This window comes from Candidatus Paceibacterota bacterium (genome assembly GCA_035452965.1).
Lineage (GTDB): Bacteria > Verrucomicrobiota > Verrucomicrobiia > Limisphaerales > UBA8199 > UBA8199.
The window spans coordinates 1-84,106 of the sequence record DAOTCE010000022.1; the positions used below are offsets into that span (position 1 = coordinate 1).

Genomic DNA, 84,106 nt, shown 5'->3' on the forward strand with positions numbered 1-84,106 from the left:
TACTGCGCAAAACCCAGTGGCGGAAGGCGATGCTTGCTTGAAAAGGTGCGCCCTACGTCACGTCCGCGGGCGGCGCGCAAAATGATTGAACCCACGCGATCATGAGGTAACCTGCGACGCACATGAGCCTCGTGTTGTCGGACCCGCTGTCGGCGCAAGCCCTCGGCCGTTGTAGCCAGCCTGGTTCATGTATAAGCTGCCTACGCCGCTATGAACCGAAACACGCCCGTCCTCTCATACAATCTGGAAGCCTTGTTCGCCGAGTCGCAGAAGTGCCTTATTCGTTACGATTTCACCGGGGCCGTTGAAGTGCTTCGGCGCGCCCACAAACTGGCCCCAGCCAACGACAGGATTCTTGTTGATCTTGGCTGCGCCTGCGCCAAGGCCTACGATTTCGCCGCCGCCCACCGCTGGTTCGACGAAGCGGTTCGCATCTCCCCCACGCCCGTCCCGGCGCTTAATGCCATCGGCCATGCCTGGTTGGAGGTCCGGAACTTTGAAGCTGCCCAAGCCTGCTTTGAGCGCATCTTGAGGGAGAAACAAGTGCCGCTGATCGCATTCGTTCGCCTCTCCGAAATCTACATCCGCCGCCGCCGGCTGGAGGAGGCCAACGAGATCACCGACCGCGCGCTGCATCTCTATGGCCCCGATGATGCCGTCCTGTTGGCGCGTGGCAACGCGCACCGCCAGCTGGGGCAGTTGGACCTGGCGGAGAAGCTTTATCACGTCCTGGTGGCCAGGCCCAATGGTGATCTCCGCGTGCGCGCCTTTGCCGGGTATGAGTTGGCCGGCCTGCACGATCACAAGGGAGAGTACGACAAGGCAATGACCGCGCTCCTTGATGCCAAGGCCCTGATGCGGCGGGTCGCGGCCCAGCCGCTGCGAATCCTCAAGCAAAAACAGGCGCACCTAAAGGACATGCAGCAAAGTGCCAGCGAGCAGGTCGTGCAACGCTGGCGCAAAGCCGGTTCCACCGACCTGCAGCCCGCGCGCAATCTCGCCTTGCTCTGCGGTCATGCTCGCTCCGGCACCACCCTGCTGGAGTACGTGATTGACGCCCATCCCGGCGTCGCTTCGGCCGAGGAAAGCACGGTCTTCCACAACCACGCCTATTACCCGCTGGGCCAGGCCTTCTCGCGCAACGCAACCTTCGTTTCCTCCCTGGATTGGGTCCCGGACCGAACCGTGCGTCACATCCGGGCCGAATACTTCCGCGGCATCGAATCTCTGCTGGGCGAGCCCATTGGCGAGCGCCTGCTCCTGGACAAGAATCCGGCCAATACCTTCGACGTCCCTGCCATCGCCCGCATCTTCCCCGAGAACAAGTTCGTCGCCGCGCTGCGCGATCCGCGCGACACCTGCTTGAGCAGCTTTATGCAGGCCGTCGATGTTATTCCCGACACCGCCGCCTGGTTAACGCTGGAAGGGACGATCGAGCATTACAGCCTGATCATGGGCTTGTGGGCCGCCTGGAAACCCTGCCTTGGCGACCAGGCAATCGAGGTGCGCTACGAGGACTTGGTGGAGAACCTGGAGCCAAGCGCCCGGCGGGTGCTGGACTTTCTGGGGCTGAACTGGGACGAGCGAGTCATGCGATTCCACGAACACGCCAGCAACAAGCTTGTCCGGTCGCCCACCTTTGCCCAGGTCACCAAGCCACTCTACCGCGCTTCGGTCGGGCGCTGGAAGCGCTACCAGAAGTACTTCGAGCCCCACCTGCCTAAACTGGCCGCGCTCCTCCGCGCGTTCGGGTACGAGTAAGGTCAGGTCAGGACGATCTTGTCCCCCGCCTTGAGGGTCACGATGGCCTTCTTCCAATTGGAGGATCGGCCGGCCTGCTTGGTGCGTTGCCGGCGGAACTTGCCGCGCACGTTCAGCGTATTAACCTTAACCACTTTGACCTTGAACAATTCCTGCACTGCCACGCGGATTTGCTGCTTGTTGGCGCGCGGATCGGCCATGACGGTGTATTGATTAAACTTCTCCCCCTGGCGTGTCCCCTTCTCGGTCAAACGCACGGTACGGATAATCTCAAAAGAATTCATGCTATTCCTTGCCTAAACGCGCTTCCAGTTGCTCGAAGGCGTTTCGCGTAAACACCAGCTTGTCGGGGCGCAACACGTCGTAGGTGTTGAGCATGTCACTGGTCGTCAGTGCCACTTCCGGCACGTTGCGCGTGGCCAGCGTCAGGTTCTTGTTGGCCTCCTGCGCCACAATCAGCGCCGTTCCTTTCAGCTCCAGGGCGCTTAGCATCCCGATGAACGCTTTCGTCCTGGGCGAATCCAGCTTGATGTCATCCACCAGCACCACGTCCCCGGCGCGCAGCCGCTCGGACAGCGCCTTGCGCAACGCGAGCTGCCTGGTCTTGCGCGACACCTTCTTGCCGAAATCACGCGGCTTGGGTCCGAAGACGACGCCGCCACCGGGCCAGAGCGGTGACTGGAACGAGCCGGCGCGGGCGCGGCCGGTGCCCTTTTGCCGCCACGGCTTCTTGTTGGTGCCCGCGACTTCGCCGACGTTCTTGGTGCAGGCGGTGCCCATCCGCTGGGCGGCCTGGTAGGCCACCACCACGTCGTGAACGGCCTGGGTTCCCTTCCCGTTCTCGACGAGCGGGAATTTGACTTCCAGTTCGCCCTGCTTGTTACCTTTGGTATCCTTAATCGTAAGCTTCATGGCAGCACGTTACTTCTTCTTCTTGCCCTGGGTCTTCTTGATGTTCTCCTCCCGTTCCGCACGAGGTATCCAACCCTTGGGCCGCTTTTTGGATTCGCGAATAACCACGTAATCGCCCGGTGAGCCGGGGATGGCGCCCTTGATGAGCAGGACGTTGTCGGCCTCGCGGACCTGGATCACTTGCAGGTTCTGGGTGGTGCGACGCACCTGGCCCATGTGGCCGGGCATCTTCATCCCCCGCAGCACTGTGCCCGGGAACAACCGGTTACCAATCGCCCCGCCGCGACGATGCCAGCCCTTCGCGCCGTGGGTCGAGTCGCCGCCGCGGAAACGATGGCGCTTGACCACGCCTTCAAAACCGCGCCCCTTGGTCACGCCGATGGCATCCACGTAATCGCCCGGAGCAAACAGCGCCGGGCCGACCACATCGCCGGGCTTCACTTCCTTGGAGAAGTTGCGAAACTCGTGGATACGCTTGACGGGCTGGCCGTTGAACTTCTTGATGTGGCCGAGCAGCGGTTTCTTCATCCGCTGTTCCTTCTGGTCGTCAAAACCGAGTTGCACGGCGTTGTAACCGTCCGTTTGCTGAGTCTTGCACTGCAGCACGCGATTGGGGCCGGCAAGCACCACGGTCACCGAGGTGACCACCCCTTTGGCGTTGTAGACGCGCGTCTGGCCCAGCTTCTTTCCGAGTAGTCCGAGTGGCATGGCGTTAAAGTGTTTAGATCTTAATGGTGATGTCCACGCCCGCCGGCAGGTTAAGCTTCTTTAGCTCGTCCACGGTCTTGGCGGTCGGCTCGATGATGTCAATCAGCCGTTTGTGCGTGCGTTGCTCAAAGGTCTCTTGCGATTTCTTGTCGCAGTGCGGCGACCGTTGGACGGTAAACCGCTCGACGCGAGTGGGAAGAGGGATGGGCCCCGCGACGCGTGCTCCCGTGCGTTTGACGGTGTCCGCAATGTCGCGGGCGGATTGGTCTATGACGCGGTGGTCATAGGCCTTCAGTCGGATACGAATGCGTTGTCCAGCCATACAAAGAACAATTGTCTATTAATGGTTTTGTTAAAGTCTTCCGCCCCCGGTTCTCCGAAAACGGAGCGCGGAATATAACAAATGCCCCTCCCCACGCAATAGGTTTTTGCAGAAATCTTTCATTCATCAAGGATTGCCAGGAAGTGCCAACGGCGGTTGTCACCCACCCAACCCCGACGGCAGGAGCACGGGGAACATAAGGACATCCCTTCTCCCCCGACACAATCGGATAGGCCCTCCGAACCTCTAACAGGTTCACTGTCCACATTTGGGACACTTTTGCAGCCTACCTGCCTTCTCCAGTCCCCGCTGACTGCGGCACATTACGCTTGGCGATACGGTTACGGCACGGTGGTGCCCCGGTGTGTATCCCATGGGGAGCGCTCCCCATGGGATACACAGCGTAGTCCAACCGCACTAACAAGCCATCCGCAAGCCAACGCCAGCGTGCGACCACCTTAATGGCCTTGTCGCCCTTTCGGCGGGGGTGCTGGAAGGTAGAAGGGGAGTCCGAGACAGCGGATTGCCCTCGGTCTTGCCCAGGAATCTGCGAATAACCCACTTCCAGTGAAGGCTTAAGCCAAATAGGATTTCGTGGTCTGGCACCGGTCCGCTGCTGTGAGGAGCCGCCAGCCTTCACCGGGTTCCAAAACCGGGGGTTTGAAGCACCAGCACTCGAACTGGCTTGCCCCGCCGCAAGAAATGGATTCTGCCTTAATCCCGGTGCTTTTCGCTGTTTCGCGGTGTTGCATGATGGCCGTTGTGGGGTTAATAATGACTGAAACTATGAGAAGAGCATTTCCCCAACCTCTACTGTGCGCGGTGTTGGCCGTACTGGGCGCGCTGTGCTTCACCGGCTGCGAGACAGTCACTGAGACGGGCCGCAGCCAATTGAACCTGGTCTCGGCGGACGAAGAGATGAAACTAGGCGTGTCGGCGTTCCAGGAGACCAAGCAGAAAACTCCGATCAGTCGCGACGCGCAGGCCAGCGCGATGGTGCAGCGGGCGGGTCAACGCATTGCCGCAGTCGCCACACTGCCAAATGCACAGTGGGAGTTTGTGCTGTTCGACAGCCCGGAGGCTAATGCGTGGTGTCTGCCCGGCGGGAAGGTGGGGGTATACAGCGGCATCCTGCCGATTACCAAAGACGAGGCGGGGCTGGCGACAGTCATCGGGCACGAGGTCGCGCACGCTACCGCCCATCACGGAGCGGAACGCATGAGCCAGCAAATGGTGGCGCAGTTCGGCAGCAGCGCGGCGGGCGCGCTGACTTCGGGCAAGAGCCAGGCGACACAGGCGCTGGTGGGGCAGGCTTACGGTGTGGTAAGCCAGGTCGGAGTGTTGCTGCCGTTCAGCCGAAAACAAGAGGCGGAAGCGGATTACATCGGGCTGCTCTACATGGCTCGCGCGGGCTACGACCCGGCCGCCGCCGTTGCCTTTTGGCAGCGCTTCTCCGATTACAACCGCCAGCACGGCGGCGGCCAGGGGCTTTCCTTCCTGCGCACGCATCCGCTGGACGAACAGCGCATCAAGGACCTCCAGGCCCAACTTCCAAAGGCGCAAGCCGAATACCAGAAGGCTAAGGCCGCAGGCAAGTAGGGCAGGCGAACATCCTGCCGGGGGAGCAAGCGTTTCAGGGAGCTCTGATTCTGCGGGCGGCTGAAGTCGTTCGCCCTTGCAAAAATGCCCGCTCTGCCAACTGCCAGCTTGTCAGGCGCGAGCGGCGGGCTTGCCTTTGGCGACGTCCAGAATGCCGGCCACGATACTACTGGGCACGGGCTCGAAACGGAACGGCTCCATCGCATACGCCGCGCGGCCTTTTGATAGCGAACGTATCGCCGTCGCGTAGCCGAACATTTCGGCCAGCGGCACTTCGGCGGTCACAATCGTCGAGCTGTCTTTGGCCTCAATGTGGGTAATCTTGCCGCGGCGCCGATTCAGGTCGCCCAGCAGATCGCCCTGGTATTCGTCGGGCGTGGTCAACTCCACCTTCATGATGGGTTCGAGCAGGATGGGATTGGCCTTCTTCGCCGCTTCTTTGAGGGCAAAGATGCCCGCCATCTTGAACGCCAGCTCGCTGGAGTCCACCTCGTGAAACGTGCCGTCCACGATGGCCACTTTGACGTCCACCACCGGGTAGCCCGCCAGCACACCGCCCGCGATGGCTTCCCGGACCCCGTCCGTGACCGCCGGTATGTATTCTTTGGGAATGGCGCCGCCGACAATTTTGTTTTCGACCTCAACGCCCTTGCCCCGCGCGTTGGGTTCCAGCGTGATGCACGCGTGGCCATACTGGCCACGCCCGCCGGACTGACGGATAAACTTGCCCTCGCCTTCGGCCGCTTTGGTGACGGTCTCACGGTAAGCGATTTGCGGCGCCCCGGCATTGGCCCCGACCTTGAATTCACGAAACAAGCGGTCGCGAATGATTTCCAGGTGCAGCTCGCCCATGCCCGCAATGATAAGCTGGCCGGTTTCCTCGTTGGTGAAACAGCGGAAGGTGGGATCTTCCTCCGCCAGGCGCTGCAAACCCTCGCCCATCTTCTCGCGGTCTGCCTTGGTCTTGGGCTCCACCGCCATCGAGATGACCGGTTCCGGGAATGTGGGCGGTTCGAGCAGCACTTCGAAGTTCTCATCGCAAAGCGTGTCGCCGGTGGTGATGTTCCTCAAGCCCACCAGCGCGGCGATATCGCCGGCGAAGGTTGTCTCTACGTCAATGCGCTTGTCAGCCTGGATCATTAGGACGCGGCTAACCCGCGCGCGCTTGCGCGTGCGCGGGTTATAGATCATGTCACCCTTGTTCAACCGGCCGCTATACACGCGGAAGAACACGAGCTTGCCAACATAGGGGTCGGTCCACAGTTTAAAGGCGAGCGAACAGAACTTCTGGTTGTCGTCGGACGGGACTTCGACCTTGGCTTCGGTGTCCGGCGCAATACCCACGGCGGGCGGCACATCCAACGGTGACGGCAGATAATCAATGACCGAATCAATGAGCGACTGCACGCCGCGCTTCCGGAAGGCCGAGCCGCACAGCACGGGGACGAGCGCGATTTTGCACGTCAAACGCCGGATGGCCGCTTTCAGAACATCCGGGGGGACGGGCTTGTTCTCGATCACCAGCTCGGCGACCTGTTCGTCCTTGTTGGACACCGCGTCAATCAATTCCGCCAGGGCCGCCTTCGCCGACTCCTTCTGTTCCGCCGGAATGTCCGCGATCTGGTACTTCAGTCCAAGGTCGTCGCCCGGGTCATAAATAATCGCCTTTTGGTTCACGACATCAATGACACCGGCAAAGTAATCCTCTTTGCCGATGGGCAGGAAGATGGGGTAGGCGTAGGCGCCCAGCTTCTTGCGCATATCGTTGAGGGCGTTTTCAAAGTTCGCCCCGGTGCGGTCCATTTTGTTGACGAAAGCGATGCGGGGCACCTTGTATTTGGTCGCCTGCCGCCAGACCGTTTCCGATTGCGGCTGCACGCCAGCCACTCCGCAAAACACGGCCACCGCGCCGTCCAGCACGCGCATGGAGCGCTCAACTTCGGCGGTGAAGTCCACGTGGCCCGGGGTGTCAATGATGTTGATCCGGTGCGGCTGTCCCACAAACGACTTGTAGGTGCCGTCGTCCCGCTGGGTCCAGTAGCAGGTGGTCGCCGCGGAGGTAATGGTGATGCCGCGCTCGCGTTCCTGCTCCATCCAGTCCGTCACGGTGTTGCCGTCGTCCACGTCACCCATCCGGTGGATGAGTCCCGTGTAAAAGAGGATGCGCTCGGTGGTGGTGGTTTTGCCGGCGTCAATGTGCGCGGCGATGCCGATATTGCGGGTGCGCTCCATCGCATACTGCCGCTGCGGCCCGGTCGCGCCTTTGGCCTTAGCCGATTTCTTTGTTACTACTGCTGGTTCCATACGGGGGTCCTCAAGTGAAAATAAAAACGCCCCGGGTCGCTGCGGCCTTCGGGGCGTTGGTTGGAATTGATTACCAGCGGAAATGGGCAAAGGCCTTGTTGGCCTGGGCCATCTTGTGCACCTCGTCGCGTTTGCGGATGGCATTGCCCTGGCCCTGGTAGGCTTCCAGTATCTCCGCGGCCAAGGCTTGCTTCATCGGGATGCCCTTGCGCGCTTCGGCGATGTCCACCAGCCAGCGCAACGCCAGCGAGAACTGGCGGTCGGCCGGGACTTCCAGCGGCACCTGGTAAGTGGCGCCGCCCATCCGCCGCGCCTTGACCTCCAGCCGTGGCTTGGCGTTATCCACCGCCCGCTGCAAAACTTCCAGCGGATTGGTCGCCGGGTTCTTGGCAATGAGTTCATCGAACGCGCCGTAGACTATGCGTTGCGCCACACTCTTATTGCCCCGTTCCATAACCGTGTTGACCAGGCGCGTCACCAAAGTGCTGTTGAATTTTGCATCCTTGGGGATGGGCCGACTGACTGCTCGACGACGTCGTGACATGTGTTGGTAAAAGCGTTAGGTAAGCGAAATCGTTAATGAGTTGGGCATCACGCTGCTGGCGCGGGAGCGGGGGCATCAGCCGCGGCCGCAGCAGCCGGACGAGCACCTTCTTTCGGCCGTTTCACGCCGTATTTCGAGCGGCTGACGCGGCGCTTCTCCACACCGGCGGCGTCCAACGTTCCACGCACAATATGGTAACGAACACCCGGCAAATCCTTTACGCGACCACCCCTCACCAGCACGATCGAGTGTTCCTGCAGATTGTGGCCCTCGTCCGGGATGTAGGCAATCACCTCGTACCCGTTGGTCAGGCGCACCTTGGCCACCTTGCGCATCGCCGAATTCGGTTTCTTGGGAGTGCGCGTCATCACCTGGATGCAGACGCCCCGGCGAAAGGGCGAATTCCCCAAGGCAGGTGACTTGGACTTATGCTGCAGTTTGCGGCGGCCCTTGCGGACCAATTGATTAATCGTCGGCATTCGGTTTTAGATTTCTCTGCCCGGGCCGGCTGCAATTACACAGCCGACTTCCTGAGCAAACGGAAGTTGAAGTATATTAAACAGGCCAGTCGTTGCAACAACCATTTCCATCCATCGGGTCAGGCCAGCAACGGATTCTCACTGCCGGTCAGAGATTTCGGCTCTTCCATCTCCTCATCGCTGATTTCCACCAGGGGTTTAAGCCGCGTCTTGCGGTGATAATCAAACCCTGTGCCGGCGGGGATGATGTGGCCCATGATGACGTTTTCCTTGAAGCCGCGCAGGTAATCAACCTTGGCGCGGGTTGCCGCCTCGGTCAACACCCGCGTGGTATCCTGGAACGATGCAGCGCTCAGGAAGCTCTCGGTCTCCAGCGAGGCTTTGGTGATCCCGAGCAGAACTGGCTGGGCCTCCGCGGGCTTGCCGCCCATTTTCTCGACGCGCGAGTTCTCTTCTTCAAATTCGAGCTTGTCCGCCTGCTCGCCCCAAAGGAACCCGGTATCGCCCGGTTCAGTAATGCGCACTTTGCGCAGCATCTGCCGGACAATAATCTCTACGTGCTTGTCGTTGATGGTCACGCCCTGCAGGCGATAGACTTCCTGAACTTCGTTGACGAGGTGTTCTTGCAGTTCCTGCGGGCCGCAAACATCAAGGATCTCATGCGGATCTACCGGTCCTTCCGTGAGTTGCTGGCCTTTCTTCACATAGTCGCCCTTGAAGACGATAACGTGCTTGCCAATGGGAATGAGATGCTCCTCTTCCACCCCGGTTTGCTGGTCCTTAATGATAATGCAGCGCTTGCCCCGCACGCTGGGGCCGAAATCCACGACGCCCTCGATCTTGGAAATCTCAGCGGCGTCCTTTGGCCGACGGGCTTCAAACAGCTCTGCTACGCGCGGCAACCCGCCGGTGATGTCCTTGGTCTTGGACGTCTTGCGCGGTGTCTTGGCCATCAGTGTGCCAGCGACAATCCTGTCGCCTTCGGCCACAACGATATGCGCCCCGGAAGGAATCGGGTAGTTGGCTACGGGTTCGCTCCGGTCGTCGCAAATGATGATTTGCGGGCGCAAGTCTTCCTTGTGCTCAATAACGACCATGGCCTCCTGACCGGTGGTTTCATCGGTTTCCTGCTTCATCGTTACACCCTCGATGATGTCATGGAACTTCACTCGGCCAGCCTTCTCGGAGAGAATCGGCACGTTGTAGGGGTCCCACTGCACGAACGTCTCCCCCTTCTTGACCCTGCCACCATCCTGGACGGAAATGATCGCACCGATGACCACAATGTGCTGTTCCAACTCACGCCCATCCTCCCCAAGAATGGAGACTGTGCCATTCTTGTTGAGGACGATGTTGTTGCCGTCTTCCAATGTGACGAGCCGCAACTCGTTGTAGCGCATGATGCCATCGTGCTTGGCTTTGATCTGGGGCACCTTGAAGACCTGCGAAGCCGTGCCACCGATGTGGAACGTGCGCATGGTAAGCTGCGTGCCGGGCTCACCGATGGACTGCGCGGCAATAATGCCGGTCGCTTCACCCAGCTTCACCCGCGCACCCGTGGCCAAATTGCGGCCATAGCAGAAAACGCACACGCCGTGCTTGCTCTCGCAAGTCAACACGGAGCGGATCTTGACTTTCTCGACGCCAGCCGCATCAATCTGCTTGGCCTTAACTTCGTCAATCTCCTCGTTCGCTTTGATGAGCAGTTCCTTCGGTTTTTGCGGATTCGGAATGTCATCGCAGGAGAACCGGCCAACAAGCCGTTCGCTGAGTTTAACCACCTCGTCCTCGCCTTCGTAAATAGCCTGGACCCAAATGCCATTGGTCGTGCCGCAATCTTCCTCGCGAATGATCACGTCCTGTGCCACATCCACGAGTTTGCGGGTCATGTAGCCCGAATCGGCGGTCTTGAGCGCAGTGTCGGCCAGACCTTTGCGGGCGCCGTGGGTCGAGATGAAGTACTCCAGCACGGTGAGGCCCTCGCGGAAGTTGGAAAGAATTGGCTTTTCAATGATGTCGCCCGATGGCTTGGCCATCAAGCCGCGAACGCCGGCAAGCTGGCGAACCTGCTGGCGATTGCCGCGCGCGCCGGAATCAACCATGAGTGAAACGGGATTGAACTCCTTCTTGCCCTGGTTGTGTTCGAGCGTCTTCAGCATGACGTTCGCAATCTGGTCCGTGCAGTGGGTCCAGATATCGATGATCTTGTTGTAGCGCTCGCCTGGGGTGATGACACCTTTGCGATACTGCTTCTCGACTTCCCGAATCTGCTTCTGGGCGGAATCAATCTCCTGATCCTTTTCCCTGGGAATGATCATGTCGTCTATGCCAATGGAAACTCCAGCGCGGGTGGCCTCACGGAAGCCCAGTTCCTTAAGTTTGTCCAGCATGGCAACCGTCTTGTCGTGGCCGCAGTTCTTGTAGCATTTCCAGATGAGATCGCCGAGCTCGCTCTTCTTGACGGGTCGGTTCGGAAAGCCCAGTTCCTCGGGCCAAATTTCACTGAAGAACACCCTGCCCACCGTAGTCTCGATAATCTTCCTGCTACCCTCACCAAATACCGTCTGCTTCCCCCAATCGGGATTCGCCAAGCGAATGCGCTCATGGGTCGTAACGGCGCCGTCGAGAAAGGCGAACACGACTTCCGTCTTGGAGCCGAACAGCTTCAACTGCTTCGAATCGGTAGGCGCTGGCGTCCGCGGCTCGGCCGTCAGATAGAAGCAGCCCAAGGTAATATCCTGGGTCGGCGTGATAATCGGCCGACCGCTGGACGGGCTGAAGATATTGTTGGGCGCCATCATGAGCAGGCGCGCTTCCAATTGGGCCTCGACGGAAAGCGGTACGTGCACTGCCATTTGGTCTCCATCGAAGTCGGCATTGTATGCAGTGCAGACCAGCGGATGGATACGGATGGCCTCGCCTTCAATGAGCTGTGGTTCAAAGGCCTGAACCGACAAGCGGTGCAGCGTGGGCGCCCGGTTGAGTAACACGGGGTGGCCACGAGTCACTTCTTCGAGAATGTCCCACACCTCAGTCGTCTGCCGTTCGATCAGCTTCTTGGCCGAACGTACTGTGTGAACGTAGCCCAGTTCTTTCAAGCGGCGAATGATAAACGGCTCGAACAACACGAGCGCCATCTTCTTGGGCAAGCCGCATTGGTGCAGCTTAAGCTCCGGCCCGATAACGATGACTGATCGGCCGGAGTAATCTACCCGTTTTCCAAGGAGGTTCTGGCGGAAGCGCCCGCTCTTGCCCTTGAGCATGTCGCTCAGCGATTTGAGGGCGCGATTGCCGGCCCCTGTCACAGCGCGACCGTGCCGACCGTTGTCAAACAGGGCATCAACAGCCTCCTGCAGCATGCGCTTCTCGTTTCGAATAATAACTTCCGGCGTCTTGAGCTGGAGCAGGTTTCTTAACCGGTTGTTGCGGTTGATGACGCGGCGATAGAGATCGTTGAGATCGGAGGTAGCAAAGCGACCACCCTCCAGAGGCACCAGGGGACGCAAGTCCGGCGGGATGACGGGCAGCACTGTGAGGATCATCCACTCCGGGCGACTCTTTGAGGACTGAAGACCTTGGAGCAACTTGATCCGCTTGGCAATCTTCTTGCGGATTTGCTTGCTCTTGGTCTCAGTCATGGCTGACTGCAACTGGTCAATCTGCTTCCCAAGGTCCACCTTCGCCAGCGCATCGCGCACCGCTTCCGCACCCATCTTGGCAACGAAAGCATCCGATCCGTAGGTTTCGCGGGACTCGCGATACTCGTGCTCGCTCAGGAGCTGATTCTGTTTGAGGGGAGTCGAGCCAGCGTCAATGACCATGTAGTCTTCGTAATAGATCACCCGCTCGAGATTACGGGCGGTCATGTCGAGCACCAGGCCAATGCGCGAGGGCATGCATTTGAAGAACCAGATATGGCAGACCGGCACCGCCAATTCGATGTGCCCCATCCGCTCACGGCGAACGCGGGCCAAGGTCACTTCCACCCCGCAGCGATCGCAAATGACCCCGCGGTGCTTGATGCGCTTGAATTTTCCACAGGAGCATTCCCAGTCCTTGACGGGACCGAAAATGCGTTCGCAGAACAAGCCACCCTTTTCTGGCTTGAAAGTGCGGTAATTGATGGTTTCGGGATTCTTGACCTCCCCTTTGGACCAGGATCGGATGGCGTCAGGAGACGCAACACCAATTGCGACATGGTCCACTTGGTTGACCTTCTCCAAACCGAGCAACTCTCGGGCGCTTTCTTTGCTGCTAATCATAGGATCAAATGATGGATAATGAGTTACTGGAGCGACGAGGCATTTAGATTGCCGTCAGGGCCTGAATGGGCTGAACCGGCTGGTCCACCGGATTCGAGTACCCCACTTTCACATCAAGGCCCAAGGATTGCATTTCCTTCACGAGCACGTTGAAGGACTCTGGGATACCGGCCTCAAGGCTGTTGTCGCCTTTAACGATGCTCTCGTATATCCGAGTGCGTCCCTGGACATCGTCAGACTTGACCGTTAACAACTCCTGGAGCGTGTAGGCGGCTCCGTAAGCTTCCATGGCCCAGACCTCCATTTCGCCGAAGCGCTGACCGCCGTATTGGGCCTTGCCACCCAGCGGCTGCTGGGTGACTAGGGAATATGGACCAACGGCCCGGGCATGGATCTTGTCCGCCACGAGGTGGCCAAGCTTCATCATGTAAATGGACCCGACCACGATTTCCTGATCGAAAGGCTCGCCCGTGCGACCGTCAATAAGACGGGTCTTGCCGTGTTCAGGCAGCTTGGCCTGCTTCAAGTAGCTCCGGATGTCCTTCTCCTTGATGCCGTCGAACACGGGGGTGGCGAACTTGAAACTGAGCAGTTTTGCCGCCCAGCCCAAGTGCGTCTCTAATACCTGGCCCACGTTCATGCGTGATGGAACGCCGAGCGGGTTCAATACCAGATCCACCGGTGTCCCGTCAGCCAGGAATGGCATGTCTTCTTCGGCCACGATCTTCGCAACGACACCTTTGTTGCCGTGGCGGCCGGCCATCTTATCCCCAACCGAAAGCTTGCGCTTGGAAGCGATATAAACTTTGACCGACTTGATCACGCCGCTTTCGACGCCTTCGCCGGATTCAGCACGCTCGAGTTCTTCGTCGTACTGCATCTGTAGGTCGTCGAACTTCTTCTTAAAGCTCCCAATGATTTCATTGATCTTGTTACGAATCGGGGACGGATCAATTTCGATACGGTCATAAACCTGTGCGAGCTTGCGCAGGAGTGTCTTGGTAATCTTGCGGTTGGCCGGAATGATGATCTCGCCAGTTTCGCTGTTAACCACGTCGAGTGGAATCTTCTCGCCCAACAGAATGTTGCTGAGCGCTTCGGTCAGCTGCTCGCGAAGCTCATCAGTCTTTCTCTTGTTTTCCTCCTCGACCTCTTTGGCGTGTCGTTTCTCCTCGCTGGCAGAGGCCTTCGCATCGCGGTCCGATTCCCTCTTAGCGGACACCTTTACGTCCATCACGATGCCGTAAGTGCCAGACGGAACCTTCAGCGAGGTGTCTTTCACGTCGGCGGCCTTCTCACCGAAGATGGCGCGCAGGAGCCGCTCTTCAGGGGCCAGCTCGGTTTCGCTCTTGGGCGTAATCTTGCCGACCAGGATGTCGCCGGGCTTTACTTCCGCTCCAACGCGAATGACACCATCGGGCGCGAGGTTTCTCAGGGCTTCATCGCCCAGATTCGGAATGTCGCGCGTGATTTCCTCCGGGCCAAGCTTCGTGTCGCGGGCGCCAACCTCGAATTCATCAATGTGGATGGAGGTGAATACGTCTTCCTTGACAATGCGCTCGCTAACGAGGATAGCATCCTCGAAATTGTAACCGTTCCACGGCATGAAGGCGACCAATACATTTCGGCCCAGCGCCAATTCGCCGCCCTGGGTGCAGGGACCGTCGGCAATCACCTGGCCTTTCCTGACCGTGTCCCCTTTCTTGACGAGGATCTTCTGGTTAATGCAGGTGGCGGCGTTGGAACGCATGAACTTGCGGACCTCATACACATAAACGCCCTTATCGGGATCGTGCTTGATCTTCTTCTTGCCCTCGGGCAATGCACCGGTGCCGGTAATGACAATCTGATTGCCGATAACCGATGCCACCCTCCCGGATTCCTCGGCGACGATGACGGCCCGCGAATCGCGGGCGACCCGTTCTTCGAGGCCGGTGGCCACCAAGGGCGCCTCAGTAACCAGAAGCGGCACCGCTTGCCGCTGCATGTTGGATCCCATTAACGCGCGGTTCGCGTCGTCATGCTCCAAAAATGGAATCAAGCTGGCCGCAACCGACACGAGTTGTTTCGGCGAAACATCCATGTAATCCACACGAGCAGGCTCGACATCAATGAAATCCCCTTTCCCACGGCAAACGACACGGTCAGTCGTGAACTTGCCCTTGTCGTCAATCGGAGAGTTGGCCTGGGCAATGACAAACGACTCCTCACGGTCGGCTGTGAGGTAGTCGATATTCCCACTTACGCGGCCGCTTCCAACTCCTCGATATGGTGTTTCCAGAAAACCGAAATCATTTATGCGGGCGAATGTCGCCAGGGAGGCGATCAAGCCAATGTTCGGGCCTTCCGGAGTTTCTACCGGGCAGATACGGCCATAATGCGACGGGTGGACATCGCGCACCTCGAATCCAGCACGATCTCGCGAGAGACCGCCAGGCCCAAGCGCGGACAAGCGCCGCTTGTGCGTCAACTCGGCCAGCGGATTGATCTGATCCATGAATTGGGAAAGCTGGCTTCGGCCAAAGAAATCCCGGATAACCGCTGACAGGGCTTTGGGGTTGATAAGCTTCTGCGGCGACATGGATTCGACGCCTTGATCAAACAGCGTCATGCGCTCTTTGACGAGGCGTTCCGTCCGGGCCAATCCAATCCGGCATTGGTTGGCGAGCAATTCACCCACGGTACGCACCCGGCGGCTGCCCAAGTGGTCAATGTCATCGAGGCTGCCCTCACCCTTCTTGAGGCGCAACAGATACTTCGTGGCTGCCACCAGATCGCTCTTGGTCAGAATGCGGGAATCGCCGCCTTTGATACCAAGCTTTTGGTTGATCTTGTAACGACCGACGCGGCCCAGGTCGTAGCGCTTCGGGTCGAAGAACAGCCGCTTGATCAGGGCACGGGCATTGGCCGCCGTCGGCGGATCTCCCGGACGCAGCCGGCGGTATATATCCTTGAGCGCCTCTTCCTCATTCTTGGCGGGATCCTTCTTCATGCACTTAATGACAATCCCGTCATCTAGCGTCGTATCCACTACTTTGATCTTACTGACGCCTAACTCGCCGATCTGCTTGACTGCCGCCTTGGACAACGGCTCAAACGCGCGCGCGACTACAAGCCCCTTTTCCTGATCGACAGCGTCCTCTACGAGAACCTTGTTGGGAAGGTCTTCGCGCTTCTCCGCCTCTTTAACGCTGAGTTCCTCAACTTCATAAAACAGCTTGAGAATCTCTTCGTCTGTGCCCCGCGTCTTGTCCTGACTGTCTTTGCCTCTGGATTCGCTCTCCAAGAATGCGAGGGCGCGGAAAAGTGTTGTCGTCAGAAACTTGCGGCGGCGTTTCTTCCGGTCCAGATAGACGTAGAGCAAATCGCTGGTATCAAACTGTGCCTCGTACCAGGAGCCCCGGTCAGGAATAATGCGGAAGGAATGGAGAATCTTGCCATTCGGGTGCTGGGTAGCCTCAAAAGCCAACCCCGGGGACCGGTGCAATTGGCTCACGATTACGCGCTCAGCGCCGTTGATCACAAAGGTGCCTTGTGGGGTCATGAGCGGCAGTTCGCCCATGAAAACCTTCTCCTCTTTGACGGCCTTCCCTTCCTTCAGTAAGAAGGTGACGTGCAAGGGCGCGCCGTAGGTCAGGCCCTCCCTCAAACACTCCAGCCAGGTCACTTTCGGCTCCCCGATTTCATAAGAATGGAAATCGAGAACGCATTTCCCATCGTAGCTTTCGATGGGAAACACTTCGGTAAACACAGCTTGGAGCCCCAAATTCTTACGTTTGGAAGGGACAACCTCGCCTTGGAGAAAATCTTTGTACGAATTGGTCTGCAATTCGATCAGGTTGGGCGGAGCGATAATCTCCTTGATCTTACCGAAGCTAATCCGTTCAGTTGCTCGCGTTGGCATTTGGGCTTTAATAAATGGCTGGCATCACGGCCAAACCGTTGTTTACAGGTAAACGACACAAGGCAAGAACGCGGCGTTCAAGCGCGAACTTGCCGAGACTCAAGCCACCCGGGGTGGCGTCGCTAATGTCTTTCTTACTAATCTAGAACTTTCGTTGCGCTGCTTAAGGCAAATCAGGGGCGTCGGGCATTAACCGCCGCCCCATAGGGTAGCCGCCTACTTTACTTCGACCTTGCCACCTGCATCTTCAAGTTTCTTTTTGGCAGCGTCAGCCTCAGCCTTGCTGGCCCCTTCGAGCACAGGCTTCGGGGCGCCTTCCACCAAGGCCTTGGCTTCCGCCAGACCGAGGCCGGCCTTGACCTCGCGCACTGCCTTGATCACGGAAATCTTCTTGTCCGCGGCCACCGAAACCAGAATGATGTCAAACTGGGTCTTGGCCTCGGCAGCCGGAGCGGTGGCGCCAGCTCCCGGGGCAGCGGCGGCAACCGCGACGGGCGCGGCGGCTGAGACACCCCATTTCGATTCAAGTTCCTTCACCAGGTCGGCGATTTCAATCACCGTTGCATTACTCAACTCTTCTACGATTTTTGTTTTGTCTAGAGCCATATTACCTTTCATTTCGTCTCGTCGCCGCCCGCGGCCGCGGGCGGATTATGTTCGCTGCCAGCAAACCGACGATTTACGTTGTTGTTTGTTTGTTCCCGCCCCCTCTTGGCTTGGAAGAGGGCGAAATTGTTGTCGTCAGTCCGCCGCCGGCTTGGCCGCTTCGGCATCCTTTTCGGACCGGGCTTGCAGCACGCGAGCCATCTGGCTGGCCGGCGTGTTCAACAACCTGACCAAGGTGGCCGCGGGAGCGCTAAACTGACTGAGCAGCTTGGCGCGCAACACCTCCAGCGAAGGCAGGTCCGCCAGCAACATGATCTCCGCCTGATCGAGCCGCTGGTTGTTCAGATAGCCAAACTGCATCTTCAGGCGGTCCAGTTCCGTTCCGAAGGTCTTGATTACTTTCGCCGCGGTGGAAATGTCGCGCTGTCCTGTAACGACGGCCAGTTGCCCCCCCAGCGCGCCGTTCAAGTCGCCGACTCCGGCTTCCTTGGCGGCGATCCGAAACACCGAGTTCTTCACCACGTGGATTTCCGCACCGGCCTTCCCGAGACGCTTGCGCAACTCGGTCAATTGGCTCACTTTCAGACCCCCGTAATTCACCACAATGAAGAACGGCGAGGCGTTCAACCGGGTCAGGTACTCTTTCGTCAGGTTTTGCTTTTCGGGACGCATGTTCGGTTAAATTCGTTATGCTGTTAAGTAGAGCAATCGCTCAGGCGGAGAATTCCTTCAGGTCCACACGCACCGGCGGACTCATCGTTGCCGAGAGGGAGCATGATTGAATATAGGCCCCCTTGACGCTATGCGGTCGGGCTTTGGCCACCGCATCAATGACCGCTCGGGCGTTCTCCTCAATTTGCACCGCATTGAACGCGATCTTGCCGACCGGCACGTGGACATTGCCCGCCTTGTCAGTCTTGAATTCGACTCGTCCGGCCTTGACTTCCTTGACCGCACGCGCGGTATCGTCGGTCACTGTGCCGGTCTTCGGGTTGGGCATTAGTCCTCGCGGACCAAGCACCTTGCCCAGCTTTCGCACCTCGCCCATGGCTTCAGGAGTGGCGATCGCCACATCAAAATCAGACCAACCTTCCTGGCACTTTTTGATCATGTCCTCGAATCCGACGTATTCGGCGCCGGCACTCCTGGCCGCTTCAGCCCCGGGGCCGCCCTTGGCGAAGACCAGCACGCGAACCGTTTTGCCGCTGCCGTGCGGCAGCGGGACTGTGCCACGAACCATCTGGTCGGATTGCTTGGGGTCAACCCCCAGGCGGAAAGCCAACTCCACGGTTTCGTTGAACTTCGCTTTCGGAAATTTAGTTAGAACTTCGACGGCTGCCTTCAGGGGGTAGGCCTTCTTGCCGTCCACCAGTTCGAGTGCTTTGTTGTATCGCTTGCTTGGCATTTGCTTTGGTTGCGGTTCAATCGAGCATTGGCTCTCCCGCGGTCATGTGTGTGTGGTTCTTATGGTATCGGGCAGTTCTTCAACCGACAACTTCTATGCCCATACTACGGGCGGTGCCGGCAATAACACGGAACGCCGCTTCCTCAGACGTCGCGTTCAAATCCTTCAGCTTGAGCTTTACTATGTCCAGGACCTGCTTGCGGGTGACCTTGCCCACCTTTTCCTTGTTCGGCTCCTTGGAGCCGGCTGTGATGCCCGCGGCTTTCTTCAGCAAGACGGACGCCGGGGGTGATTTAGTGATGAACGTGAAGGACTTGTCCTGATACACCGTGATCACCACTGGAACGATCATGCCGGGTTGGTCCTTAGTCTTGGCGTTGTATTCTTTGCAGAACGCCATGATGTTCACGCCGTGCTGCCCCAACGCCGGACCAACCGGCGGCGCCGGATTCGCCTGCCCCGCAGGGATCTGTAGTTTAATTATTCCGGTAATCTTCTTTGCCATAGTCTAAAACTTGTTCTGTTACCATGCAGCCGCAAGACCGAGCTGGCGAGCAGCTCTCCTCGCACGCCACGTACGCGTTAACCTTTTTCCACCTGCCAGTATTCCAGCTCAACGGGTGTGTTGCGCCCGAAGATATTGACGGTCACCTTGAGTTTGCCCCGCTCGGGCTCAACTTCTTCAATCACGCCGCTAAAGTTGAGGAAGGGACCATTATTGATTTTCACCGTTTCGCCGACCTCAAAGCTGACCTTTGGCTTCTCGTGCTCCTCCGAGGCCGAGATCTGGCTCTTGATCGCTTCGACTTCTTCTGTCGGCGTGGGGGTCGGCGGCTCTCCGCCGACGAAGCCGATCACGCCCGGCGTTTCCTGAATGAAATACCACGGCTTCTCGATGATACGGTTGTCTTCATCCAACAAAGCCATATCGACAAACACATAGCCCGGCCAGAGCTTGCGAGTGGAGACGGTCTTCTTCTGGTTCCGCACCTCTACCACTTTCTCCATGGGAACCAGAACTTCTTTAATATACTCGCCCATTTCCTCTGGCTTAATGCGCTTCTCAATACTCTCCCGGACCTTCTGTTCCTGGCCCGAGAGGGTGTGGATGATAAACCACTGGCTTCGCATGGCTCTAGAGTTTGAAGAACATGAACAACCGGAAGAACACCTGATCAACCAGCACGATAAAACCGCCTAGAAGTATAATAGATATGGTCACCACCACCGTCGAACCTTTCAACTCGCTCCAGTTCGGCCAAGTGCATTTGCGCAACTCCTCGCGCGTCTGCTGCACGTAGTTGGTCAACTGCATCAGGTAGCCCTTTCGCCAGCAATAAGCGAAGACAGCCCCGATGATCCCAGCCCAAATCAGCAGTTTTATCATATATCGTTCGTCACAGTCTTATCCTATCTTGGCGGAGAGGGAGGGATTCGAACCCCCGTCGGCCGTTAAGCCGAAGCGGTTTTCAAGACCGCCGCGATAGACCACTCTGCCACCTCTCCGGTCCCGCAACGCGGGTTTTGGCAGGGCGGGAGGGACTCGAACCCCCAACCGACGGTTTTGGAGACCGCTACTCTACCAATTGAGCTACCGCCCTACTGCCATCGAGTATCGCATTGCCAAACAAATACAGAGGCGAGGGAGCGACCCTCGCCTTCCCGGCATTCTCCAAAGGTCCGCTATTCGATCACCTCTGTCACCCGCCCCGCACCGATGGTGCGGCCGCCTTCGCGGATTGCAAACCGCTGGCCTCTCTCCATCGCCACAGGGGCGATCACTTTTACCACCACCGACACATTGTCACCCGGCATCACCATTTCGACCCCTTGCGGGAGGGTCACCGTGCCAGTCACGTCCGTCGTGCGGAAGTAGAACTGCGGGCGGTAGTTGCTGAAAAACGGCGTGTGCCGCCCGCCTTCTTCCTTCGACAGCACGTAGACTTCCGCCTTGAAGTGGGTGTGCGGCGTAATGCTGCCGGGCTTGGCCAGCACCATCCCACGCTCGACTTCGTCCTTCTTTGTGCCGCGCAGCAGTACGCCGACATTGTCGCCGGCGTTTGCGGAATCGAGCAGCTTGCGGAACATCTCGATGTCCGTCGCCACCGTCTTGCGGGTTTCCTTCAGCCCGACAATTTCAACATCGTCCATGCGCTTGAGCAGACCGCGCTCGACACGGCCCGTCACCACGGTGCCGCGGCCTTCAATGTTGAACACATCTTCAATGCACATCAGGAACGGCTTGTCCACCTCGCGGGTCGGCAACGGGATGAAGGCATCAATCGCCTCCATCAGCTCCTGGATGGACTTCTCGCCTTCCGGCTCTCCCGCCAGCGCCTTTTTGGAACTGCCGCGCACCACCGGAGTCTTGTCCCCGGGGAATTCATACTTGCTCAGAAGGTCCCGCACTTCCATCTCCACCAACTCGAGCAATTCCGGATCGTCCACCAGATCCACCTTGTTCAAATAGACGACGATGGCCGGAACGCCAACCTGGCGAGCCAGCAGGACGTGCTCCTTGGTCTGCGGCATCGGACCTTCCGCGGCATCCACCACCAGGATGGCGCCGTCCATCTGGGCCGCCCCGGTGATCATGTTCTTGATAAAGTCGGCATGCCCCGGGCAGTCAATGTGGGCGTAATGTCGCTTGTCGCTTTGGTATTCGACGTGCGAGACGGCAATTGTCACCGTCTTGGTCTCATCGCGCACCGTGCCGCCCTTGGTGATGTCGGCATAAGAGATCGGCGTCGCCAGGCCCTTCTTGGCTTGGGTTTGCACAATTGCAGCAGTTAACGTGGACTTGCCGTGGTCAATGTGCCCAATCGTGCCGACGTTGACGTGCGGTTTCGTTCGTTGAAATTGCTCTTTTGCCATTTTGTCTCCTGATGATGTTGTTGTCTCTGTGTTTCTGCTGCTTACGCGGCTCGTTCTCGCGATGTTACGATTTTGTTACGTTATTATTCTGTCTTGCGCCATCTGGCGCGCTGCTGGAGCCCATGATCAGGATTGAACTGATGACCTCGTCCTTACCAAGGACGCGCTCTACCAGCTGAGCTACATGGGCGCCGGCCAATATTCTTACTTGATCCTGATGCCAAAAAGCGACAAAGACCCCTTGCCCCCGACTTCCCATTAAAAAAGCTCAGGAGCCAACGGTTTTCGACTTTTTCCGGCCCAACGACTGCGGGAAGCTACGAAACTTCCATACCCCTGTCAACGGCTTTCCAGCTTTTTTTTGAAGTTTTTTCAATGGGAGGTCAGCCTCCCGAAATGTCGCCCATTCCTGCTGAGAAATAGTGGGGAATCCCAGCCGGGCGGGGTGGAGAATTACCAACCGGATTCCATCGCAGAATTGCGTCAAATGGGCCCCCTTTTGGACGACTGCCCATATTCCGAGGGGCGGAGACAACCTTCCACACCCCAGCCGTTTCCCTGGCCAGCTCAGGGCTCCGACCTCCAAGTCCCCTCTGCCAGCGGCCGCAGCGCCCCAATCCACATGGCTGGTGGGTCCGTGGCATCAGCCGTCGGCGTATCCGACTCCGCGCAATTGCCTGCTGTAGTCCAATCCGATAGCATCGGCCGCGAAATCAGCCAGCTAACCGATCCGCTCCAAATGAAACTGCTCAGCGCCTTGTTCTTGGTCCTCTTGCTGCCCATTTGCGCGCAGGCTGAAGACCTCTATCACATCCGCCACCTGTCCGAGGGGGAACTCACGCAGACCTACGCAAGACTCCTGCTGGACGCCTGCCGCCACGCGGACAGGGTGTGGCAGGACTCCGCAACCGATCCCCACGCCGGTTACTGGGGCACGGGCCGCAGCGACCAGATGAACGAAGGCATTCGCGCCATCTCCGGCATGGTGCTGACCTGTGGCGCGCTGCTGAAATACTCCGATAACCTGGATGCTCCCGAACGTCATATCCGTTTCCGCCAAGCCACCCGGGCTATTCACTACGCCGTCTCCACCCACCGCACCGGCACGGCGAAATGCACGGACGGCAAGCCCTGGGGCGGCAGTTGGCAGTCCGCCATGTGGGCCGCCACGCTGAGTTTCGGGGCCTGGCTGCAGTGGGAGGAGATTGATCCTAAGCTCAGGATGGGCGTCGAGCGCGTTATCGCGTCCGAGGCCGATCGGTTCCTCGACCGCCGGCCACCGGGCGAGCGCTCAGGCGACACCAAGGCCGAGGAGAATGGCTGGAACATGGTTTGCCTGGCGGTTGCAGCCAACCTGGTTCCCGCCCATCCCCACGCGACCGCCTGGCATGAGAGAGCCATTGAGTACATGGTCAACACGCTCTCGGTGCCGCAGGATGCCCAGGAGAAGCGGTTGGTGGACGGACGCCCGGTGAGCGACTGGTTCGCCGGGGCGAACCTGCACCCGGACTTCACGCTGGAGAACCACAACATGTTTCACCCCAGCTACATGGCATGCAGTTCCTATTTCATGACCCAGGCCGCCATGTACTACACCTACGCCCGGCGCCCGATCCCCCAAGCCGCAACCCACCACCTGCTGGACACGTGGGGAATGTTCCGCACGCTTGTGTTGCCTTCGGCCGAGGTCGCCTACCCGCAGGGCATGGACTGGGAACTGCACGGCCTGCCCTGTATAAACCTCTATGCGTCACTGGCGGCCCGCCACAGGGACCCCCTGGCTGCGCGATCCGAGCAGAACATCCTGCAATACATGCGCGCCTGGCAAAACATGTGCCACGGCGACCTTGCCGTCCCCGGCTCGCGCCTCGGCTTCACCCGCCACGCCATCTGCGCCGAGCAAGCCGCCTACGCCTTCCTGGCCCACAAGATCTTCGGCCCGCCCGCCGCCATGCTCTCCTCCCACAAAGCCGCCGCCAAACTTCAGGGCGTCTGGCAGCACCCTTACGTCGAGTTCATCGCCCACCGCACGGACAGCAAGTTCGCCTCCTTCTCCTGGAAGAACCGCGTCATGGGCCTCCTCGTCCCCATCGGCCCCGGCCACGACGCCAACCCCTTCTTCACCGTCCCCATCCCCAGCGGCTTCGTCGGCTCCTTCGAACTTACCCCCAAAGGCGACACCACCGCCAAACCCCTCGACCACGTCTGGGCCGAAACACCCAACGGCTTCGAAACCACCGGCTCCCTCCTCCTCAACGGAGGCCGCCTCAAGCAGACCCTGCGCGTCACCTCTGTCGGCAGACAAACCCTCATCTACCAGGACCGCGTCATCGCCCTCACCAACCTCTTCCTCACCCGCGAACTCGGTGTCCCCCTCGGCATTGAGAGCGACCAAGTCAGCGGCGGCCAGCGAGTCGTGCACTACCGCAACGGCACTGCCACCTTCCGCTGGGGCAGCCCGCGCTCGCCACTCTCCCTGCCCGGCCCGTGGGCCAACATAGACAGCCGCCTCGGCGTCGTCATGGTCGCCGGCTCCGACCTGAGCTACCACCAGGCCGCCGGCTACGATCCCCACACCGGCGTCTGCCCCGACATCCTCTACGCCTCCTGGTCCCACCGCCCCCAGCACTTCAACGCAGGTGACCTGGTCGCCCACCGAATCATCCTGTTCTTCGTCGAGGTCTCCCCCAGCCAGACCACCTCCCTCTCCCAATCCTTCCTCATCGAAGACAAGGGCTCTCCCCCCATGCTGCGCCTCAAATTCCCCGAAGGCGGCTACGCCCGCATCCCCCTCCTCTGACTTGGAACCAGAAATTAGGTATTGCAGTCCGTCGGCAGGGACGCATAATTAGGATGGCGTTTGGGCCGCACGGAGTCTTGGGCCGCAAACCTCGGTCCCCCGCGTCCCGTTGCCAGTACTGCACACAATCCAGTAGTAGGCAAAGCGTTTATGAAAAAGACATTCGCCCTCCTGGTGCTGATTATCACCCCCGTGATCGCCTCCGCCCAGGGGACGGTTAGCCTGGCAAACCAAACCGGCCTGGTGAAGCAATGGACCAGCTTGACCGATCCGACGCTGATCAGCGTTCCCAAAAGCGGGGGCTACGTTCAGCTCCTCGCGGCCCCACAAGGCACTCCCCTCCCGAGCCCGCTCGCGTGGCAGCCCGATCCTGATGGCACTTTCGTCCCGAATTGCACTAGCCTGGCGGCATTCCTGGCGGCAAACCCGGGCTGGGCCGCCGCCACCAATTCTAGTGGCGCTGTTCCCGTCCTCATTGCGGTTGGGCCCGGACTCTTCAGTGGCGGCACTTTCACCATCGGCAACATCGCGCCCGGCGCGCCGGCCAACTACCTGCTGATTGGCTGGACTGGGAGTTACACCTCCTTTGACGCTGCCTTGGATGCCGCACTGTATGGCGGCCCGGGTAGCCCTTTTCTCGGCGTATCGGCTGTCACCACAACTACTACCGGCAATCCCTTGTCCACCCCAGCAGGAACTCCTGTGAACCTGAGAACCACGTTCGCCGGCATGACCCTGGCGCCGGTCGTGGGGGCTAGCGGACCCTGGTTTCCTGTTGGACCGCCGCCTAACCAGCAGGTGACGCTGGGCGACACGGCCACGTTCACCGCGGTGGTGCAGTCAACGCCACCCGCAACTTTCCAATGGTCGTTCAACGGCACTAACATCGCCGGAGCCACCTCGACCAGTTACACCATCACCAACGCCCAGTATGCCGATGCGGGGACCTACACCTTGCTGGCCACCAATCCCTTCACCCATTGGACCGCCAGCGCCTCGCCCGTGTTGGAGGTGCTACCTCCAACCTATCCGCTCAATCTGACCACACCCGGCGGCGGCAGCGTCACCGCCGACGGGCAGATCCTGGCTCAGCCCACCTTCTTCCCCACCGGCAGCGTGGTCACGCTCCAGGCGGTTCCAAGCAACGGCTGGAGTTTCGTGCATTGGCAAGGCGATGCCAGCGGCACGAACAACCCACTGGGCTTGACGATGAACAACTCCAACCAGGTGCAAGGGATATTCGGAACCGCCGTCGGCACCAACGTCCTGGGCCGCGGCAGTATCGCGCTGAGCCAGACCAACCCGGTGCCCTTTGGAACCGTCCTCGCGGCAGACGCGCAGCCCGCGGCCGGCCGTTATTTCATCGTCTGGAACGGTGCAGCCAGCGGAACCAACAATCCAACCACACTCTTGGTCACCAATCCCGCGCCCACAGTGCGCGCCCTGTTCTCGACTGTGCCCCCGGACCGGTACCCGCTAAGTGTTGTGATGATCAGCAACCATGCCGCGCTCGTGCTTACGGGAGTGGTTGGCAACGTCCGCGAGATCTCCTTCTCGCCCGAACTGGCCGCGACCAACCTTTGGACCTCCTTGACCAACCTCACGCTCCAGCACCCAATCCAGATCTGGACAGACACCAGTGTTGACGCCCTGACCCGCAGCCACCACTACTACCGCGTCGTGCCGGTGCCTTAAAGGTCCATCAAACACCCGCTCTGGCCCCCTGGGCGACACCACCGCACTACCACGGTATTGCTGCGGGGGGGGACACGGGGGAGACACGGCTCCTTTCGCTATGGCTTCCCTATGGCTTCGCTATGGCTTCCCTATGGCTTCGCTATGGCTTCCCTATGGCTTCGCTATGGTTTCCCTATGGTTTACGCCTCTTTCGCGCTCCCGCGCCCGCCGGCGCCGGCAGGCACAATCGCACCCATTACTTGGACAATGCTCCCCGTGTAATCATTCAGCTGTTGGATGCGAATAAACGCCTTCCTGCCCGCCGCCGGCACCCCATACTTCGCGACATACTGCCGGGTGATGTCGCTCATCCCCCCAATCGGAGCCGGCAGCAGGCCAATCCGAACCAACTTCCTCCAGACCATCACCCCCGGGCTGACAGGGTGCTAGCTAGAGACCATGACGCCCTCCGCCATTCCACCGGCCAGATGCAGCCTCAGCGCCATGCGCCCGCCGCTGTTGGCAATCTCGAACCGCGCCATCGGGATCGGCTTGAAGCTTCCCGGCCCCGGCGGCCAGGTGAGCCGCTCCTGTCCCAGGGCCAGCCGCCACGAATTGACCTTCACGAAAAGCCGTTGGCCGCTGCGGCGGCGCGAGCGGGCCGCGACGCCGCCCCGCCGGTCCTTGCGCGCCGCATCGTTCCACGCCTGCCGTTGCTCCTCCGTAAGATTATTCCAGGCTAACGACAGCGTCCGCATGTCCTCTCGCGAACGACGCTGCTCCGCCGTGGCTCTCCTCCTGCGCGCGCCGGGCTTATGCTGCTTCCTGGGCACGGCAATTCAACTCTTCGCTCCCGCCTGCCGGTTGAATTCCTCGATCAACTGGTCGAAATACACCACCTCGTCCTCGAACAGAGCACGCCAATACTCCGGGTCCCATTGCTGGTTGAGTTCCTGGGCGGTCTTCCCCTGCTGCTCCACCCAAGTGTAGTACTTCAGGTTGTGGATTGCCTTGCGTTCCGGGTAAGTCAGTTCCTTGAAGTAAGCCACTGACTGGTGCGCCAGGGGGGCAGCATAGTCCGCCACCGCATCTTTGCTCCGATAGGCGCCCCGTTCCTCGCCCAGTTCCTTGAGCCGCGACTTGTACATGTCCGTCGAGTCGGTAAAAACGGTGAGGATCACGTCCTGCTCTCCCAGTTCGAAGTACTTGGCGGTCTTGATCGCCGCGAGCAGGTTGCAGATGCTGGATATGCCCAGCCAGGCCAGCTTCTCCACCTGCCGCTCGTCGGCGCCCAACGAGACCAGGTGGTCCCGCCCCGCCGGCTCGTTGAACAGGCGCAGGATCCTCATGCAATCCTCGTCGTCAATCGCCGTCACCACGTCGGTATTGCGCACGTTGTGGACCCACGGGACATGCTTGTCGCCGATCCCCTCGATGCGATGGTCCCCGAAGCCGTTCCGGAGCAAAGTCGGGCATTGGAGCGCTTCGGTGGCCACAACCTTCAGTGCGGGGAACCGCTTTTTGAGAAAATCACCTGCCCCGATGGTGCCAGCGGAGCCCGTCGCGGAAACGTAAGCTGCCGGGCGAAGGCGCGCGTTGGCGGAGTCGCCCAATACTTCCTCCAGCGCTGGCCCCGTGATGTTGTAGTGGAAGATCGGGTTCCCGAACTCATCGAACTGGTTGAAGATCATGTTGAGCGGATCCTTCTTCAGCTCCCAGCACTTGTCGTAAATCTCCTTCACGTTCGATTCGCAGCCCGGGGTGGCAATGACCTCGGCCCCTATCTGCTTGAGCCACTCGAACCGTTCCCGGGACATCTCCGCTGGCAGGATGGCAATCGCCGTGCACCCCAGCAGCGCGCAATCGAAGGCGCCGCCGCGGCAATAATTTCCCGTGGAGGGCCAGGCGGCTTTATGTTTGTCGGGATCGAATTCACCGCTCACCAATCGCGGCACCAGACAGCCGAAGGCGGCGCCGACCTTGTGCGCGCCCGTGGGAAAGAACCTGCCCGTCAGGCCGATGATCCGCGCCTTAACGCCGGTGATCGCGGTCGGAATTTCCAGGTAGTTCACCCCGCTGTACAGGCCTGAGTTAACGTCGTTCTTCCAGGTGATGCGGAACAAGTTGACGGGACTGACATCCCAAAGGCCAACGCCTTTAAGCCTGGTCGTGACTGAGGGGGGGATCAGCTCCGGGTGACGGAGCTCTTTGAATGTCGGAATGCGCACCCCGCGTTCGCGGCAGCGCGCCGCAGTCTTCTTGATGACTTCCGGGTAGAGGCGTTTGATGATTCTAGAAGTGGTTTGATTGCACATAAGTTAATCCCGCTAATCACGCTGAATACACAACAGCTGGTTCCCGACACGTCGCTGCATTGCCAGTAGCCACTTTCGCACTTCGTGGCACCGCAAGTAATCATCAATTAACGGCGGGTTTTGGCCTTCACGAAATGAACTTCCTCAATACCGCCGCGGCATCTTTAAACCGGGCCATCAGGATCATGGCGGCGATGACAAAGGGCTTGTAGCTGGCCTCCTGATACGTAGCGAGCCGGTAATGCTCGAACACTTCCTTAGCAACCTCGCCTTGCGCGCAGCTCACGCCCGAGATGTCGGCCGGCAGGCAGTGCATATAGAGCGCCTCGCCCCTGCGGGTCAGCTTCATCTTTTTGGCATCGCACTCCCAGTCCTTGTGCTTCGCGTTGTTGGCCAGGCACTCTTTCTCGAGTTGCTTGAGCCCTTCCCTGTCGCCCTTGTGCAGCAACGGCGTCCGCCGTTGCATCACTTGGTAAGGAGCCCAGGACTTTGGGTACACCATATCGGCGTCTTTGAATGCCATTTCCATGCTGGAGGCGACCTCAAACTTGCCCCCGCTCTTGCGGCTGTTTTGCTTCGCCAGTTCAACCACCTCGGGAATCAAGCCGTAGCCTTCCGGGTAGGCAAGCGACACCTCCATCCCGAAACGCGTCATCAATCCGATCACGCCCTGCGGCACCGAAAGCGGTTTGCCGTAGCTGGGTGAGTAGGCCCACGTCATCGCAATCTTCTTACCCTTGAGCTTATCCAATGATCCGAAATGCCACTTGAGATGCAAAAGGTCCGCCAGGACTTGGGTTGGATGGTCCACGTCGCATTGCAAGTTAACGACGCTCGGGCGCTGGTGCAGAACGCCCTTGTCAAATCCCTCCTGCACGGCTTGGCCGACCTCGCGCATGTAAGCATTGCCCTCACCCAAGTACATGTCGTCGCGAATGCCGATGACTTCGGTGAGGAAGGAGATCATGTTTGCCGTCTCCCGCACGGTCTCGCCGTGGGCAATCTGCGACTTCTCCTCGTCCAGCTCCGAGAGCCCCAGCCCGAGGGCGTTAACCGCGGAAGCGAAGCTGAAACGTGTCCGCGTGGATTTGTCCCGGAAAATCGAGACTGCGAGCCCGGTTTCAAACACCCGGAACGGTTTGCGCGCCTTGTGCAGTTCCCATAGGCATTCAGCAACCAGCAAGAGCGCCTGAATCTCGGCATCGCACTTCTCCCACGTTAGCAGGAAATCCTTGCCGTAAGTTTCCGTTCGCAGTTCCTGGAGCCTGGCGATCTGTGTCCTGAGCATATTCAGTTTGTCGTGTCCTATTTGTAGACCTTGGTCCAGGCGGCGAGTTGGCCGTTGGGGCCGAAGGTCAGGCGCAGGAAGCGGTTGGGCGAGGTGTGAGCGGTAACGGGGCCGGCATAGAAGGGCCAGTAAGGATCCGCGCTTCCATAAACATAAGTGGAGCCGCGGCTGACAAGCCATTCGGCAACGACGGCGCCGTCGGCCAGCTTGGCCTGCCGGTCAGGCGGCCCCATGTCCACCACGGCCTGGTCATAAGTATAGTGACCGATCCGCGCGGGCCAATCCACACGCTGAGTGGCACAGCCCGCCAGCCACAGCGTGACGCAAAGCCAAGCCATGATCCGAATAGTCGAGCCGGTGATAGCGAATGCTGTCTTCATGGAGCAATATAGATCTGTGGGGAACTGAACCCCATCGAACGGCCTGCGTCAATGACAGAACACCTGTCGCCTTCTCATCGCAGGGCCACATCAAGCTCGACAATCCGTTGGCAGGGCCGCCTGGCCGAGGTGCCCGATTCCGCGCAGGCACGGACGCTTCGGCGGAACGTCCCTCCTAAACCGGGCTTCATCTTGACGGAGCACGGCCAGCAGAATCCAACCCTCCGGCCGCCTGGCGCGCGGCAGTCCGGGCCAAGGCCCGGTTTCGTGGTTTCACCGGGCTACTCGGGCGAAGCCTTCGCAATGGCCTCGACAATCTGCTGGTAGCCGGTGCAGCGGCAGAGGTTGCCGGAGATAGCGCGTCGGATTTCCGCCTCGGTCGGCCGGGGATTCCAATCCAGCAGGGCCTTGGCGCTCAGCAGCATGCCCGGCGTGCAGAAGCCGCAGTGGGCGGCATCGTGGTCGAGAAATGACTCTTGCAGAGGATGGAGTTTGCCGTTTTGGGCCAGACCTTCCACGGTCAGGACCTCTCGGCCAGCGATTTGTGAGGCCAGCACCAGGCAAGAATTGACCGGCGCTCCGTCGAGCAGGACCGTGCACGCGCCGCACTCACCTATTTCGCAGCCGCACTTGGTGCCCATCAACCCCACATGGTCACGCAGCAAGTCGAGCAGCGTCGTGTTGGCGGGGACTGTAAGAGTGTGCGGAAGTCCATTGATCGTGATGGTGATGGAAGTCTCGGTGGCAGGCCGCGCTGGCCCGAGCGCGCCAGGGGCAGGCATAGGGGGCTTCGCCGAGACCGCCTCACGACGGTCCGCTCGGCGAGCGGGCCCTGCCAGCTTTGCAGGCGCGGACGATTGGGGCGCAGGGTTCGCGGCACAGTCCTGCAGTGCCCGCCGCACCAGGACCGCGATTACCGGCTCTTTATACTCGGTGGACCAGCGCCGGCCCGTGGCTTTGATCATCTCCTCGGAGACCTTCTGGCCGGCGGCAGCGAAGAGCTTCGGCCCGGGCTTCTCCCCGATCAGCATCCGCTCGGCCTCCACCACCCGCTGCCACGTCGGAAAAGCCGCGCCCGGAACGATCCGCGCCTCGGCAATCCTGCCGCTCTTGTTTATTCGGAGGACGGCTGCCACGCTGAGGCGGGAGATCGAAAGCGCGTTGCGACGGCCCAGCTTGATGAATGCGCTGCGCACGCCTCGACCGAGCTTGGGAAATCTGATGCCGGTTAGGAGTTCGTCTGGCTTCGCCTTCGTCTGATAAGGTCTGACGAACAGGTCCGCCAGCGGCAGCTCCCGACAGTCCGACCTGGACTGCAGCGTCACAGTCGCCCCCAGGGCAATCAGCGGGGGCGCGGTATCCGCACACGCAGCCGCATTCATGACGTTGCCGCCCACCGTTCCACGCTCCCGGATTTGCGGAGACCCGATTGCCGCGGCCGCGACGCCCAACAGCGGGGCGAACTTTCGCACCACCTCCGACCGCACCAGATCAGCGTGGGTGGCCAACGGGCCGATGGTGATGTCATCGTCCGATTCGGCGATCCCACTGAGTTCAGCCACCCGGGATATGTCCAACACGATTCTGGGCGCCATCTTCGATCCGCGTCGCAGCTCGATCAGCAGATCCGTTCCGCCCGCCAGGATGCGGGTCTCCGCCCCATGCCTAGCCAGCACGCTGCACGCCTCAGCGATGGTCTCGGCGGCGATGTATTCGAACGGCTTCATCGGTCACCTCGCCCGAGTTTGCAGGAATCCCCTGCCATTACATCCTTCCGGACAGAGCCGCGCTCCCCTTTCCGGGTCAGCTTGTGCCCGAGCAGCACCCTTTCGAGCGTAGCCGGAATCTCGCAGATTCGCTTGCCGGTGGCGTTGTATATCGCATTCACGATGGCGGGCGCCGCAAGTTCGTTGGCGGGCTCCCCGATGGATTTTGCCCCGAACGGCCCCGCCGCGTCCGCGTTCTCGACGATAATCGCTTTGATCTTCGGCACGTCCATCGCCGTGGCGATCAGGTATTCGTCGAAGTTGACCTGTTTCGGCACCGACGCCTCGTAATCAAATTCCTCCAGCAACCCGTAGCCCAGCGCCATCGCTACGCCGCCGTAGATCTGCCCCAGCACGGTGCTGCGGTTGATCGCCTTCCCGACATCGTGGCAGGACACGAATTCCAGCACATCCACCTTGCCGATCTCAGCGTCCACTTCCACCTCGGCCACATTCGCGCCATAGACAAAAGTAAAGTAGGCCTCTCCCCTGCCCTCCTCCTCGTGCCAGGATGTCGGAGGGGCCTTATGCCAACCCAGGCCATGCATCGTCTTGCCCCGGCGAAAGCACTCGGCCGCCAACTCGGTAAACGACGCAAGTCGTTTGCCGCCCCGCTTCTCAATCAGGTAATCGCGCGCCAGGTCGCATTTGTCCGGAGCCGCTTTCACCATGTCAGCACCGACCTCCAGGAGTGTTGCCCGCACAATCTCCGCCGCCTTTTTCGCCGCCGAACCGCCCATAATAGTGCCCCGCGAGGCCACCGTCGGTCCTGAGTCTGGCACCCGGTCGGTGTTGGTGTTCAGGAATCGGATGCGATTCATGGAAACACCCAACACCTCCGCCGCAATCTGCGACATTTGCGTTTGCGCTCCCTGCCCCATGTCGGTAATGCCCGACGACACGATCACGCTGCCGTCGGTCTGCACCGAGACGATGGTGCCGGCCGCGTCCACCCCTTCAGCGCCCAGCGACACGCCGCGATAGCTGCAGGCCAGCCCGATGCCGCGCATTTTCCGCCCTGCCAGGGATGTGGCAGCGCCCTCGGACCGCGAGCCGGCCGCAGCGCGGTACTTCTTCCACTTCGCCTTGAAATCCGCCGCCTCAGCAGCTTTGGTCAGCACCTCGCGCAGGCTTACTTTGTGGGTCAGCCGTTGCTGCGTCGCCGTCACCGCGCCGTCCTTGAAACCGTTTTGCAGGCGAATCTCCAGCGGGTCCTTGCCCACCCGCTCGCCCAACTCGTCCATCATGGACTCGATGGCGAAGTTCACCTGCGGCGAGCCGAACCCGCGCATTGCTCCCGTGTAGTTGTTGTTCGTATAGACAGCATAAACGTCTGTCTTGACGTGCTCGCAGCAATAGGGCCCGGTCGCCTGGACCACCGAGCGCCACGTCACGAACTGGCTCATCGAGGCATATGCGCCCCCATCCGCGATGCACTTGATCTCCATCGCCGTGATGGAGCCGTCCTGCTTCGCACCCCACTTGTAATAGAGCACGTAAGGGTGCCGCTTGTAGGACTCCAGCATGGATTCCTCGCGCGTGTTGACCATCTTTACCGGCTTGCCCGTGGCCAGTGCCAGCAAAGCCGCCCGGCAGCACATGGAGGTCATCACCTCGTCCTTGCCACCAAAGGAGCCTCCCAGCGTGGCCTGGATGATCTCGACGCGGTTGAGATCCAGCTTCAGCGCTGCCGCGACCGATCGTCGGGTAGAGAACAGGTTCTGCACGCTGCCGGTCACCTTGACCCCGCCATGCTCGCCCGGCTCGGCCAGCACCGCCTCCGGCTCCAGGTAGGAATGCTCAATGCACGGCGTTGTGAACTTGCGCTCGATAACGAAATCCGCCTCGGCAAAGCCCTTCGCCACATCCCCTTTTCGCACCGTGTGATGCACGAAAGTGTTGTCCGCGCCATGAACCTTGGGCGCATCTGGAGCCAGCGCCGCTTCCGGGTCCGAGACCACCGGCAGCGGCTCGTATTCAACCTTGATAAGCCTCAGCGCGTCCTCGGCGATCTGTCTCGTCTTCGCCGCGACCAGCGCCACCCCGTCCCCCAGGTAACGGACTTTGTCCACGGCAAGGATTGCCTGGTTCTTCAGGACGATTCCGATGACCTTCTCGCCTGGGATATCGTCCGCCGTCAGCACCGCTTCGACACCCGCGAGCCGTTTTGCCGCCGACGTCTCGATGCGCATGATGCGCGCGTGTGGGTGCTCCGCGCGCAGCACCTTGCCGTAGAGTTGGTGGCCGGCGTTGTAATCGGCGGCGAACTTCGCCCGGCCGGTCACCTTGCCGAAGGCATCCACGCGCCTTTCGGCCTTACCGATGATCCGGTGACCGGTGTTCAATCTGCTTGGTTTGGTTGCTGATTTCAGGCCAACCAGTCTTGTGCAGCACTGTCTCGAATGCAATGCAAAGTAACAAGCACTCACACTCTCACAGGTGATTCGTGTCCTGCGGAAGAACTATCCCAAGTGGACTTAACGCCCCCGGCTCTGCACTCCCTTGAGAAGTAGCGGCAGGCATGGTCAGGCCGAAGTCAAATGAATTGCCTGCCGGTGGGCGAATCGGTTATAAGCAGCCCACGCAGCGGGAACTTGAAATCATCAGCCAAATCTATGAGGCATTCAGGCGCAAGGTTCGGGAATTTTCTCCTTGGCGTAGCTGTCATCAGCCTGGTCGGTTGGGCGGGTTCGGCCAGCGCGCAGTCTGGCGCCCGGAAGGCGGCCGCGGAGCAAATAGTCATCATCGGGTTGCAAGGCAGCGTAGAGGTCATGCCCACAGGCGCAACCGATTGGGTGCTCACCCAAACCAACCAAGCGCTTAAAGCTGCCTACCGGTTGCGCACCGGCCGCAACAGCCGTGTCTGGCTGCTCTGGTCGGACCACAGCGTGGTGAGTTTTGGAGAGTCAACCCTGGTCGAAATCCTGCCGCCGCAGGATCACTATGCCTTGCCGGGACTTCACATACTCCAGGGCCTGCTCTCGTTTTTCCATCGTGACAAGCCAGGCCGCATCCGTGTCATCACACGGGGGGCGGTGGCGGGGGTCGAAGGGACCGAGTTTGTGCTGGCGGTGAATGCGTCGGACAACCACGAGCGCGGGACGCTTTCGGTGATTGATGGCCAGGTCCAGTTGACCAATGAGCAAGGGACGCTCCTTTTGACCAACAACCAGCAAGGGGTGGCCGAAACCGGCAAAGCGCCGGTCCGCACTGCCGGGTTCGTCGCGAATAATATTCTTCAGTGGTGCCTCTATTATCCAGCCGTGCTCGACCCGAACGAACTGCGCCTTAGCCCCGACGAAGAGCAGGCGCTCAAGGAGTCCCTCGCGGCCTATCGCGACGGCGACTTGCTGCAGGCTATGGCCACATATCCTGCCGGGCGCATTCCCGGTTCCACAGCCGAGCAATTGTATTACGCGGCGCTGCTGCTCTCGGTCGGCCAAGTGGACCGGAGCGAAACAGCTCTGGCGGCCCTGCAACTCGGTGCCCCATCGGAATTGGCTGAGCGCCTGGCTCTTGCACTGCGCACACTCATGGCTGCAGTGAAGCGGCAGCCCAATCCCTCAACCATGAAGCCGCGGCTTGCCTCCGAATACCTGGCGGCGTCCTACTATGAGCAGTCGCGCGCGCAGGGTGATGAATCGCTGAAAGTTGCCCTGGACTTCGCCCGGAAGGCCACGCGGCTCTCACCCGATCTGGGTTTCGCCTGGGAGCGCGTGGCCGAATTGGAGTTTGGATTCGGCCATGCGAGCGCTGCGAAGCAAGCCCTGGACCGCAGCCTCCACCTGGCATCACGCAATGCCCAGACCCTGTCCTTGAGAGGCTTTTTGCTGGCAGGGCAGAACCGGCCCCGCCAAGCCGTGGAGTGGTTCAATCAGGCGATCGCCGTTGATCCGGCACTGGGTAACGCGTGGCTGGGCCGTGGTCTTTGCCGGATGCGCCGCGGCGACTCGACGGGGGGGGTGAAGGACCTGACGGTGGCCGCCGCTCTGGAGCCGCAGCGGGCTTTGCTGCGCAGTTACCTAGGCAAGGCTTACACGACAACGGACAGCTATCCCACGGCTGACAAGGAATTGAAACTGGCAATCAACCTGGACCGTCACGACCCCACCGCGTGGCTCTACTCCGCGCTGCTCAAGCAGCAGGAAAACCGGATCAACCAGGCCATCGGCGACCTGGAAGCCGCCCAGGAGCGCAACGACAACCGCAGCCTCTTCCGCTCGCGCCTCCTGCTCGACCAGGATCGCGCCGTCAGCAGCGCCAACCTGGCCTCGATCTACCGCGACGCGGGCATGACGGATGTGAGCGTGCGCGAAGCCTCCCGCGCCGTGACCTACGACTACGCCAACGCGGCAGCCCATCTCTTCCTTGCGGACAGTTACAATGCACTGCGCGATCCCACCCGCTTCAACCTCCGCTACGAGACGGTGTGGTTCAACGAACTCCTGCTGGCCAACCTGCTGTCGCCCATCGGCGGAGGACGGCTGGCGCAACACGTCTCGCAGCAGGAATACTCGCGACTCTTTCAAGCCGACGGGCTGGGCATCGCCAATTCCACCCTGGGCCGCTCCGATAACAGCTCGGTCAGAGAGCTAGTTTCCCAATACGGCACGTTCGGCGGGACCAGCTACGCCTTCGACCTCGATTACCAGAACAGCGACGGGGTGAGGCCAAACAACGATCTTAACAGCATCGAATGGTACACCACGTTTAAACAGCAGATCACTTCTCAGGATACCATGCTGGCCGTTGTCAAATTCGAGGACTACAGCTCCGGGGACAATTTCCAGTACTACGACCCCGACAACGCCCGACGCAACTTCAAGTTTGAGGAATACCAGCAGCCCATCGTTGTCGGCGGCTGGCACCACGAATGGTCCCCCAATAACCACAGCCTGCTGCTTGGCGGCCGCATCGTCACCGAGCAACGCTTTAGCGACACCGCCACCCCCCAGCTCGTACTGATCAAAGACAGTGCTGGCAACGTTATTGCTGCCGATGGCGCAACCCTCGATGCGTCTTATCGGAACGATATGGAAATCTACCTCGCCGAGCTGAACCATGTCTTGCAATCGGACCGCATCAGCCTTTCCCTCGGGGGTCGGTGGCAGGGTGGCTCCTTCGCCGCGGATTCCGTATTCAGCAACCCGGGGCAGCTCGGCTTTCTGTTCAATCCCCAAACCCCGTCCTCCTCGGACGAGGGCTTCCAACGCCTCACCGCCTACGGCTACCTCACCGTGGAACCCTTCGACCGCCTCTGGCTCATCGGCGGCACTGCTTACGACGACCTCACCTATCCGGGCAACTTCCGTCACCCCCCCCTTTCGCCAGGAGAATCCCACACCTGCCAGCTCGGCCCCAAAGCTGCCCTAGTCTGGAACCCGGTTTCACTGGTAACCCTTCGCGGCGCTTATACCAAGTCGCTCGGCGGCGTCAGCGCTGATGAAAGCTACCGGCTTGAGCAGACCCAGGTTGCCGGCTTCCCGCAAGCCTTCCGCAGCCTGATCTCCGAGTCCATCGTCGGCTCCGTCGCCGCCCCGGAGTACGAGACGTACTCTGCCGCCTTGGACTTCAAATTCCCGTCCGGCACTTACGTCGGCATACTAGTCCAGCGGCTCACCACCGATGTTGACCGCACAATCGGTGTCTTCTCCTGGACAAACGGAACTCCTCCGCTGGCCGCCTCATCCACAACCGAAGAACGGCTTCGCTACTATGAAGATTCCATCGGCGTCGGCATCAACCAGCTCCTTGGCCGATCGTTCGCGGTGGGCGCAAGCCTCAAGTACGACCGCGTGAAGTTCAATGACGACCTGCCTGGCGTGCCTGTGTCGGCCCTGTCCGCCGCCGACCGAACCGACCACGCGGAGCTCTACGAGACCACAGGTTATGTCCTATACAACCATCCTTCTGGCTTCTTCGCCCGCGCGGATGCGACGTGGTATCACCAGAACAACACCGGCGCTTTTACGCCGGGGCACGGAGACGACTTCGTCCAGGAAAACCTCTACCTGGGCTATCGGTTCCTGCACCGCCGCGCCGAGGTGATGTTTGGCATCCTGAACCTCTCCGATCAGGATTACCACCTATACTCACTGACCGCCTATCCGGAACTACCCCGCGAGCGCTCCTTCATCCTGCGATTGAACTTCATCTTCTGAGCATGCGGGAAGGTGAAGTGATGGAATGGCAGAGTGGCGAAACGGCAAAGCAATACCCAGGGCCAGTTCCTGGGGGAAGCTGAGGCCCTGGTAAAGCCCGCTCGCCGGGCGCAACTTCGGCCGGCGGCCCCGGCGAAACCGCCCTGCCTGGCATCCGTCGCGACCGGCCCGTTCCGGGCCTCCCCGGTTACCTGCTCGATTGCCTCGCGAAATCCTCCAACCGCTGCTTTACCTTCTGCAATGGGCGTTGCAGCTTCGCAAACCGCGGGTCCGCCAGCCACTCCTGCACCACCTGCAACGAAGCCGCGTCCCGGCTGGTCAACGCCGCGCGGTCGGGGGTGGGCGTCGAGGTCAGGAGATTGTGGGAGATCATGTAATTGGCGTTGGGGAACACCCCGGCGAACTGCGCCAGTTCCGCCGCGCTGCGCCCGGGGGCCAGCAGGTAACTCTCCAGCACCTGCCGTTGCTGCGGGTCGCGCACGTCCGCGCGGGCGAAATAGTCGGCCCGCGTCGCTTCCCGGCCCTGCATCATCTCCGGCGCCGCCTCCAGCGCCGAAAGAAGCTGGGACGCGTCGTTGATGATCATCCGGTCCAGGGCCAGATAGGCCGCATGAGACACGGCAGAATTGTCTTGTCGGCGAACCAGGTCGGCCAGGGCCGGGGCAAGGTTGGTGTCGCCCAGGAACACCGCTGCGTCAAATGCTTCGAGGTAACCCACCGACGGATCCCGCTGCCAGGGTTCGTATCGCAGCAGCTCGGCGATCTTCTGTCCCAGCAGAGCGCGCCCCGAAGGGCTCGTGTCCCCGACAGCCAAGCTGCGCAGCGCCACGGCCCACTCATCCGGCGAATCCATCCGGCTGAGAATGATCCGCGCGTAAGCCGCGGCAGCCGCAGGATCCAGGCGCCCCAATTGGTCCAGCAGGAAGGTCCTCAAAGTCGGCGCCTCGGTCAGCGAGCCGCCGCCGCCCACCTTGAACCCCTGACCTGTTGGCGCGTCGGCCTTGGAATCAAGGAGCTGACGAATGGCGGCCGCCGTGTCGTTCGCGGAGCCGCCAAGCAGCGCTTGCCGCAATACTGCCAGCGCCTGCTGTTTCCCGGCCGCGTCGGATGCGTTTGCCAAAGCCACCTTTGCCGCCCGCAATTGGTCTCCCAGTTCGGCCTTCGCCCCGCCCGCGGCCCCGGCCGCACCCGCCGGTGAAGTCACTTCTTGGGGGAGAGCGTTGGAGGAAACCAGAGCCGAGCCGCCAGGATCCGTGCCGCGCGACCGCCGCCAAACCACCAGCGCCAGCACGATCAACAGCACAGCCGCACCGCCATACCACTTTAGACCCTGGACGCGCATTTCTCTCTGTGACCATGAACTACCACGCCGCCAGCCGCCAGCCAAGTACAAACCCACGGCGGACGTTCCGTCAGCTACCGAGCATCGCCACTCAACCGCTCTGAGGGTATCCGGTCTAACACCCTGTCTTTGCGTCACTTAATTGCACATCTGCTGCACAAGTTGCCCAAACACGTATAGTTACCCAGCCAAAGTCGAAGCGATTTGGTCGAACGACGACTGGGATCAGACCGTGGCTCACAAAGAAGCCTCCTCTAGTCCAAACCGGCACCACACCGTATCCTCACCGTATCCACACCGTATCCACACCGTAGGTTCAATTACCTAACCCACTGGAGTCAGCCGACTTACGCGAATTCACGACTCCATCCGAAACAGCGTCTCCGAGGCTGCCAACGGCCGAACCCATCATAAGTGCGGCATCCGCCGGCCCGGTGGACCGAGAGTTGTTCAGCCAGCACGACGGCATAGCTTTTAGAGGGTTCGTCAGCCTAGCCGGTGAAGCAGGCTCCGGAGACCGGCTTCCGGGCGGTGTATTCGAAGCGGGGCAGTTTGAGATGGCTCATTTGGGTCCAGTAATGCGGGATGTCCTGTAGGTATTGGGTGTCGGTGGAGTGCCGAGCAAAGAGCCGCCAGAGCCTTTTGATGGAGCGCAGTTGCTTCTTAGTAGCAGGTTTCTTTTTGCGTGGGCGCACCAGACCCGGCTTTTAACGCAGAACTCGGACCATGGCGTTGGGGCTGCAAGGTAAGGCGAACTCGTGGTGGAGGCGTTCAGCGCCGAAGCCGGTTTGTCGGCGCAGTTTGACAATCTGGACTTCCCAAGTCGCAGAGATCTGCTGAGGGCAGTGCTTGGGCCGGCGGCTCCGTTCGGCCAAAGACCAAGGCTAGCCGGGCTGGTAACGACGCAGCTCATCCTTGCGCCGACTACTCAACACTTTGATCTTTACAGGGGGTCACGATGTGCCCAGCCCTTCCCAACTCAATGCCAAAACTCACTTGTTACCGGAAACCGCATTTGATATTATCCGGCTCAGGTAAGCTGTCGCCATGAAGATCCCTCCGCGCCCATGCTGCTGCTGCCGGATAGCTTCTGCAACAAGGAAGCAAGCCCTGGAACCTAAACTGAACTCACTCGTCCTTGCCGTCGCGTGCCTGACCTTACTTTGCTCCGCGCCCATTGGTCTGCGGGCCGCGACCATTGCCGTCACCAGCACCGCCGATAGCGGCCCGGGCACCTTGCGCAATGCACTGGCTGGCGCCGCCAATGGCGACACCATTGACGTCACCGGCCTCTCCGGCACGATCACGCTGACCAGCGGCCAACTGACTGTTTCCAATAGCGTGACCCTCCTCGGCCCCGGTGCCGGCACGTTGACCGTGAGCGGCAACCACGCCTCCCGCGTGTTCGACGTCACCGGCACCAACGTGACCATCCGCGGGCTGGCGATCGCCAACGGCCAGGGGGCCGTCGACGGCGCCGGCCTCAGGACCGGTGGTCCTGTGGGCAGCATCGTCACGCTCAGCGACTGCGTCGTCACCAACAACACCACGTCGCTCGGCAGCGCCGGCATCTTCAACAGCGCGGGGGTAACTCTAACCCTCAGCAACTGCACCATCGCCGGCAATAGTGCTCCGAGCGGCAACGCCGGCGGCATCTACAACGGCAATGGCACAGTCACCCTCACCGCCTGCACCGTCAGCGGCAACTTCGCCTACTATGTCGGCGGCGGGATCTTTAACGACGGGGCTGCGGGTGGCGCGACCCTGACGATCACCGCCAGCACCATCAGCAGCAACTCGGCGTATTCGGGTGGCGGCGTCCTCAACTACGGCCAGTCCGGCAGCGCGATGTTGACCATCAGCGCCAGCACGTTGAGTGGCAACTCGGCCTACTCCTACGGGGGCGGCGCCATCTACAACAACGGCTGGTCCGGAAACGGGACAGTGCGGATCAACGCCAGCACCATTAGCAGCAATTCGGCCGCGTACGGCGGCGCCATCTTCAACGACGTTTCCGGTGGTGTCGCCCTGGTGCAGATGGGCGACACGATCCTGGCCGCCGGCAGCCGGGGCGCGAACGTCTCCAACAGCGGCGGCACGATCACCTCCGCCGGCTACAACCTCAGCAGTGACAACGCGGCCGGCTTCCTCACCGGGCCCGGCGACCGGACCAACACCGACCCGCTGCTGGGCCCGTTGCAGGACAACGGCGGCCCGACGTGGACGCACGCGCTCCTGACGAACAGCCCGGCCATTGACCAGGGCAAAAGCAATGCCATCACCAACCTGGCCCGCGCCACGGACCAGCGCGGGCTGTCCAACATTTCGGACTTCCCGGCCGTCACCAACGCCGCGGGCGGCGACGGCAGCGACATCGGCGCTCTTGAGGTGCAAAACACCCCGGTGCCGTCCATCCCCGCCGCTGCCTACACCTTCAGTACGCTGGCGGGAAGGTCGTGGTGGGGCAGCGCCGACGGCGTGGGCGACCAGGCGCAGTTCAGCTATCCTAGTGGCATCACGGCGGACAGTGCGGGCAACCTCTATGTGACGGATTCCGGCAACAGCACGATCCGGAAGATTACCCCCGCCGGGGTAGTGAGCACCATCGCCGGCCTGGCCGGAATGCTGGGCGGCAGCGCGGACGGCATCGGCAGCAATGCGCGATTCTCCGGCCCCTCCAGCATCGCGGCGGACAGCGCGGGCAATCTCTTTGTGGCGGATACAGGCAACAGCACGATTCGAAAGGTCACCCCCACCGGGGTGGTGAGCACAGTTGCCGGTCTGGCCGGCGATGCCGGCACCAACGACGGCATTGGCGGTAACGCGCGATTCTATAACCCCCGGGGCATCACGGTGGACAGCACGGGCAATCTCTTTGTGGCAGATTGCAACAACCACACGATTCGGAAGATCACTCCGGTGGGAACCAACTGGGTGGTGAGCACGCTGGCCGGTCAGGCCGGGCAGGAGGGTTCCAACGACGGCACGAACAGCAACGCGGGGTTCCACAGCCCTCATGGCATCACGGTGGACGGCGCCGGCAACCTCTATGTGGCAGATATGAATAATGGCACGATTCGGAAGGTCACTCCGGCAGGGACCAACTGGGTCGTGAGCACCATTGCTGGCCAGGTTTACAGTTGCAGCGGCGCTGACGGCACGAATACCGACGCGCGATTCTGCAATCCCGAAGGCATCACGGCCGACAGCGCGGGCAATCTCTATGTGGCGGATTCACGCAACGACACCATTCGGAAGATTACCCCCGAAGGAACCAACTGGGTGGTGAGCACCCTGGCCGGCTTGGCTCAAACCGAGGGCAGCGCCAACGGCACCGGCAGCGACGCGCGATTCGACTCGCCCTCTGCTCTCACTGTGGACAGCGCGGGCAACCTCTTTGTGGCCGATACGGAGAACCACACGATTCGGACGGTCACCTCCGCCGGAGTGGTGACCACCCTCGCCGGTTCGGCCGTGGGTCATGAGAGCGGCTCCGATGACGGCACCGGCAGCAACGCGCGATTTTACTTCCCCGCTGGCATCGCGGTGAACAGCGCCGGCAATCTCTTCGTCACGGATTCAGCCAACAACACGATCCGAACGATTACCTCCGCCGGGGTGGTAAACACCTTGGCCGGGTCGGCCGGAACCAACGGCAGCGCCGACGGAGCCGGCGGCCACGCGCGCTTTGATCGCCCCGGCGGCATCTCGTTGGACGGCGCGGGCAATCTCTTTGTGGCGGATACAGCCAACCATACCGTTCGGAAGGTTACCTCCGCCGGGATGGTGAGCACCATTGCCGGTGTGGCCGGAACCAACGGCACCGCCGACGGCACGGGCAGCAACGCGCGATTCGACACGCCGTGGGGCATCGCCAGGGACCTCGCGGGCAATTGCTACGTGGCGGACAGTGCGAACTTCACGATTCGGAAGCTGTCTCCCGTTGGCACCAACTGGGCCGTGAGCACCATCGCCGGCCTGGCTGGAGCTGAGGGCACCGCCGACGGCACGGGCAGCGACGCTCGATTCGGAGGCGCTTATGGCATCACGGTGGACAATGCGGGGAAAGTTTACGTGGTGGATACCGGGAACAAAACCATCCGGAAGCTCAGTCCCATTGGTACCAACTGGGTGGTGAACACATTGGCCGGTCAGCCAGGCATGTGGGGCACCAACGACGGCCCGGGCAGCAGCGCACAATTCGCGCAGCCCATCGGCATCGCGGTGGACGGCGCGGGCAATCTCTTTGTGTCGGACTACTGGACGATCCGGAAGATCACCCCCGTCGGCACTAACTGGGTGGTCAGCACCATCGGTGGTCTGCCCTACAACTACGGCAGCACCGATGGCACCGGCCAGGACGCCAGGTTCTACTATCCCATGGGCATCGCGGTGGACGACGCGGGCAACCTGTATCTGGCAGACGGCTTCAACAACCTCATTCGCAAGGCTTTGTTCACGTCGTATGGCGCGGCCAACGCGATGGCCTTCACTCCGCCGCCGATGAGCGGGCAGTTGGTGGTAAAGCTGCTACCGGCCGAAGCCAAGGGCCAGTGGCGGTTTGGGTGGGACCAGTTCTGGCGCAACACCGGCGACGTCGTATCCAACCTCGTGCCGGGCAATTATCCCGTGGTGTTCCGCGACGTGCCCGGTTACCTCGCCTATCCCCCTACCACTTCGGTGGCCGTGCTCCCCAATGCCACGAGCTATCTGACCAACCAGTATCTGCCCACGTTCGCGCCGGATGTGGGCGGCACCGGTTCGCTCATGGTGGGCATCGGCCCGAACCGGCCCCCCGGCGCGGGCTGGCGGTTCATTGGCGAGACGGCCTGGCGCGCCGCTTACACCAACGTCTCGGGGTTGCTGCCGGACACCTATTACGTCGAGTTTGCGCCGGTAAGCGGCTGGTCCCGCCCGCTGAGCCTGGCGGCCCAGGTCTCTGGTGGCCAGCAATCGGTGGTGACGGCAAACTATACGTTCGCCCAGACACCGCCGAGTGGCGTCATGTTGCCGCACCCGGTTCCGGCCACCAACATCAACGACCTGGCCACCTGTCCCTTTGGTTACAACGGCCAATTGCTCACCGACATGGGCTACGGCAGCGGGGTGGCGGTGGATGCCAACGTGGTGCTGACCGCGGCGCACCTCGTCTTCAACGATTTCGCCCTTGCCTACGCGGAGCATGCCTACTGGTTCTTCCAGCGCCAAGCCGGCGTGTTCGAGCCGGAGCCGATGGCCGCGCGCGGCTGGTACATGTTGAGCGGCTACGCCTCCCAGCGCACCAACGACTTGCTGGGCGGCTTGAGCCCCGAGCAGTCCAGCCCGCAGTCGCGCAACCTGGACGTGGCAGCGTTGTATTTCCCGTCCCCCGTGGCAGGCGGAGGCTATGGCGGCTACCTGCCGTCCGACGCCGAACCCAACATTTGGCTGACGGGCACCACGCTCAAGATGCTCGTGGGCTATCCCGTGGACGGGTCGCAGTTGGGCGACGCGAGCATCGTGCCGGGGCAGATGTACCAGACCGAGCCGCAACCCTATCCGTTGACCCTGGCCACTGATCCCGTGCCGGGCCAGCAGGTTTACGTTGCCCCCTGGTTCCTGAGCTACCCGGGCAACAGCGGCGGCCCGCTGTACGTGCAAATGAACGGCTATTACTATCCGGCCGGCGTGTATTTGGGGACGCTGTATAACGGCACTCAACCGTATGCCTCGCTGGTGCGGGCGATTGACAGCGCGGTAGTGAACCTGATCACCAACGCGGCAATGCTGGGCGACGCTGGCACCAACTACACCGGCGGCGGGGTGATCACGATCACCGTCGGCGGTGGCAGCGGCAGCCTCGCCTACTTGCAGGTGAACCTTGGCCCGCCCGCCGCGGTCGCTGGCGGCGCGGCATGGCGGCGGCAAGGAACCGCTGACTGGTGCGGCAACTCGCCGTTCACGGTCACGGTCCCGCAGGGCGGATCGGCGGCGCTCGAGTTCAAGCCCGTCGCCGGCTGGAACCTGCCGTCGGCCCAGGCCATCACCCTCACCCTCGGTCAACTGACCACAGCCTCCGCGCTCTACACCCAGTCCACGCCGGTTCGGCTGAGCGATCCGCGCGTGCTGCCCGATGGCGCCCTGGCCATGACGCTGGAGGGGGTCCTGGGCTGCGTCTATTCGATCACGGGCTCAACTAACCTGCTTGAGCCGCTGACAAACTGGGCGGAGGTCCTGCGCCTGACCAACTCGACCGGCCAAACCGCCTTCACCAACCCGCCTCCACCCGCCACCCCCTTCTATTACCGCGCCAAACAACTCTGAACCTCGAAGACCTGATCGCTCAAGGTGAGCCAGGCAAGGCCAAGGCTGATATACGTTCCTGGAACAGAGGCGGTATCGTGATGGACTGATGGACCTTGCGGTCGCTTTTTCCTTGCCGGCGGGAGGGCACCTCTATATCCATATCCTATCCAAACCGATAAGGCAGATGTGTGCGTAGGTTGAGGCAGCGGATGATTGGACTAAGCGAGTGCCGGAAGTGCGGGATGTCGCCCGTTATCTCAGGCCCGTGTGGTGTTCCCCGAGAAGTCCTTCGTCGGTCTTACGATCCATCTCCCAATCTTCCCTTCTGCTGGAGCGCACAAATGCGACCAAATGGTTCGAGCTGGTGTGCTCGACCTCCAAGTGACAGTCGGCGGCTGCATAAGCCTGCCTTCCCGTTGAAACCAATGAAGACTAGAATCTGCCCCGCCCTCATCCTTGCGACTCTTGTGTTTGCTGGTACCGCCTGCGCTCAAGGGGTTCCGCCACTGGTCAACTACCAGGGCCGGCTCTCGAACCCGGACGGTACGCCGCTGGCTACCGCCGACTACCAGCTCACCTTCAACATCTACGACTCCGCCACCAATAGCACGGGCCTAGTCTGGGGACCGCAGGTGTTTGACGGTCAGGCCGAACAGGGTCACGGGCCGCGGATTCCCGTCGTCCAGGGCTACTTCAACGTCATGCTCGGCCCGGTGGACACCAGCAACCGTTCCCTCGCCGATGCTTTCTATGCCACCAACCGCTTCGTCGAAGTCACCGTCAGCAACCACGCGCCGGTCCTACCGCGCCAGCAGATCCTGAGCACGCCCTACGCCTTCCAAGCCGGCAACGCGGCGAAGCTTACAGGATATGATTGGAGCGCTTTGTTTGGGACGAACAACCCGGCAGATGGAAAGGTGGACGGCTCGCGCATCGTGTCCAACAGCATCACGGCAGCGCAACTGGCAACCATGACAATTACCTCGAACCAGATCGCGACCGGTTCTATATCTCCGGACCGCCTGGCGCTCTCAGTTCTAGGAACGAATGTTCCGGCTGGCGGGCTCGCTGTCAGTGACTCCTGCGGCTGGTTCACGAGCCCAACTCCAACGACCCCAACCGTCGTAAGCAACTTCACTGTGAGCATCACCACGAGCGGAAACCCCGTGGAGGTGTCCTTTGTGTCGGATGGCAGCACGAATCTGGCGTCCTTTGCCGCTTCAACATGCAGCGGCGCTCCGATAGTTCAACTGCGCTTGCTCCGGGACCTGCTTCTCGTCGGAGATCAGGAGCTCTATGTCAACGGGAGCGTTGCGGGTGGGGTTGATCGCATCTGGGCACCTCCTGGCGCGTTCAAATTCCTGGATTCTCCTCCGCCCGGCCCCCACACGTACCAAGTCCAGTTTTTGGTGAACTCAACCTGTTCTGTCGGTAGCGCCCGTTACATCCGCATGCTCGCTCGTGAACTCTAACGCCTGGTTGGTTTCCAAAGCTATGATCTCAAACCACTTTCGTCCGGTCGCTCTCGCCGCTTGGCTCTGCTCAGTGTTTATCGTTACTGCACAATCCGTCCCAGCCCTGGTGAATTACCAGGGCCGGCTGTCGAATCCGGACGGCTCGCCCTTGGCCACCGCCGACTACCAGCTCACCTTCAACATCTACGACTCGGCCACCAACAGCACTGGCCTGGTCTGGGGGCCGCAGGTGTTCGACGGCCAGATTGGCCAGGGCCACGCTGCGCGCATCCCCGTCGTCCAAGGCTACTTCAACGTCATGCTGGGCCCGGTGGACAGCAACGGCGCCTCGTTAGCCAACGCCTTCAACGCCACCAACCGCTACGTTGAAATCACCGTCAGCAACCGCTCTCCGATCCTGCCGCGCCAGCAGATTCTGAGCGCTCCATATGCCTTGCAGGCCGGCAATGCGGCGAAGCTGGCAGGCTATGATTGGAGTGCGGTGTTCGGCATCAACGACCCTCTCAACGGCAGGATTGCCGGCACCAACCTGGCCGATGGTACGGTCTGGCCGTCGAAACTGGCGCCGCGAACGGGCAATCAGTCGGCACCACTGGGGGGCCTGGCGATCTCGACGAACGTGAGCCTCTCACCAGCATATTTCGCAAACCCGGCTTCCGTGCCTGGACTGCAAGTGTCGCTGGTGACCTCGGGAAGGCCGGTCATGGTCTTTCTGACCAGCGGAGCGTCGGAAGGAGAGTATTCGTGCTTCTGGACGCAAGCCAGTGGAGGAGGTGCTTCGACGTATGGTGCCGTTTTGGCTTATCGCGGCTCGACCCACATCGGAACTGAGCAATTCACCTTCTATGACGGTATCAACGCCTATGCTGGATTCACCATGCCAACCTCGATGTTCCGGTTCCTGGATTTCTCTCCAGCCGGAACCAACACCTACACCATCAAGTTGTGGTCTATCGGGGCTGGGGGAGATTCCCGCTACCAGGTTGGTCTTTCAAACGTTCGCTTGGCCGCAGTGGAGCTTTAGTTATGAAGAGCGGGAAGAACAACCATCATTGCATTGTGGGTGCCGCCAGCTGGATCAACGGCTGGCCGTTGCTTTTGGCGACCTCGCTGCACCTGCTCGCCCAGGCCGACTCCAGCCGCACGGACTACCGCAATGAGGTCTTCGACCCGGCGCTCACTAGCCAGCAGTGGACGACGCTGACCCAGGCACTGTCGGTGGCATTCTACAGCGGTAATATCGGCGACGCCCCTGGTTCCCCCAACGCCTTCAGCTCGGCCAAGACCAACAGCCCTACGGACGGGGCGGTTTATCTGACCCAATCCATTATCGGCCAGCCGGTGGGGGTGACGACGGTGCCTTTCAACTTGAGCGTGAGCGGCAGCGGCACGGTCACCCCCGCCCCGGATGCCTATACCTGGGCTAACTGGTATCAACTGGGCCAGACGGTGACACTGACGGCGCAGCCAGGCCGCTACTATGTCTTCGCCGGATGGAGCGATGGCAATCTTGCCAATCCCCGCACGGTGGTTGCGGTCCCCAGCAATAGCTACGTCGCCGTCTTCACTAATACTCTCGCGCTGGAGACGAACGCGTTTAGCCGTGTGGTGCCATTCGGCACACCGCTGGTGCTGCTTGACGGGCAGTACTACTCCAACAACGTTGTGCCCGCTGCCAACGGCACAGTCTTTACGCTGCTGATCACCAACAGCTTCCCGAGCGGAACCAACTACTACTCAGTCAACAATGCTGCGTACGTGCCTTACACCGGTCCCGTCCCGGTTACGGCGCCCTTTTCAATACGGGCGCGTGGCTACTCGCAGGATGGCCTGACGTCACAGGACGCCGACCGGGTGAACAGCATCAGCGTGAATACTCCCGGCGGCGGCACAATCGCTGTTACTTCACAGACAGACTTTTACACGGGAGCGAACTCCGTCACTTTGACGGCGTCGGGCGAGTCAGGCTGGAGCTTCCTTAATTGGACCAACGATGCCGACGGCGGGGATAATCCTAAGGCGTTGGTCATGACCAACAGCCGGACGGTGCAGGCGGTTTTTGGCGCGCCTGTGGTTACCACTGGCACCGCCCTCCACGGCACCATTCGGCGGGAGCCCGATCTGACACTTTATCCCTACGGCTCGACCGTGCGGTTATCCGCAATGCCCGATGCCGGCTACTACTTCGATTCCTGGAACGGCGCGCTGAATGGCCGCACGGACACGCCCGTTGACTTCATCGTCACCAACGCCAGCCCGGTGTCGACGAACACGGCCAAGTTCTTCGAGCTAGGCGTGAACATGTACTCGCTCACGCTGCTCAAGAGCGGCTATGGAACGGTGACCGTCACCCCTGCCGGATGGTCCTACGCCAGCGGCACGCTGGTGACCCTGAGCAACAATCCCGCGCCCGGCCAGAGCTTCATCGGCTGGTCTGGAGACGCTAACAACACCAACAACCCCATCACCGTCAGCATGACGGCCAGCAAGACTATCACCGCCAACTTCGCCGTCACGCAACCGCTCTTCGTGCTGTCGGCCGACAGTTACGAAGTGAGCGAGAGCGCAGGTGCGTTGGTCGTGCCGGTGCTGAACCTTGGCGTGCTGGGCGGCTCTGTCACCTTGTCCACGCTCGACGCCACAGCCGTCGCCGGCTCGGATTACACGACCAACTATACCGCGATCACCAGCCTCAGCGGCCCATCCACGAACTACGTGAGCATCCCCATCCGCCAGCAGTGGTTGAATGGCCCCGACAAGACCTTCCAGGTCAGCCTGAGCGGCGCGACCACGAATCTCGGCAGTCCCAGCGCGGCCCTGGTTAGCATTCATTACGATGCGGCTCCGACGACCAACGGCTCATCTTTCGCCCAGGCTTTTCCCGAGCCTGCTCCTGACCGCAGCGGCAGCTTGCGGGTGACGCTCCTGCCGGAAAACATCGGCGGCCAGTGGCGGTTTGAATGGGAGCGGGGCTGGCGCAACGGCGGCATTCTGGTAACAAATCTGGAGCAGGCGAATTATCCCCTGGCCTTTCGCCAGTTGCCTGGCTACATCGTGCCCGAGCTGCCGCTGCAGGCGGTGTTTGCGCATGCGCCTACGACTGAGGTGACCAATCAGTATGCCGGCGCAGGGGGAGGCTTGGGCTGGTTGACGGTGAACCTTGGACCAAGTGTGGTGACCAACAGCGGCTGGCGCCTGCTGGGGGAGCCGGATTGGAGGGCGGGCGGGTCTACCGCCGCCAACCTCGCACCCGGAGCCCGGCTGGTTGAGTTCAAACCGGTGAGCGGCCTGTCGGCCCCCGCCACACGGGAGGTGGAAGTCTTTGCCAACCAGGGAACCTTGATCTCGGGTTATTACCTGATTGTGACACCACCACCATACGATGTGGCATTGCCGACGCCCTTGCCGGACGCCAGCGTTATCAGCGCCGGTTTGACCAACTCACCGCGGTTGCCCTACGCCTTCAACGGCCAACTCCAATCGGATGTGGGCTATGGGAGCGGGGTGGCGGTGCGCGACAGGGTGGTGCTTACGGCCGCGCACGTGGTGTTCAACGACACTGCCCTTTCCTACGTCGGCCAGGTGAACTGGTTCTTCCAGAAGCACAGCGGGGAGATGGACCCCAATCCCATGCCCCTGTCGGCCCGCGGCTGGTATCTGGCTTCCGGTTACGCCGCACAGCGCGTTTACGACCTGACCAACGGCTATTCTCCCGGCGTCTCCAGCCCGCAATCCCGGTACTGGGACGTGGCGGCGCTCTACTTCCTGTCGCCGGCGGCCCGGGGCGGTTATGGGGGTTATCTGGCGTCGGACATGCCGACCAACCAGTGGCTGGGCAATCCGCTCCCCAAGATGCTGGTGGGGTATCCGGTGGACGGAGCTTCGGCCGGCTACACCAACGTCGTGCCCGGCCGAATGCACGCCGTCGCGCCCAACAACTACGCCTTCACGCTGCAAAACGACCAGGTGTATGCCAGCGGGGACTTCCTGAGCTTCCCCGGGAACAGCGGTGGGCCGCTGTGTGTGCTCTACACCAACAATGTGTTCTACCCCGCGGGGGTGTATTTGGGCACGCTGAACGGCGCCTCGGTCGTGCACGGCATTGACAGCAACGTGGTCAACCTGATCACGCTGGCGGCGACGCTGGGGGACGCGGGCACCAACCAGACGGGGGGCGGGGTGATTACGATTACGGTGGCCGGTGGAAGTGGGCTGCTGGCCTATGTGCAGGTGAACATCGGGCCGCCGGCGGCGCTGGCCGCAGGAGCGGCGTGGCGGCTGCAAGGGAGCACCAACTGGTCAACTGGCACCAACGACATGGTGGCCGTGGCGGGGGGCGCTTCGGCCATACTGGAATTCAAATCCATTCCAGGCTGGAACCTGCCGACCAACGCGACCATAGCGCTGGCCTTGGGAGATCGAGTACTTGTGCCGGCGCTCTATACCCGCGCAGCACAACTCAACGTGAGCCCAGCCGAAGGGCTGACTGCCAGCGGCTATGTCGGCGGGCCGTTCACACCGCCGAGCCTGACTTACACCCTCACCAACATGGGTGAGACCAGCCTGGACTGGGAGGTGAGCAAGACGGCGGAGTGGCTCTCGCTGTCTTCAGCCAGTGGGACGCTGGCCGCAGGACACGGGGCTGAAATCACGCTCAGTCTGAACGCCCAGGCCGCCAGCCTAGTCCCAGGCACCTACTCGAACACGATCACTTTCGCCAATCTCAGCACGGGCATCGGCAACACGAACTTCCCTGTGAGCCTCATCGTGGCCGCGCACCCGCTGGCCCACCTCACAAGCCTAAACCTGCTCGCCGACGGTGCGGTCGCCATAACCCTGGAGGGGCCCCCAGGCCGCGTCTATGCCATCCTGGGTTCTGCCAATCTGCTCACTCCGCTCACCAACTGGCCCGAAGTGCTGCGCCTGACCAACGCCACCGGCCAGATTACTTTCACCAACCCGCCCCCCGCCGTCACGCCGCAGTATTACCGCGCCAGGCAGCTCTGAGGGCTGCAACCGCTGCCTATTCATGGCCGGCTGCGCCCGAGGACGGGCGCACTCCGGTGGCAGTGCCCAAATGGGCCTCCGAGCCGGACCTGTCAGAATGCTGCTTGCCAGTTAATTCAAGCACATTACGATGCGGGCCTGCAGGCTATGGAAACGGATTAGAGCACAGCCAAACGCATTTGCCGTGAAATGAAAACCCAGCTTCATACCACAACCATCCATTCCCGAGGCTTTAAATCAATATGTGCGCTCTTGACAGCGCTTGGTCTGTTGACGGGCAGCGCCAAGGGAGCATGCCCTGAGCCGACAGGCGCCCCACCGCCCGTCATGCTACCGCTGGAAATGCAACAGGATTTTGTAGTGGTGCAGTTTTTGACACAGCCGGGCTTCGACTACTGGATCCTAGGCACCCATGACCCCGATAATCCCGACAGCCTTTGGTTCTACCTCGGGCAGATGTCCGCCTCGGGAACCACCACGTCTTTCGTTGACGGTACAAGCGGGAATGAGCCCGTCCGTTACTACCAGGTTTATGAAGGCCCCACTGGGCTGTACAGCCGCAATGCAGTCGGGTATGTCAGGAGGGCGCTGCCGACGGGGTTCACGCACGTGGTCACCCCTCGACATTTCCCCAACACGGTTGGCGCCATGTTCCCCTCCGCTCCCGATGGCGCCGCTATCATTGATGCGCTTGGCAATACAAATTACTGCAGCAACTATGGTTACGGCGACGCCGAATGGGATGATCCGGACATGATGATCGCGCCGGCGCAATCTTATACCTTCTACAACCCGAATCCGAGCGACTGGCATGCGGTTTTTGCCGGGGTGTTCATTCCAGAGTTCTCAGTGCCTTTCGACTGCGTCTATGCGACTCCTTTCACGTTCACCACCCTGGCCGGACGCGCGGCCCAGGGCAGCGCCGACGGCAGCGGCACCGCCGCCCAGTTTAACAACCCCCAGGCGATTGCCGCGCGCCACGTGGGGACTGGCTACGAACTTTACGTCGCAGACCGGGACAACCACACCCTGCGCAAGGTGGTCAACGGAGTGGTAACCACACTCGCCGGGTTGCCAGGCAGTCCCGGCAGCCAGGACGGCACGACAAACACGGCGCGATTCTCCGCGCCGTCGGGTGTTGCGGTGAGCGCCAGTGGCACAGTTTACGTTGCGGACGGGAACAATCACACGATCCGCAAGGTCACCCCTCAAGGGGTGGTCACCACGCTGGCCGGATTGCCCGGACTGACGGGCGGCCAGGATGGCCAGTCTGGCGAGGCTCGCTTTAACAGTCCCTGCGGCCTCGCTTTGGACAATGCGGGCACACTCTATGTCGCGGATAAGATGAATCACACGATTCGTGCCATAACGCCCGCCGGGCTGGTCACCACGCTCGCCGGCGGGTTGGGCCTTTGTGGCTCCAACGACGGCACGGGCAGCGCGGCCCGGTTCTCCCATCCTACAGGCGTTGCGGTGGACGGAGCCGGCAATGTCTATGTCGCGGATGCGGACAATTCCACGATCCGCAAGGTGACGCCGTCGGGGGTCGTCACGACTCTGGCGGGCATGGCCGGGAGTTACGGTTCCGGCGACGGCCCGAGCCTTTCAGCAAGGTTTACTCTGCCGCAAAGCATTACGGTGGACAACGCGACCAACCTCTACGTCGCGGACTCGATGAATCATACCGTTCGAAAGCTGACGCCGCAGGGCACTGGTTGGGTGGTCAGCACCCTGGCAGGACTGGCAGGAGTCAGTGGCAGTGAGGATGATGCTGGCAGCGCTGCCCGGTTCAAGAGTCCTGCGGGGGTCGCCGTGGACAGTCAGGGCCGAATATATGTCGCGGACACACGCAACAACCTGATCCGCAGAATCACCTCGGCGGGGTCGGTAAGCACCATTGCGGGAGACGTTTGGGCAGGAACTCCCGGGAGCACCGATGGCAAAGGCAACGCCGCGACGTTTTCCACGCCCTCCGGCGCGGCAGTGGATTCTTCGCGTAACATCTATGTGGCTGACGCTGCCAGCAGCATCATTCGAGTGGTTAATTCGCAGGGATACGTTTCCACGCTGGCCGGCAATCCCGGCATCAACGGCAGCGTCGATGGCATAGGCAGCGAAGCCCTCTTTTATGGCCCCTCCGGCGTGGCGGTGGACAGCGTAGGGAACGTGTATGTTGCCGACACCACCAACCACACCATCCGCTATATCAACTGGGATGGAGAAGTGGTCACAATGGCCGGCATCCCCGGCAATCCCGGGAGCAACGATGGCCCCATGGAAACGGCTCGGTTTAAATATCCGTCTGGCGTGGCGGTGGACAGTAATGGGACCGTTTATGTTGCCGACCGCGACAATCATTCCATCCGGATGGTGACGTTCTGGGGAGAGGTCAGCACCGTGGCGGGGCTGGCGGGAGCCGCCGGCGCAGCGGACGGCACGAATAGCGCGGCCCGGTTCAACCACCCGTGCGGCGTGGCGGTGGATGGCGCGGGCGTTCTCTATGTGGCGGATCGCGACAACCATACGGTTCGGAAGATTGTGCCGCAGGGTGACGATTGGGTGGTCACTACGCTGGTGGGCAGGGCACAGACCGTCGGCACCGCTGATGGCATGGGCGGGCTGGCAAGTTTTCTGGAGCCGTGCGGGGTGGCGGTGGACAGCGCGGGCAATCTGTACGTCACCGAGAGGCTCGGTTACACCGTTCGAAAAATCACGCCCGCTGGCGAGGTCACCACGCTGGCTGGCCACACCAAATCCGCCGGCAGCCTCGACGGCACAGGCCCCGGAGCATGGTTTAACAAGCCACTCGGGGTGGCGGTGGATGACCGCGGCGAAGTTTACGTGGCGGATTCCGGCAACAACATCATCCGCAAAGGAGTCTTTCGTCAGTACGTTTCGACCAATGCCGTGCCTTACACCCAGCCGCCGATGACTGGGAGCCTGGTCGTGACCCTGCTTCCATCCGGCGTGCCGGGGCAATGGCGGTTTCCCTGGGAACTGGGTTGGCACAGCAGCGGCGAGGTTGTGTCCAACCTTGTCGCAGGGAACTATCCTGTCGAGTTCCGCAACCCCCCCGGCTACGTGTTGATTGCCACCAACGACTTCATTGCCGTGGTGAGGACCAACACAACAACCTGGGTCACCAACCAGTATTTGCCCACGCTGGGCGGCCCGCCGCAAACGGGCTGGCTGAAGGTGAACATCAGCGGCAGCGTGCCCACCGGCGGCGCTTGGAGACTGCGGGGCGAGACGACATGGCGGGCGTCGGGTTCAACCGCGACCAACCTCTTGCCCGACATTTACGGGGTTGAGTTTGCGCCGGTGAGCGGGATGAGCAGGCCGCCCGGCTTGGCCGCTCAAGTGGTGGCAAACCAAGGGACCGAAGTTTCGTCCGGCAGTTACAGCATGGCCCTGGCGCCGTCCCCGGGGGTAGCCCTGCCGGCAGTGGTGCCTTCGATGAAGATCAGCAACCTGTCCGCGTTCCCCTTCGGCTTCAACGGTCAGTTGCTTTCGGATGCGGGCTGGGGCAGCGGCGTGGCGGTGCGGCCCAACGTGGTGCTGACGGCGGCGCATGTGGTCTTCAACGACCAGACTCTTTCCTATGTCGGGAAGCTGCACTGGTTTTTCCGGCGGGACGCGGGAGTCTTTGAACCCGAGCCTTTGGCGGCACGGGGTTGGTATGTGTTGGGCAGCTATGCGGCCCAGCGGACCAACGACTTGTCACCGAGCGGCGGCTACGGTGTTGGCCAGGGCAGTCCTGCGTCGCGCAATCTGGACGTGGCGGCGATCTACTTCCCCTCCCCGGTGGCGGGGGGAGGTTACGGGGGCTATCTTCCGTCAGACATGGTGCCGAATCCGTGGCTGACGGGCACGAGCCCGAAGATGCTGGCAGGCTACCCGGTGGACGGTTCGATGTTCGGCGACGCCACGATCGTCCCCGGCAAGATGTACCAAACGGGGCCGTCCAATGCCGTGTTCACCCTGGCCACGAACCAGGTTTTCAACCCACAGGTCTATACGGCGTCCTGGCTGTTGAGTTACCCGGGCAACAGCGGCGGACCGTTGTACGTGGATTACAACGGCTATTATTACCCGGCGGGAGTCTATTTGGGCACGCTGTATAACGGCGTGGTGCCGTATGCCTCGCTGGTGCGGGGGATAGACAGCACCGTGGAGAGCCTGATCGCCGGGGCGCAGGAGCTGGGGGATTCGGGAACCAACGGCACGGGCGGCGGGGTGATTACAATCACGGCGGGCAGCGGGAGCGGCAAGCTGGCTTACTTGCAGGTGAACCTCGGCCCGGAAGCGGCCGTTAATGCGGGTGCGGCCTGGCGGTTGGCAGGGAGTAGCTCCTGGTGCGGGAACTCGCCTTTCACCGTCACGGTCCCGCAGGGCGGTTCGGCGGTACTTGAGTTCAAGCCTATCCCGGGCTGGGACCTGCCTGCCTCGCAGGATGTGGATTTGACCTTGGGTGGACTGAGAACCACAATCGCCCTCTACACGCAGTCGGTGCCGGTTCGGTTGAGCGGGGTGCGCGTCCTGCCCGATGGCGCTCTCGCCATGACGCTGGAAGGAACCCCCGGCGGCATCTATGCCGTCCTGGCCTCCGGCAACCTGCTCACTCCGCTTGCCAACTGGCCCGAGGTCCTCCGCCTCACCAACACCACCGGCCAGACCACCTTCACCAACCCGCCCCCAGCCGTCACGCCGCAGTATTACCGCGCCAGGGAGCTCTGATCCCTGCAAACGGCATGCTTCAAGAATGGGAAAGGACCTTCGCGCGCTCTGACTTCTGCTCCAAAGCAGTTCGGGGGGCACACGGGGTGCCGGGTTAAGTTGGTTGCCTTATACCGGCATTGCTATTCCGAAGGCCTTTTGTAAGCTTCCGCCAAGCAATGCCTTCCCGGCCGCACCGTGAGCCTTAACGCCATCCGCCAACACAAGTGTTTTCGGCCCATCACCGGGGCGGTGCTTGCAGCTCTGTGCGGGCTGGCGCTTTGGTGGATGCCGATTGGTGAGAAGTTTGCGCATGCGAGCTACGATTACCTGTTTCGCTTCGGCAGCCGTGCGGTGACGAACCAGGTCGTCCTCGTGCTGATGGACAATGACGCTCATGACGTTCTCCACCAGTCGCGCGACCGCGTCTGGGACCGAGGCTTGCACGCGAAGCTGCTTGACAAGCTTGCCGCGGACGGCTGCCCACTCGTGGTATTCGACGTCTTCTTTGCCGAGCCTGGCGGCGTTCGTGAGGTGGACGAGCGACTGGCGGAGGCCATAAGACGCTGCGCTTGTGTCGTATTGATGGCAAAACAGGCTGGCACGGTGCTACCGGGGGCGGCCGCCGCGCGCCCCACACTCCCAATGGAACTGTTCCTGGCTGCTGCCCGGACCAACTGGGGCGTTGCCTGGTTCGATCCCGAGCACAGCCCGATCGTGCGTCGTCACTGGCCTTTTCCTTCGCCTGGCCCGTACCCCAGCCTGCCTTGGACAGCCGCCATCCTCTCAGGGGCGCGCCTGGATGACCGACCCCAGGAACGGTGGTTGCGGTATTACGGGGCTGATGGCGCCTGGAGCGGCCTGAGCTACCATTGGGCACTGGCCAAGACGAACAACTTCTTCCGCGACAGGATCGTGTTCATCGGCAACAAACCCAGGACCACCGTGCCGGACGGTGAGGTGGATAAGTTCCAGACACCCTACATCCACTGGAGGCACGAGGCGGTCGGCGGCGTGGAACTCCTGGCCACACAGTTTCTGAACCTGATGAATCGTGATTGGCTGGAACGACCCGCCTGGCCGGTGGAACTGTTGTTGTTCACGCTGACTGGGGCGTGCCTTGGCGGCGGACTTTGTCAATTGCGCCGATGGCACGCGTGTGTGGTTGCTTGCGGGGCCGCAATTGTCCTGACGCTTGGGTCGGTAGTTCTCACCCACCTCACGAGCTACTGGATTCCCTGGCTCGTAGTAGTCGGCGGCCAACTGCCTTATGCGCTGGCTTGGGCCTTGTGGCCGCCCAAGGCACATACACATCTTCAACCAATCCCTCAGACCACCATTGTGTTGACATTTCCGGACCAGAAACCGCCCGACGCCCCTGAATACGAGCTGTTTGAACCACCCCTCGGGGAAGGGGGCTTCGGAAAAGTCTGGCTAGTCCGCAATGCCATTGGCCAGTGGCAAGCGCTCAAGGCAGTTTACCAGTCGAAGTTTGGTGACAACCCCGGTCCTTACGAAGCCGAGTACAAGGGGCTGCAAAAATACAAGCCGGTCTCGGAAAAGCACCCGGGCCTGCTCCGCCTTGAGCTTGTCAGCCGGAAGAAAGGGGAGGGCTACTTTTACTACGTCATGGAGCTAGGTGACTCCCAGACGGAGGGCTGGGAGACGAATCCTGCCACTTACAAAGCCAAGGACTTGGAATGCGTTAGGAAGCAGGCCGATGGGCACCGGCTCCCGCTTGCGGAATGCCTGCGGATCGGGATTACCCTGGCCGATGCGCTCGATTTCCTGCATCGCCAAGGTCTTACCCATCGGGACATCAAGCCCTCGAATATCATTTTCGTCAATGGCCGGCCGAAGCTGGCGGACATCGGCCTCGTAACGGATATTCGACCGCCGGAGTTCATCCACACCTGGGTCGGCACTGCCGGCTATATGCCGCCACCTCCCGAACGGCCCGGCACTGCCCAGGCCGACATCTATGCCCTGGGCATGGTTCTGTATGTCATCAGCACGGGCCGCACCCCTGATTTCTTCCCCGCGCTCAAGACCACCCTCATGGAGCGGAGCGGGCATGCGGATTTCCGGCGGCTGGATGACATCATCCTCAAGGCCTGCCAACCGGATTGCGCGCAACGCTACCAGTGCACCTCCGAATTGCTGCACGCCTTGCAGGGGGTCCAACAAACCCGGGACTGAGATTTCTTCCGGGTAGCTGCCCGGGTTTTGCGTCACGTGGAGGCACTGGCAAAACCCTCGCCTGCCCGCCTTCGGACTTGATGCGCTCCGGATGACCCCTATGCTCCGGCCATGACTAAGTCCAACCATCAGGTCCGGGCAATTCGTGCGAACGATCCTCGACGGGCATCGCTCATCGCCGCCGTCGCTGTGGCGGTTCTCATGTCGCCGTTGCCCCCCGCTCGCACGTTGGCCGCGCCAGACAACGCGGGCGAGACAAGAGAAGCGTTATCACTGAGGATCCTTGACCCGCGCGGCGATGCCGCCTCGACCGTGCGGGAGGTGGCGCACATCCTGGGCTGGACAGCGCCGGACGCGAAGGTCGTGGTTGGCGGGGAAGCTGCCCGGGTTTTCGCCACCGGCATCTTCGTGCGCGACAACGTCCCCCTGCAGATGGGCGAGAACCGGATCACCGTGGTGGCCACAGCGCCAAACGGACAGAAAGCCGAGCAGGTTCTCACAGTCACCCGCACCGCCGGGCCGCCCGCGCCGCCCGAACCCTCCGAGCGCAGCCTGGAGATAGACGCCGAGAGCATCGAGCCTGCCCAGAACGTCATCCTGTCCCGCGGCGACATCCTCCAGCTCAGTTTTCACGGCACCCCGGGCCAGAAGGCTGAATACTCTCTGTCCCCTGGCAACTGGCAGCCGATGTCCGAGGCGCGCGAAGATTCCTCGACCCGGCTTACGGGCCTCTACCGCGCCTCCCTGGTGGCGACGCCGAACTCCGACACGACCAGCGTGCCTGTTGTTTTCCGCTTGCAGAGCAAGGGCTCCGAGACCAGCGCCACCAGCAAGGCCAAGGTCGGATTCTGGGGTGAATCGCAACTGCGGTTGGTGCGCGTGGTCGAGGACGGCGCGGCGGTAAGCTTCGGCCTGCACGAGGTCCGCCTCGGCGGCCCTTACCTGGCCGACCTGCCGGCTGGAACCCTGCTCCGGGTCTGCGGCATGAGGGGCAACTACTACCACATCCGCCTCACGCCGGACATGGACGGCTGGATCTCCAGCCGCGATGTCGAGCCAGCGCCCGCCGGGGCGCCCCCGCCCCATCTCTCGTTCACCGACCTTTCCGTCTATGGCAACGAATCGGAGGACCGGGTCGGCATCCCTTACCCTGCTCCTGTGCCTTTCGCGGTGAAGCCGGCTGTCAGCCCCGCGGGCCGCGCCGCGCTGGAGGTTGACTTCTATGGCGCACACCACGCCGCCACCTGGATCAGCCACCGGCCCACCGCCCGGGTCATTCGCGAGGTCACCCTCCAGCAGGTCGCGACGGATCATCTGCGGCTGTGCGTAGAGCTGCAGACCAAACAGCTCTGGGGCTACCAGTGGGCCGTGACTAACCGCTCGCTCCTGCTCACCGTCCGTCGCCCGCCCGCGCTTGCGCCTGCACCCGGCTCGCCCCTCAAGGGCCTCACCCTCGCTTTGGAAGCAGGCCATGGGGGCAGCGGCTCCGGCGCCCGGGGCGTCAGCGGCAGCCAGGAAAAGGACATCAACCGCCTCGCCGTCGAGGAATTGGCGCGCCAGTTCGAGGCCGCCGGCGCCAGGACCCTCCTCGTCCGCCCCGGCGATGAGAACCCTTCGCTCTCCGAGCGCGTCCGCCGCGCTGTTACGGCAAACGCCGATCTGTTCATCAGCGTCCACGCCAACTCCGCCGGCCACCAGCGCGGCTACCTGAGCGTTTCGGGCACCAGCACCTACTACAAATGGCCGTTCTGCCGGGACCTGTCCGAGGCCATACACGCCCGCCTGTTGGAAATCACCAAGCTCAACGACTTCGGCAACGTGGGCAATTTCAATTACTACCCGCTGCGCGCCAACACTTGGATGCCTTCGATGCTCGTCGAGCAGGCGTTCATGTCCAACCCGGAGGATGAAGCCAAGATGCTCGATCCCGGGTTCCGCAAGGAAATGATGCGCGCTGTGATCGCGGGCACTGAAGACTGGCTGAACCGTCAACGCACCGAGGCGAAGGAATAGGTGCTCCACGCATTGGCGCGTTGGGCAAATCAGCACTCCTCCCGGGGGCGCCTGGTAGCGACCCAACAGTGAGAAGTTGCTCGCATCCCCCCGCACGGGGGAATAGCAGCGCCCCTCCAGCGCGCCGCTATCCCCCCCTTCACTATCGGGTCACATCGAATGCAGAGCGATGCGGTTGCCTTCGCTATCGAGCACTACGGCGCGGAAGCCATAGGGACCAATTTGATGCTTCGGCTGCAACACTTTGCCGCCGTTGGGTTCGACGGCCGCGACCGCCTGGTCAATCCGGCCCTGGCAGCTCAGGTAGATCAAGGTCCCGCGCTGCGACGGTTCGTTGCCTTCCCGCCCGGGCGACAGACATCCGCTTACGGCATTCTCCCCCGCGTGCGGCAGCAGGCCGAAAGTCGTGCCCTCGCATTGCTCTCTGGTGATGGGTGCGCCCAGCACAGCCGAATAAAACCGGATGGCGCGATCGAGATCGGTGACCGGTATGTCGCACCAAACGATCTGGTTGGCGCCGCACGTGCCTGCCTTGGCCAGTGGTTGGATGATGCCCAGGGCAGCGCCGCGCGGGTCCTGGAACACCGCAATCCGGCCGACCGTCGGCACATCAAACGGCTCCATCAGCAATCGGCCCCCCGCTTCGCGGACCTTCTGCGCCGTTGCGTCCACGTCGGCAACCGTTACGTAACTCAACCAGTGCGGGGGTACGCCGTCCATTCGCGCCGAAGCCAGGCCGCCAACGTCTTTCCCCGCGTTCTTCCAGAGCGTGTAATTCACGTCCGTGCCCGGAAACCTGGCCGTCTGCCATCCCATCACCGCCTCATAGAATTTCTTCGCGGCGGCTTCGTCATCAGTCACCAGTTCATTCCAGCAGAATTGACCGGCCGGAATTGGGTCTTGCTGTTTCGCTGCCGCTCCTGCCAGGTGCCTTTCCAGGTTGTCCAGGCATTCGTTCCAGCCGCGCTGGTGATCCTGTTTCACCTCGTCGTTCGGCAAATGGCCGTGGGTAATCTGGATTTCGGTGGTGCCGTTGCGTTCCAGAAATTCCACGGTTACCAGCGACTCGCCGAACTCCAGCTTCGGGTGGCCGCTAAGGTTCCAGGTGTAAACCAGGCGGCTGGGCCGTCTCAGTTCACGGAACATGCCGTGTAAACTGACGTTCCCGTATTCTTTTGTTCTGAGCCGAAGCTGATATTCCCCGCCAGCTCGCGGATGGATGCGGGCGGATACAGCGCGGCAATCCTCCGGCCCAAACCATTTCAGCAGGTCGGCCGGCGTGATCCAAGCCGTGAATACCCGCTCGCGCGGTGCTCTGATCAGCCGCGTCACCCGCAGTTCGAGGCCTTGTTCAACCGCTACACTCATATTAATCCTTTCTGTTAATTGTTGTTCTGACCTCACCGTACCCCTTCCGTCCGGGCCACGCCACTGGGGTAGATACCTACCTTGCTCAACAGGGACTTGCCAGCTCTCGCACAATCTGTAACTGTTGCCCCCGCAATGGATGAACACCGGTTTGCCGATGCAACTCATTTAACTCATTTAACTTCGACGCTATGAATACAGTCACCTCGCTCAAGACCATCACCAAGAACGTCAAACCCCTGGCCGAAGCCGCCTTGCAGGAGACTGGCGGCCTGCTGCGCCTCGCGCCCAACTGGGTCCCCCGCTCTTTCCTCCAGCCGGGGCTGCGTATCAAGCTCCATCCCGACGACACCTATGCGTACGGCGCCAACCGCGGCGGCATTGACGAACGCTGGTTCGCCTCCACCACCGAGGCCGCGAACGAGGGCCGCGTCCCGGACGAGGGCCTGAGCTACTGCGTCGTTGGCAAGCGGCGCTTCACCTTGCGCCAGGCCGTCGCGGATTGCGGCGCCACCATCGTCGGCAAGGCCATCTGGAAGAAGTACGGCAAGTGGCCGGTGTACTCCAAGTTCTTCGACAACATGGGCCCCATCCCCTTGCACATGCACCAGAACGCCAAACAGGCCAGGCTGGTCGGCCAGGAAGGCAAGCCCGAGTCTTACTACTTCCCGCCGCAGCAGAATAACGTAGGGAACAACTTCCCCTACACGTTTTTCGGCCTCGAACCCGGCACGACCAAGGCCCAGGTCCGCAAGTGCATCGAGGACTGGAACAAAGGCGACAACGGCATCCTCGATCTCTCGAAGGCTTACCGCCTGAAACCTGGCACTGGCTGGCTCGTCGGCCCCTGCATCCTCCACGCTCCCGGCTCGTTCTGCACCTATGAACCGCAGTGGGGCAGCGACGTTTTCGGCATGTATCAGAGCATGGTCGAAGGTCGCTATGTCCCCTGGTCCCTCCTCGTCAAAGACATGCCCAAGAGCAAGCACAAGGACCTGGACTTCATCGTGGACCAGCTCGACTGGGACGCCAATGTGGACCCGAAGTTCAAGGATCACCACTACCTCGAACCCGTGCCCGTGGCCGACACGCGAAAGGAAGGCTACGTGGACCGCTGGATCGTCTATGGCAAGATTGACGGCGCGCAGCTTTTCACCGCCAAGGAACTCACCGTCGATGCCGGCGCGAAGTGCACTATCAGGGACAAGGGCGCTTACGGCCTGATCTGCGTGCAGGGCAGCGGCAAGATCAATGAGCAACCTCTTAATAGTCCCAAGCTCATTCGCTTCAAAGAGCTGACCGAGGATGAATACTTCTGCACCGAAGACGGCGCCAAGGCCGGCGTCACCTTCGAGAACACCAGCGAAACCGAACCGCTGGTTTGCCTGCGTTATTTTGGTCCCGAAGTGAATCCCGACGCGCCCGCCATGGGCGCTTACCGCAAGAACAAGTTCTGAAGCGGATCTGCATCTACTGCGGTTCCAGCCCGGGCGCACTGTCGGCATACGCCGAGGCGGCCCGGCACTGCGGCACGGTGCTGGCCCAGCGCGGCCTGACTGTCGTCTATGGCGGCGGCAACGTCGGGCTGATGGGAATCCTGGCCGACGCGGCCCTCGCGGCGGGCGGCGAGGTCATCGGCGTCATCCCGCGCAGCATGATGGCCTGCGAATTGGGCCACATGGGGATAACGTCCCTAATCCCCGTCAACTCCATGCACGAGCGGAAGCAGAACATGGCCGATCTCTCGGACGCCTTCCTCGCACTGCCGGGAGGCATCGGCACCATGGAAGAGCTGTTCGAAGCCTACACCTGGCTGCAGCTCGGCATCCATCACAAGCCCGTCGGCCTGCTCAACGTATGCGGCTACTACGATCGGCTGGTGGAGTTCCTCGCCCACATGAGCGGTCAGCGTTTCCTGAAGCCAAAGCACCTTGAGACGCTGGTGGTGGAGGACAACGTCGAGCGCTTGCTCGATCGCTTCGCCCGCTTCAACCACCAGCCTGTCGGCAAGTGGATGGATCGGAAGCCGACCAACACGACGCCCTGATCACGGCTGCTGAGGTTATTCCTGACCCAGACGCCGCTGCATCCGACGAGTGGCCACAGAGAGTTTATCGGCTGGATGGCGAATTTGAATTTTTGGCTCGTGCAGTTTTGGGCCGGCAGGCTAAATAGCGGCATGCGCGGCCCATACCTTCCCTGCCCGAATACCTTGACCTGCCGAGGTGCCATTCTGACTTGCGCCATTTCTGCGCTGCTTGTCTCGTCGTACTGTGGCGCCAGTCAAGTCCTCCAGCTCGGCTCTCAGCGTGAGCTGTTTGTGGATCACTATCTCATCGAGAGCATGGTGGGCCTGGAACTGCGGCTGCATGAACCGCGACGCGAAGGTGTGGCGCTCAAGTTCGACCGCCCGTGGGAAGGCGGGTTCTCCTGCTACACCACAGTCATCAAGGACGGCCCGACTTACCGCATGTATTACCGCGGCATGCCGGACGCCCGCCCCGACGACAGCCCCTTGGCGGTCGTCTGCTACGCCGAGTCGCCCGATGGCATCGCCTGGACCAAGCCCAGCCTCGGCCTGTTCACCGTCCGGGGCACGCGCGACAACAACGTCATCTTCACCAACGCCCCCTTCTCCCACAACTTCAGCCCCCTGCTGGACTCGCGCCCGGGCGTGCCCAAAGCCGAACGTTACAAGGCCCTCGCGGGCGACAGCAAACGGGGCCTGCACGCCTTCAAGTCCGCCGACGGCATCCACTGGAGCCGGTTGCACGCCGAACCGGTCTTCACGAACGGCATCTTCGACTCGCAGAACGTCGCCTTCTGGTCTGGCGCCGAGCAGCAATACCTCTGCTACTTCCGGAGCTGGAAGAAGATCGGGAAGGAGAACTTCCGCTGGATCTCGCGCACATCCAGCAAAGACTTCGTCCATTGGACTGAACCCATGGAAATGGACTACGGCGACACGCCCCCCGAGCATCTTTACACCAACGGGACGCATCCCTATTACCGCGCCCCGCAGGTCTATATCGCGCTCGCGAAGCGGTTCTTCCCCGCCAAGGCCGCCTTTAGTCCCGAGAGGTCGCGCGCGCTGGTCAGCCACGCCGGTTATCGCGTCGCTTCCAGCGATTCGGTCTTCTTCACCACGCGCGGCGGAAACCGCTACGACCGACCGTTCATGGAAGCTTTCATCCGCCCGGGGCCAAGCGCGTCGGATTGGGTGGCGCGCGACAACACCCCCGCCCTGGGCGTGGTCCCGGCCAATGACCGGGACATGTTCATTTACCGGGTATCGCATTACGCCCAGCCCACCTGTCACATGGCGCGATATGTCCTCCGCACGGACGGTTTTGCCTCGGTGCACGCGCCATTCCGGGGCGGTGAGTTGGTGACCAAGCCATTCACGTTCTCCGGCGGCCAACTGGGACTCAACTTCCAGACCAGCGCCGCCGGTGGCCTGCGCGTCGAAATCCAGGATGAAGCGGGCAAACCACTGCCCGGCTTCGCGCTGGCGGACTGTCCGGAGGCCATAGGCGACGAGATCGAGCGGGTCGTGGCATGGTCAGGCGGGACCGACGTGGCCGCCCTGGCCGGCAAGACGGTGCGGTTGCGTTTCGTTCTGCGGGACGCTGACTTGTATTCGCTGAGATTCTTCTAGCTGGCACCTATGCACATAGCAATTCTGACCGCAACATTACTGGGCGCGATCGGCTTATTCGGGGTGGAGGCTGCCGTCCCGGAACAACAGGAGGTATTCCTCGCCGGCCAGGGGGGCTACCACACTTACCGCATTCCCGCCCTGATCGTCACGAAGAACAATACCCTGCTGGCCTTCTGCGAAGGCCGCAAGAACAGCCGCTCGGACACCGGCGACATTGACTTGCTCCTCAGGCGCTCCACGGACGGGGGCAAGACCTGGGGTGCGCAGCAAGTCGTGTGGGACGACGGGCCGAACACCTGCGGCAACCCGTGCCCCGTCGTGGATGAGCAGACTGGCACCATCTGGCTACTGCTGACGCATAACCCGGGCAACACGCACGAGGCCCAGATCAAGGAGCGGCAGCCGGGCGGCACCCGAACCGTCTGGGTGGCGCGCAGCGATGACGACGGCAAAACGTGGTCCGCGCCCGCCGACATTACCAGCACCACTAAAGAGCCCGGCTGGGGTTGGTACGCGACCGGCCCCGGCGTCGGCATCCAGGTCCAGCACGGCCCACACCGGGGCCGGCTCGTGATTCCCTGCGACCATTCCTACCACCGGACGGATGGAGCGGGAGAAGAGGGCAGCGTCGGAAACGGCTCACATGTGATCTACAGCGACGACCAGGGCCGCACCTGGAAACTGGGCGGCACCGCGCGCCCGCATATGAACGAGTCACAGGTGGCAGAGCTGGCCGATGGCAAAGGCACCCTGCTCCTGAACATGCGCACCACCTCCAGGACCGGCCGCCGGGGGCAATCACTCAGTCGCGACGGCGGCTTGACCTGGACGGCTCCGGCGTTCCAACCGGAGCTGGTCGAACCTCGCTGCCAGGCAAGCCTATTGCGTCACAGCTGGCCCGAGGGAGAAAGGTCGGGACGTATTCTCTTCTCCAATCCCGCCGGCGTGGGCCGCACAAATTTGACCGTGCGGGTCAGTCTCGACGATGGAAAGACATGGCCGGTCGCAAGAACGCTTAACAAGGCGCACTCCGCCTATTCGTGCCTGGCGGTCCTCCCTGATGGTTCCATAGGTTGCCTCTACGAACGCGGCCGCGCGAACCCCTACCAGCAAATCACCTTTGCCCGCTTCTCCCTCGCCTGGCTCAGCACAAGCGGCGGCTCGCGCTAGGCGGGGGAATTCAGCCGGCGGTTGAACGCCACGGCGTCTTCATACCGCACCCCGCTGCCGCCGAAGATGTCCAGAGCAGAACCGATGGTCAGGTCAATCCTCCCCTGCCCCAGTTCGGTCACGGCCTGCAGGTCCGCCAGCGAACTGGCGCCGCCCGCGTAGGTGGTGGGAATGGGCGACCACCCGCCCAGCCTGGATACCAGCTCCCGGTCAATGCCCCGGCACTGCCCCTCCACGTCCACGGCGTGAATGAGAAACTCGGCGCAGGAGCTGGCCAGCGTTGCCAGGTTCTCCCGGCTGACCGCAAGGTTAGTGAACTTCTGCCAGCGGTCAGTGACCACGTAGTAATCCGTGCCACGCCGACGGCAGCTTAGGTCCAGCACCAGCCGCGCCCGACCAATAGCCTCGACAAGCTGCCCGAGGCGCTCCCAGTCCACCTGGCCGCCGCGAAACACCCAGGAGGTGACAATCACGTGTGAGGCACCGGCGTCCAGCCACGATTGCGCGTTGTCGAGATTGACGCCGCCGCCGACCTGGAGTCCGCCAGGGTAGGCCTGCAACGCGGCGTGGGCCTCGGCCTCGTTGCCGGGGCCGAGCATGATCACGTGCCCGCCCTTGAGGCCATCGCGCTGGTAAAGGCCGGCATACCACGCCGCGGGCCGATCCGAGACGAAGTTCGTCCGCAGCCGCCCGGGCTCCGCGCCAAGCGTGCCGCCGACAATCTGTTTCACTTTGCCTTCGTGCAGATCTATGCAGGGACGAAACATCGCAAGGCCCCGAATCTAAAGCCTGACGGCCAAAGTCTAAAGCCCAAAGTCACGTACCAAAGCTTGAAAGCCAACGCGGGTGGTGTCAAAACACGCGTGTGCGCCGGCTGATGCTGATTTTGCTTGTGACCCTTGCGGGTTGTCAGTGCCCGCAGCAGCAGGGGTCCTCGGCCCAGTCAGGCCGGGAGCCAGGCTATCCCGCACACTGGTGGGCCCCGATCTCGAAGGAGGGCGCGCCGGCGTGGGAGATGCTGCCCCAGGAGGCCGGTCCCGGGGAGGTGATTTTGACCAAGCGTAATGAGCTGGGATTGCTGTCCAACTTTGCCGCAACGCCTTTTGTCTTTCACGGCCGCCGCTACGCCAGCCTGGAAGGCTTCTGGCAGATGATGAAATACCCGGAAGGCCCGGATGACCCACGCGCGACTTTTCCCGGTCTGCACTGGGCTTTCAATCGGGAGCAGGTGGCGCAGTTGACGGGCTTTGCGGCCAAGCGGGCGGGCACACTCGCCGAACAGAACATGCTGAAGATGGGCATAGGCTGGGTGAGCTTCGAAGGAAAGCGCTTCGACTACAAACCCGCCACTCCTGGCGAGCATTGCCGCCTCATCGCGGCGGCGACCCGGGAGAAAGTCCGGCAGAATCCGCAGGTGCAGAAAGCCTTGCTGGCGACTGGCAACCTCGTCCTCAAGCCGGACCATCACCAGGACCCAAATGCGCCCGCGGCCTGGCGCTATTGCGAGATCCTCATGCACATCAGGACCGAGCTGCGGCAACAACGCTGACCCGCGAAAGCGCACTCCCCTTCGCCTCTCGACAAATAGCCACGGCTGCGGCTTAATTGCGCCGGACATGAACCAGACGAAGCTTTCCGTTGTGCGCGTCCGCCAAATCCTGGCCAAGGCAAGGCAGACTCGCCTCCTTGTCATCGGCGACGCCATGCTCGACCACTTCGTGCGGGGCAGCGTGGGTCGCATTTCGCCCGAGGCGCCCGTGCCGGTCCTGGATTTTGAGGGCGAGGATTTTATGCCGGGCGGGGCGGCCAACGTCGCGCGCAACCTGACAGCGCTGGAAGTGCCAACCGAGCTGCTGGGGGCTGTGGGCGGCGACGTGGCGGGCGAACAGCTCAAGCGCCTGCTGGGGGAGCATCACATCGGTTGCCACGGACTCCTCACCGACCCCGCGCGCCTCACCAGTGTCAAGACGCGCGTGGTAGCCCAGAAACAGCAAGTGGTCCGCATTGATCGTGAATCTCGCGACGGGCTCAGCGCACCCATTGCCGATCGGCTCGTGAAGACGATGGAGCGGATGGTCCGGGGCGCCGGAGCGGTAATCGTCGGCGATTATGGCAAGGGGGTGGTCACGCAACCATTGCTGGACGAGATCAAGCGGATTTGTCGCGCCCACGGCGTCTGGCTTAGCCTGGATCCCAAGCCGGTGCACAAGCTCGATTTGTCCCGGCTGTCACTGATCACCCCCAACCGCAAGGAAGCCTTCGAGCTGGCTGGCTTGCCGGATGAAACGCGGCACCAAAATCCATTCAAGGACACTAATCTGCTGCGCGCCGCCGGGTGCCTGCTAAACGAGCTGCGGCCGGCGCTGCTGCTGATTACGCTGGGCGAGTTGGGCATGCTGCTTTGCCGCCACGGCCAGAAGCCGTTCCACATTCCGACGGTCGCGCAGGAAGTGTTCGATGTGTCGGGAGCCGGCGACACAGTGATTGCCACCTTTACGCTGGCGATTGCAGCCGGCGCCTCGCCGCTGGAGGCGGCCATTATCTCCAACCACGCCGCCGGCATCGTCGTCGGCAAAGCCGGCACCGCCACCGTCTCCCCCGGGGAATTGCTGGCGAGCTTCAAGCCGTAGCCTGAACATCTCGCGGCTGCGAAAGCGGCGCGCGCGGCGGAGTGCACGCCTCGTGGCCGCTGTTCAATTTCAGCTTGTCGGGGGCGGCTCCAGCCGCGATGGTTGGAGCATGACGGGGACCAAAGTAACCGCTGAGACTATTCGCTCGATGAAAGCGCGGGGCGAGAGAATCGCCGCGCTGACCGCTTACGACTTTCCCATGACCCGGCTGCTGGATGAAGCCGGCATTCCCCTGATATTGGTGGGCGACTCGCTGGGCATGGTCGTGCTCGGTTACCCCGACACCACCCATGTCACCATGGCGGAGATGGAACATCACGTCCGGGCGGCGGCGCGGGCAAAACCCCGCGCCCTGCTGGTGGCGGACATGCCTTACCGCAGCTACGAGACCGTGGCGGACTCAGTGGCAAACGCAAAACGCCTTGCAAAGGCCGGGGCGGAAGCCGTCAAGGCCGAAGGGGGACTCGAAATTCAGGACCAGGTGCGAGCCATCGTGGCGAGCGGCATTCCCTTTCTGGGTCATCTCGGGATGCTGCCCCAGCACGTGCTGGAAGAAGGCGGCTACCGCGTCAAAGGCAAGACCGAGCCGGAGCATCAGAAACTGCTGGCGGATGCGCAGGCGCTGGCTCGAGCCGGGGCTTTTGCCGTTGTGCTCGAACTGATCACGGCGCGGGTAAGCGCGGAACTGACCCGCCAGGTGCCCATCCCTACCATTGGAATTGGCGCTGGTCCGGATTGTGACGGGCAGATACTGGTCACGCCCGATCTGCTTGGGATGCTGCCCTGGTACGACCTCAAGCACGTGAAGCCCAGGCTCAACGCCGCCGAACAGATGCGAAAGGTAGTCAAGGAATGGAAACGGGGTGTCGAAGGGGTCAAGGAGTGAATTGAAAACGCTAACCCATATTGACGCGCGGGGGGAGGCGAGCATGGTGGACGTCTCGGCCAAGCCCGTGATGCTGCGGGAAGCCGTTGCCCGTGGCGAGGTCCGGCTGCAACGTGCCACGCTCCAGCTCATCGAATCCCAGACCATCGCCAAGGGCAACGTGCTGGCCGCCGCGCGGCTGGCGGGCATCCTGGCCGCGAAGAAGACGGGTGAACTCATCCCGCTTTGTCATCCGCTGCCGCTGACGCATTGCGAGGTCAGCTTCGACATCCCCCGGACCCGCGACCGGATCGTCATCACCGCTGCCGCGAGGATTGCCGCGCAGACAGGCGTGGAGATGGAAGCCCTCACGGCCGTGAGCGTGGCGGCGCTCACGATCTACGACATGTGCAAGGCAGCGGACAAGACCATGCGCCTGACCAACGTGCGGCTGGTATCCAAAACCAAGCGCTGAACAAGATCCTCCGCATGGAGATTCAGACCGGTATCATCACCATCTCGGATAGGGCGGCCAAAGGGCTTTACGCCGATTTGAGCGGCCCGGCGCTGCGGACGGCAGCCGAAAGGCATGGCTGGAAGGTGGCCGCGCAATCGTTGGTGGCGGATGAGCCGCGGGAAATTCAGCGGGCGGTGCGGGAGCAGATCCGGCGGGGCTGCCGGCTCGTGCTGACCGCCGGCGGCACGGGCGTGGGACCGCGCGATGTGACCCCTGAGGCGGTGCGCGAAATCGCCAGGCGCGAGCTGCCCGGCTTTGGAGAAACGATGCGGCTGGAATCATTGAAGCTGACCCGGAACGCGATTCTGTCACGAAGCCTGGCGGTGGTGGTGGACCAGGCGTTGGTGATCTGCCTGCCCGGCAAGCCGCAGGCGGCGGTTGAGTGCCTGGGATTCGTCGCGGGTGCCATTCCACACTGCCTGGAAGTGTTGGGCGAAGCCCCGCCAGGCAAGCCGATTGTGTCCGGGGAATGGAAGCCGTAGCGGAGGAGCGGCGGCACAGTTGCAATGGCCGCACGCCAGCGCTGGCTTGCGTTGGGCTGGACTATGGCTCGTTAGTGAGGTCAGGCTACGGTGTGTATCCCATGGGGAGCGCTCCCCATGGGATACACACCGTAGCACCACCGCGTCAGCACCGTATCCCCCAGCCAAACACGCCGGGGTCAGCGGGGACTGGAAAGGGCAGGCAGGCAGCATCACTGTCCAAAAACTGGACAGTGCGCGAGGCTGGAGGTTGAGGTAGCCCATCCGGGTTTGGCGGTGGGCACTGATGACATTGTGTTACCTTTGCCTCGTCCATCCGGAAGGTGAGAGTAGAAATCCCCGTTGGCGCGTCCCGGCTATCCTTGATGAACCGAAATCAGAGCCCTCTCACGCAACGAAACCCGAAAGTGCCGGCAGCCCCCTCCGGGTCGTTGAGGCTGCGGTCGGCGCACCGAGCGACGTGGGCGTGGCTTTGCCAGCTGCCGCCCCGCAAGACACGGAAGCCGCCGACAGAGGCAGGGCCACGTGGATTATTGCTTGGCGAAGAGCTGTAGTAGCTGCTCGAATACCAATCCCAACACCACTCCCACACGTTCCCGGCCATGTCATACAACCCATACCCGTTGGGCGCAAAATAGCCCGCCGGACTGGTGTACGGGTCAACGTCATCATCAAACGTCGGATGATACTCCCGTGTAAGACTGGTGTCGTAGGGGTAGCCCGGGTAACTGAGGTAATTTGCCCAGGTGTGCTGGATGGTATCCGGATCGCTCCATGGAAAGCGGTGCCCGCTCACCCCGCCCCGCGCCGCCTTCTCCCACTCCGCCTCCGTCGGCAGCCGATATCCGTTTGCATTCCACTTGGGGTGAGGTGTGCCCGTCCCGGTCTTATACACCGTGCTCAACCCCGATTCGTTGTAGTAGCACGGCACAAGCCCCTCCTTCTGGCTCCGCGCATTGCACCACTTCGCGCAGTCCCGCCAACTCACCCGCTGCACCGGGTGAGTGGCCGCCTTGCCGGAACCAGCACATTCGTATGTGTACCCGTTTCCCGCGTTCCACGCCTTCACCTCGTCCCACAACGCCTTGGTCACTTCATACCGGTCCATGTAGAACGCGCTCACATACACCGTGTGCAACGGAAGCTCATCGGGATCACCCTCACCGCTGGCCATGCAGTTGCCCATGGGAAAGCTGCCGGCGGGGATGAGAACCATGCCGGGGGGAGGCGGCGCGATGCTCACCAACTCCTCCACGCGGTAAAACCGCTGCGAGACCGCCGCCGCGCCGGTGTCCACATATTCATACGGGCTTTCGCTCACCACCAGGTTCGTCAACACCTTCCACTGGGGCTGGCCCAAATTGGTGCAGCATTGAATCTGGTTGGTCAGGCCCAGGTCACTCTGAACGTCAAACCGCACCACGCCCGCCACCATGGTGAGGTTCGTGATGACCGGCGCTGCCCCCAGCGCCGCCAGCCCAGCCCCGAACGCCAGCGCGCACAGGCATAGGCTGATGGTTCGAGATGCGTTACTTATGCAGGTGTTCATGCTTGTTCCTTCCAGAAGTCGAGTGCGATCAGCCCGTTGCCCTGAGAGGCATCCGCCGCCCAGAGAGTTTGCCCGCCCATTCTTGAGCATTTGTAGCAGACGTTTTAGTATCCAGGCAATCGTAACCGCCAACGTCAGTTGGCGCATTCTCTTGCCGGAACGGAGATTAGCGCCAACTGACGTTGGTGGCTACATCTTCTTGAACCCGCCCGGCGCAGGAGTTCCCAACACTCAGGGCGCCTGGTCTGCGCCCGGGCAACAAAGGAACCTTTTGCCATGACCGGTGTTGCCAGGTAGAATCAGCTCATGGACCTGGAATCACTGATCAGCCTGGCGGCAGACAATGGCGCCAGCGACCTGCACCTGGAAGCGGGGCTGCCCCCGGCAATGCGGATTCGAGGCGAATTGCGGACGACTGGAGAGCCCCTGCCGGCAAACCATCTGGCGGAAATGGCCCGGGCTGTAACTGGCGAAGCGGAATGGCCGCGGTTCCTCGAGCAGCGGTCATACGACTGCTCGCGCAATATCGCCGGCTCGCGCTGCCGCCTCAACATCTTTATGACTTCACGCGGCGTCGGCTTTGCCATTCGGCTCCTGGCCGCTTTCACCGCCACCATCGAGAAGCTCAATCTGCATCCCGACTTCAAGAAGCTGGTCAGCGGCCACCACGGGCTGATCCTGGTCAGCGGCGCCACGGGTTCGGGCAAATCCTCAACCCTGGCGGCTTTGATTGAGCAGATCAACATGACCGAGACGCGTCACATTCTGACGATTGAAAGCCCCATTGAGTTTACCTTCCGCCCCCGCCGCGCCTACATCCGGCAGCGGGAGGTCGGCCGTGACACGCCCAGCTTCGAACAGGCGCTGATTGACTCTCTGCGCGAGGATCCCGATGTGTTGATGGTGGGCGAGATGCGCGACCCGGAAACGATGCGGCTTACGTTGAGCGCGGCGGAAACCGGACACCTGGTCATGGCCACCGTCCATTCCTCGACCTGCGCGGAGGCCCTGCAAAGAGTCGTTTCGGCCTTCCCGGCCGAAATCCAGAGCAGCGTGGCGGCGCAACTGGCGGATTGCATGCTCGCGGTCATTTCCCAGCGCCTGCACTTTCGGCCCGAGTTGAAGATCCGCGTGCCGGAATGCGAGATTCTGGTGCCAACGCACGCGGTGAAGAACTTCATCCGAAACCGCGATTTCTTCAAGATCTCCTCCTCCCTCGAAACAGGCGCCGAGCACGGCATGTGGACGCTGCAACGTTATCGCTCGTGGCTGGCCAGCCGGAAGAGCTGGTACATTCCCGGGCAAAGCCCCGAACCGGGCGATGGCGAGACGGCCGCGGCGACACCGGCCCCTGAGCGTCCTCCGGCCTTTCCCATCTCGCTCAAGCCGGCCAAAACCGAAGCCAAACATGGCTCCCGCTCGCACACCCCGGGCGCCAAATCCCCGGCGCGTATCGAGATTGAACCGGGCGACAGCGAGTTTGGCAAAATCCTGAAGCGGCCGGGGGAGCAATAGCCATGGTGTTCAAGCGGCGTGACGAGCTGATTCACTCCGTGATCTGCGCGGTCTGCGCCTCCTTGCTGGCGGCGACAGCCGCCGGGGGCTGTGTCTCCAGGAGCAAGGCCAAGCTCCAGGCGCGGGAAGCGTTCCTCGCGGGCCAACAGGAGGCCATTGCCAGAATGCAGCAAAACCAGGGGCCGACGGTCACGATCGTTGGCGAGGTGCGGAACCGCGTCGTCCCCTGGACTGAGGGCCTGACGCTGACGCAAGCCCTGCTGGCCGCCGATTACTACGGCGCGTCCGACCCGGCGCAAGTCATCATCGTGCGCAACGGCATCGGGAAGCGCTACGATCCAAGACAGGTGCTTGAGGGATTGGAAATCGGCTTGCAGCCGGGGGATATCGTGCAGCTCCTGTCGCAATCCTCGACACCCGGGCCGTAGGCCGGCGATCACTTTTCGCGTGCCCTTCGGCTGCGGCTGATTTATAGGTTGACGCCATGACCGAGCCTGAACCGCTTCAGCAAGTTGATCGTACCTGCATACGCTATCGCCGACGCAAACTCGCTTACTTCTCCGGCTGCGACTACTTCCGCCTCGCCAGCCATCCGCGCGTGGCCGCCGCCTTGCGGCAGGGATTGAAGAAGTACGGCTTGAACGTGGCGGCCTCACGGATGACCACCGGCAACCACATCCTGTACGGCGAATTGGAGCGCGAGCTCGCCGCTTTCTTCGCCGCGGAAAGCGCGCTGGTGGTGCCCAGCGGCTACGCGACCAACCTCGTGGTCGCGCAGACGCTGGCGGGGTCCTTCTCTCACGCGCTGATTGATAGCACCGCGCACACCTCGCTTTCGGACGCGGCCCGGTTGCTGGACTGCCCGGTGCTCCAGTTCAAGTCCCGGGATGCTGAAGCGCTGGCCGGGACAGCTCGGCGCTGCGGTCCCGGAGCGAGGCTGATCGTGCTCACCGACGGGATGTTCTCCGGTGACGGCTCCGCGGCGCCGCTGGCCGAATACCTCAAGGTCCTTCCCAAAGACGCGCTGCTGCTGGTGGACGACGCCCACGGCGCCGGCGTGTTGGGCCGCACCGGCAAAGGGGCGCTCGAACATGCGGGGGTCAGCCGTCGCCGGATCATCCAAACGGTGACCTTAAGCAAAGCGTTCGGCGCTTATGGCGGTGCGATTCTCTGCACTGCGGCGTTCCGGCGCAATATCCTGGACCGGAGCCATATGTTCATCGGCTCCACGCCTCTGCCCTTGCCGCTGGCGGCCGCGGCGCTGGCAGGGGTGCGGATATTGAAAGCGGATCCGGGCCCGAGGCGGCGACTGGCTGACAACGCCGCTTATGTGAAGACGGCACTGCGCAACGCGGGCCTGCCACTGGCCGAGGCGCCTGGACCGATTATCCGGCTGCTCCCGCGACGGCGCAGCGACGCGATCCGTCTGCGGCGCGCCCTGCTCGCGGCAGGCATCTTTCCACCGTTCATCAAGTATCCCGGCGGCCCGCCCGGCGGCTGCTTCCGCTTCGTCATTTCAAGCGAGCACAGCCGCCCGCAACTGGACGCGCTGCTCAAGGTATTGCGCTTGCGCCAGTTTTGACCTCACGACACCCGGCGCCATCCAATGCGCTTGCCCGGCTCCCGGACTTGCGTTAGTTTCCGCTCCATATGGATGACAACGCGCCGCCACCGCTGACCCCCCCGCCACCGTTAAGCCCGCCCCCGCTGATAACGCCACCGGCGTCAACACCCCCGCGCCGGCGCGGCCGCGGTTGGATGGTCTTTGCTCTCGTGGTGCTGGTCTTGCTGGTGATCAGCGTGTTCTTCAATATCGGGCATGCGCTGAGCGGCCTGGTGCCGGTCAAGGTCGCAGGCTACCAGTCTTCTGGCCCTCGGATCGAGGAGGTCCTCAAGGAGGACAACAACTCCTCCAGCAAGATTGCCCTGGTCACTTTGGATGGCATCATCACCAGCCAGGCAATTGACCAGGGCGGCTACAGCATGGTGGATGTGACCAAGGCCCAATTGAAGCGCGCGGCGGAGGACGACAGAGTCAAGGCGGTCATCCTGAAGGTGGATTCGCCGGGCGGTGAGGTGCTGGCCTCGGACGAGATCGCCCGGGCTATCGCCGAATTTCAGAGCAAAACGCGCGGCAAGCCGGTGGTCTGCTCGATGGGCAGCCTGGCTGCGTCCGGCGGCTATTATATCTCGGCCCCGTGCCGCTGGATTGTAGCGCATGAACTGACCATCACGGGCAGCATCGGAGTCATCCTGAGCACCTGGAACTATCGCGGCCTGATGGACAAGGTTGGACTGCAGCCGCAGACATTCAAAAGCGGCAAGTATAAGGACATGCTGGGCGGATCACGCGACCCGGACTCCATCACACAGGAGGAGCGCGAGATGGTTCAGGCCCTGGTGAACGAGACTTACAGGAAGTTCACAAATGTGGTGGCGACCGGCCGGGCCCGGGCGCATGACAAGAACCAGACCAAAGGCCGCGCCCTCAGCAAGGAATGGGCTGAGTATGCCGATGGCCGCGTCTTGTCCGGCACGGAAGCCTACAAACTGGGATTCGTGGATGAGCTGGGCACGTTTGAGGATGCCATCAGCCGGGCCAAGGCTCTAGCGGGCATCACGCGCGCCAATCTGGTGGAGTACGAGCAACGTTACGATCTGTCCGATTTCTTCCGGCTCTTTGGGCAAACTGACAGCAAGGTCGTCAAAGTGGACCTCGGCGTGGAAGCGCCCAAGCTCCGGGCCGGCCAACTCTACTTCCTCTCGCCCACCTTCCTGCAATAGGGGTGAAAGGGGTTACCACCATCACGCACCCGCTGGTGCGGCACAACCTGACGCGCCTGCGCGATCGGCGGACCGGCCCGCAGGAGTTCCGCCGGGTGCTCAGCGAGGTGGCCGCGCTGATGCTCTACGAAGCGACGCGTTCGTTCACCCTTGAACCCGTAAAGGTCAGGACGCCGCTGGCCGATGCCCGCGGCCATCGGCTGCGGCGCGAGGTGGTGCTGGTGCCGGTCTTGCGGGCGGGCCTGGGGATGCTGGATTCGATCCTCCAGCTTATTCCTCATGCGCGCGTCGGGTTCATCGGGCTGAAGCGGGAGGAAACCACCTTGCGGGCGACTTCCTACCATAAGAGCCTGCCCCCGAACCTGGCCCGGTTTGAGGTCATCCTGATTGATCCGATGCTGGCCACGGGGGGCAGTGCGGTGGCCGCGATGGACTTGCTAACCGAGTTGGGTGCCAGGCATGTCCGGATGGTCAATCTGGTGGCGGCGCCGGAGGGCATCCGCCGGGTGCGGGCTCACTACCCCCGGCTGCCGATCTTCACCGCTGCCGTGGACCGGCGACTGAACCGGAAGGGGTATATCCTCCCCGGCCTGGGAGATGCCGGCGACAGACTGTTCGGGGTTTGATATGCGGAAGCCAGAGAATCTCTTGATGGTGGCCGACAGCGAGCATGACGCGAACATGCTTTACGCGACGGGAATGTTCGTGCCGGACCCGTTCATTTGGCTGCGCCACCGCGGCCGGAGCTGCGTGGTGATGAGCGACTTGGAGTTTGAGCGCGCCCGGAAGCAGGCGCGCCACTGTCGTGTGCTGTCGCTCAGCCGCTATCAGGAGAAGCTCCGGGCTGAGGGGGTCAACCGGCCCAACGAGGCCCAGGTCATCGCGCTGCTGTTGCGGGAGCGAGGCATCCGGCGGGTCATCGTGCCGCGGGAGTTCCCTTGCGGCCTGGCGGAGGAACTCCAGCACCGGCGCATCCGGGTAGCCGCCCGCCCTGGCAGCTTCTTTCCCGAGCGCGCGTTGAAATCCGCGGCTGAGGTGAAGAAGATCAGCGCCGCGTTGCTGATGGCGGAGATCGGCCTGGCCGAAGCCATCCAGGTGCTGCAAGCCGCAAAGCCCGGCAAGGGCCGCCGGCTACTTTACCACGACGTGCCGTTGACTTCAGAAAAGCTGCGGGCGGTGATTGACACCGCCATCCTCCAGGCGGGAGGACTTGCCAGCCACACGATTGTGGCGGGGGGCAGGCAGGGCTGCGACCCGCACGAACCGGGCTACGGTCCGCTGCGCGCCAATGAACCCATCATCCTGGACATCTTCCCGCGCTCGCAAAAGACCGGCTACTTTGGGGACATCACCCGAACGGTCGTCCGTGGGCGGGCCAGCGAGGCCATTCGGAAGTTGTATGACACGGTCCGCCGGGGGCAGAAATTGGCGTTCCGGATGATGCGCCCCGGGGTGCCGACAGCCAAAGTGCATCGGGCCGTTCAGCAGTTCTTTGAACGAGAAGGCTACCGGACCGGCAGGCGCAACAGCCGCATGGAGGGTTTCTTCCACGGCACCGGCCACGGACTGGGGCTGGACATTCACGAGGCGCCGCGCGTGGGAGCCGGTTCGGCCGGGGTGCTGCGGACCGGCGAAGTCGTCACTGTGGAGCCCGGGCTTTACTATCCCGACATCGGCGGAGTCCGGCTGGAAGACGTCGCACTGGTCACGAAATCTGCGCCCCGCAATCTGACGCAGTTCGAGAAAGTACTGGAGATCTGATACGCCCCGGGGCCCATCTGAACTTTCGACGCTCAACTGAAACGACTTGAAGAACGGGCCTGCGGCGCCAACACTCCCAAGATGAAACCATGCCTTTCTCTGGGCGCGGGTGTCTGTGCCGCGGCGATCCTGAGCGCTGCCACCGTAGCCGGTCAGACCAACCTGACCCCCGAGCCGCACCAGTGCATTCGACCCGTCCCGCGCGAGGGCCAGGGCCACCAGCGATTCCTGGAGCTCAACGAGCGCGTCAAGCAGAGCCAGGGCCGGGCTGAGGTCATCTTCGTGGGCGACTCCATCACCCAGGGCTGGGAAGGCAACGGCAAGGCGGTTTGGAAAAAGTACTACACCCCCCGGCATGCGTTGAACCTCGGCATCGGCAGCGACCACACGCAGCATGTCCTCTGGCGCCTGGACAACGGTAACCTCGATGGCTTGCATCCCAAGGCCGCCGTCCTGCTCATCGGCGTCAACAACATCCCTCACACCAACAACACCCCCCGCGACGTCCTCGAAGGCGTCACCGCCGTCGTCCACAAACTCCGCGAGAAGCTCCCCGAAGCCAAAATACTCCTCCTCGGCATCTTCCCTTTCCGCGAGGACTTCTGCGAACAACGCGGCAAGGCCCTCCAGGTCAACCAGGCCCTCCGCAAGTTGGACGACGGCTGCCGGGTCCGGTTCCTGGACATCGGCCATCTCTTTATCCAACCCGATGGCAGGATCTCCAGGGACATCATGCGCGATTTTCTGCACCTTTCGCCCACGGGTTACCGCCTTTGGGCCGAAGCCATCGAGCCCACCCTCGCCGACATGCTGGGAGAGAAACCCATTACTCCCTGAACAACGCGATACCACTTACGATCAGAGTAGATTTCTTCGCGGCTAGCCGGGGACTACTGATGGCGATCCGACGTGTCAAGCACCGCTTGTAACCTCAGGACCACCGTTGGCTTGCGGCTGGCTGGAGGATGGCTTGTTAGTGCGGTTGGGCCCCGGTGTGTATCCCATGGGGAGCGCTCCCCATGGGATACACACCGTAGCATCACCGTGCTGCCACCGTATCACCAAGCGATGGGTGGCGGGGTCAGTCCCACGCACAAAGCTCCACCCCAGCCGTGGCCGTTCGTCATGTTACCCACTGCGTTCGAGACCAGGCCTGGCAGGCTTTTCATTTCGCCCTTTCCAGTTTTCGGATTTGGATTAGTGTCCCTGCATGACGCTAAACGAGCAGATGACCCAACTGGCACAGCGGGCGAAGGCCGCCTCGCGCGAGTTGTCGCGGCTGGCCGCCGCTGACAAGAACGGCTGCCTGCTCGCTATGGCCGACGCGCTCGAGCATGCCGGCGCCGCCATCAAGGAGTCCAATGCGCTCGACATGGAGGTCGGCGCTAATATGGGCCTTTCCTCCGCCATGCTGGACCGCCTCAAGCTCGACGACAAACGCATCGCCGCCATGGCCCGGGGCCTGCGCGAGGTCGCCGCTCTGCCCGACCCGGTGGGCCGCGTGCTCGATGACCGCGTCCGCCCGAACGGCCTGAAGCTCCAGAAGATCAGCACGCCGATCGGCGTGGTCGTTATCATCTACGAGTCGCGCCCCAACGTCACCGCCGACGCCGCGAGCCTGTGCTTCAAGTCCGGCAACGCCACCATCCTGCGCGGCGGCAAGGAGGCCCTTAATTCCAACCTGAAGATCGCGGCGATCATGATCGAGGCGGGCAGGCGCACGCTGCCGGCTTTTCCCGAACACGCCGTCCAGGTCGTGCCCACGACCGATCGCGACGCCATCAAAGCGTTGCTATCGCTGACACAGTATGTGGATTTGTGCATGCCGCGCGGCGGCGAAAGCCTTATTCGCGCCGTGGCCGAGTGCTCGAAGGTGCCTGTCATCAAGCACTACAAAGGTGTCTGCCACGTCTACGTCGACGCTGCGGCCGATTTGGAGATGGCCAGAGAGATCGCCCTCAACGCCAAGGTGCAACGCCCCGCGGTGTGCAATGCCATGGAAACCTTGCTGGTGGACCGCAAGATCGCGCAAGCCTTCCTGCCGGCCATGGCACAGCGGCTGGGCGAGAACAAGGTCCAGTTGCGGGTGGACGCCGACGCGGAAGCCATCCTGAGGTCCGAAGGCCGGGCACCGGCCTCCCAAATCCGGCGCGCGACGGAGCAGGATTGGTTCACCGAGTATAACGACTGTATTCTCAACGTGCGAGTGGTGGACGGGGTGAGGCAGGCGATTGACCACATCAACCACTATGGCTCGGCCCACTCGGACAGCATCGTCACGCGGGATGAGGCCCGCGCGCGACAATTCCTCCGCGAGGTGGATTCCGCCACCGTCTATTGGAACGCCTCGACCCGCTTCACCGACGGCGGTGAGTTCGGCATGGGCGCCGAAATCGGCATCAGCACCGACAAGATCGGCGCGCGGGGCCCCATGGGACTGGCGGAGCTAACCAGCTACAAGTGGGTCGGGATTGGCACCGGACAAGTGCGCGCCTGAGATTGGCTCGCCCGGGAAACGGATATGAGACCGACGCATCTGATCGGCACCGAAGCGGGGTGCTAATGACAGGCCCCCAGCACCCATGATCGCCGCCCCTCCCGACGCCACCGACCGCGCGCGCTTTATTCGCGAGCGACTGCCGCCGGCGGGCCTGTTCGCAGATCATGATTGGCGTACCTCTCCAATCCCCTGCTCTCTCGGCCCCGCCGTGGCGAAGGAGGTGGAATCTCTGGGGCGTGTGCTGCTGCAGTTTTATCGCGCCGTCAATTTGCTCTACCGCAAGAGCGTGGAAGGCCAGCAACCCGAGTGGGTAGCCCGCTGGTTGGATCAAGGCAAGCCCGCCGAACTCATCCAACTCCAGCGCGCGCCAGCCCTGAAAAACGAGCTGCCTCGCGTCATTCGCCCCGACCTGCTCATCACCGAGCACGGACTCAGCGTCACCGAGCTCGACTCTGTCCCCGGCGGCATCGGTCTCACCGGCTGGCTTAATCAAACTTATTCGCAAATGGGCGCGGAGGTCCTCGGCGGTGCGGACGGGATGTTGCGCGGCTTCGCCAGCATCTTTGGAAATGCACCCGCGGCTCATATTGTCGTGTCTGAAGAGGCGGCCACCTACCGGCCCGAGATGAACTGGATGGCAAGCCAATTAGGCGCCGACAGATTCAAAGTGCAGGACACAACGTTCAGCGCGTTCGCCGACGGCGACGCCGTCTATCGGTTCTTCGAGCTGTTCGATGTCGCGAACGTGCGGAACGCCAAGGCGATCTTCGAGCTGGCCGCGGCCAGGCGAATTCGACTTACGCCGCCGCCCAAACCCCTCTTCGAGGAGAAGCTGCTCTTCGCGCTGTTGTGGAACCGAAACCTGCGTGACTTCTGGCGGCAGGAGCTGGGTGAAAGCTTTTTCTCACGGCTGCTGCGCCTGGTCCCTTACACCTGGACCGTTGACCCCGCTCCCCTCCCCCCGCACGGCGCCATCCCGGAGCTGAACCTCACGGACTGGCGCCAGCTCAAGGCGCTGTCCCAAAAAGAGCGCGAGCTGATCCTGAAGGTGTCCGGATTCTCAGCCCACGCTTGGGGCGCGCGCGGGGTTTATCTCGGCAGCGACCTTTCACACGCGGCTTGGTCGGCGGCGGTGGATGAGGCCCTGGCGAACTTCGCGCAGACACCACGGGTCTTGCAGCGATACCACAAACCGGGACTGGTCGAAGCGCAGTGGTTCGATTTCGAGCGCAACCAGCTAGTGCCCCTGAAGGGGCGCGCCCGCCTTTGTCCCTATTACTTCGTGGCCGGCGACGCGGACAAGGCGCGCGCCGAATTGGGAGGCGTATTGGCCACCATCTGCCCCGCCGACAAAAAGATCATCCACGGCATGAAGGACGCGATCTTCGCGCCGTGCTCGCCATGAGCCTGCCCGAATACATCTTGCTGGCAGTCAGCTCCCTCTTCGTCATTGTAGATCCGCTCGCGGCGGTGCCGGCCTTTCTCGCAATGACACCCAACGACACGCCGGAACAGCGCGTCAAGATGGCGCGCCTGGCCTGCTGTGTGGCGACGGGAGTGCTGCTGGCCTTTGCCATCGCGGGCAAGTGGATCTTCAAGTTCCTTGGCATCACCATGCCCGCCTTCCAACTCGCCGCGAGCGTTGTGCTGCTGCTGGTGGCGCTTGATATGTTGCGGGCACAGCGCTCGCGCGTCCAGGAAACCTCGGAGGAGACGGCGGCGGGCGCCGAGAAGACGGACATCGCCATCACGCCGCTCGCAATCCCCATGCTGGCCGGCCCGGGCGCAATATCCACCGCCATCCTCCTCCACAACCAGGCGACCACGTTCGGTCAGCGCGTGGCCCTTTACCCATGCATCCTGGCCGTCTGCCTGGCGAGCTACCTGATCCTCCGCATCTCCGCCCGCAGCGCGCGCTGGCTCAGCCCCATCGCCATGAACATCACCGTGCGTATAATGGGTTTGCTCCTGTCGGCGGTCGCGATTCAGTTCATGCTCAACGCGCTCCGGCAGCTCAACCCGGCGTGGTTCCCGCCTGCGGTCTGACGGCGGTGGGCATTCGTTCGCGTTCAACCCGGAAAGAAACATCACAAAAGCGCTTGCGCCGCGGCAACGCTTGGGCATTATAGGAGTGTTCTTTGGGATCGCGGGGTGGAGCAGCCCGGTAGCTCGTCAGGCTCATAACCTGAAGGTCGCTGGT

The 84,106-nt window shown here is 61.9% G+C and carries 58 protein-coding genes, 3 tRNA genes and 1 pseudogene; 31 read left to right on the forward strand and 31 right to left on the reverse strand.

The window, feature by feature from the left end; translation table 11 throughout:
• Positions 1-210: 210 nt before the first annotated feature.
• Positions 211-1,761 (forward strand): sulfotransferase, encoded by a 1,551-nt coding sequence (locus tag P5205_15370; GenBank protein ID HSA11743.1) that lies wholly within the window; start codon positions 211-213, stop codon positions 1,759-1,761.
• A gap of 2 nt (positions 1,762-1,763) precedes the next feature.
• On the opposite strand, the gene rplW is transcribed toward P5205_15370, so the two are convergent.
• The 4 genes from rplW to rpsJ are packed head-to-tail and all read right to left on the reverse strand — an operon-like array spanning position 1,764 to position 3,703.
• Positions 1,764-2,045: a 50S ribosomal protein L23 gene (gene rplW, locus P5205_15375; protein HSA11744.1), complete on the reverse strand. Its 282-nt coding sequence runs from the start codon at positions 2,043-2,045 to the stop codon at positions 1,764-1,766.
• A 1-nt stretch (position 2,046) separates the two neighbouring features.
• A complete protein-coding gene (gene rplD, locus P5205_15380; GenBank protein ID HSA11745.1) occupies positions 2,047-2,673 on the reverse strand; it encodes a 50S ribosomal protein L4 in 627 nt (208 codons plus the stop codon).
• Positions 2,674-2,682: 9 nt separating this feature from the next.
• Positions 2,683-3,381, reverse strand: a complete 699-nt coding sequence (rplC, locus tag P5205_15385; GenBank protein ID HSA11746.1) for a 50S ribosomal protein L3 — start codon at positions 3,379-3,381, stop codon at positions 2,683-2,685.
• A gap of 13 nt (positions 3,382-3,394) precedes the next feature.
• Positions 3,395-3,703 (reverse strand): 30S ribosomal protein S10, encoded by a 309-nt coding sequence (rpsJ, locus tag P5205_15390; protein ID HSA11747.1) that lies wholly within the window; start codon positions 3,701-3,703, stop codon positions 3,395-3,397.
• 786 nt (positions 3,704-4,489) lie between these two features.
• Here rpsJ and P5205_15395 point away from each other — a divergent pair.
• On the forward strand, positions 4,490-5,302 hold the full coding sequence (locus tag P5205_15395) for a M48 family metallopeptidase (protein ID HSA11748.1): 813 nt from the start codon (positions 4,490-4,492) through the stop codon (positions 5,300-5,302).
• A gap of 111 nt (positions 5,303-5,413) precedes the next feature.
• On the opposite strand, the gene fusA is transcribed toward P5205_15395, so the two are convergent.
• From fusA to P5205_15470, 15 genes are all read right to left on the reverse strand, one after another.
• Positions 5,414-7,606 (reverse strand): elongation factor G, encoded by a 2,193-nt coding sequence (gene fusA, locus P5205_15400; GenBank protein ID HSA11749.1) that lies wholly within the window; start codon positions 7,604-7,606, stop codon positions 5,414-5,416.
• Between the two features lie 70 nt (positions 7,607-7,676).
• Positions 7,677-8,150 carry a 30S ribosomal protein S7 gene (gene rpsG / locus P5205_15405; protein HSA11750.1) on the reverse strand — a complete coding sequence of 158 codons (474 nt, stop codon included), beginning with the start codon at positions 8,148-8,150 and terminating at the stop codon, positions 7,677-7,679.
• A 47-nt stretch (positions 8,151-8,197) separates the two neighbouring features.
• The gene (rpsL, locus tag P5205_15410) at positions 8,198-8,629 is read right to left on the reverse strand and encodes a 30S ribosomal protein S12 (GenBank protein ID HSA11751.1); all 432 of its coding nucleotides are present in this window, start codon (positions 8,627-8,629) and stop codon (positions 8,198-8,200) included.
• 119 nt (positions 8,630-8,748) lie between these two features.
• Entirely contained in the window at positions 8,749-12,891 is a 4,143-nt protein-coding gene (rpoC, locus tag P5205_15415; GenBank protein HSA11752.1) for a DNA-directed RNA polymerase subunit beta', read from the reverse strand.
• A 43-nt stretch (positions 12,892-12,934) separates the two neighbouring features.
• Positions 12,935-16,795, reverse strand: coding sequence for a DNA-directed RNA polymerase subunit beta (gene rpoB, locus P5205_15420; GenBank protein HSA11753.1), 3,861 nt, complete (start codon positions 16,793-16,795; stop codon positions 12,935-12,937).
• Between the two features lie 216 nt (positions 16,796-17,011).
• Positions 17,012-17,401, reverse strand: a complete 390-nt coding sequence (gene rplL / locus P5205_15425) for a 50S ribosomal protein L7/L12 (GenBank protein ID HSA11754.1) — start codon at positions 17,399-17,401, stop codon at positions 17,012-17,014.
• A 135-nt stretch (positions 17,402-17,536) separates the two neighbouring features.
• Entirely contained in the window at positions 17,537-18,073 is a 537-nt protein-coding gene (rplJ, locus tag P5205_15430; GenBank protein HSA11755.1) for a 50S ribosomal protein L10, read from the reverse strand.
• Positions 18,074-18,113: 40 nt separating this feature from the next.
• Positions 18,114-18,806 carry a 50S ribosomal protein L1 gene (gene rplA / locus P5205_15435; GenBank protein ID HSA11756.1) on the reverse strand — a complete coding sequence of 231 codons (693 nt, stop codon included), beginning with the start codon at positions 18,804-18,806 and terminating at the stop codon, positions 18,114-18,116.
• Positions 18,807-18,885: 79 nt separating this feature from the next.
• A complete protein-coding gene (gene rplK, locus P5205_15440; protein ID HSA11757.1) occupies positions 18,886-19,311 on the reverse strand; it encodes a 50S ribosomal protein L11 in 426 nt (141 codons plus the stop codon).
• 77 nt (positions 19,312-19,388) lie between these two features.
• Positions 19,389-19,937 (reverse strand): transcription termination/antitermination protein NusG, encoded by a 549-nt coding sequence (gene nusG, locus P5205_15445; GenBank protein HSA11758.1) that lies wholly within the window; start codon positions 19,935-19,937, stop codon positions 19,389-19,391.
• Between the two features lie 4 nt (positions 19,938-19,941).
• Entirely contained in the window at positions 19,942-20,193 is a 252-nt protein-coding gene (secE, locus tag P5205_15450; protein ID HSA11759.1) for a preprotein translocase subunit SecE, read from the reverse strand.
• 29 nt (positions 20,194-20,222) lie between these two features.
• Positions 20,223-20,312: transfer RNA gene (locus tag P5205_15455), tRNA-Ser, on the reverse strand.
• Between the two features lie 19 nt (positions 20,313-20,331).
• Positions 20,332-20,407, reverse strand: a tRNA-Trp gene (locus tag P5205_15460).
• Positions 20,408-20,489: 82 nt separating this feature from the next.
• The gene (tuf, locus tag P5205_15465) at positions 20,490-21,680 is read right to left on the reverse strand and encodes an elongation factor Tu (protein ID HSA11760.1); all 1,191 of its coding nucleotides are present in this window, start codon (positions 21,678-21,680) and stop codon (positions 20,490-20,492) included.
• Positions 21,681-21,794: 114 nt separating this feature from the next.
• Positions 21,795-21,870 (reverse strand) — tRNA-Thr (locus tag P5205_15470).
• Between the two features lie 549 nt (positions 21,871-22,419).
• Here P5205_15470 and P5205_15475 point away from each other — a divergent pair.
• Together P5205_15475 and P5205_15480 are read left to right on the forward strand one after the other, a co-directional pair.
• Positions 22,420-24,480 (forward strand): hypothetical protein, encoded by a 2,061-nt coding sequence (locus P5205_15475; protein HSA11761.1) that lies wholly within the window; start codon positions 22,420-22,422, stop codon positions 24,478-24,480.
• Between the two features lie 150 nt (positions 24,481-24,630).
• A complete protein-coding gene (locus P5205_15480) occupies positions 24,631-26,175 on the forward strand; it encodes an immunoglobulin domain-containing protein (GenBank protein HSA11762.1) in 1,545 nt (514 codons plus the stop codon).
• 182 nt (positions 26,176-26,357) lie between these two features.
• Here the strand turns inward: P5205_15480 and P5205_15485 are convergent, their stop codons facing one another.
• The 8 genes and pseudogenes from P5205_15485 to P5205_15520 all read right to left on the reverse strand — a co-directional run bounded on the left by P5205_15485 (position 26,358) and on the right by P5205_15520 (position 34,251).
• Positions 26,358-26,528, reverse strand: coding sequence for a hypothetical protein (locus P5205_15485; GenBank protein ID HSA11763.1), 171 nt, complete (start codon positions 26,526-26,528; stop codon positions 26,358-26,360).
• Positions 26,529-26,603: 75 nt separating this feature from the next.
• Positions 26,604-26,915 (reverse strand): HMG-box domain-containing protein, encoded by a 312-nt coding sequence (locus P5205_15490; protein ID HSA11764.1) that lies wholly within the window; start codon positions 26,913-26,915, stop codon positions 26,604-26,606.
• 81 nt (positions 26,916-26,996) lie between these two features.
• Positions 26,997-28,472, reverse strand: a complete 1,476-nt coding sequence (locus tag P5205_15495) for a pyridoxal-phosphate dependent enzyme (protein ID HSA11765.1) — start codon at positions 28,470-28,472, stop codon at positions 26,997-26,999.
• Positions 28,473-28,599: 127 nt separating this feature from the next.
• Complete coding sequence (gene ygeW, locus P5205_15500; protein HSA11766.1) at positions 28,600-29,760, reverse strand: knotted carbamoyltransferase YgeW; 1,161 nt, start codon at positions 29,758-29,760, stop codon at positions 28,600-28,602.
• Between the two features lie 17 nt (positions 29,761-29,777).
• Positions 29,778-30,140 (reverse strand): hypothetical protein, encoded by a 363-nt coding sequence (locus tag P5205_15505; GenBank protein ID HSA11767.1) that lies wholly within the window; start codon positions 30,138-30,140, stop codon positions 29,778-29,780.
• Between the two features lie 281 nt (positions 30,141-30,421).
• Positions 30,422-30,922: a (2Fe-2S)-binding protein gene (locus tag P5205_15510; protein HSA11768.1), complete on the reverse strand. Its 501-nt coding sequence runs from the start codon at positions 30,920-30,922 to the stop codon at positions 30,422-30,424.
• Between the two features lie 111 nt (positions 30,923-31,033).
• Positions 31,034-31,867 (reverse strand): annotated as a pseudogene (locus P5205_15515) (xanthine dehydrogenase family protein subunit M).
• A complete protein-coding gene (locus P5205_15520; GenBank protein ID HSA11769.1) occupies positions 31,864-34,251 on the reverse strand; it encodes a xanthine dehydrogenase family protein molybdopterin-binding subunit in 2,388 nt (795 codons plus the stop codon). The pseudogene P5205_15515 and the gene P5205_15520 overlap by 4 nt, the downstream one beginning before the upstream one ends.
• 270 nt (positions 34,252-34,521) lie before the next feature.
• Here P5205_15520 and P5205_15525 point away from each other — a divergent pair, with 270 nt between their 5' ends.
• A complete protein-coding gene (locus P5205_15525) occupies positions 34,522-38,067 on the forward strand; it encodes a FecR domain-containing protein (protein ID HSA11770.1) in 3,546 nt (1,181 codons plus the stop codon).
• A 187-nt stretch (positions 38,068-38,254) separates the two neighbouring features.
• Here P5205_15525 and P5205_15530 read toward each other — a convergent pair whose 3' ends face one another.
• Positions 38,255-39,409, reverse strand: a complete 1,155-nt coding sequence (locus tag P5205_15530; GenBank protein HSA11771.1) for a hypothetical protein — start codon at positions 39,407-39,409, stop codon at positions 38,255-38,257.
• Positions 39,410-40,456: 1,047 nt separating this feature from the next.
• Between P5205_15530 and P5205_15535 the strand changes: the two genes are divergently transcribed.
• The 7 genes from P5205_15535 (at position 40,457) to P5205_15565 (ending at position 61,104) form a co-directional block, all read left to right on the forward strand.
• The gene (locus tag P5205_15535) at positions 40,457-45,712 is read left to right on the forward strand and encodes a choice-of-anchor Q domain-containing protein (protein HSA11772.1); all 5,256 of its coding nucleotides are present in this window, start codon (positions 40,457-40,459) and stop codon (positions 45,710-45,712) included.
• Between the two features lie 407 nt (positions 45,713-46,119).
• Entirely contained in the window at positions 46,120-47,166 is a 1,047-nt protein-coding gene (locus P5205_15540; protein HSA11773.1) for a hypothetical protein, read from the forward strand.
• A gap of 22 nt (positions 47,167-47,188) precedes the next feature.
• Entirely contained in the window at positions 47,189-48,193 is a 1,005-nt protein-coding gene (locus P5205_15545; GenBank protein ID HSA11774.1) for a hypothetical protein, read from the forward strand.
• Positions 48,194-48,195: 2 nt separating this feature from the next.
• The gene (locus P5205_15550; GenBank protein HSA11775.1) at positions 48,196-52,176 is read left to right on the forward strand and encodes a hypothetical protein; all 3,981 of its coding nucleotides are present in this window, start codon (positions 48,196-48,198) and stop codon (positions 52,174-52,176) included.
• Positions 52,177-52,503: 327 nt separating this feature from the next.
• Positions 52,504-56,913, forward strand: coding sequence for a hypothetical protein (locus tag P5205_15555; protein HSA11776.1), 4,410 nt, complete (start codon positions 52,504-52,506; stop codon positions 56,911-56,913).
• Positions 56,914-57,090: 177 nt separating this feature from the next.
• The gene (locus P5205_15560) at positions 57,091-59,091 is read left to right on the forward strand and encodes a serine/threonine-protein kinase (protein HSA11777.1); all 2,001 of its coding nucleotides are present in this window, start codon (positions 57,091-57,093) and stop codon (positions 59,089-59,091) included.
• Between the two features lie 111 nt (positions 59,092-59,202).
• Positions 59,203-61,104 (forward strand): N-acetylmuramoyl-L-alanine amidase, encoded by a 1,902-nt coding sequence (locus P5205_15565; GenBank protein ID HSA11778.1) that lies wholly within the window; start codon positions 59,203-59,205, stop codon positions 61,102-61,104.
• Positions 61,105-61,254: 150 nt separating this feature from the next.
• Here the strand turns inward: P5205_15565 and P5205_15570 are convergent, their stop codons facing one another.
• Positions 61,255-62,472 carry an SRPBCC domain-containing protein gene (locus tag P5205_15570; GenBank protein HSA11779.1) on the reverse strand — a complete coding sequence of 406 codons (1,218 nt, stop codon included), beginning with the start codon at positions 62,470-62,472 and terminating at the stop codon, positions 61,255-61,257.
• 191 nt (positions 62,473-62,663) lie between these two features.
• Between P5205_15570 and P5205_15575 the strand changes: the two genes are divergently transcribed.
• The 4 genes from P5205_15575 to P5205_15590 all read left to right on the forward strand — a co-directional run bounded on the left by P5205_15575 (position 62,664) and on the right by P5205_15590 (position 67,303).
• Positions 62,664-63,929 carry a hypothetical protein gene (locus tag P5205_15575; protein HSA11780.1) on the forward strand — a complete coding sequence of 422 codons (1,266 nt, stop codon included), beginning with the start codon at positions 62,664-62,666 and terminating at the stop codon, positions 63,927-63,929.
• Positions 63,926-64,519 carry a TIGR00730 family Rossman fold protein gene (locus P5205_15580; GenBank protein HSA11781.1) on the forward strand — a complete coding sequence of 198 codons (594 nt, stop codon included), beginning with the start codon at positions 63,926-63,928 and terminating at the stop codon, positions 64,517-64,519. The genes P5205_15575 and P5205_15580 overlap by 4 nt, the downstream gene beginning before the upstream one ends.
• Before the next feature lie 273 nt (positions 64,520-64,792).
• Positions 64,793-66,130, forward strand: a complete 1,338-nt coding sequence (locus P5205_15585; protein HSA11782.1) for a hypothetical protein — start codon at positions 64,793-64,795, stop codon at positions 66,128-66,130.
• A gap of 9 nt (positions 66,131-66,139) precedes the next feature.
• Entirely contained in the window at positions 66,140-67,303 is a 1,164-nt protein-coding gene (locus P5205_15590; GenBank protein HSA11783.1) for a sialidase family protein, read from the forward strand.
• Here the strand turns inward: P5205_15590 and hisA are convergent.
• A complete protein-coding gene (hisA, locus tag P5205_15595) occupies positions 67,300-68,070 on the reverse strand; it encodes a phosphoribosylformimino-5-aminoimidazole carboxamide ribotide isomerase (GenBank protein HSA11784.1) in 771 nt (256 codons plus the stop codon). The two genes, P5205_15590 and hisA, sit on opposite strands and share 4 nt — an antisense overlap.
• Before the next feature lie 284 nt (positions 68,071-68,354).
• On the opposite strand from hisA, the gene P5205_15600 reads away from it, so the two are divergent.
• From P5205_15600 to P5205_15620, 5 genes are all read left to right on the forward strand, one after another.
• On the forward strand, positions 68,355-68,852 hold the full coding sequence (locus tag P5205_15600; GenBank protein HSA11785.1) for an NADAR family protein: 498 nt from the start codon (positions 68,355-68,357) through the stop codon (positions 68,850-68,852).
• A 67-nt stretch (positions 68,853-68,919) separates the two neighbouring features.
• Positions 68,920-69,933: a PfkB family carbohydrate kinase gene (locus P5205_15605; protein ID HSA11786.1), complete on the forward strand. Its 1,014-nt coding sequence runs from the start codon at positions 68,920-68,922 to the stop codon at positions 69,931-69,933.
• A gap of 109 nt (positions 69,934-70,042) precedes the next feature.
• On the forward strand, positions 70,043-70,819 hold the full coding sequence (panB, locus tag P5205_15610; GenBank protein ID HSA11787.1) for a 3-methyl-2-oxobutanoate hydroxymethyltransferase: 777 nt from the start codon (positions 70,043-70,045) through the stop codon (positions 70,817-70,819).
• A gap of 1 nt (position 70,820) precedes the next feature.
• Positions 70,821-71,273, forward strand: coding sequence for a cyclic pyranopterin monophosphate synthase MoaC (gene moaC, locus P5205_15615; GenBank protein HSA11788.1), 453 nt, complete (start codon positions 70,821-70,823; stop codon positions 71,271-71,273).
• A 14-nt stretch (positions 71,274-71,287) separates the two neighbouring features.
• Positions 71,288-71,797, forward strand: coding sequence for a MogA/MoaB family molybdenum cofactor biosynthesis protein (locus tag P5205_15620; protein HSA11789.1), 510 nt, complete (start codon positions 71,288-71,290; stop codon positions 71,795-71,797).
• A 376-nt stretch (positions 71,798-72,173) separates the two neighbouring features.
• Here the strand turns inward: P5205_15620 and P5205_15625 are convergent, their stop codons facing one another.
• Complete coding sequence (locus P5205_15625) at positions 72,174-73,346, reverse strand: formylglycine-generating enzyme family protein (protein HSA11790.1); 1,173 nt, start codon at positions 73,344-73,346, stop codon at positions 72,174-72,176.
• Between the two features lie 306 nt (positions 73,347-73,652).
• Between P5205_15625 and P5205_15630 the strand changes: the two genes are divergently transcribed.
• The 10 genes from P5205_15630 (at position 73,653) to P5205_15675 (ending at position 83,952) form a co-directional block, all read left to right on the forward strand.
• Entirely contained in the window at positions 73,653-74,861 is a 1,209-nt protein-coding gene (locus tag P5205_15630) for a PilT/PilU family type 4a pilus ATPase (GenBank protein ID HSA11791.1), read from the forward strand.
• A gap of 2 nt (positions 74,862-74,863) precedes the next feature.
• A complete protein-coding gene (locus tag P5205_15635; protein ID HSA11792.1) occupies positions 74,864-75,289 on the forward strand; it encodes a hypothetical protein in 426 nt (141 codons plus the stop codon).
• Positions 75,290-75,345: 56 nt separating this feature from the next.
• Positions 75,346-76,443: a pyridoxal phosphate-dependent aminotransferase family protein gene (locus tag P5205_15640; GenBank protein HSA11793.1), complete on the forward strand. Its 1,098-nt coding sequence runs from the start codon at positions 75,346-75,348 to the stop codon at positions 76,441-76,443.
• 176 nt (positions 76,444-76,619) lie between these two features.
• Positions 76,620-77,645 (forward strand): signal peptide peptidase SppA, encoded by a 1,026-nt coding sequence (gene sppA / locus P5205_15645; GenBank protein ID HSA11794.1) that lies wholly within the window; start codon positions 76,620-76,622, stop codon positions 77,643-77,645.
• A 2-nt stretch (positions 77,646-77,647) separates the two neighbouring features.
• Positions 77,648-78,271, forward strand: coding sequence for a uracil phosphoribosyltransferase (gene upp / locus P5205_15650; protein HSA11795.1), 624 nt, complete (start codon positions 77,648-77,650; stop codon positions 78,269-78,271).
• Position 78,272: 1 nt separating this feature from the next.
• Entirely contained in the window at positions 78,273-79,406 is a 1,134-nt protein-coding gene (locus P5205_15655) for a Xaa-Pro peptidase family protein (GenBank protein ID HSA11796.1), read from the forward strand.
• An 81-nt stretch (positions 79,407-79,487) separates the two neighbouring features.
• Positions 79,488-80,243: a GDSL-type esterase/lipase family protein gene (locus P5205_15660; protein HSA11797.1), complete on the forward strand. Its 756-nt coding sequence runs from the start codon at positions 79,488-79,490 to the stop codon at positions 80,241-80,243.
• A 373-nt stretch (positions 80,244-80,616) separates the two neighbouring features.
• A complete protein-coding gene (locus P5205_15665; GenBank protein ID HSA11798.1) occupies positions 80,617-81,903 on the forward strand; it encodes a glutamate-5-semialdehyde dehydrogenase in 1,287 nt (428 codons plus the stop codon).
• An 85-nt stretch (positions 81,904-81,988) separates the two neighbouring features.
• On the forward strand, positions 81,989-83,311 hold the full coding sequence (locus P5205_15670; GenBank protein HSA11799.1) for a hypothetical protein: 1,323 nt from the start codon (positions 81,989-81,991) through the stop codon (positions 83,309-83,311).
• Complete coding sequence (locus P5205_15675) at positions 83,308-83,952, forward strand: MarC family protein (protein ID HSA11800.1); 645 nt, start codon at positions 83,308-83,310, stop codon at positions 83,950-83,952. The genes P5205_15670 and P5205_15675 overlap by 4 nt, the downstream gene beginning before the upstream one ends.
• Positions 83,953-84,106 lie beyond the last annotated feature (154 nt).

What these genes read in the sequence shown, in the direction of transcription:
- P5205_15370 (HSA11743.1), top strand. Translation starts at nt 211, where the DNA reads ATGAACCGAAACACGCCCGTCCTCTCATACAATCTGGAAGCCTTGTTC.
- rplW (HSA11744.1), bottom strand. Translation starts at nt 2,045, where the DNA reads ATGAATTCTTTTGAGATTATCCGTACCGTGCGTTTGACCGAGAAGGGG.
- rplD (HSA11745.1), bottom strand. Translation starts at nt 2,673, where the DNA reads ATGAAGCTTACGATTAAGGATACCAAAGGTAACAAGCAGGGCGAACTG.
- rplC (HSA11746.1), bottom strand. Translation starts at nt 3,381, where the DNA reads ATGCCACTCGGACTACTCGGAAAGAAGCTGGGCCAGACGCGCGTCTAC.
- rpsJ (HSA11747.1), bottom strand. Translation starts at nt 3,703, where the DNA reads ATGGCTGGACAACGCATTCGTATCCGACTGAAGGCCTATGACCACCGC.
- P5205_15395 (HSA11748.1), top strand. Translation starts at nt 4,490, where the DNA reads ATGAGAAGAGCATTTCCCCAACCTCTACTGTGCGCGGTGTTGGCCGTA.
- fusA (HSA11749.1), bottom strand. Translation starts at nt 7,606, where the DNA reads ATGGAACCAGCAGTAGTAACAAAGAAATCGGCTAAGGCCAAAGGCGCG.
- rpsG (HSA11750.1), bottom strand. Translation starts at nt 8,150, where the DNA reads ATGTCACGACGTCGTCGAGCAGTCAGTCGGCCCATCCCCAAGGATGCA.
- rpsL (HSA11751.1), bottom strand. Translation starts at nt 8,629, where the DNA reads ATGCCGACGATTAATCAATTGGTCCGCAAGGGCCGCCGCAAACTGCAG.
- rpoC (HSA11752.1), bottom strand. Translation starts at nt 12,891, where the DNA reads ATGATTAGCAGCAAAGAAAGCGCCCGAGAGTTGCTCGGTTTGGAGAAG.
- rpoB (HSA11753.1), bottom strand. Translation starts at nt 16,795, where the DNA reads ATGCCAACGCGAGCAACTGAACGGATTAGCTTCGGTAAGATCAAGGAG.
- rplL (HSA11754.1), bottom strand. Translation starts at nt 17,401, where the DNA reads ATGGCTCTAGACAAAACAAAAATCGTAGAAGAGTTGAGTAATGCAACG.
- rplJ (HSA11755.1), bottom strand. Translation starts at nt 18,073, where the DNA reads ATGCGTCCCGAAAAGCAAAACCTGACGAAAGAGTACCTGACCCGGTTG.
- rplA (HSA11756.1), bottom strand. Translation starts at nt 18,806, where the DNA reads ATGCCAAGCAAGCGATACAACAAAGCACTCGAACTGGTGGACGGCAAG.
- rplK (HSA11757.1), bottom strand. Translation starts at nt 19,311, where the DNA reads ATGGCAAAGAAGATTACCGGAATAATTAAACTACAGATCCCTGCGGGG.
- nusG (HSA11758.1), bottom strand. Translation starts at nt 19,937, where the DNA reads ATGCGAAGCCAGTGGTTTATCATCCACACCCTCTCGGGCCAGGAACAG.
- secE (HSA11759.1), bottom strand. Translation starts at nt 20,193, where the DNA reads ATGATAAAACTGCTGATTTGGGCTGGGATCATCGGGGCTGTCTTCGCT.
- tuf (HSA11760.1), bottom strand. Translation starts at nt 21,680, where the DNA reads ATGGCAAAAGAGCAATTTCAACGAACGAAACCGCACGTCAACGTCGGC.
- P5205_15475 (HSA11761.1), top strand. Translation starts at nt 22,420, where the DNA reads ATGAAACTGCTCAGCGCCTTGTTCTTGGTCCTCTTGCTGCCCATTTGC.
- P5205_15480 (HSA11762.1), top strand. Translation starts at nt 24,631, where the DNA reads ATGAAAAAGACATTCGCCCTCCTGGTGCTGATTATCACCCCCGTGATC.
- P5205_15485 (HSA11763.1), bottom strand. Translation starts at nt 26,528, where the DNA reads ATGAGCGACATCACCCGGCAGTATGTCGCGAAGTATGGGGTGCCGGCG.
- P5205_15490 (HSA11764.1), bottom strand. Translation starts at nt 26,915, where the DNA reads ATGCGGACGCTGTCGTTAGCCTGGAATAATCTTACGGAGGAGCAACGG.
- P5205_15495 (HSA11765.1), bottom strand. Translation starts at nt 28,472, where the DNA reads ATGTGCAATCAAACCACTTCTAGAATCATCAAACGCCTCTACCCGGAA.
- ygeW (HSA11766.1), bottom strand. Translation starts at nt 29,760, where the DNA reads ATGCTCAGGACACAGATCGCCAGGCTCCAGGAACTGCGAACGGAAACT.
- P5205_15505 (HSA11767.1), bottom strand. Translation starts at nt 30,140, where the DNA reads ATGAAGACAGCATTCGCTATCACCGGCTCGACTATTCGGATCATGGCT.
- P5205_15510 (HSA11768.1), bottom strand. Translation starts at nt 30,922, where the DNA reads ATGCCTGCCCCTGGCGCGCTCGGGCCAGCGCGGCCTGCCACCGAGACT.
- P5205_15525 (HSA11770.1), top strand. Translation starts at nt 34,522, where the DNA reads ATGAGGCATTCAGGCGCAAGGTTCGGGAATTTTCTCCTTGGCGTAGCT.
- P5205_15530 (HSA11771.1), bottom strand. Translation starts at nt 39,409, where the DNA reads ATGCGCGTCCAGGGTCTAAAGTGGTATGGCGGTGCGGCTGTGCTGTTG.
- P5205_15535 (HSA11772.1), top strand. Translation starts at nt 40,457, where the DNA reads ATGAAGATCCCTCCGCGCCCATGCTGCTGCTGCCGGATAGCTTCTGCA.
- P5205_15540 (HSA11773.1), top strand. Translation starts at nt 46,120, where the DNA reads ATGAAGACTAGAATCTGCCCCGCCCTCATCCTTGCGACTCTTGTGTTT.
- P5205_15545 (HSA11774.1), top strand. Translation starts at nt 47,189, where the DNA reads ATGATCTCAAACCACTTTCGTCCGGTCGCTCTCGCCGCTTGGCTCTGC.
- P5205_15550 (HSA11775.1), top strand. Translation starts at nt 48,196, where the DNA reads ATGAAGAGCGGGAAGAACAACCATCATTGCATTGTGGGTGCCGCCAGC.
- P5205_15555 (HSA11776.1), top strand. Translation starts at nt 52,504, where the DNA reads ATGCTACCGCTGGAAATGCAACAGGATTTTGTAGTGGTGCAGTTTTTG.
- P5205_15565 (HSA11778.1), top strand. Translation starts at nt 59,203, where the DNA reads ATGACTAAGTCCAACCATCAGGTCCGGGCAATTCGTGCGAACGATCCT.
- P5205_15570 (HSA11779.1), bottom strand. Translation starts at nt 62,472, where the DNA reads ATGAGTGTAGCGGTTGAACAAGGCCTCGAACTGCGGGTGACGCGGCTG.
- P5205_15575 (HSA11780.1), top strand. Translation starts at nt 62,664, where the DNA reads ATGAATACAGTCACCTCGCTCAAGACCATCACCAAGAACGTCAAACCC.
- P5205_15590 (HSA11783.1), top strand. Translation starts at nt 66,140, where the DNA reads ATGCACATAGCAATTCTGACCGCAACATTACTGGGCGCGATCGGCTTA.
- hisA (HSA11784.1), bottom strand. Translation starts at nt 68,070, where the DNA reads ATGTTTCGTCCCTGCATAGATCTGCACGAAGGCAAAGTGAAACAGATT.
- P5205_15605 (HSA11786.1), top strand. Translation starts at nt 68,920, where the DNA reads ATGAACCAGACGAAGCTTTCCGTTGTGCGCGTCCGCCAAATCCTGGCC.
- panB (HSA11787.1), top strand. Translation starts at nt 70,043, where the DNA reads ATGACGGGGACCAAAGTAACCGCTGAGACTATTCGCTCGATGAAAGCG.
- P5205_15620 (HSA11789.1), top strand. Translation starts at nt 71,288, where the DNA reads ATGGAGATTCAGACCGGTATCATCACCATCTCGGATAGGGCGGCCAAA.
- P5205_15625 (HSA11790.1), bottom strand. Translation starts at nt 73,346, where the DNA reads ATGAACACCTGCATAAGTAACGCATCTCGAACCATCAGCCTATGCCTG.
- P5205_15630 (HSA11791.1), top strand. Translation starts at nt 73,653, where the DNA reads ATGGACCTGGAATCACTGATCAGCCTGGCGGCAGACAATGGCGCCAGC.
- P5205_15635 (HSA11792.1), top strand. Translation starts at nt 74,864, where the DNA reads ATGGTGTTCAAGCGGCGTGACGAGCTGATTCACTCCGTGATCTGCGCG.
- P5205_15640 (HSA11793.1), top strand. Translation starts at nt 75,346, where the DNA reads ATGACCGAGCCTGAACCGCTTCAGCAAGTTGATCGTACCTGCATACGC.
- sppA (HSA11794.1), top strand. Translation starts at nt 76,620, where the DNA reads ATGGTCTTTGCTCTCGTGGTGCTGGTCTTGCTGGTGATCAGCGTGTTC.
- P5205_15655 (HSA11796.1), top strand. Translation starts at nt 78,273, where the DNA reads ATGCGGAAGCCAGAGAATCTCTTGATGGTGGCCGACAGCGAGCATGAC.
- P5205_15660 (HSA11797.1), top strand. Translation starts at nt 79,488, where the DNA reads ATGAAACCATGCCTTTCTCTGGGCGCGGGTGTCTGTGCCGCGGCGATC.
- P5205_15665 (HSA11798.1), top strand. Translation starts at nt 80,617, where the DNA reads ATGACGCTAAACGAGCAGATGACCCAACTGGCACAGCGGGCGAAGGCC.
- P5205_15670 (HSA11799.1), top strand. Translation starts at nt 81,989, where the DNA reads ATGATCGCCGCCCCTCCCGACGCCACCGACCGCGCGCGCTTTATTCGC.
- P5205_15675 (HSA11800.1), top strand. Translation starts at nt 83,308, where the DNA reads ATGAGCCTGCCCGAATACATCTTGCTGGCAGTCAGCTCCCTCTTCGTC.